Annotated in this window: 93 protein-coding genes (1 of these 93 running past the window's edge); 53 read left to right on the plus strand and 40 right to left on the minus strand. The window is 71.1% G+C overall.

Annotated elements, in window-relative coordinates; genetic code table 11:
* Positions 1-418 precede the first annotated feature (418 nt).
* The 4 genes from GTY96_RS20410 to GTY96_RS20425 all read left to right on the plus strand — a co-directional run bounded on the left by GTY96_RS20410 (position 419) and on the right by GTY96_RS20425 (position 5771).
* Positions 419-754: a hypothetical protein gene (locus GTY96_RS20410; protein WP_186001854.1), complete on the plus strand. Its 336-nt coding sequence runs from the start codon at positions 419-421 to the stop codon at positions 752-754.
* A 138-nt stretch (positions 755-892) separates the two neighbouring features.
* Positions 893-3589, plus strand: coding sequence for a PEP/pyruvate-binding domain-containing protein (locus GTY96_RS20415; RefSeq protein WP_161665553.1), 2697 nt, complete (start codon positions 893-895; stop codon positions 3587-3589).
* Between the two features lie 12 nt (positions 3590-3601).
* Entirely contained in the window at positions 3602-3739 is a 138-nt protein-coding gene (locus GTY96_RS20420) for a hypothetical protein (protein WP_161665554.1), read from the plus strand.
* Between the two features lie 400 nt (positions 3740-4139).
* Positions 4140-5771, plus strand: coding sequence for an invertase recombinase-like protein (locus tag GTY96_RS20425; protein ID WP_328700954.1), 1632 nt, complete (start codon positions 4140-4142; stop codon positions 5769-5771).
* Between the two features lie 105 nt (positions 5772-5876).
* On the opposite strand, the gene GTY96_RS20430 is transcribed toward GTY96_RS20425, so the two are convergent.
* A complete protein-coding gene (locus GTY96_RS20430) occupies positions 5877-7211 on the minus strand; it encodes an ArnT family glycosyltransferase (RefSeq protein WP_143900499.1) in 1335 nt (444 codons plus the stop codon).
* Positions 7212-7375: 164 nt separating this feature from the next.
* Between GTY96_RS20430 and GTY96_RS20435 the strand changes: the two genes are divergently transcribed.
* Positions 7376-9463, plus strand: a complete 2088-nt coding sequence (locus tag GTY96_RS20435) for a thioredoxin domain-containing protein (protein WP_143900497.1) — start codon at positions 7376-7378, stop codon at positions 9461-9463.
* A 24-nt stretch (positions 9464-9487) separates the two neighbouring features.
* Here the strand turns inward: GTY96_RS20435 and GTY96_RS20440 are convergent, their stop codons facing one another.
* From GTY96_RS20440 to GTY96_RS20450, 3 genes are all read right to left on the minus strand, one after another.
* A complete protein-coding gene (locus GTY96_RS20440) occupies positions 9488-11020 on the minus strand; it encodes a transglutaminase-like domain-containing protein (RefSeq protein WP_235685748.1) in 1533 nt (510 codons plus the stop codon).
* A 101-nt stretch (positions 11021-11121) separates the two neighbouring features.
* Positions 11122-11598: a GNAT family N-acetyltransferase gene (locus GTY96_RS20445; RefSeq protein WP_143900492.1), complete on the minus strand. Its 477-nt coding sequence runs from the start codon at positions 11596-11598 to the stop codon at positions 11122-11124.
* The gene (locus GTY96_RS20450) at positions 11489-12589 is read right to left on the minus strand and encodes a D-alanine--D-alanine ligase family protein (RefSeq protein WP_143900490.1); all 1101 of its coding nucleotides are present in this window, start codon (positions 12587-12589) and stop codon (positions 11489-11491) included. Before GTY96_RS20450 ends, GTY96_RS20445 begins: the two co-directional genes overlap by 110 nt.
* Positions 12590-12755: 166 nt before the next feature.
* Here GTY96_RS20450 and GTY96_RS20455 point away from each other — a divergent pair, with 166 nt between their 5' ends.
* Positions 12756-14048: an HD domain-containing protein gene (locus GTY96_RS20455; RefSeq protein WP_161665557.1), complete on the plus strand. Its 1293-nt coding sequence runs from the start codon at positions 12756-12758 to the stop codon at positions 14046-14048.
* Positions 14049-14062: 14 nt separating this feature from the next.
* Positions 14063-15583, plus strand: coding sequence for an MBL fold metallo-hydrolase (locus GTY96_RS20460; RefSeq protein WP_161665558.1), 1521 nt, complete (start codon positions 14063-14065; stop codon positions 15581-15583).
* 20 nt (positions 15584-15603) lie between these two features.
* On the opposite strand, the gene GTY96_RS20465 is transcribed toward GTY96_RS20460, so the two are convergent.
* The 5 genes from GTY96_RS20465 to GTY96_RS20485 form a co-directional block, all read right to left on the minus strand.
* Positions 15604-16344: a GlsB/YeaQ/YmgE family stress response membrane protein gene (locus GTY96_RS20465; RefSeq protein ID WP_143900484.1), complete on the minus strand. Its 741-nt coding sequence runs from the start codon at positions 16342-16344 to the stop codon at positions 15604-15606.
* A gap of 11 nt (positions 16345-16355) precedes the next feature.
* Complete coding sequence (locus GTY96_RS20470) at positions 16356-18236, minus strand: FTR1 family protein (protein ID WP_161665559.1); 1881 nt, start codon at positions 18234-18236, stop codon at positions 16356-16358.
* Positions 18237-18347: 111 nt separating this feature from the next.
* Positions 18348-18581 (minus strand): hypothetical protein, encoded by a 234-nt coding sequence (locus tag GTY96_RS20475; protein WP_143900480.1) that lies wholly within the window; start codon positions 18579-18581, stop codon positions 18348-18350.
* 62 nt (positions 18582-18643) lie between these two features.
* Positions 18644-19132, minus strand: a complete 489-nt coding sequence (locus GTY96_RS20480) for a dihydrofolate reductase (protein WP_161665560.1) — start codon at positions 19130-19132, stop codon at positions 18644-18646.
* Positions 19129-19923 (minus strand): thymidylate synthase, encoded by a 795-nt coding sequence (locus tag GTY96_RS20485; RefSeq protein ID WP_143900476.1) that lies wholly within the window; start codon positions 19921-19923, stop codon positions 19129-19131. The genes GTY96_RS20480 and GTY96_RS20485 overlap by 4 nt, the downstream gene beginning before the upstream one ends.
* A gap of 99 nt (positions 19924-20022) precedes the next feature.
* Between GTY96_RS20485 and GTY96_RS20490 the strand changes: the two genes are divergently transcribed.
* Genes GTY96_RS20490 through GTY96_RS20500 form a run of 3 tightly spaced genes read left to right on the plus strand, consistent with a single transcriptional unit; the run spans position 20023 to position 22534 of the window.
* Positions 20023-20583: a cob(I)yrinic acid a,c-diamide adenosyltransferase gene (locus GTY96_RS20490; protein WP_143900474.1), complete on the plus strand. Its 561-nt coding sequence runs from the start codon at positions 20023-20025 to the stop codon at positions 20581-20583.
* A 2-nt stretch (positions 20584-20585) separates the two neighbouring features.
* Positions 20586-21611, plus strand: a complete 1026-nt coding sequence (queG, locus tag GTY96_RS20495) for a tRNA epoxyqueuosine(34) reductase QueG (protein ID WP_161665561.1) — start codon at positions 20586-20588, stop codon at positions 21609-21611.
* Positions 21584-22534, plus strand: a complete 951-nt coding sequence (locus GTY96_RS20500) for a DMT family transporter (RefSeq protein ID WP_143900470.1) — start codon at positions 21584-21586, stop codon at positions 22532-22534. Before queG ends, GTY96_RS20500 begins: the two co-directional genes overlap by 28 nt.
* Before the next feature lie 319 nt (positions 22535-22853).
* Here the strand turns inward: GTY96_RS20500 and GTY96_RS20505 are convergent, their stop codons facing one another.
* Positions 22854-23699: a hypothetical protein gene (locus GTY96_RS20505; RefSeq protein WP_161665562.1), complete on the minus strand. Its 846-nt coding sequence runs from the start codon at positions 23697-23699 to the stop codon at positions 22854-22856.
* A gap of 95 nt (positions 23700-23794) precedes the next feature.
* On the opposite strand from GTY96_RS20505, the gene GTY96_RS20510 reads away from it, so the two are divergent.
* Both GTY96_RS20510 and GTY96_RS20515 read left to right on the plus strand, forming a co-directional pair.
* Positions 23795-24685 (plus strand): MTAP family purine nucleoside phosphorylase, encoded by an 891-nt coding sequence (locus GTY96_RS20510; RefSeq protein ID WP_161665563.1) that lies wholly within the window; start codon positions 23795-23797, stop codon positions 24683-24685.
* 108 nt (positions 24686-24793) lie between these two features.
* Positions 24794-25843 carry a YihY/virulence factor BrkB family protein gene (locus GTY96_RS20515; protein ID WP_143900464.1) on the plus strand — a complete coding sequence of 350 codons (1050 nt, stop codon included), beginning with the start codon at positions 24794-24796 and terminating at the stop codon, positions 25841-25843.
* Between the two features lie 25 nt (positions 25844-25868).
* Here the strand turns inward: GTY96_RS20515 and GTY96_RS20520 are convergent, their stop codons facing one another.
* Positions 25869-26690, minus strand: coding sequence for a M48 family metallopeptidase (locus GTY96_RS20520; RefSeq protein WP_143900462.1), 822 nt, complete (start codon positions 26688-26690; stop codon positions 25869-25871).
* Between the two features lie 173 nt (positions 26691-26863).
* On the opposite strand from GTY96_RS20520, the gene mutM reads away from it, so the two are divergent.
* From mutM to GTY96_RS20565, 9 genes are all read left to right on the plus strand, one after another.
* A complete protein-coding gene (gene mutM / locus GTY96_RS20525) occupies positions 26864-27754 on the plus strand; it encodes a bifunctional DNA-formamidopyrimidine glycosylase/DNA-(apurinic or apyrimidinic site) lyase (protein ID WP_143900460.1) in 891 nt (296 codons plus the stop codon).
* Between the two features lie 79 nt (positions 27755-27833).
* Positions 27834-29696, plus strand: coding sequence for a TIGR04551 family protein (locus GTY96_RS20530; protein ID WP_235685749.1), 1863 nt, complete (start codon positions 27834-27836; stop codon positions 29694-29696).
* A gap of 2 nt (positions 29697-29698) precedes the next feature.
* Positions 29699-29926 carry a hypothetical protein gene (locus GTY96_RS20535; RefSeq protein WP_143900456.1) on the plus strand — a complete coding sequence of 76 codons (228 nt, stop codon included), beginning with the start codon at positions 29699-29701 and terminating at the stop codon, positions 29924-29926.
* On the plus strand, positions 29923-31164 hold the full coding sequence (gene lysA, locus GTY96_RS20540) for a diaminopimelate decarboxylase (protein ID WP_161665564.1): 1242 nt from the start codon (positions 29923-29925) through the stop codon (positions 31162-31164). The genes GTY96_RS20535 and lysA overlap by 4 nt, the downstream gene beginning before the upstream one ends.
* A 16-nt stretch (positions 31165-31180) precedes the next feature.
* Positions 31181-32068 carry a 4-hydroxy-tetrahydrodipicolinate synthase gene (gene dapA / locus GTY96_RS20545; protein WP_143900452.1) on the plus strand — a complete coding sequence of 296 codons (888 nt, stop codon included), beginning with the start codon at positions 31181-31183 and terminating at the stop codon, positions 32066-32068.
* A 14-nt stretch (positions 32069-32082) separates the two neighbouring features.
* Positions 32083-32901, plus strand: a complete 819-nt coding sequence (dapB, locus tag GTY96_RS20550; RefSeq protein ID WP_161665565.1) for a 4-hydroxy-tetrahydrodipicolinate reductase — start codon at positions 32083-32085, stop codon at positions 32899-32901.
* Positions 32898-33665, plus strand: a complete 768-nt coding sequence (locus GTY96_RS20555; RefSeq protein WP_143900448.1) for a fumarylacetoacetate hydrolase family protein — start codon at positions 32898-32900, stop codon at positions 33663-33665. The genes dapB and GTY96_RS20555 overlap by 4 nt, the downstream gene beginning before the upstream one ends.
* Positions 33662-34201, plus strand: coding sequence for a 2-amino-4-hydroxy-6-hydroxymethyldihydropteridine diphosphokinase (gene folK / locus GTY96_RS20560; protein ID WP_161665566.1), 540 nt, complete (start codon positions 33662-33664; stop codon positions 34199-34201). The genes GTY96_RS20555 and folK overlap by 4 nt, the downstream gene beginning before the upstream one ends.
* Positions 34198-35577, plus strand: coding sequence for a tetratricopeptide repeat protein (locus GTY96_RS20565; RefSeq protein WP_161665567.1), 1380 nt, complete (start codon positions 34198-34200; stop codon positions 35575-35577). Before folK ends, GTY96_RS20565 begins: the two co-directional genes overlap by 4 nt.
* 7 nt (positions 35578-35584) lie before the next feature.
* Here GTY96_RS20565 and GTY96_RS20570 read toward each other — a convergent pair whose 3' ends face one another.
* Positions 35585-36655: a KpsF/GutQ family sugar-phosphate isomerase gene (locus tag GTY96_RS20570; RefSeq protein ID WP_161665568.1), complete on the minus strand. Its 1071-nt coding sequence runs from the start codon at positions 36653-36655 to the stop codon at positions 35585-35587.
* Positions 36656-36791: 136 nt separating this feature from the next.
* Between GTY96_RS20570 and fsa the strand changes: the two genes are divergently transcribed.
* The 4 genes from fsa to GTY96_RS20590 all read left to right on the plus strand — a co-directional run bounded on the left by fsa (position 36792) and on the right by GTY96_RS20590 (position 40702).
* Positions 36792-37448: a fructose-6-phosphate aldolase gene (gene fsa, locus GTY96_RS20575; RefSeq protein ID WP_143900440.1), complete on the plus strand. Its 657-nt coding sequence runs from the start codon at positions 36792-36794 to the stop codon at positions 37446-37448.
* 148 nt (positions 37449-37596) lie between these two features.
* The gene (locus GTY96_RS20580; protein WP_143900438.1) at positions 37597-38733 is read left to right on the plus strand and encodes an acyl-CoA dehydrogenase family protein; all 1137 of its coding nucleotides are present in this window, start codon (positions 37597-37599) and stop codon (positions 38731-38733) included.
* A gap of 161 nt (positions 38734-38894) precedes the next feature.
* A complete protein-coding gene (locus GTY96_RS20585; RefSeq protein WP_143900436.1) occupies positions 38895-39692 on the plus strand; it encodes an electron transfer flavoprotein subunit beta/FixA family protein in 798 nt (265 codons plus the stop codon).
* A gap of 44 nt (positions 39693-39736) precedes the next feature.
* A complete protein-coding gene (locus GTY96_RS20590; RefSeq protein WP_143900434.1) occupies positions 39737-40702 on the plus strand; it encodes an electron transfer flavoprotein subunit alpha/FixB family protein in 966 nt (321 codons plus the stop codon).
* Positions 40703-40790: 88 nt separating this feature from the next.
* Here GTY96_RS20590 and GTY96_RS20595 read toward each other — a convergent pair whose 3' ends face one another.
* Positions 40791-41372: a cytochrome c oxidase assembly factor Coa1 family protein gene (locus GTY96_RS20595; RefSeq protein ID WP_143900432.1), complete on the minus strand. Its 582-nt coding sequence runs from the start codon at positions 41370-41372 to the stop codon at positions 40791-40793.
* 112 nt (positions 41373-41484) lie between these two features.
* Here GTY96_RS20595 and GTY96_RS20600 point away from each other — a divergent pair, with 112 nt between their 5' ends.
* The 4 genes from GTY96_RS20600 (at position 41485) to GTY96_RS20615 (ending at position 45301) form a co-directional block, all read left to right on the plus strand.
* A complete protein-coding gene (locus GTY96_RS20600) occupies positions 41485-42462 on the plus strand; it encodes a GNAT family N-acetyltransferase (RefSeq protein ID WP_201756260.1) in 978 nt (325 codons plus the stop codon).
* A 216-nt stretch (positions 42463-42678) separates the two neighbouring features.
* A complete protein-coding gene (locus GTY96_RS20605; protein ID WP_328700956.1) occupies positions 42679-43602 on the plus strand; it encodes a DMT family transporter in 924 nt (307 codons plus the stop codon).
* Between the two features lie 76 nt (positions 43603-43678).
* Entirely contained in the window at positions 43679-44653 is a 975-nt protein-coding gene (locus GTY96_RS20610) for an MBL fold metallo-hydrolase (RefSeq protein ID WP_143900428.1), read from the plus strand.
* 36 nt (positions 44654-44689) lie between these two features.
* Positions 44690-45301, plus strand: coding sequence for an MOSC domain-containing protein (locus GTY96_RS20615; protein WP_143900426.1), 612 nt, complete (start codon positions 44690-44692; stop codon positions 45299-45301).
* A 15-nt stretch (positions 45302-45316) separates the two neighbouring features.
* On the opposite strand, the gene GTY96_RS20620 is transcribed toward GTY96_RS20615, so the two are convergent.
* Both GTY96_RS20620 and GTY96_RS20625 read right to left on the minus strand, forming a co-directional pair.
* Positions 45317-46795, minus strand: coding sequence for a DUF3943 domain-containing protein (locus tag GTY96_RS20620; protein WP_235685750.1), 1479 nt, complete (start codon positions 46793-46795; stop codon positions 45317-45319).
* A 244-nt stretch (positions 46796-47039) separates the two neighbouring features.
* A complete protein-coding gene (locus tag GTY96_RS20625; protein WP_186001851.1) occupies positions 47040-48521 on the minus strand; it encodes a pentapeptide repeat-containing protein in 1482 nt (493 codons plus the stop codon).
* 44 nt (positions 48522-48565) lie between these two features.
* On the opposite strand from GTY96_RS20625, the gene GTY96_RS20630 reads away from it, so the two are divergent.
* Both GTY96_RS20630 and GTY96_RS20635 read left to right on the plus strand, forming a co-directional pair.
* Positions 48566-49528, plus strand: coding sequence for an RluA family pseudouridine synthase (locus GTY96_RS20630; protein WP_143900420.1), 963 nt, complete (start codon positions 48566-48568; stop codon positions 49526-49528).
* Positions 49529-49558: 30 nt separating this feature from the next.
* Entirely contained in the window at positions 49559-52132 is a 2574-nt protein-coding gene (locus GTY96_RS20635) for a penicillin-binding protein 1A (RefSeq protein WP_143900418.1), read from the plus strand.
* A gap of 30 nt (positions 52133-52162) precedes the next feature.
* On the opposite strand, the gene pyrF is transcribed toward GTY96_RS20635, so the two are convergent.
* Together pyrF and GTY96_RS20645 are read right to left on the minus strand one after the other, a co-directional pair.
* On the minus strand, positions 52163-53020 hold the full coding sequence (gene pyrF / locus GTY96_RS20640; protein ID WP_143900417.1) for an orotidine-5'-phosphate decarboxylase: 858 nt from the start codon (positions 53018-53020) through the stop codon (positions 52163-52165).
* A gap of 13 nt (positions 53021-53033) precedes the next feature.
* A complete protein-coding gene (locus GTY96_RS20645; RefSeq protein WP_143900415.1) occupies positions 53034-53795 on the minus strand; it encodes an SDR family NAD(P)-dependent oxidoreductase in 762 nt (253 codons plus the stop codon).
* A gap of 193 nt (positions 53796-53988) precedes the next feature.
* Here GTY96_RS20645 and GTY96_RS20650 point away from each other — a divergent pair, with 193 nt between their 5' ends.
* Positions 53989-54345: a GatB/YqeY domain-containing protein gene (locus GTY96_RS20650; protein ID WP_143900413.1), complete on the plus strand. Its 357-nt coding sequence runs from the start codon at positions 53989-53991 to the stop codon at positions 54343-54345.
* A gap of 1 nt (position 54346) precedes the next feature.
* Here GTY96_RS20650 and GTY96_RS20655 read toward each other — a convergent pair whose 3' ends face one another.
* Positions 54347-56161, minus strand: coding sequence for an AsmA family protein (locus GTY96_RS20655; RefSeq protein WP_143900411.1), 1815 nt, complete (start codon positions 56159-56161; stop codon positions 54347-54349).
* 169 nt (positions 56162-56330) lie between these two features.
* Complete coding sequence (locus GTY96_RS20660) at positions 56331-57827, minus strand: arylsulfatase (RefSeq protein ID WP_143900409.1); 1497 nt, start codon at positions 57825-57827, stop codon at positions 56331-56333.
* Positions 57828-58068: 241 nt separating this feature from the next.
* On the opposite strand from GTY96_RS20660, the gene GTY96_RS20665 reads away from it, so the two are divergent.
* Positions 58069-59034, plus strand: a complete 966-nt coding sequence (locus GTY96_RS20665; protein ID WP_161665570.1) for a hypothetical protein — start codon at positions 58069-58071, stop codon at positions 59032-59034.
* 48 nt (positions 59035-59082) lie between these two features.
* Here the strand turns inward: GTY96_RS20665 and GTY96_RS20670 are convergent, their stop codons facing one another.
* On the minus strand, positions 59083-61452 hold the full coding sequence (locus GTY96_RS20670; protein ID WP_161665571.1) for an arylsulfatase: 2370 nt from the start codon (positions 61450-61452) through the stop codon (positions 59083-59085).
* A 349-nt stretch (positions 61453-61801) separates the two neighbouring features.
* Between GTY96_RS20670 and GTY96_RS20675 the strand changes: the two genes are divergently transcribed.
* From GTY96_RS20675 to GTY96_RS20705, 7 genes are all read left to right on the plus strand, one after another.
* Entirely contained in the window at positions 61802-62152 is a 351-nt protein-coding gene (locus GTY96_RS20675; protein ID WP_161665572.1) for a DUF2019 domain-containing protein, read from the plus strand.
* A 93-nt stretch (positions 62153-62245) separates the two neighbouring features.
* Positions 62246-63211, plus strand: coding sequence for a CorA family divalent cation transporter (locus GTY96_RS20680; RefSeq protein ID WP_161665573.1), 966 nt, complete (start codon positions 62246-62248; stop codon positions 63209-63211).
* A gap of 330 nt (positions 63212-63541) precedes the next feature.
* Complete coding sequence (locus GTY96_RS20685; protein WP_328700958.1) at positions 63542-64543, plus strand: HAD family hydrolase; 1002 nt, start codon at positions 63542-63544, stop codon at positions 64541-64543.
* Positions 64543-65445: a bile acid:sodium symporter gene (locus tag GTY96_RS20690; protein ID WP_143900399.1), complete on the plus strand. Its 903-nt coding sequence runs from the start codon at positions 64543-64545 to the stop codon at positions 65443-65445. The genes GTY96_RS20685 and GTY96_RS20690 overlap by 1 nt, the downstream gene beginning before the upstream one ends.
* Before the next feature lie 139 nt (positions 65446-65584).
* A complete protein-coding gene (locus GTY96_RS20695) occupies positions 65585-67348 on the plus strand; it encodes a SulP family inorganic anion transporter (protein ID WP_143900398.1) in 1764 nt (587 codons plus the stop codon).
* A 4-nt stretch (positions 67349-67352) separates the two neighbouring features.
* Entirely contained in the window at positions 67353-68792 is a 1440-nt protein-coding gene (locus GTY96_RS38295) for a hypothetical protein (RefSeq protein WP_161665575.1), read from the plus strand.
* On the plus strand, positions 68789-70072 hold the full coding sequence (locus tag GTY96_RS20705) for a threonine/serine exporter family protein (RefSeq protein WP_161665576.1): 1284 nt from the start codon (positions 68789-68791) through the stop codon (positions 70070-70072). The genes GTY96_RS38295 and GTY96_RS20705 overlap by 4 nt, the downstream gene beginning before the upstream one ends.
* Here GTY96_RS20705 and GTY96_RS20710 read toward each other — a convergent pair.
* The 6 genes from GTY96_RS20710 to GTY96_RS20735 form a co-directional block, all read right to left on the minus strand.
* Entirely contained in the window at positions 70069-71085 is a 1017-nt protein-coding gene (locus GTY96_RS20710) for a formylglycine-generating enzyme family protein (protein WP_161665577.1), read from the minus strand. The two genes, GTY96_RS20705 and GTY96_RS20710, sit on opposite strands and share 4 nt — an antisense overlap.
* 122 nt (positions 71086-71207) lie before the next feature.
* The gene (locus GTY96_RS20715) at positions 71208-72878 is read right to left on the minus strand and encodes an arylsulfatase (RefSeq protein ID WP_161665578.1); all 1671 of its coding nucleotides are present in this window, start codon (positions 72876-72878) and stop codon (positions 71208-71210) included.
* A gap of 32 nt (positions 72879-72910) precedes the next feature.
* Entirely contained in the window at positions 72911-74851 is a 1941-nt protein-coding gene (locus tag GTY96_RS20720; RefSeq protein WP_161665579.1) for a SulP family inorganic anion transporter, read from the minus strand.
* 75 nt (positions 74852-74926) lie between these two features.
* Positions 74927-75970: a hypothetical protein gene (locus GTY96_RS20725; protein WP_143900389.1), complete on the minus strand. Its 1044-nt coding sequence runs from the start codon at positions 75968-75970 to the stop codon at positions 74927-74929.
* An 84-nt stretch (positions 75971-76054) separates the two neighbouring features.
* Positions 76055-77890, minus strand: a complete 1836-nt coding sequence (locus tag GTY96_RS20730) for an aspartate:alanine exchanger family transporter (RefSeq protein ID WP_161665580.1) — start codon at positions 77888-77890, stop codon at positions 76055-76057.
* A gap of 23 nt (positions 77891-77913) precedes the next feature.
* Positions 77914-79305 carry a glutamate decarboxylase gene (locus GTY96_RS20735; RefSeq protein ID WP_143900385.1) on the minus strand — a complete coding sequence of 464 codons (1392 nt, stop codon included), beginning with the start codon at positions 79303-79305 and terminating at the stop codon, positions 77914-77916.
* Between the two features lie 186 nt (positions 79306-79491).
* On the opposite strand from GTY96_RS20735, the gene glsA reads away from it, so the two are divergent.
* Entirely contained in the window at positions 79492-80634 is a 1143-nt protein-coding gene (gene glsA, locus GTY96_RS20740) for a glutaminase A (RefSeq protein ID WP_161665581.1), read from the plus strand.
* A gap of 97 nt (positions 80635-80731) precedes the next feature.
* Complete coding sequence (locus tag GTY96_RS20745; RefSeq protein ID WP_143900382.1) at positions 80732-81928, plus strand: porin family protein; 1197 nt, start codon at positions 80732-80734, stop codon at positions 81926-81928.
* 14 nt (positions 81929-81942) lie between these two features.
* Here GTY96_RS20745 and GTY96_RS20750 read toward each other — a convergent pair whose 3' ends face one another.
* Positions 81943-84093, minus strand: coding sequence for an OTU domain-containing protein (locus GTY96_RS20750; RefSeq protein WP_143900380.1), 2151 nt, complete (start codon positions 84091-84093; stop codon positions 81943-81945).
* A 182-nt stretch (positions 84094-84275) separates the two neighbouring features.
* Here GTY96_RS20750 and GTY96_RS20755 point away from each other — a divergent pair, with 182 nt between their 5' ends.
* Positions 84276-85082: a hypothetical protein gene (locus GTY96_RS20755; protein WP_161665582.1), complete on the plus strand. Its 807-nt coding sequence runs from the start codon at positions 84276-84278 to the stop codon at positions 85080-85082.
* 274 nt (positions 85083-85356) lie between these two features.
* Here GTY96_RS20755 and GTY96_RS20765 read toward each other — a convergent pair whose 3' ends face one another.
* From GTY96_RS20765 to GTY96_RS20775, 3 genes are all read right to left on the minus strand, one after another.
* Positions 85357-86118, minus strand: a complete 762-nt coding sequence (locus GTY96_RS20765; protein ID WP_143900545.1) for a DUF5953 family protein — start codon at positions 86116-86118, stop codon at positions 85357-85359.
* Positions 86115-86753 carry a DUF6310 domain-containing protein gene (locus GTY96_RS20770; protein WP_328700959.1) on the minus strand — a complete coding sequence of 213 codons (639 nt, stop codon included), beginning with the start codon at positions 86751-86753 and terminating at the stop codon, positions 86115-86117. The genes GTY96_RS20765 and GTY96_RS20770 overlap by 4 nt, the downstream gene beginning before the upstream one ends.
* A gap of 573 nt (positions 86754-87326) precedes the next feature.
* Positions 87327-88355 carry a histone deacetylase family protein gene (locus tag GTY96_RS20775; RefSeq protein ID WP_186001848.1) on the minus strand — a complete coding sequence of 343 codons (1029 nt, stop codon included), beginning with the start codon at positions 88353-88355 and terminating at the stop codon, positions 87327-87329.
* 105 nt (positions 88356-88460) lie between these two features.
* Between GTY96_RS20775 and GTY96_RS20780 the strand changes: the two genes are divergently transcribed.
* The 6 genes from GTY96_RS20780 to GTY96_RS20805 all read left to right on the plus strand — a co-directional run bounded on the left by GTY96_RS20780 (position 88461) and on the right by GTY96_RS20805 (position 95829).
* On the plus strand, positions 88461-90524 hold the full coding sequence (locus tag GTY96_RS20780; RefSeq protein WP_143900371.1) for a methyl-accepting chemotaxis protein: 2064 nt from the start codon (positions 88461-88463) through the stop codon (positions 90522-90524).
* Positions 90525-90548: 24 nt separating this feature from the next.
* On the plus strand, positions 90549-91844 hold the full coding sequence (locus tag GTY96_RS20785; protein ID WP_161665583.1) for an MFS transporter: 1296 nt from the start codon (positions 90549-90551) through the stop codon (positions 91842-91844).
* A 153-nt stretch (positions 91845-91997) separates the two neighbouring features.
* Positions 91998-92489 (plus strand): Sec-independent protein translocase protein TatB, encoded by a 492-nt coding sequence (tatB, locus tag GTY96_RS20790; protein ID WP_143900367.1) that lies wholly within the window; start codon positions 91998-92000, stop codon positions 92487-92489.
* 38 nt (positions 92490-92527) lie between these two features.
* A complete protein-coding gene (gene tatC, locus GTY96_RS20795; RefSeq protein WP_143900365.1) occupies positions 92528-93733 on the plus strand; it encodes a twin-arginine translocase subunit TatC in 1206 nt (401 codons plus the stop codon).
* 12 nt (positions 93734-93745) lie between these two features.
* Positions 93746-94837: a potassium channel family protein gene (locus tag GTY96_RS20800; RefSeq protein WP_143900363.1), complete on the plus strand. Its 1092-nt coding sequence runs from the start codon at positions 93746-93748 to the stop codon at positions 94835-94837.
* Positions 94838-94908: 71 nt separating this feature from the next.
* A complete protein-coding gene (locus tag GTY96_RS20805; protein WP_143900362.1) occupies positions 94909-95829 on the plus strand; it encodes an MBL fold metallo-hydrolase in 921 nt (306 codons plus the stop codon).
* 149 nt (positions 95830-95978) lie between these two features.
* Here the strand turns inward: GTY96_RS20805 and GTY96_RS20810 are convergent, their stop codons facing one another.
* The 4 genes from GTY96_RS20810 to GTY96_RS20825 all read right to left on the minus strand — a co-directional run bounded on the left by GTY96_RS20810 (position 95979) and on the right by GTY96_RS20825 (position 102266).
* The gene (locus GTY96_RS20810; RefSeq protein ID WP_161665584.1) at positions 95979-97049 is read right to left on the minus strand and encodes a hypothetical protein; all 1071 of its coding nucleotides are present in this window, start codon (positions 97047-97049) and stop codon (positions 95979-95981) included.
* A 72-nt stretch (positions 97050-97121) separates the two neighbouring features.
* Positions 97122-99635: an amino acid kinase family protein gene (locus GTY96_RS20815; protein ID WP_161665585.1), complete on the minus strand. Its 2514-nt coding sequence runs from the start codon at positions 99633-99635 to the stop codon at positions 97122-97124.
* Positions 99632-100972 carry an alpha/beta fold hydrolase gene (locus GTY96_RS20820; RefSeq protein WP_161665586.1) on the minus strand — a complete coding sequence of 447 codons (1341 nt, stop codon included), beginning with the start codon at positions 100970-100972 and terminating at the stop codon, positions 99632-99634. Before GTY96_RS20820 ends, GTY96_RS20815 begins: the two co-directional genes overlap by 4 nt.
* Before the next feature lie 4 nt (positions 100973-100976).
* Positions 100977-102266 carry an O-acetylhomoserine aminocarboxypropyltransferase/cysteine synthase family protein gene (locus GTY96_RS20825; RefSeq protein ID WP_143900354.1) on the minus strand — a complete coding sequence of 430 codons (1290 nt, stop codon included), beginning with the start codon at positions 102264-102266 and terminating at the stop codon, positions 100977-100979.
* 546 nt (positions 102267-102812) lie between these two features.
* On the opposite strand from GTY96_RS20825, the gene GTY96_RS20830 reads away from it, so the two are divergent.
* The gene (locus tag GTY96_RS20830) at positions 102813-103607 is read left to right on the plus strand and encodes an alpha/beta hydrolase family protein (protein ID WP_161665587.1); all 795 of its coding nucleotides are present in this window, start codon (positions 102813-102815) and stop codon (positions 103605-103607) included.
* A 236-nt stretch (positions 103608-103843) separates the two neighbouring features.
* Here GTY96_RS20830 and GTY96_RS20835 read toward each other — a convergent pair whose 3' ends face one another.
* Complete coding sequence (locus GTY96_RS20835; RefSeq protein ID WP_143900350.1) at positions 103844-104470, minus strand: glutathione S-transferase family protein; 627 nt, start codon at positions 104468-104470, stop codon at positions 103844-103846.
* A gap of 132 nt (positions 104471-104602) precedes the next feature.
* On the opposite strand from GTY96_RS20835, the gene GTY96_RS20840 reads away from it, so the two are divergent.
* Positions 104603-105439, plus strand: coding sequence for a class I SAM-dependent methyltransferase (locus GTY96_RS20840; RefSeq protein ID WP_161665588.1), 837 nt, complete (start codon positions 104603-104605; stop codon positions 105437-105439).
* Between the two features lie 3 nt (positions 105440-105442).
* Here GTY96_RS20840 and GTY96_RS37725 read toward each other — a convergent pair whose 3' ends face one another.
* Positions 105443-106474: a hypothetical protein gene (locus GTY96_RS37725; RefSeq protein ID WP_235685751.1), complete on the minus strand. Its 1032-nt coding sequence runs from the start codon at positions 106472-106474 to the stop codon at positions 105443-105445.
* An 87-nt stretch (positions 106475-106561) separates the two neighbouring features.
* On the opposite strand from GTY96_RS37725, the gene GTY96_RS20850 reads away from it, so the two are divergent.
* Positions 106562-107749 carry a cytochrome P450 gene (locus GTY96_RS20850; RefSeq protein ID WP_161665589.1) on the plus strand — a complete coding sequence of 396 codons (1188 nt, stop codon included), beginning with the start codon at positions 106562-106564 and terminating at the stop codon, positions 107747-107749.
* Between the two features lie 27 nt (positions 107750-107776).
* Here GTY96_RS20850 and GTY96_RS20855 read toward each other — a convergent pair whose 3' ends face one another.
* The 4 genes from GTY96_RS20855 to GTY96_RS20870 form a co-directional block, all read right to left on the minus strand.
* The gene (locus GTY96_RS20855) at positions 107777-108625 is read right to left on the minus strand and encodes an aldose epimerase family protein (protein WP_143900345.1); all 849 of its coding nucleotides are present in this window, start codon (positions 108623-108625) and stop codon (positions 107777-107779) included.
* Positions 108626-108629: 4 nt separating this feature from the next.
* Entirely contained in the window at positions 108630-110285 is a 1656-nt protein-coding gene (gene pruA / locus GTY96_RS20860; RefSeq protein ID WP_161665590.1) for an L-glutamate gamma-semialdehyde dehydrogenase, read from the minus strand.
* A gap of 147 nt (positions 110286-110432) precedes the next feature.
* Entirely contained in the window at positions 110433-110831 is a 399-nt protein-coding gene (locus GTY96_RS20865) for a response regulator (protein WP_161665591.1), read from the minus strand.
* 150 nt (positions 110832-110981) lie between these two features.
* On the minus strand, positions 110982-111269 hold the full coding sequence (locus tag GTY96_RS20870) for a hypothetical protein (protein WP_143900339.1): 288 nt from the start codon (positions 111267-111269) through the stop codon (positions 110982-110984).
* Between the two features lie 510 nt (positions 111270-111779).
* Here GTY96_RS20870 and GTY96_RS20875 point away from each other — a divergent pair.
* On the plus strand, positions 111780-115343 hold the 5' portion of the coding sequence (locus GTY96_RS20875) for a serine/threonine-protein kinase (protein WP_143900337.1). Its footprint extends 87 nt past the window's final position; only the first 3564 of its 3651 coding nucleotides appear in the window; its start codon is at positions 111780-111782; the stop codon falls past the right edge of the window.

The raw sequence follows: 115343 nt of genomic DNA on the forward strand, positions 1-115343 counted from the left end.
ACGCCGCGGATGGCATCGCGACCTGGAGGGTGAAGCTGGCGCCGGGCGAGAGCCGCGACGTGGACCTCGCCTTCCACGTCGATGCCCCCTCCAGCTACGAGACCCGCTCGCTGTAGGACGGGCTCGCGGTCGCCGTCGACGAGGGGGGGGATGGGGCGCGAGGACTCCGGCGCGACGCTCACGACGGGGATCCTCTACCTGCGCGGTGGGGGGAGATGCTGGGAGGAGGGCGCAGTGAGCGCGTGACGCCCGAAGGGCCGTGACGTCTCACCCGCTTCAGGGTCGTGCTTCACGACGCCTGTCGCGGGAATCCTCTGGGTCCTGATCCCGCCGTGAGCGAGGTGGCTCTGCCCGGTTCTCGTATCGATACATGCGGGTTCCTAGACTGTCTTTCCCCCTCGGTTGGAGAAAGGCAGACATGGTTCTTGATTCCAGCCACCCGGAGCGTCGTTCGCGGGTGGAGTCGCCGGAAGCCATCTCGTTCCTGCTCGTCCCCGAGCCGCTTCTCCCGGAGGTCCAGCACCCCTGTCGCGTCCCGGTGGAGAACGTGGAGGAGGCGGAGTTCCTGGCCGCCGCGCTCCAGGAGCACCGCGGCCTCTATCTGGGCGCATGGGCCTCCGAGTATCACGAGCTGGCGGCGTGGGCGGATGCCACGCCCCTGGGCGTGCGCGTGGGCAGCGCCTGTCGCGAGGGCCCGCTGGGGAACCTGTCGGAGCTGCCAGGCCGCGTGCCCGTGCGATGGCGGAGCGTCTGAAGTTGATGACCTGCTCGCAGTGCCTGGATGTCTCACGGCTCGCGGCGGTGACTGGCCCGGAGGGCGTTTTGTCGCGCGCTCCGATGGATGCCTTGCGAAGCGCCCTCACTGCCTTTCGTTCCTGAAGGAACCCCCGCCATGTCTTCTCCTCTTCCCCTGGTCTCCATGGCCGAGGCCGGCGACCCTCGGCACGTCGGTCAGAAATTCGCGGGCCAGCAGCACCTGGCGCAGCACGGCTTCCCGGTCCCCGACTTCTTCTGCCTCACCACCACGATGTTCCAGGAGGTGTCGCGGCCCATCCTCCCCGCCATCGAACAGCTCATCTCCGCGGTGGACAGCACCTCGCATCAGGACATCCGCCGCGTCGCGGATGAGATTGAACACCTCTTCCTCGAAGTCCCCCTCGCCGCCGAGCATGAAGCCGCCATCCTGGAGACGTTCGACCGGACCTTCTGCGTGGATGGAACGGTGGCGGTGCGGGCCTCCGTCGTGGGGCGCGGGCTGGAGGAGAGCGAGGACTCGGAGACGGATCCGTTCGCGGGCGTGAGCTCGACGTTCCTCTATGTGCGGCGTGACTTGCTGTTGGAGCGGATTCGCCGCTGCTGGGCGTCCGCCTATACGCCGGAGGCGCTCATCTACCGGCTGGCCCAGGGGCGTGACGTCCGTGGCCTCACCGTGGCGGTGGGCGTCCAGCGGATGGTTCCAGGACGCCGCTCGTTCGTGGCCTTCACGTGCGACCCGAAGACGACCGAGCGCAGGATGCTGGTCGTCGCGGGGCACGGCATCGGGGAGGGGGTCGTCCAGGAGAAGGTCGGCGTGGACCACTACTTCATCCATCCCCTGACGGGACGCATCGACCGGGAGCTGGGCCACAAGGCGGAGATGTTGTGTGAGAACCCCGCGCCCGGAGGAGGACTCCTCCACCAGCCCGTTCCGGAGCCCCTGCGGGACGCACCGTGTCTCTCGGAGGAGGATCTGAGGCGGCTGGCCACGCTCGCACGGAACATCGAGCGCACCTTCGGCGCTCCCCAGGACATCGAAGGCACGTTCACCGCGGACGGGTGGCTGCACGTGTTGCAGTCGCGGCCCATCGCCTTCGACTTCCGGAAGATCCGCGTGTGGGGCTGCGCGAACGTCTCGGAGAGCTTCCCGGGCGTCACCACGCCGCTGACGTACTCACTGGCCAGCCACTTCTACGAGGTCAGCTTCTACGACCTGCTGCGCCGCATGCGGGGCGCGGACGCGCGGGCGCTGCATGACCAGACGCCCGCGTTCCAGAACATGCTGGGGTTCATCGACGGGCGCGTCTACCACTCGCTGTCGAACCTGATGCACGTCAATGGCATCAATCCGTTCATCGCGCTCACGTCCATGCGGGACCTGGAGGACGTGCTCCAGTTGGACGCCTCCCTGGTCCTGCGCCTGCCCGGCCACCGTGAGAGCTTCCCCAGCACGGCGAGCTACGCGCTCGCCTTGGGGCGCTCGGTGGTGGGGGCGCTGAGCGTCACCGCGACGTTCCAGCGCGACTTCAACGCGTTCGAGGCGTGGTGGAAGCAGACGCTCGCGGGGCTGCGGTCCCTGAACCCGGCCCGGGAGGATCCGCTGGTCCTCATCCATCACTTCCGGCGCGTCTGGACGGAGGTGGGCAACTGGTGGGGCCTGACGCTCATCAATCACTGGTACATCAACACGCTCTTCGGGCTGACGCGGAGGCTCCTGCGCCAGTGGACCGGCGAAGACCCCAGCGCGCTGCTGGTGGGCCTGCTGTGCGGGGCCCGGCCGGATGCGAGCACCCACGCGCTCCTCTCCGCGGTGGCGCTCGCGGAGTCCGTCCGCGCGGACGCGGCGCTGGCGAAGCGCTTCGAGGCCGAGGACGCGGAGGCCGTGTGGCGGAGCATCGAGGCAGGGGAGGTGTCCCCGGTGTTCGCCCGGGCGTTCCGCGAGCACCTGAGCGAGTACGGCGACCGGGGTGTTCAGGAGTTGAACGTGGAGCGCCCGAACCTGCGCGAGACGCCCTGGGAGCTGGTGCGCATCGTCCAGTCCTACGCGCGCACGTCCGTGACCCGCGAAGCGCTGCGGGCCTCCGACCTGGCACGGCGCAGGGAAGCCGAGGCGCAGCTCGCCGCGCTCCTCCAGGGCCAGTCCTTGCGGAAGCTCGCCATCCAGCAGCTCCTGGAGCGGCTGCGCACCGTGATCGGGCTGCGCGAGGACAGCCGGCTCTGGCGCGGTCAGCTCTTTGGCTTCAGCAAGCAGGTGTTCGCGGCGCTCGGTCAGCGGATGGCGGAGCGAGGAACGCTCGGGGCGCCGTTGGACGTGCATTACCTCACGATGAAAGAGGTGATGGACCACTTCGAGGGCCGGAGCGTGACCCGGAACCTGGGCGAGCTCACGCGGCTGCGGCGGCGGGAGCAGCAGGACAACCAGGAGCGCCAGCCACCGCGTGACTTCACCACCGTGGGCAGCGTGGCCGGCGGCATCCCGAGGGCCGTGGAGGCGGTGGTGGAGGACGCCTCGCTGTTCAAGGGCATCGGTTCGAGCGCGGGCATCGTGGAAGGCATCGCGCGCGTCGTGCGGGACCCGGGCGCGGTGGGCACGCTGAACAAGGAGGACATCCTCATCGCGAAGGAGACGGACCCCGGCTGGCTGTTCCTGATGCTGGCCTCTGGAGGCATCGTCGTGGAGCGCGGCAGCATGCTGTCGCACACGGCCATCGCGGGCCGGAAGTTCGGCATCCCCACGGTGGTGGGCGTGGCGCACGCGACGACGCGCATCCCCGACGGCGCGCGGATCCGCGTGGACGGCTCCACGGGCTCCGTGACCCTGGTGGCGGCATGAGCAGGCCCCTCCTTGCCCCGGATCCGGGCCACCTTGCGCTTCTCCGTGCAGCGTTATCCGCCGCTGTTCTACCTGGCTGTCATCACGCTCTGGTGCGTGAGCCTGGACGGTGTGTTCCAGGCGCTCGACGGCGGCTGGGCTGGGAGGTGATGCGGAAGATGGCGTGGCCGGGGATCATCCAGCCGGGGGAGAAGCTGTGCTCGGACGAGGTGGGGTCCGTGGCCAGCAGCCTCATCGCCTTCGCGATGGTTGTCGGCGAGGAGCTGCTTCGCGTTCCTCTTCATCCGGGTTGTATGGGTTTGAGCCCTCACCCGGAGCGGAGGCGTCCCTTCATTCCCAATTTTGCCTCGGAAACCACCTGGTCGGCTGTTCACGGCTTCGTTGCAGGGAAACCTCGAATGAGGCGCTGGCTCAGGGTGCCCTCCTCCTGGAGAAGTGTGGTACGAGTGGCCAATTTCTGGAAAATTGGAGGCTCGCTGTGGCGTTGTTTCGAACATGTCTGGCTTCGCTGCTGATCTTGGTGGTCGCCTGCGGTGATTCTGATCCCGAGGTGACTCCCGACGCCGGTCAGACCTCGCGGGACTCAGGCACCGAGACACGGGACTCCGGCACGGAGACCCCGGACTCCGGCACCGAGACGCCCGACTCCGGCACGGAGACCCCCGACTCCGGGACGGAGACGCCGGATTCAGGCACCGAGACCCCGGACTCCGGCACGGAGATGCCGGACTCTGGCTCCGAGACGCCCGATGCCGGGACCGATACGCCCGATGCCGGCACCGAGACGCCCGACTCCGGCACCGAGACGCCGGACTCCGGCACCGAGACGCCCGATGCCGGCACCGGGGTCGTGGGGAACGTCATCGACAACTGGGGCTTCGAAGAGTGGCCCGGTGAGCTGCCGGCGAAGTGGCTCGGGAGCAAGTCGAACTTCACGTCGGACGTGGTGCGGAAGGAGACGACCAACGCCTTCGAGGGCGTGAACGCGGTCCGGCTGGTCAATCCCTCCGCCACGCACAAGCGCTTCACCACCCTGGCGAAGTCGATGCCTGCTGGCCGCTACTCCTGCACCTACCAGGTGCGGGGCACGGGTGAGGTGCGGAACGCCTTCTTCAGCGACGACTATTCCTCGTACTCGTCCTACACCACGGTCAGCAGCTCCGCGTGGAAGCAGTTGGCGTACAACTTCAACCTCGCCGCCGACGTCTTCGACACCTTCGAGCTCATCTTCAGCGTCCGGAACACCAGCGGCGACCATCTGCTCCTCGACGACGTGCGCTGCGTGCGGGCCGAGGAGCCGTGCGACCGCGTCAGCTGTGAGACCTGGCAGCGCTGCGTGAATGCGACCGCGACCTGCGAGCCGCTGTCTGGCCGTTGCGGCGACGCCTCGGCTTGCAGCGAGTGGCAGTCCTGCGATGAGACCCACACCTGCGTGACCTCCTCGGACCGTTGCACCCGTCACGCGGATTGCGCGGGCACTCCTGCGACGCCTGTGTGTGTCACGGCCACGCATCGTTGCGTCGCGGGCGACCCCTGCGCGGGCGTCACCTGCAGCAACCCGGCGACGAGCTGCAACCCCACGACCGGCACGTGCGAGCTGGCCGCGGGGGCCTGCTTCACCACCCTCGACTGCCGGGGGGCGCTGCCCGCCTGCGACCCGGCGACCCGGCGCTGCGTCTCCGCCGACCATCCCGCGAACATCATCCGCAATGGTGGCTTCGAGAGCTGGAGCACCTACTCCATCCCCTATTACGGCAACAACTACATCCCCGACTATTGGTACGGCCTGGACAACGGCCTCACGGACCCGGGCACGGAGATCAAGCCCTCGCGCCTCCAGCCCTACACGACCGCGACACACGGCGGCTCCAGGGCCCTCCAGTTCGTCGTCCCCATCCAGGTGGCGGAGCGCTTCTCGCTCGAGAAGTTCAACGTCCCGACCGGAAACTACTCGTGCTCGTACCGGGTGCGCGGCCACGGCACCATTCGCCACCGCAGCTATTCGAGCGGCGGCTGGAGCGTGCAGACCGACTTCCTCACCGTCGACAGCGACGAGTGGCAGCCGGTGTTCTTCCGCTTCGTGGGCAACGTGCGCGACTGGCGTCTGCTCTTCTACCCGAGCCGCAGCGTCGCGGACCGCGATCACCTCCAGATCGACGACGTGGTCTGCACGAAGGACTAGCGGGCCGCCGCGACGGGGACCCTTCCGAGGGTGATGGCTGGAGCCGAGGCGTCTTCCTCGCCTCGCTCCGGCCTCGCCCGGGCCTTGAAGGGGTGAACCGTCAGGTCAAGGGCTGGCGGGCTTGAGCCCCACCAGCCGCCACACCGTGAACGTGTGCAGCACGCGGCCCTGGAACTCCCCCGTGAGCTCCACGGGCCCCTGCACGGCGCTCGCGCGCTGGATCAGCTCCTCCGGCGGCTCCACGCCATTCTCCGAACACCAGAGCACGTCCTGCCCGGGCTTCAATGCCAGCTCAGGCCAGACGTCATACTGGCTCTTGCGCCGGGCCGGGCCCGCCGTGTCCGTCTCCACGCCGGCCGCGTGCGCCACCTGCGAGGCGAGCTGGTACGAGGGCGCGTAGACGGGCGTGCGCCCAGGCGGCATCCCCGCGAAGAGCTGCTCCGGCGCGGCCAGCTTCTCCAGCGGACTCCAGCCGTGTGTCCGCGACAGCACCACGTCGCGCTCGAAGGTGAGCACCGGGAACAGCAGGTGCGACGTCACCGCGAGCGTCACCGCCATCCCGCTCCACGCCGCCGCCCGCTGCCACCCAGGCCGCATCCCCGCCACGCCAATGCACGCGGCCACGTACGCCGCCGCCGGCCAGTTGGCCTCGCCCCGCGTGCGCGCCGCCGCGTAGCCGAAGAACAGCAGCGGAACCACCGCCGCCATGCGCAGCAGGAACTGCTCCCGGGGCCCGCGCACCGCGTACACCAGCGCCAGCGGGAACAGCACCGGTCCGCCCAGCGCGAGCTGCCCCGCCAGGAACTCGCCGAACGCCCCCCAGCCGCCGCGCCCACCCAGGCCGTGGTTCAGCTGGAACTTGAACCCCACCCAGTCATGGTTCGCGTTCCACAGCACCACCGGCAGGAAGCACAGCAGCCCCAGGCCCGCCGTGAGCCATGCCCCCGCGGGCAACCGCCGGGCCCGCAGCGCCGCGACCATGAACGCGAGCCCCAGCAGCACGGACGGGTACTTCGACAGCAGCGCCAGGCCACAGGTCAGCCCCGCCAGCACCCACCGCTCGCGGTAGAGCGCCCACAGCCCCAGCGACCAGAACAGGAGCATGGGCGCGTCGGGCGTGGCCCAGACGCCGGAGAGGATGCCCACCGGCACCGCGCTCCACAGCGCCACCGCGCGCCATGCCGCATCGCGTGAGCCATACACGTCCCGGGCCAGCCCCCACACCGCCACGCCCGTCCCCAGCCCGCACAGCAGCGCCGACCCCCGGATGCCCAGCGCGGCGATGAGCCACGCCACCATCGGCGGATGGTCGAAATATCCCCAGGCGAGATGCCGCGCCCATTGCCAGTAATAGGCTTCGTCGAAATAGACGTCCGTGCCCACCGCCAGCGCGAGCCGCACCGCGACGCCCACCGCCACCAGGGCGATGCAAGCCTTCATTCCCGGGCCGGGGCTGGAGTGGGCGGACGCACGCACGCCCCCCGGACAAAGCGCACCGGAGGGCCGTTGGCCAGCGGCGAGTGAGGCCATTTCGGCTTGCTCCCGTGCTCGCAGGCTCACAATGTGATGTCCCGCGAAGCCCCTCTTCGCACCGGGAGCCCTCCATGGCCGTACATCCCCCCTCCGGGGCCACCAACCGTCTTGCCCGGGAGCCCTCCCCGTACCTGCGCCAGCACGCCGCGAACCCCGTGGACTGGTACCCCTGGGGCGAGGAGGCCCTGGCCCGCGCCCGAGCGGAGCACAAGCCCATCCTGCTCTCCGTGGGCTACTCCGCGTGCCACTGGTGCCACGTCATGGCCCACGAGTCCTTCGAGGACCCCGAAATCGCGCGCCTGATGAACGAGGGCTTCATCAACATCAAGGTGGACCGCGAGGAGCGCCCCGACCTGGATCAAATCTACCAGGGCGTCGTGCAGCTCATGGGGCAGGGCGGAGGCTGGCCCCTCACGGTGTTCCTCACCCCGGACCTGCGCCCCTTCTACGGCGGCACCTACTTCCCGCCCTCGGACCGCTACGGCCGGCCCGGCTTCCCGCGCCTGCTCGCCGCGCTGCGCGACGCGTGGGAGCACAAGGCGGAGGAGATCGAGGACCAGGCGCAGCGCTTCCAAGAGGGCCTGGGCGAGCTGTCCACGCACGGCCTGGATGCCGCTCCCGCCCACCTCTCCGCGGAGGACATCGTGGCCATGGGCCACGCGATGGCGAAGCGGATGGACCCCGTGAATGGCGGCTTCGGCGGCGCCCCCAAGTTCCCCAATCCGATGAACGTGGCGCTGCTGCTGCGCGCCTGGCGCCGCGGCGGCGGCGAGCCCCTGAAGGCGGCGGTGTTCCGCACGCTGGAGCGCATGGCGTTGGGGGGAATCTACGACCAGCTGGGCGGGGGCTTCCACCGCTACTCCGTGGACGAGCGCTGGCTGGTGCCCCACTTCGAGAAGATGCTCTACGACAACGCCCAGCTCCTGCACCTGTACGCGGAGGCGGAGCAGGTGGAGTCGCGCCCCCTCTGGCGCAAGGTGGTGGAGGAGACCGTCGAATACGTCCGCCGCGAGATGACCGACCCGGCGGGCGGCTTCTACGCCACGCAGGACGCGGACAGCGAGGGCGAGGAGGGGAAGTTCTTCGTCTGGCGCCCGGAGGAGATCCGCGCGGCGCTCTCCCCCTCCCAGGCGGAGACGGTGCTGCGCCACTTCGGCGTCAAGCCCGGGGGCAACTTCGAGCACGGCGCCACGGTGCTGGAGGTCGTCGTCCCGGTGGCGGAGCTCGCGAGCGCGCAGGGCCGCCCCGTGGAGGCGGTGGAAGAGGAGCTGGCGGAGGCCCGCCGCGTCCTCTACCTGTTGCGTGAGCAGCGCGTGAAGCCGGGCCGCGACGACAAGATATTGGCGGGCTGGAACGGGCTGATGATCCGCGGCCTCGCGCTGGCGTCTCGCGTGTTCAACCGCCCGGAGTGGGCGCGGCTGGCGGCGAACGCGGCGGACTTCGTGCTCGCGAACATGTGGGACGGCAAGCGGCTGTTGCGCTCGCACCAGGACGGCCAGGGCCGCATCGACGGCTTCCTGGAGGACTACGGCGACTTCGCCTCGGGGCTCACCGCGCTCTACCAGGCGACGTTCGACGCGAAGTACCTGGACGCGGCGGACGCGCTCGCGCACCGCGCGGTGGAGCTGTTCTGGGACGAGGAGAAGCACGCGTACCTGTCCGCGCCCCGGGGACAGAAGGACCTGGTGGTCGCTGCCTTCTCCCTCTTCGACAACGCCTTCCCGTCCGGCGCCTCCACGCTGACGGAGGCCCAGGTGGCGCTCGCGGCGCTCACCGGGGACGTGTGCCACCTGGAGCACCCGGAGCACTACGTCGCGAAGCTGCACGACTCCCTCGTGCGCAACCCGCTGGGCTACGGGCACCTGGGGCTGGCGGCGGACTCGCTGCTGGACGGCGCGTCGGGCGTCACCTTCGCGGGCACGCGGGAGGCCGTCGCGCCCCTGCTGGCCGCCGCCAACCGCACCTACGCGCCGGTGTTCTCCTTCGGCTGGAACGACCCGGGCACGCCTCCGCCCGCGCGCCTGCATGAGCTCTTCGAGGGACGCGACCCGGTGGAAGGGCAGGGCGCGGCGTACCTCTGCCGCGGCTTCGTCTGCGAGCGGCCCGTCACCGACGCGGCCACGCTCGCGGAGCGGCTGCTGGCGGCCCCGGGCCACTGAAAGCGGGCCCGGGACGCGCGGCGGCTACTTCACGTCGGTGACCTGGAGCGAGCCGATGAGGGGCGTGATCTCGGCGTTGCCTTCGTAGCCCACGGAGAAGTGCGTGGCGTCCGCGACGGGCTGGTTGAAGGTGGGGTCCAGCTGGGTCCACTCCCCCACGTAGGCCTCCACCCACTCGTGCCAGTACAGCGCGGGCACGCCGTCGGCGTTCACCATGTAGATGACGCCGTCCACGCGGCGGGCGGGGATGCCGGACGCGCGCAGCATCGCCACCGTCAGCAGCGAGTGCTCCGTGCAGTCGCCCTTCTTCTGGCGCAGCACGTCCGTGGCCCGGTCCGCGCTGACGCCGTAGTCCTTCTGCAGGTTGCTGTAGACCCACGCGGACAGCATCCGCGCCGCCGTGTACGCGTCCTTCTCCTCGCGGATGATGCTCTTGGCCTGCGCCCGGATGGCCGGCGCGTCCGACTCCACCGCGAGCGTGGACTTGAGGTTCTCCCCGCCGTCCGGGTCCGCCACCGGCCGGGGCTTGCGGCCGTTGGGCGCGGGCGGCGCCGCCGTGAGCGTCACCTCCACGCGGCCGTCCGGCAGCGGCGTGTACTTCTGCCGGTAGGTGTTCTGCTGGAACTTCGCCGGCAGGTTCTTCATCACCAGCTTCACCTGGCCCGGCACCTCGCGCGCCTTCGCGGGCAGCGGCTTGGGCAGCACCACGCGCGTGAGGCCGAACACCTCCACCAGGTCCAGCCGCTTCGCCACGGCCTCCGACTCGGCGCGCGCCTGCATCGTCTGGCCGAAGTCCACGCGCACCATCTTGCCGTCCGTCGTGAGCAGGGCCGTCACCGGCACCTTCTCCTTGTCCGACAGCGTGCTCACCCGCGACAGCTTCGCCTTCACGCCCGCCAGCACCTGCTCCTCCGGCGCCTCCACGGTGGTGACGGTGCGGTAGCCCTCCAGGTCCGTGCCGTCCAGCGTCACGCCCTCCACCGGCTTGCCCCGCAGCAGCGCCACGCGCGCCTGGTCCGCGTCCTCCACCGTCTCCTTGGGCGCGGGCAGGGGCTTGAGCACTTCATCCGGCTGGCCGGGGCGCTTGCGCACGACGCGCAGCCCGTCCGCCGTCACCGTGCCCACCAGGTCCTGGTCCCCGCCGTCCCCGCGCTGCGTGACGGTGAAGGACAGCAGCTTGCCGCCCGGCTTCGCTTCATAGATGCGCACCTCGCGGTGCACGCGCTCCGACACGCGCGTGCCCACCTGCGCCTTGAAGATGAGCTCGTTGATGCTCTGCGCCTTGTTGCCCGGCAGCGCCGTCAGGTCGCTGAAGAACCAGCCCACCTTCTTGTCCATCAGGTACAGGCCGAAGTACTCGCCGCCCTTGGGGCGCGGCACCTTCAGCACGTCGGAGACCTCCTGCGCCTGCGGCGCCTGGGCGGTCTTCGCCTGGGCCTTGGCCGCCGCGGCCTTCGCCTGGGACTTCAGCGCGGCGGGCGCCTGGGCCCAGGCGGGGGAGGGGGCTCCCAGCAAGAGGGGCAGCAGGCTCAACAGCCCCAGACGGGTGCGTCGCATCGGTCGGTTCGTGGGAAGCATCTGCCCCTCCTGACGGGGACCCGGGCGGCGTCTTCACGCCCAGGGTTGGGCGGCTCCCGCCAGGGGAACCGCGCGAAGGACTACAGGCGCTTGGTCAGGATGATGAGGTCGTCGCCCTGCTTGTAGAAGTCCCGCAGGCGCGCCTCTTCTCCGTACTTCATGGACGCGTAGAAGCCGCGCGTGGGGCCGTAGGCCTCCGTGGCGCTCGTCTCCACGCGGATGAGCCGGGCCTTGCGGCGGCGCAGGTCGCCCTCCATGGAGGACACCAGCTGCGCGCCCACGCCCTGCCCACGCACCTCCGGCGCGGAGGCGATCCAGTACAGGTCGTACGTGTGCTCCGTCATCGGCGTGGGGCCGTAGCAGACGTAGCCCACCAGCCCGCCGCCGTCCTGCCCGCGGTCCGCCACGAGGATGGAATAGTCCCGGTTGCCCGCGGTGAGCGCGGTGTCAACCAGCTCGATGGCGCAGTCCTGCTCCTCCTGCGAGAAGGTTTCGATTCGCCGGATCAGCGCGGCGAGCGGTTCCCGGTCCTTTCTTTCGAGTGTGCGGATTTCCATGGGCTCTTTCGAGAGCGACCTCCACGAGTCGCGAGGCCAGGGTCGCGTAGTCCATGCCGGCGGCCTGCGCCGCCTTCGCGAACCCCGCGCCCGGATGAAGGTCGCAGTTGGGGTTGATGTCGATGACGTACGGCACACCCTCGGGCGACACCCGAAGGTCCACGCGTCCATAGTCCTGGCAGTCCAGCGCTGCAAATGCTTCCAGCGCTGTCTGGATGCAACGGGCTTCCTGCACTGCGTCGAGCCGGCACGGTCCGGTGGGCGAGTCCCGGTACTCCGGGGAGGCCGCTTCCCACTTGGCCCGGTACGACACGATGTTCGGACGGTTGTCGAACGCGCGGCCGAAGTGGATCTCCGTGAGGGGCAGCGCCTGCCGGGGGCTGTTGCCCAGGAGCGGCACGTACACCTCCCGGCCCGGGATGAACTGCTCCACCAGCGCGGGCTGATGGAAGGTGCGCAGCACGGACTCGCACGCCCGCACGAGCGCCGAGCGCTCCGTCACCACGGAGTCGAAGTCCATGCCCACGCTGGCGTCCTCGCGCGCGGGCTTCACGATGAGGGGCCAGGGCAGGTCCACCGCGAGTGCGTCCTCGCGGCGGCGCACCACGAAGGAGGCGGGCGTGGAGACGCCGTTGGCGCGCAGCACTTCCTTCGCCTTGGGCTTGTGCAGCGCCAGCCCCAGCGACAGGGCGGACGAGCCGGTGTACGGCAGGCCCAGCGCGTCCAGCAGGCAGGGGACGGCCATCTCCCCGCGGCTGTCGGCGGCCAGCGACTCGCAGAGGTTCACCACCAGGTCGGGCTGGAGGAAGCGCAGCGCCTCCACGAAGTCCAGCCGGTCTCCCTCGATGGCGAGCGGCTCGGCGTTCACGCCGTCGCGGCTCAGCGCCTGGGCCAGGTTCTCGGCCACCCGGACCACGTCCTCGCGAGCTTCGCGCCCGGGGTCGTCCTCCAACAGCTCGTGGTCACGATTGTGCAGCAGGATGATGTGCATTCGGAGTGAGTGGAGGGTTAGCACGTCCCCAGGGACCTTCCCAGCCTGTGACGTGGTGGCTGGTTGGCCCCTCACAGGGCTACCGCCCGTCGGGGTATGCGCTACGGTGGGCGGCCCGTGGGAGCAGGTCCGGGCCCCCTTGGAACCGAGGCCCGGCAAGGACGACATGCGGATTCGCGACCCCATTCACGGCGTCATCCCGGTGAGCGACCCGGAGAAGGCCGTCATCGACAGCCGCTTCTATCAGCGGCTGCGCTACGTGCGTCAGTTGGGCTTCGGGGACCTGGCCTTCCCGGGCGCCACCCATACCCGCCATGCCCACAGCCTGGGCGCCATGTTCGTCGCCTCGCGCGTCTTTGGCGCCGTGGCCAGCCGGTCCGACCTGCCGGACGATGTGCGTGAACATTTCTGCACGGCCGTTCGCCTGGCCGTCCTCTGCCACGACCTGGGGCACATGCCGCTGTCGCACGCGTCCGAGCGCATCGCGCCCCGGCGTTCGCTGCTGCGGCTGCCCGGCTGGCTGGATTCCGTGGCGGAAGGGGAGCAGGCGACGCACGAGGACTTCACCGCGAAGCTGATACTCGACAGTTCGCTGACGGAGGTCATCCAGCGCGAGTTCGGCCCGCGCGGCATCAGCCCCATGGCGGTGGTGGCGCTCATCTCCGGCGCGAAGCCGCCGAAGGACCCGGGCTTCACGCACCAGGGCGTGGACTGGACGCCGCTCTTGCGCGCCATCGTGTCGGGGGAGCTGGACGCGGACCGGATGGACTACCTGCTGCGCGACTCGTTCTACACGGGCGTGAACTATGGCCGGTACGACATGGATTGGATCGTCTCCAACCTGAACCCGGCGGTGAAGGACGGCAGGGCGGTGCTGGCCCTGTCGCGCGCGGCGGCGTTCGCGTTCGAGGACTTCCTGCTCAGCCGCTACCACATGTTCGTGTCGGTGTACCTGCACCACACGTCGGTGAACTTCGACCACATGCTCCGGCGGTACTACGAGGAGACGCCCGGCGAGTTCGAGATCCCCTCCGACCCGGAGGCCTTCCTGCTCTGCGACGACGCGGCGCTCTGGCACACGCTGCGCCGCTCGAAGAACCGGTGGGCGGAGCGCATCAGCCGCCGGCAGGGCTTCAAGCTGCTGGCGCAGTTCACGGAGCGGGACACGGGCTACGACCTGGAGGTGCTCAACAGCGCGCTCACCAGCGGCGGCTTCGAGCACTACACGGTGCAGTCCAAGGGGACGCTCAGCAAGTACGTGGGCTCCGCCGGAGGCAACCCGGGGCTGTTCATCCTGGACGTGTCCACGGGCCGGCTGACGGAGGTGGCGCGCTATACGCCGCTCTACCAGCGCTACAGTGGCGCGGTGCGCCTGACGCGGCTCTACGTCCGGCCGGACCAGGCGGAGCGGGCGCGAGAGATGATGGGCCGGCTGCTCGGCCAGACGACGCAATCCTGAAGGACGGTGCAACCATGAGCGAGCCCCTTCCCGGCCTGGGCCTCTTCGGGCCCCACACCCCCGTGGAGCCCCGCTCCTCCGCGGTGGTCATCCTCTACCGCCGCGCGCACCAGGGCGTGGAGGTGTTCTGGGTGAAGCGCGAGCGGGCGCTGGCCTTCGCGGGCGGCTTCTACGCCTTCCCCGGCGGGAAGCTGGACGCGGACGACGCGGCCGTCCCCGTGCAGGGCGCCCAGGGCGACGAGGCCGCGCTGCGCTCGGCGGCGGCGCGCGAGCTGTTCGAGGAGGTGGGCGTGCTGGTGGCGGAGGGCGCGCGCGCCGTGTCCCCGGAGGTGCTGGAGGCGGGCCGGGCGGCGCTGCTCGCGGGCACGGCGAAGTGGAGCGAGTGGCTGGCCCACCACGCGCTGTCGCTGCGCGCGGAGGACCTGCGGCCCGCGGGGCGGTGGGTGACGCCGCCCTCCGTGCCGGTGCGCTTCGACACGCGCTTCTACCTGGTGGAGCTGCCGGAGGGCGCTGGGGCGAGCATCCTCCCCGGGGAGCTGTCGGAGGGGGCGTGGATCCGCCCGGAGGACGCGCTGTCGCGCTGGAGCGACGGCTCGGCGCTGTTGCATCCCCCCGCGCAGCACGCGTTGCAGGTGCTGGCGGAGTTCACGGATGAGGCGGACGCGCGCGCGCGGCTGAGCACGCCGCCGTTCTGCCCGGGCTACGTGGCCCAGCGCATCGAGTTCCAGCGCGGCGTGCGCGTGGTGGCGCTGGAGACGCCCACGCTGCCGCCCGCCACGCACACCAACGCGTACGTGCTGGGCACGGGCGACCTGCTCATCGTCGACCCGGGCTCCTCGGACGTGAAGCAGTACGCGAAGCTCCTGTCGCTGGTGGCGGGCCTGAAGGCGGAGGGGCTGCGGCCGGTGGCGGTGGTGCTCACGCACCATCACGGCGACCACGTGGGCGGGGCGTTCGCGGTGAAGGAGCGGCTGGGCATCCCGCTCTGGTGCCATGCGCGCACGGCGGACCGGCTGGACTTCCCGGTGGAGCGGCTGCTGGAGGACGGCGAGGTGCTGCTGCTGGACGGGCCGGTGCAGCAGCGCTGGCACGTGTTGCACACGCCGGGGCATGCGCGCGGGCACGTGTGCCTGGTGGACTCGCGCAGCAAGGCGGCCATCGTGGGCGACATGGTGGCGAGCGTGGGCTCCATCGTCATCGACCCGCCCGAGGGCAACATGGTGGACTACCTCACGCAGCTCAAGCGCCTGCGCGACTGGCCCGTCACCACGCTCTACCCCGCGCATGGCGCGCCGGTGCCGGACGGCCCCGGAAAGCTGAACGAATACCTGCGCCACCGCGCCCAGCGCGAGGCCCTGGTCCTGGAGGCGGTGCCCACGACGGGCGCCACGCTGGCGGAGGTGGTGGCGACGGCCTACGCGGACACGCCGCCGCTGCTGCACCCCGTGGCGGAGCGGAGCGCCCTGGCCTCACTGGAGAAGCTGGTGTCGGAGGGGCGCGTGCGCGAGGACTCCTTCACCTGGTTCCGCGTGTAGGGGGCGCCAGGGCGGGCGTCCTAGAAGCTGCCCATCAACGCCAGGCGCGGGCCCTGCGCGCTGTAGGTGGCCACGGGCAGCAGGCGCACGCTGGTCGTCGGCGCGGGTGCCTCCGCCTCCTGCTTCAGGGCGTTTCCGTGGGACAGCTCGAAGCCCGCGCTGGCCCCCACCACCGGGAGGATGAAGAGCGCGGCGTTGACGGGCGCGGGCACGTCGGAGGAGCCGCTGTTCACCAGCGTGAGGGTCAGCAGCATCGCGCCCCAGCCCACCATGCTCCCGGCCACCGTGGCGCCCAGCCGGCCGCTCCCGCCCATGAACCGCCCGCCGGCGTACGTGCCCACCGGGATGCCGATGAGGGCCCCCGCGGCGGCCCCCGCGGCGGCCATCACCAGGCACTCGTCACACCCCACCGTCCCGGAGCCCAGCAGGTACCCGAAGGACCCCAGCACCGTGGCGCCCACCACGCCTCCCGCCGCGCCGCCCAGCACCTCCATCCCCACGCGCGGCACCGGGTCCTTGGCGGGCGCGGCCTTCGCGCCGGGCAGGGCTCCGGCGGTGACGGAGGGGCGGGCGCCCGCGGAGGTCCCTTCACTTCCGGGCGGAGGGGGCACGTCCTCGTCCGGCGCGCCCACCAGGGGCGGCGGCGTGAGGCTGCCGGCCGGGGCCGTGGCCGGTCCTGGCTCCGCGGGGGCCTCCTGGGCGGAGGCGAGACCCGACACGAGCAGCAGGGCGAGGAGTGGGAACAGACGTGTGTGCTTCACCACGTCCCACGCTACCGCAAGGGCGGCGGCTGCGTCGCCCCACCCCCGGACGCCGGCGTCTCCACGCGCGGACGGCGGCGCAGGGCGCGGTAGAGCAGCGGCGCCGCGGCCAGCAACGCCTGCGGCACCAACGACAGCGCGTCCGGGTACAGGCCCAGCATGTCCACGTAGATGAAGCGCACGGGCATGAGCGGCAGCGCGCCCACCTCCTGCAGCGAGTGCAGGCCCTTGCCCAGCAGCATCACCGCCGTCACCACCAGCACCCCGGTGGAGATGTTGAACAGCGTCTTCATGGGCAGGCGGTAGCCCATGCGGTTGATGAAGAGCACCAGCACCGCCAGCGTCACGATGCCCGCCACCACGCCCCAGGCCACGCCCGCGGCCGAGTCCACCGCGAGCCCCTGGAGGAAGATGGCCGTCTCGAAGCTCTCGCGCAGCACCGACGTGAACGCGATGGCGAACAGGCCGAACATGCTGCCCCGGCCCAGCGCGCCCTGCATGCGCTGGCGCAGCTCCCCCATGAAGTGGCTCACGTTGGCGCGCGCGTTGAGCCACAGCGCGGCGTAGAGCAGCATGGCCACGGCGACGAGCGCGGTGAGGCCCTCCATCCACTCCCGCTGCGCGCCCGCCAGCAGCTTCCGGCCCACGATGTACGCCAGCGCGCCGACGACGATGGCGGACATCCAGCCCGCGTGCACCACGCGTACCTGGTCCATGGCCTTCATCTTCTTGAGCGCCGCCAGCAGCGCCGTGACGATGATGGTCGCCTCGAAGCCCTCGCGCAGCAGGATGAGCAGCGTCAGCCACATCACGGACAGCAGGTCGGTCGTGCTGCCGGTGGACTTGCGCGCCTGATCCAACAGCGACAACAGCTCGCGCCCCTCGTCCTGCAACTGGGGGCTCTTGTGCTCGGCGGCGAGCCGCGCCTGGAGGAAGGCCTTCTCCAGCTTCTGGGTCAGGTCCGGGTCGCGCCCGCGCAGCTTGGGCTCCACCGGCTCCAGGCCGTTGAGGTACGCATCCAGCAGCGCCGTCTTCGCGGCCGCGTAGTCGCCATCCGCGCCCAGGCGCAGCGCGTGGCCCACCGCCGCCCGCGCGCTCAGGAGCACCTTCTCCTCGTCCGCGTCCGGCATGTGCCGGCGCAGGCACGCGACCTTGTCCACGCCGTACGCCTTCGCGAGCTCCGCGTCCGTGGAGGTGGCCAGCCGCTCCAGCGACGCGTTGGGCGGCTCGCCCGGGCACGGCGGCTGGCGCAGCGTGAAGACGAAGAAGGCCAGCGACCAGCGGTCATCCTCGGAGAGCGTGGGGTAGGCCGGCATCGCGGTGCCCGGCACGCCGAAGCTGGTGGTGTTGAACGCCTTGTAGGGCGTCAGGCCGTCCGCCATCAGCTCCGGGTCCTGGAAGTTCGCCGGCCTGGGCTCCATGTTGGCCGCGATGGACACCTCCGCCTTGCCGTCCGCGCCATGGCAGGCGGCGCAGTTCGCCTGGAACAGCTTCGCGCCATGCTCCAGGTCCGGCGCGAGGCGCGGGCTGCGCGCCAGGCCTCCCGCCAGCACCAGGTTCTCCACCAGCTCCCCGCAGTCGCGGCTCACGCCTTCGGGATCCGCGGCCTGGTCCACGCGCGCCTGGATGGCCTCCACCCGCGGCACGAACGTGGCCGCCGACGGGCCCAGGTCCTTCGCCGCCTCCAGCGCCTCCGCCGCGAAGCTCTTCTGCTCCGTCAGCTCGAACTCGGAGCGCGACGCCACCGCCGCCGGGTAGTCCGCCTGGAGGTACTGGAGGATGCCCACCAACCGGTGCCAGGTGCGCCCTTCGTCGGATGTGGGCGTTTCAGCCCGGACGGAGGAGGACAGCGAGAGCAGCAGGCACAACGTGATGGAGGCGGCGCGATTCACGTCCGCCTTCTACCAACCACCCCTGGGGCGTTCAATTCTGAGAATCAAATTCAGAATGGGATGCCCCCTTCACCGGACGAAGGGGGCCTGAAAGCTCAACACTTCCGGCGGCTAGGCAGGGCCGCCGCTGCAGTACTGGGGGAAGGTCTTGCAGGGATAACAGGGGCCGCCCGGGCCGTAGTAGCAGACCTCGCCGGCGCCGCACACGCCGCTCTCCGGGCACTGCCGCAGCTGCTGCTCCTGGGCCTTGGGCTCCGCGCCCGTGCCATCCTCGACGGCGCCACCACAGGCCGTGAGACCCAGCACCGCGAACAGCCCCAGACCGCGAATCAGACGACGACGCATGCGCGCTCCTTGGTGAAAGGAGCAGGCAAGTTACGGGTTTCCATCATCACCCGGAATAAGGGCTAGCCCTGACGCTCGTAGGTGAGGAAGGTGAAGGGCAGGTCGCCCTCCGGGTGGGCTTCCTCCTCCACCAGCCTCCACGGGGACAGGTCCATGGGGGGGAAGAAGGCGTCGCCCGGGACGTCGCGCGCGATGCGGGTGAGGTAGAGCCGCTGCCACAGGTCCTGGGTCTGGGCGTAGAGGTCCGCGCCGCCGGCGATGAAGACCTCGCGGTCGTCCTTCGCCCGGGCCAGCGCCTCGTCCACGGAGTGGACCACCTGGACGCCGGGCGGGGCGGCCCAGTCGCGCTGGCGGGTGAGGACCACGGTGGCGCGGCCGGGCAGGGGCCGCCCGATGGAGTCGTAGGTCTTGCGGCCCATGAGCAGGGTGTGGCCCATCGTCAGGCGCTTGAAGCGCGCCAGGTCCTGCGGCAGGCGCCAGGGCAGGGCGTTGCCCTGGCCGATGGTGCCGTTCGCCGCCAGGGCCGCGATGGCGCAGACGCGGGGGCTCATACGGCCACGGGCGCCTTGATGGCGGGGTGCGGGTCGTAGCCCTCCAGCGTGAAGTCCTCGTAGCGGAAGGCGAACAGGTCCTTCACGTCCGGGTTCAGGCGCATGCGCGGCAGGGGGCGGGGGGCGCGCTGGAGCTGCTCGCGCGCCTGCTCCACGTGGTTCAGGTACAGGTGCGCGTCGCCCAGCGTGTGGATGAACTCGTGCGCGACGAGGCCGGTGGCCTGCGCCACCATCATCGTGAGCAGCGCGTACGACGCGATGTTGAAGGGCAGCCCCAGGAAGATGTCCGCGCTGCGCTGGTACAGCTGACAGGAGAGGCGCCCGTCGGCCACGTAGAACTGGAACATCACGTGGCAGGGCGGCAGCTTCATGTCCGGCAGGTCCGCCACGTTCCACGCGCTCACCAGGTGGCGGCGCGAGTCCGGGTTCTTCTTGAGCCCCTCCACCAGCTGCCGCATCTGGTCCACGTGGCCGCCGTCCGGCGTGTTCCAGGAGCGCCACTGGTGGCCGTAGACCGGGCCCAGGGAGCCGTCCTCGCGGGCCCACTCGTCCCAGATGCTGACGCCCACCTCCTGGAGCGAGCGCACGTTCGAGTCCCCCCGGAGCATCCACAGGAGCTCATGGAGGATGGACTTCACGTGGAGCTTCTTCGTCGTCACCAGCGGGAAGCCCTGGGCGAGGTCGAAGCGGAGCTGGTGGCCGAAGAGGCTCAACGTGCCGGTGCCGGTCCGGTCGCCCTTGCGCGTCCCATGTTCCAGGACGTGCTCCATCAGACTCAGGTATGGCTGCATGCCCTTTTGTGTAGTTTCGCGCCCCAGCCCGGGCAAGCTTCCGACAATCGATTGTTCCGTGCCGGGCGTCGCACCCGTCGCATCGCGAGAGAGGCTGACATGAAGATCTATACGAAGACCGGCGATGCGGGAGAGACGGGCCTCTTTGGCGGCGGTCGCGTGGCCAAGGACGACCTGCTGGTGGACGCGTACGGCGAGGTGGACGAGCTCAACGCCACGCTGGGGCTGGCCCGGACCTTCCCGCTGCCCGCGGACCTGGAGCACTTCCTCCAGCGCATCCAGGACCAGCTCTTCACGGTGGGTGCGGTGCTGGCCACGCCGCCGCACACCAAGGCCGCGGCCCACATCCCGGAGCTGCGGCCGGAGTGGGTGGAGGAGATGGAGCGTCACATCGACCGGTACGAGGAGGAGCTGCCGAAGATGACGCACTTCATCCTCCCGGGCGGCGCGCCCGCGGCGGCGGCCCTGCACCTGTCGCGCACGGTGTGCCGCCGCGCCGAGCGCCGGGTGGTGACGCTCCTGCGTGAAGACAAGGCGCCGCCCTCGGTGGCCATGTACCTGAACCGCCTGTCGGACCTGCTCTTCGTCGTCGCACGGTTGGTGAACTTCCGCGCCGGTCTGCCGGACGTGAAGTGGATCCCCGAGAAGCCCTCGAAGTAGCCGTGTTCTCCACCCAGCTCCCCACCGCCCGGCTCCGGGAACTCGCCCAGCAGGTGGGCTTCGACCTCATCGGCTTCGCGCGCGCGGAGCCCATCCCCCCGTCGTCGCTGCTGTCGTGGCTGGAGGCCGGCTACGACGCGGACATGGACTGGATGGGGTCGCGCGCGGAGGAGCGGCTCGACGTGTCGGTGCTCCTGCCGGGCGCGCGCACGGTGCTGTCGTTCGCGAACAACTACTGGCGGGACGACGCGCCGTCGCAGGGCTCGCCCATCGCCCGGTACGCGCGGGGCCGCGACTACCACTCCACGCTGCGCGACCGGATGAAGGCGTTCCGCAAGACGCTCAATGCCTGGTACCCGGGGCTGGGCTCCTACGGCGGCGTGGACAGCGGGCCCATGATGGAGAAGGTCTGGGCCGCGCGCGGGGGCCTGGGCTACGTGGGCAAGAACGGGTGCCTCATCACGCCGACGCACGGCTCCTGGGTGCTGCTGGCCACGCTCATCCTGGACGCGGAGGTGGACGCGTACGCGGAGGGCCCGGTGGCGGACCGCTGTGGCTCCTGCCGGCGCTGCCTCATGGCCTGTCCCACGGGCGCGCTGGTGGGCCACCGGCAGGTGGATGCGCGCGCGTGCCTGTCGTACCAGACCATCGAGAACCGCGAGCGCGAGGTGCCGGAGGCGTTCCGGTGGAAGTTCGACAACATCATCTTCGGCTGCGACATCTGCCAGCAGGTGTGCCCGCTCAACCGCAAGCCGGTGTTCGCGGAGGACGCGCGCTTCACGCCCCGCGCCGTGGCGTCGCTGGGCACGCTGGAGCTGGCGGCGCTGACCCCCGAGCAGTACCAGGAGCTGATTCCCGGCACGGCGCTGGCCCGCGCGCGGTACGACGGCTTGAGGCGCAACGCGGTGTATGCACTGGGGGTCGCACGGCAGGCGCACGCCCGGCCGTTGCTCGAAAAACTCAGCGACGACGGCAGCGAACTGGTACGCAGCGCCGCACGATGGGCGCTTCTCCAGATGGAGTCGTGACACCGGCCAGCGTGACGCCGCCGCTCGGGCGGGTGTACGCGGCGCTGGGGGCGCAGGTGCTGATCAGCTCGGGCACGTACCTGGCCGCCAAGCGGGCGATGACGGAGCTGTCGCCGTTCACGGTGGTGCTGTGGCGCTTCCTGGTGTGTGGCGCCGCGTTCGTGGCGCTGCTCGCGCTGATTCCGGGGCCCCGGGTGCCGCCGCGCGGCGCCTGGAAGCGCGTGGCGCTGCTGGGGTTGATGGGCGGGCCGGTGAACCAGACGCTGTTCTTCTCCGGCCTCTCGCGCTCCACGGCGTCGCACGCGGCGCTCTTCTACGCGCTCACGCCGCTGGGCGTGTACGTGGCCAGCCTGGTGCTGGGGCGGGAGCGGGCGTCGTCGAGGACGACGGCGGGCATCCTCACCGCGCTCATGGGCGTGGTGGTGCTGCTGTTGGGGCGGGGGCTCGCGAGCGCGCGCGGCACGCTCGAAGGCGACCTGCTCATCCTGGCGGCGGTGGTGGCGTGGGTCGTCTACACGACGGAGGGGCGGCCCCTGGCGACCGAGCACGGGCCGCTGCGGGCGACGGCGTGGACGATGACGGTGGCCACGCTGCTCCAGCTTCCGCTCATCCCGTTCGTGCTCGAGCCCGGGCAGGTGTGGGCGGCGAGCGCGGCGGCGAAGGGCTCCATCGTGTACCTGGGCCTGATGACGTCGGTGGTGGCGTACCTGCTCTGGTCCTACGCGCTGTCGAAGGTGCCCGCGTCGCGCGTGGCCATCTTCTCCAACCTCCAGCCGGCGGTGACGGCGCTGGTGGCGTGGCTCTTCCTGGACGAAGCGCTGCACTGGGAGCTCGCGCTGGGCGGCGCGTTGGTGCTGGTGGGCGTGCGGCTGACGCAGACCGCGCCGATGAAGCCCTCGCCGGTGGTGGTGCCCGCGCGCTGAGGCGTTGACCCGCGAAGGGACGGGGCCGCACGCTCGCGCCCATCCCGCGCTCCGGAGAGGACCTGCTGAAGGTCGAGGCCCGCCCGTGGCTGCTCACCGCGCCGACGGGGATGGGGGGCTCCATCGAGAGTGCAACGACGGACAGGAGCGCGGCGACGTCTGCGTGTCGCCCTTCTCGCTCTGGCGGCGCATCCTGGATGAGGAGCGTGAGCGCGCGGGCCGAGCGCGCACCCGCGCGGGCGTGTCCCGGCGCATGAGTGGACGGCGCCTCCAGGCGGCGCCATCCGGGCGCGAGCGTCACGCCTCGCGCGGCCTGTCGTCAGTCGCCGTTCGGGTCCCAGTCGGAGATGTCCTTCTTGGGCTCCGGCGGCGGGGTGGGGCGGGGCGGCGGGGCGGGGCGGGCCGGTTCCTTCTTCGCCACTGGCGGGGGCGGCGGAGGCAGGTCTTCATCCTCCGTGGCGCTGGGGCGGCTCGGCTGCGCGGGCTCGGCCACCACGGGCTTGGGTGCTGGCTTCGGCGCGGGCGGCTCCGCTCGCGGCGGGGGTGTGGCTCGCGGCGGCGGCTCGGCGAAGGCTTCGATGTCGGGGGACTCGGAGCGCTCGGGCTCGGGCGCCACGGCGGGTGATGGCGGGGGCGGCGTGCGCGCGGGGGCGGGCTCCGTCGCGCGGGCCGGGACCGCCGCCGTCTGACGGGGGTTGCCCTTCGCGGACTTGCGCTCCGTCTCCGCGTCCGACGCGCGGTAGCCCTTGCGCTCCAACTGCTCGGGGGGCGGGTCGTCGTAGGCGTCGCGCACGGGGCGCCCGCGCACCGGCTTGTTCTCTTCGTCGCCGAATGGGTCGTCCTCGCGGCGGCGGTCCTTCTCCTCGATTTCGCGCAGCTTGGCCGCTTCCGTCTTGCCGGGGCGGCGCTCGGCGGCGGCCTCTGGCGCGTCCGGGGCCCGGTTGTTCACCGCGTTGAACTGCCGGGCGCACTGGGTGCGCTTGTTCGAGCAGTCATCGAAACAGCGGGTCAGCTTGCGGATGACGCTGCCGTTGCCGCCGTACTCGATGGTGCAGTCCTCCTTGCACGCGGCGGCGTCCTCCTCGCAGCCCGGCGGGACGGGGCCGGCCAGGGCAGGGGTGCCGAAGAGGAAGGCGAGGGCGACGAGGCGCGGAAGAAGACGCATGGCAAATGTGAAAGCTACCAGTCTTCCGCGCTTCCTGGGCGAGCCCCCCGCGATATCGTCAGGCCCGCGCCCGGCGACCGGGCGAGGGGAGACGCATGCCGGCGGTCAAGGTGGGCATCATCGGGGGCCACGCCCTCTACCAGGCACTGGGACTCCAGGGCCGGGGCGAACACCTCTCCGTGGAGACGCCCTTCGGGCCCCACAGCACCCCGCTGGTCGCCACGGAGCTGGAGGGCGTCCCCGCCGTCTTCGTCTTCCGCCACGGCCAGGGCCACGTCCACAACGCCACCCGCGCCCCCTACCGGGCCAACCTCTTCGCCTTGAAGACGCTGGGCGTCACCCACGTCGTCGCCACCGGCACGGTGGGCAGCCTGCGCGAACCCCTCCAGCCGCTCCACCTGGCCCTGCCGGATCAGGTCATCGACCGGACCTACCGCCGCCCCTGCACGTTCTACGACGACGTCGCCGTGCACGTGGAGCTGGCCCAGCCCTTCTGCGCGACCCTGCTCCAGACCCTCAACGACGCCGCCCAGCGAAGCGACACCGTGGTGCACCCCACCGGCACCTACGTGTGCATCGAAGGCCCCTCGCTCAGCACCCAGGCGGAGAGCCAGCTGTACCGCACGTGGGGCGGGGACATGGTGGGCCTCACCGCCATGCCGGAGGCGCGGCTCGCGCGCGAAGCGGAGCTGCACTACGCCTTCGTCGCGCTGCCCACCGACCACGACTCGTGGCGCCCGCGGCCCGTGGGCCAGGAGCCCGAGGCGCTCCTGTCGCAGTTCACCCAGCGGCTGGACGCCGTCACCGCCCACGGCGCCGCGCTCCTGCGCCGCGCGCTGCCCCGCATCGCCGCCACCCCCGCCGCCTGCCGCTGTGACAGCGCGCTCGCGATGGCCATCTTCACCGACCGCACCCGCATCCCCGCGGAGGTGAGGAGCCGCCTGCGCCCCCTGCTGGGCCGCTACCTGCCCTCCGGGCTCGTCTAGCGCTGAACACCCGGCGCCTTCGGGGCCGAGCGCCCGCCCGGCCGCCTGCTGCCGAACGCCCGGTCCGTTCCCACATTGCCTCCCCAACAGACCCGGAGGGGGCGTCACATGGGGCTGCCACGGCTCAAGTACCTGACGTGGAGGGAGTTCGCGCGGCGCTTCTGGAAGGAGATTGAAGAGGACACCGTCACCGACGTGGCGGCGCAGCTGTCGTACTACTTCATCTTCTCCCTGTTCCCCTTCCTGTTCTTCCTCGTCACGCTGGTGGCGTACCTGCCGTTCGCGCCCGGCGCGGTGGACGCGATGCTCGACCGCCTCCGCCCGCTGATCCCCGGCGACGCGCTGGGGCTGGTGAGCCAGCACCTCACGTCGCTCGTCGCGGAGACGCGCCCCAAGCTGCTCACCCTGGGTCTGCTCGTGGCGCTGTGGTCCGCCTCGCGCGGCGTGGACGCCCTGCGCAAGGCGCTCAACCTGGCCTACGACGTGTCGGAGTCCCGGCCCTTCTGGAAGACGCAGGGGCTGGCGCTGCTGGTGACGCTGGCGGGCAGCCTGGTGATTCCCCTGTCCTTCGCCGTCCTGCTGCTGGGGGGACGCTTGGGGGCGTGGGTCGCGGACAAGCTGGCGCTCATCGACGAGTTCCACCTCGTCTGGTCCTGGCTGCGCTGGCCCTTCACCGCGGCGCTGGTGATGCTGATGCTGTCGCTCTGCTACTACCTGCTGCCGGACGTGAGGCAGCGCTTCAAGTACATCACCCCGGGCTCCGTGGCGGGCACGCTGGCGTGGATGGGCAGCACCTGGGGCTTCACCCAGTACGTGGACCACTTCGGCAAGTACGACGTCACCTACGGCTCCATCGGAGGCGTGGTGGTGCTGCTCCTGTGGCTCTACCTCTCCGGGCTCATCTTCATCCTCGGAGGGGAGCTCAACGCCATCCTCGAGCACGCCTCCGCGCAGGGGAAGGCCAAGGGCGCGCGAGACTTCGGCCAGCCCGCGCCCCTGGAGGCGCCCCTCAAGACGCCCGGCGCGGCCAAGAGCGCCAGCAGCGCCCGGAAGACGCGGCGGGCCCTCTTCTGGCGCGGGCGCCGCGTGGCGGAGGGCCAGGACCCGGAGCCCCCCGGCCCGCGCACGGACGGGAGCGAGCCCCCGCCCGCGCACTGAGGGCGGGGCCCGGAGCGTCGGCGGTCTACTTGGGCAGCTTCGCCTGGATGGCCGGCAGCCCGCCCGGGGCGTTCCGGTTCCCCTTGAGGCCTTCCTGCGCGATGAGCTTCTGCAGGTGCGCGATGCGGTCCTTGTTCGTGGGGTGCGTGGAGAGCCACTTGAGCGCGGCGGGCTGGGCGCCCTGCTGCTTCTCCAGCTTCTCGAAGAAGGTGATGAGCCCGCGCGGGTCGAAGCCCGCGGCGGCGGCGTACCTCGCGCCGTACTCGTCCGCCTCCGTCTCCTCGCTGCGCCCGTGCGCCAGCTGCAGTCCGCCGCCGGCCAGCTGCGCGGCGATCTGCGCCGCGGTGCCGGGGTTCTGGCCCAGCGCCACCTGGGTGATGGCCTGCAGGCCGTAGGCGTTGATCATCGCGCGCGCGGAGTGCCGGCCCACCACGTGGCCCGCCTCGTGCGCCATGACGCCCGCCAGCTCCGCCTCGGTGTCCGCCGCCAGCAGCAGGCCCGTGTAGACGTAGAGGAAGCCGCCCGGCGTGGCGAAGGCGTTGACCGTCTTCGGGTCGTTGATGACGTTGACCTTCCACTTCACCCCGGAGCGGTCCTTGTTCGCCTGCGCGAGGATGGGCGCGGAGATGCCCCGGACGTACTCCAGCACCTGCGGGTCCTCCACGTACTTGATGTTCTCCTTCGTCTCCAGCTCCTGCTTCACCTGGAGGCCGAGCTGGTTCTCCTGCTCGTCGGAGATGAAGACCTGCGCGAGCGCCTTCTCCGCGCCCACGCGCTGCTTCGCGCAGCCCGTGGTGAGGCTGGAGGCCAGGGTGAGGGTCAGCAGTGCGGTGACCATCCGTTGCATGGGCGAGTCGTCCCTTCTCTGAGGTGGAGGCGTGTCCGGCCCGTCGTAGCCGCGCCCCCCACGCCCGGGCAAGCACCTTCCCGGGGCGCCTTGCTCCGTTGGAAGGCGGACCTCCTGCTCGCCTGGACCCGGGACATGCGCGCGCGGCGGGCAGGTGCTATGTGCCCGGGCGGATGCCTGAGCTACCCGAAGTGGAGATCGCCCGGCGCAACCTGGAACGCTGGTTCAAGGGCCGCCGCATCGTGCGGGCGGAGGCGGACGCCACGCGCGTCTTCCGGGGCGCGGAGCTCGCCCGCTTCACCCGGCTCACCGGCCGGGTGGAGGCCCTGGAGCGCAAGGGAAAGTACCTGCTCATCACCCTGGAGGGGGGGCACGGCCTGATGGCCCACCTGGGCATGACGGGCAAGTTCGTCCGCCGCGCGCAGGGCGAGCCCGTCCCCCACAGCCGCGCCCGCTTCTTCCTGGATGACGGGCACGTGGTCCACTTCAGTGATCCGCGCCTCTTCGGCCGGATGGAGCCCGTGCCCGCCGAGGACTTGTGGGCGCTGCCCTCGGTGAAGGCCCTGGGCCGCGACCCCCTGACGGAGGGCCTCACCGGCCCCCAACTCCAGGAGGCGGTGGGGGACTCCAAGCAGGACCTGAAGGTGGCGCTGATGGACCAGGGCCGCGTCGCGGGCCTGGGCAACATCCACGCCGCGGAGGCACTCTTCCGCGCGGGGCTCCACCCGGCCCGCAAGCCCGGCACCCTCACGCCCGACGACTGGAAGCGCCTGGCCCAGGCCATCCACGCCGCCTTCGACTTCGCCTTCCAGGAGCAGGAGGGCGAGGACATCACCTACCTGGAGGAAGCGGGCTCCGTGAACCGCTTCCGCGTGTACGGGCGGGCGAAGGGGCCGTGCTCGAAGTGTGGAACCCCCGTGGAGTCCTTCACCCAGGGTGGGCGCACCACGCATTTCTGTCCGAAATGCCAGCCGCTCCCGCGTGTTGGCGCCCGGCCCTCGGGGGCGCCCAAGGGCAAGGCCCCCTCCGTTACCCGTGAGAAGCCTCGTTCCCGTAGACGTTGACACCCCTGGGGGGCATGGCTTGAATCGCCCGCCCTTTACACCCGGCCGCGTCATGTCGCGGCCCCGGAGACCGTTGACCATGCCTCATGTCCTGCTGGCGGCGCTGCTCGTCGCCTCGTCCACGGCCACCGCGCAGACGCCGGTGCCCGATGGTGGCACGCCCGCCGCGGCACCCCACGAGTCGGCCTCCGCCGAATCGCCTTCCCCCGCGCCCCCCGCCGTCTCCAACCCTGAAGGGGGCATCAGCCGCGAGGAGCTGGAGCAGCGCCTGGAGGCCACGCGGCAGGAGCTGCGCGAGGACATCCGCGCCCAGACGGCGACCCAGGCCGTGGCCAACAACGACTGGCAGGAGGAGTGGACGGAGGAGAAGCGCAAGCTGGAGCTGTTCACGCTCGACGGCTACCTGCGCGTGCGCCCCACGCTCTTCTACAAGTTCGACCTGGGCAAGCCCGCGCTCCCCGCCGGCACGCCGCTGGGCCGCCAGTTCTGGACGCGCTCGCCGCGCTCCGCCTCCGAGAAGACCCAGGCGGGCGCCAACATGCGCTTCCGCCTGGATCCGTCCTTCAACGTCTCCGAGGACGTGCGCATCAAGGCGCAGGTGGACGCGCTGGACAACATCCTCCTGGGCTCCAACCCGGACAGCGCCTACAGCGGGGACGGGCGCAACAACTTCACGCTCTTCTCGGAGAACCAGACCCCGTCGGACTCCGCCGTCAACGCCTTCAAGGACTCCGTGCACGTGCGGCGCGCGTACGGCGAGGTGACGACGCCCGTGGGCATCCTGCGCTTCGGCCGCATGGGCAGCCACTGGGGCCTGGGCATGCTGCGCAACGACGGCAACTGCCTGGACTGCGACTACGGCGACACGGTGGACCGCATCCAGTTCGTCACGGAGCCCTTCCCCGGCTGGTACATCACGCCGATGCTGGACTTCAACTCGGAGGGGCTCTCCACGGAGAAGGCCGCCTCCCTGGGCGAGCCCATCGACCTGACCCAGTCCGACGACAGCCACAGCCTGGTGCTGGCCATCGCGCGGCGCGACACCGAGCAGCAGCAGCAGGCCAAGCTGGACAACAACCAGGGCGTCCTCAACTACGGCCTGTACTTCACCTACCGCACGCAGCGCTACGCGACCCTGACGGAGACGGGCACCCCGTTCGACGCCGCCAACCCGCCCATCCCGGTCGTCACCACCGCGCCCACGTTCGTGCCGCGCGGCGCCACGCTGTACATCCCGGACCTGTGGTTCAAGTACGCGGAGAAGAAGTTCCGCATCGAGGCGGAGTTCGCCGCGCAGCTGGGCACCATCGGTGGGCGCGCGCTGACGGCCCAGGACCCCACCAGCCAGTCGCTGCGCATCGCGCAGTTCGGCGGCGTGCTCCAGTCGGAGTTCCACGTCATCGAGAACAAGCTGCACCTGGGCGTGGAGGTGGGCTTCGCCTCCGGTGACAAGGCGCCGGGCTTCGGCAACTACCCGGGCCGCCAGGGCTCCGGCACGGACGGCAACACCGCCCCGGGCGACCTGGAGGGCCGCCAGTACAGCTGCGACGCCGGCGGCTGCAGCGACAACGCCATCCGCAACTTCCGCTTCAACCGCGACTACCGCGTGGACCTCATCCTGTGGCGCTCCATCCTGAATGGCGTCACGGATGCGTTCTACGTGAAGCCGGGCCTCAAGTACTCCATCGCGGAGGGCTTCGACGTCTACGGGAGCGTCATCTACTCGCAGGCGTTCTACGCGCAGTCCACGCCGTCCTCCGTCAACAAGGCCCTGGGCCTGGAGGCGGACGTCGGCGCGCGCTACATCACGGAGGACGGCTTCGTGGCGGGCATCGACTACGGCATCCTCTTCCCGCTCGACGGCCTGAAGGACGTGGGGCAGATCGGTCAGCAGCTCAGCACCGCGCACGCCATCCGCGGCATGCTGGCCATCCGGTTCTAGCCATGCGCTCCACCCTCCTGCGGCTGGGGGCCGCCACCGGCCTGACGTTCCTGCTGGTGGCGTGCGGCATCAAGGGCAGCCCCCGCGCCCCCCGTCCCGCGCCCGCGGCCACGCCGGCGCCTCCGGCCACGCCGGAGACGGTGCCCCCGCAGGAGCCGCCGCACGGACCCGTGGAGCCCTCCGGCCCCACGGTGCCGCCGTCCACGACGGAACCCGAGCTGCCGCAGTGAGCGCCTTCGCCTACCGGAAGGGGCTGCTGCACGCGGAGGAGGTGCCCCTGTCCGCCATCGCGGACGCGGTGGGCACGCCCACGTATGTCTACGCCACCGCCGCCCTCGCGGAGCGCTTCCGCGAGGTGACGGAGGCGTTCCAGGGCCACCCGCACCTCGTCTGCTATTCGGTGAAGGCCAACTCCAACCTGGCCATCCTCCGCCTCTTCGCGGGGCTGGGCAGCGGCTTCGACATCGTGTCCGGCGGCGAGCTGGCGCGCGTGAAGCAGGCGGGCGGCGCCCCGGCGAAGACGGTGTTCGCGGGCGTGGGCAAGACGCCGGACGAGATGGCCCAGGCGCTGTCCCAGGGGCTGCTGCTCTTCAACGTGGAGAGCGCGGAGGAGCTGGACGCGCTGGACGCGGTGGGCCGCCGGTTGGGGAAGCCCGCGCCCTTCGCGCTGCGCGTGAACCCGGACGTGGACGCGCGCACGCACCGCTACATCGCCACCGGCCTGAAGACGTCCAAGTTCGGCGTGCCCTTCGAGGAGGCGGTCGCCCTCTACGCGAAGGCGAAGAAGTGGAAGGGGCTGAAGGCGCTGGGGCTGGACTGCCACATCGGCTCGCAGCTCACGCGCACCGCGCCCGTCAAGGCCGCGCTCACCAAGGTGGCGGACCTCTACGTCACGCTCAAGGCGAAGGGCCACGCGCTGGAGTACCTGGACGTGGGCGGCGGGCTGGGCATCACCTATTCGGACGAGACGCCGCCCAGCGCCGGGGAGTACGCGCGCACCGTGCTGGGCGCGGTGGCGCGCACCGGGGCCACGCTGCTCCTGGAGCCGGGGCGTTCGCTCGTGGGCAACGCGGGCGTGCTGCTCACCCGCGTGCTGTACCGCAAGCCCACCGAGGCGCGCACCTTCGTGGTGGTGGACGCGGGCATGAACGACCTGCTGCGCCCGGCGCTCTACGAAGCCCACCACGCGCTCCAGCCGGTGGTGAAGCGCCGCGGCCGGGACGTGGAGGTGGATGTCGTGGGGCCGGTGTGCGAGTCCACCGACGTGCTCGCGAGGGCTCGCCCCCTGGTGCTGCCCCGCCAGGGCGACCTGTACGCCTTCATGAGCGCCGGGGCTTACGGGATGAGCATGGCTTCCACCTACAACTCGCGGCCCCGGCCGGCGGAGGTGCTGGTGGATGGAGCGGCCTGGCGTGTCGTCCGGGAGCGCGAGCGCGTCGAGGACCTCTGGCGCGGCGAGCGGGCCTGAACGTATAAGCGCCGGCATGAAGACCTTCGAAGGCTCCATGACGGCGCTGGCCACCCCGTTCCGCGAAGGGGTGCTGGACGAGGGGGCCTTCCGGGCCCTGGTGCGCTACCAGCTCGAAGGCGGCACGGACGTGCTGCTGCCCATGGGGACCACCGGCGAGGCGGTCACCCTGGACGCCGACGAGCGCGCTCGGGCCATCGCGGTGGTGGTGGACGAGGTGAAGGGCCGCGTGCCGGTGGTGGCGGGCGCGGGCAGCAACAGCACGAAGGAGACCGTCGACTCCGTGCGCCGCGCGCGCGAGGTGGGCGCGGACGGCGCGCTCATCGTCACGCCCTACTACAACAAGCCCACGCAGGCGGGGCTGGTGGAGCACTTCCGCGCCATCGCGAAGGCGAACCCGGGCTTCCCGCTCATCGCCTACAACGTGCCGGGCCGCACGGGCGTGGACCTCCTGCCGGAGACGGCGCTGCGCCTGTGCGACATCCCGGAGGTCGTGGCGCTGAAGGAGGCCACGGGCAACCTCATCCGCGCGGTGGACCTGGTGGAGAAGTGCGGCGACCGGTTGACGCTCCTGTCCGGCGACGACTTCACGGTGCTGCCCTTCATCGCGTGCGGCGGCAAGGGCGTCATCTCCGTGTCCTCCAACGTCGCGCCCCGGATGATGGCGGACCTGGTGGCGGCGGCGCGCAGCCACGACATCGCGAAGGCGCGCGGCCTCCAGGTGCGGATGAACGCGCTGCACCGGCTGCTCTTCGTGGAGTCCAACCCCATCCCGGTGAAGTGGGCGCTGCACCTGATGGGGATGTTCGGCCCGGAGCTGCGGCTGCCGCTGGTGCCCCTGGGTGACGCGAACGCCGCGAAGCTGAAGGACGAACTGGCGGGCCTGGGACTGTTGAAGGCCTGAAGGGACCGCACGCCATGACCCGCACCGTCATCACCGGTATCTCCGGCCGCATGGGCGGCACGCTGCTGCGCCTGGCGCGGGCGGCGAGCGACCTGTCGGTGGTGGGCGCGACGGTGCGCCCGGGCAGCGCGCTGGCGGGGCAGGACGCGGGGCTCGTGGCCCGGCTGGGCGCGCCGCTGGACGTGCTGGCGGTGGACGACCTGGGCCGCGCGCTGGACGGCGCGAAGGCGGACGTCGTCGTGGACTTCACCGGCCCGGAGGCCACGCTCGAACACGCGCGGCTGTGCGCGGAGCGCGGCGTGGCGCTGGTGGTGGGCACCACGGGCTTCACGCAAGAAGGCCTGGCCCGGCTCCAGGCGCACGCGCGCACGGTGCCCATCGTCGCGGCGCCCAACATGTCCGTGGGCGTGAACCTGGTCATCCGCATGGCCGCGGAGCTGGCGCGCGTGCTGGGGCCCTCGTTCGACGTGGAGGTGCTGGAGGCGCACCACCGCATGAAGAAGGACGCGCCCAGCGGCACCGCGCTCAAGCTGGCGGAGGTGCTGATGGACGCGCTGGGCCGCACGCGCGACGACCTCACCTTCGCGCGCGAGGGGCAGACGGGCGCCCGGCCGCCGGGGGAGATTGGCGTGCAGGCGCTGCGCGGCGGGGACGTGGTGGGCGAGCACACCGTCTACTTCTTCGGCGAGGGCGAGCGCATCGAGCTCACCCATCGCGCGACGAATCGTGATCAATTCGCGCAAGGCGCGCTGAGGGCCGCGCGGTGGGTGGCGGGCCGCGCGCCGGGACTCTATGACATGGCCGACGTGCTCGGCCTCCAGGGGAAGACATGACCGCCCGTTACTGCCGCTTCCAGGTCGAGGGCCGCGCCAGCTACGGCCGCGTCGACGGCAACGAGGTGGTGGTGCTCACCGCCGCGCCGTGGGCCGGGGGCAAGGAGACGGGCCTGCGCCGGTCGCTCCAGGGGCTGACCCTGCTCACGCCCTCGGACGCGTCGAAGGTCGTCTGCATCGGCCAGAACTACCGCAAGCACGCGGAGGAGATGGGCAAGCCCATCCCCACCGAGCCGCTCCTCTTCACCAAGCCCTCCACCGCCCTCAACGGCCCCGGGGCGCCCATCCGCATCCCGAAGGCGAGCCAGGAGGTGCACCACGAGGCGGAGCTGGCGCTCGTCATCGGTGAGCGCCTGAAGAACGCCGACGAGGCCACCGCCGCGCGCGCCATCTGGGGCCTCACCGCCTTCAACGACGTCACCGCGCGCGACATCCAGCGCAAGGAGATCCAGCACACCCGCGCCAAGGGCTACGACACCTTCGCCTGCGCGGGCCCCTGGGCCGTCACCGGCCTGTCCCCGGCGGACCTGCGGGTGGTGTGCCGGGTGAACGGGCAGGTGCGTCAGGATGGCCGGACGTCCGACATGGTGTTCAGCCCCGCCCGCCTGGTGTCCTTCATCTCCCACATCATGACGCTGCTGCCGGGCGACCTGGTGAGCACGGGCACGCCTTCGGGCGTGGGCGTGCTGGTGGCGGGGGACACGGTGGAGGTGGAGCTGGAGGGAATCGGAACCCTGGTGAATCCGGTTGAGATGGAGCCTTGAGCGCGACCGTCTATGTAGGTCTGGGTTCCAACGAGGGCGACCGAGAGTCCCACCTCGTGGCCGCCCTCTCCGCGATGTCCTGCATCGACGCGGTGTCGGTGAGTGGCTGCTCGTCCCTGTATGACACCGCCCCGGTGGGCCCCGCGCAGCCGCGCTTCCTCAACGCCGTGGTGGCGCTGGAGTGCGACCTGACGCCGCAGCGCCTGCTGTGCATCCTCCAGCGCATCGAACAGGACCTGGGCCGCCACCGGCTCCAGCGCTGGGGCCCGCGCACCATCGACCTGGACATCCTCCTGTGGGACGAGGAGGACCACTCCGTCGTCGCGGACGCGAACCTCCAGGTGCCCCACCTGGAACTGCACAAGCGCCGCTTCGCGCTGGAGCCCCTGGCGGAGCTGGCCCCCCAGGCGCGGCACCCGGTGCTGGGCGTGACGGTGCAGGAGTTGCTCGCGAAGCTCGCCCCCCAGGACGTCCGCAAGCGCGAGGCCCTGTACTGGCCCGACATGGGCGCCCGTTTCCCCGTCCACGAACTATGAGCCTGTCCCTCGTCCTGGCCACGGCCGCGCTGCTCGCGGCCGAGCCCACCCCCCTGCCTCCCGGCCACCCCACGATTCCGCCCGGCACCCAGGCGTCGCCTACGACGGGCGCGGCCGCGAACGGCGCGCTGCCGGCGGGCCACCCCACGATTCCCGCGGGCACCCAGGCGTCGCCCACGATGGGCGCGGCCGCGAACGGCGCGCTGCCCCAGGGCCACCCGGCGGTGGACGGCAACCGGCTGCCGCCGTCCGCCGAGGAGCTGATGAAGCAGCTCGACTCGTCGGAGGGGCTGCGCGAGCGGGAGAAGACCTTCGAGATCGCCCTGTCGCTGGGCAAGCTCTACTACGCGAACGGCCGCAACGCGGAGGCGCTGGCGTACCTGGGCCAGGCGCAGGCCAAGTCGGACGGCGTGCGCGCGCTGTTCCTCGCTTCGAGGAAGAAGCTGGGCAAGACGCCCGTCGCCACCGCGGAGGCCGCGAACTGCGGCTTCACGCCGGGCCAGGCGCTGGACGCGATGGAGGCCGTGGCGCAGGCCCGCGCGAAGGCCGGCGACACCGCGGGCGCCGCCGCCTGCGCGCGCGCCGCCCTGGCCCCCGCGCTGGAGGTGGACGTGGTGCGCGGCAACGCGCTGTACCTCCAGGGCGACAGCGCCAACGCGCTCAAGGCGTACGCGCGCGTGCTGGAGGTGGACCCCCGCCAGGAGGAGGCCCTGTACGGGCACTCCTCGCTGCTCTTCGAGACGCAGGGGGAGAACCTCCAGGCCCTCAAGTCCGCGCGCGAGGGCTTCGACGCGCTGGTGACCGCGAACCCCGAATCCCAGCGCGCGCCCATGGCCCGCGAGCTGAGCCAGCGCATCGAGGAGACGCTGAAGGCGGGCGGCCGCAAGAAGTGGCTCGCGTCGCGCGCCGCGGATCGCCAGGTGCGCCTGTCCCAGTCCCCCGCGCAGGCCGCCGCGCTGCCGCCGGACGCGCCGCGCCCGCTGACGCCGGAGATGGTGGACGCGGTGAAGAACACGGAGCGCACGCCGGAGCTGGAGGCGGGGCTCGCGAAGCTGGTGGACGAGGGCGAGGAGCACCTGGCCCACGGCCGCTACCAGGAGGCCCTGGCCAACTACACCCGCGTGGTGCCCTTCCAGCCGGAGAACGGCCGCGCGAAGGCGGGCATGGCCTGGGCGCTGGTGGGCCTGGGCCGCCCCATGGGCGCGCGCGTGTGGAGCGTGGCGCTCCAGTCGGACGCGGGCGCGGTGGAGACGCTGGGCGACACGCTCCTCGCCAAGGGCGACGCGAAGGGCGCGAAGGCCCTCTGGGAGAAGATGACCCAGGACGCGCCGGACTACCCGAACAAGGCCTCGCTCCAGGCGAAGCTGTCGCGGTAGCGCGCCGCTAGAAGAACTTCGCGGCCAGCAGGTCCTGGACGTCGAGCAGGCCCACGGCTCGGCCCTCGACGTCCACCACGGGGAGCTGGTCCACCCGCAGCTCGCGCATCTGCGCGGCGGCGGTGAGCACCAGCGTCTCCGGGGTGATGCAGCGCGGGCGCTTGCCCATCACCTGCCGCACCGGCACCTCGAAGTCCGTGTGGCCCCGCTCCACCAGCCGGCGCAGGTCGCCGTCCGTGAAGATGCCCTCCAGCTTCCCGTCGCGGTCCACCACGCACGCGGCGCCCGGACGGCCCGGCGTGTTGGTCATCACCACCACCGCCTGGGACAGCCGCGCGGTGTCCAGCACCAGCGGGTTCGCGGGCCCCGTGCGCATCAGCTCGAAGACGCGCAGCACGGAGCGCCCCAGCTTCCCGCCCGGGTGCAGGAGCGCGTAGTCGTCCCGCCCGAAGGGCCGCGAGCGCAACAGGGTCATCGCCAGCGCGTCGCCCATCGCGTGCAGCGCGGCGGTGGACGCGGTGGGCACGAGCCCCATGGGGCACGCCTCCTCGATGCGGCCGATGTCCAGCACCACCTCCGCGCCCTTCGCGAGCGGGCTGTCCACGTCCCCGGTGAGCGCCACCACCGGCGTGCCCATGCGCTTGAACAGGGGCAGCAGGCGCAGCAGCTCCTCCGTGCTCCCGCTGTTGGACAGCGCGAGGATGACGTCGCCCGGGGCCACGCGGCCCAGGTCCCCGTGCACCGCCTCCGCGGGGTGGAGGAACACGGAGCGCACCCCGGTGGACGCCAGCGTGGAGGACAGCTTCTGGCCGATGTGGCCCGCCTTCCCCATGCCCGTCACCACCACCTGCCCCGCGCACTCCCGCACCAGCCTCAGCGCGTGCAGGAAGGCGTCCCCCAGCCGCTCCGTGGTGCCCAGGATGGCGCGCGCCTCCGCCTCCAGCACGCCCCGCGCGTACGCGAGCGAGGCCTCCGCGTCGGCGTCCCGGGCCTGGGGCCGGGCGGAGGCGGGGGACGCGCGGCCGGGGAGGGCGCGCAGGCGGGGCTTCTTGGCGGTGGAGCGGGGGGCGCGGGCCATGGATGGGCGCTACCTCTACTCCAGCCTCCGCGTGGGCGGCCATCCTTGACGCATGGGGGGGCCTGGGCTACGGCCTGCCCGCCCGGCCGCCCGTGGCCGGGGAAACCTTTTTCACCACCCGAACCAAGGGGACGAGATGAAGTTCTTCATCGACAGCGCGGACGTCGAGGAAATCCGCAAGGCCCATGCGATGGGCTGCGTGGACGGCGTCACCACCAACCCGTCGCTGCTGGCCAAGGTCGGCCGCGGGCTGGAGGAGACCATCCGCGAGATCTGCTCCATCGTGGACGGCCCCATCAGCGCCGAGTGCGTCTCGCTGGACGCCCCGGACCTCATCAAGGAGGGCCAGGGCCTGGCGAAGATCCACGACAACGTCGTGGTCAAGATTCCCATGGGCGTGGAGGGCATGAAGGCCGTCAAGGCGCTCACCGCCGAGGGCATCCGCACCAACGTCACGCTCTGCTTCTCCGCCAACCAGGCCCTGCTGTGCGCCAAGGCCGGCGCCACGTACGTGTCGCCCTTCGTGGGCCGGCTGGATGACATCTCCCAGGACGGCATGGAGCTCATCGCCCACATCCTGGAGATCTACCAGAACTACGACTTCACCACGCAGGTGCTGGTGGCCAGCGTGCGCAACCCCGTGCACGTCCTCCAGTCCGCGCGCCTGGGCGCGGACGTGGCCACGCTGCCCTACAGCGTCATCACCCAGTTGGCCAACCACCCGCTCACCGACAGCGGCATCAAGAAGTTCCTCGCGGACTGGGAGAAGGTCCCCAAGCAGGCGAAGCCGTAGCCCCATGGGTCCGTGACCCCTCCCCCCGGGCCGTTCCGGTGTTCCTGGAACGACGGGGGGAGTCACACGGGGGCTGGCGGTCCGGCGGCGGGAGCGGTATGGCAGGGAAGCGGATTGATATTTGAATCAACCCTCCCGGAGCCGTTCCATGGATTTCCAGCTCAGCGAGTCCCAGCGCGCGTTGCAGGATGCCGCGCGCAAGTACGCCCGTGACGTGGTGCGCCCCAAGGCCCCCCACTACGACGAGACGTCGGAGTTCCCCCGAGACCTCATCTCCGCGGCGTTCGAGCTGGGCCTGCTCAACATGGCCATCCCGTCCGAGTACGGCGGCGTGGGCCTGTCGCACCTGGAGCAGGTCATCGTCTGCGAGGAGCTGGCGTGGGGCTGCGCGGGCGTGGCGACGTCCATCATCGCCAACGACCTGGCCAACCTGCCCATCATCCTGCACGGCACGGATGAGCAGAAGAAGCGCCTGCTCGCCCCCTTTGGTGAGAAGTTCAAGCTGAGCTGCTTCTGTCTGACGGAGCCCAGCGCGGGCTCCGACGTGGCGGCCATGAGCACCACCGCGCGCCGCGAGGGGGACGAGTACGTCCTCAACGGCAGCAAGTGCTTCATCACCAACGGCGGCTACGCGGATCAGTTCACCGTGTTCGCCACGCTGGACAAGGGCAAGAAGCACAAGGGCATCACCTGCTTCGTCGTGGAGGGGCGGCCCCAGGGGCTGACCACCGGCAAGCACGAGAACAAGATGGGCCAGCGCGCGAGCAACACCACCACCGTCACCTTCGACGAGGTGCGTGTCCCGGTGGCCAACCGCATCGGCGAGGAGGGCGAGGGCTTCAAGGTCGCCATGGCCACGCTGGACAACAGCCGCCCGCTCACCGCCAGCATCTCCGTGGGCATCGCCCGCGCGGCGCTGGAGCACTCGCTGGAGTACTCCAGCCAGCGCCACACCATGGGCAAGCCCATCCGCGAGCACCAGGGCATCCAGTTCATGCTGGCGGACATGGCCATGAACACCCACGCCGCGCGCCTGCTCACCTACGAGAGCGCGCACGTGCTGGATGAAGGACAGCGCAACACCCTCCAGTCCAGCTACGCGAAGTGCTTCGCCGCGGACATGGCCATGAAGGTCGCCACCGACGCGGTGCAGGTCTACGGCGGCTACGGGTACATGAAGGAATACCCGGTGGAGAAGCTGATGCGCGACGCCAAGCTCATCCAGGTCTACGAGGGCACGAGCCAGGTGCAGCGTCTGGTCATCGCGAAGGAACTGTTCAGGTAGAAAAGCAAAACTGTGCCCGGCGGGGCTTTCCCGTTGCCGCCGCCGTGCGCGGATGTCTATTACTCCGGCCCTGATGCGCGACGCGTCAAGCACGCGTCGCGCCCGGTGCCGCTCGAAGCCCATCCACTTTTCAAGCACTCCCCACAGAGGAGAAGCCCGCCGTGAAGATTCTCGTCACCGCCAAGCGCGTGGAAGATCCCGAGTCGAAGATCAAGGTGAAGCCGGACGGCTCGGACATCGTGAAGGAGGGGTTGAAGTACAAGATCAACCCCTTCGATGAAATCGGCGTGGAGGAAGGCCTGCGCCTCGCGGCGAAGCACACCGGCGAGGTGGTGGTGGTCTCCATCGGCGGCAAGGAGGTGCAGGAGCAGCTGCGCCACGCGCTGGCCATGGGCGCCAACCGCGCCATCTGGGTGAACCACACGGGCCCGTTGGATCAGCTGGGCATCGCGGGCCTGCTCCAGAAGGTCGCGGAGAAGGAGAAGCCGGACATCGTCCTCTTGGGCAAGCAGTCCATCGACGACGACCAGAACCAGGTGGGGCAGTACCTGGCGGAGTTCCTGGGCTGGGGCCAGGCCACGTTCGCCTCCAAGGTGGAGTCGCTGGAGAGCGAGCAGGAGAAGGGCAAGGTCCCGGCGGTGGTGCTGTCCGCGGACAAGAAGAGCGTGCAGGTGGTGCGTGAAGTGGACAACGGGCTCGCCACCCTGGAGGTCCAGCTGCCCGCGGTCGTCACCACGGACCTGCGCCTGAACCAGCCGCGCTACGCCAGCCTCCCGGGCATCATGAAGGCGAAGAGCAAGCCCATCGAGGAGCTGACCCCGGCGGGCCTGGGCGTGGACGTGGCCCCGAAGATCCAGGTGCTGAAGCTGGCGTCGCCTCCGGCGCGCAAGGCGGGCATCAAGGTCCCGGACGTGGCCACCCTGGTGGAGAAGCTGCACAACGAGGCGAAGGTCGTCTGACCGCGCTCCCAACCATCTCTCACAAAGATTCCGGAGACAGACCCATGTCCATCGTCCTCATCGTCGCCGAGCAGCAGCCGGACGGAAACCTGCGCAAGGCCTCCCTCAACGCCATCGCCGCGGGCAAGCAGCTGGCGGACAAGGCCGGCGCGGAGCTGCACCTCGTCCTCCTGTCCAAGGACCCGTCGAAGCTCGCCGGGGAGCTGGCGGGCACCGGCGCCAAGGTCATCCACACCGCCGCCGCGCCGGAGTTCGAGCACTACCTGGCGGAGGTCCAGGCCCCCGTCGTCGCGGGGCTCGCGCAGGAGCTGAACGCCTCCTTCGTGGGCGCGGCCTCCACGGCGCAGGGCAAGGACCTGCTGCCGCGCGTCGCCGCCCGGCTGAAGGCCGCCATGGCCACCGACATCACCGCCATCAACGGCGCTGGCGCGGACATCACCTTCACGCGCCCCATGTGGGCCGGCAACGTGTTCGCCGAGGTGAAGCTGACCACGCCGGTGCAGGTCGTCAGCATCCGCGCCACGGAGTTCACCCCGGCCGCCGCCGGTGGCGCCGCCGCGGAGGTGAAGTCCTTCCAGCCGAAGCTGGAGGCCTCCAAGACGAAGTTCGTCAGCTTCAACGAGGTGAAGAGCGCGCGTCCGGAGCTGACCGAGGCCCGCGTGGTGGTGTCCGGCGGTCGCGGCACCAAGGGTGACTTCAAGGAGGTCGAGGCGCTGGCGGACCTGCTGGGCGCCGCGGTGGGCGCGTCCCGCGCGGTGTGCGACGCGGGTTGGGTGCCCAACGACTACCAGGTCGGCCAGACGGGCAAGGTCGTCGCGCCGCAGCTGTACATCGCCGCGGGCATCAGCGGCGCCATCCAGCACCTGGCGGGCATGAAGTCCTCGAAGACCATCGTCGCCATCAACAAGGATCCGGAGGCGCCCATCTTCCAGGTGGCCGACTACGGCCTCGTGGACGACCTCTTCAAGGTCCTGCCCGCGCTGCGCGAGGGCATCCAGAAGCTGAAGTAGGCCGCTGCCTCCGGGCAGGGTCGTGACACACGCGGGGCGCGTCGCCGGGAGTCCATCCCCGGGGCGCGCCCTTCGTCATGTCCGGCGCCTACAGGTCGATGTCGTTGTCGTGCCCGGGCTTCTTGCGCGCGGGCGGCGGCGCGGCTTCGGGGGCCTGGGGCTCGCCCTCGTCCGGCGCCTGGTCGTCGGGCTCCAGCTCGTGGGGTGTCTCCGGCACGGCGGGCGGCGCCTCGCCCGTGTCGAGCAGGTCGATGCGGCTGCCATCCTGGAGCTGGACGTAGAGGGTGCGGAAGGTCCAGTCCCCGCCGTCCTTGTCGGCCACGGCGTGCAGGGTGCCGTCCGCCTTGGGGCCATCCAGGGGGACGGTGAACTCCGCGTGGGTGTGCCCGTTGGAGGTGCTCACCCGGGTGTCGCTGGGGAAGCCCGACTTGAAGGTGCCGCCCAGCGCCTGCTGCACGTGCGGATCCTCCTGGGCCTGGGCGACGGCGTCCGTGTACGCGCCCATGTCCTTGAAGGACGTGTAGCCCCAGCCCACGGCGATGGCGGCGAAGCAGAAGCACGAGCCCAGGAGCGCGAGGCACCCCACGGGCACCGCCCACTTCCAGTTGCGGTTCCACCATCCCTGGCGGGGTGCGGGGGCGTACTCACCCTCGGGCATCGTCGGCGGCATGGGCCCTCCTGGCCTTGGCGTCGGGCCGTGTCATAGCCGGTTCCGGACGAAGCGGGAGCGGGGATGCACCGCGGGACTGTCGCGGGGGCGCCTTCATGACAGAGTGTCTGTCATGCCCTCTGGTGGCGTCTCGACGGCCGAGCTCGCGGACCTGCTTGCGGCGCTGCCCTTCGGCCACCGGCTGTGGGTGCGCGGCATGGGGCGGTGTCTCTATCCCCTCCTGCGCAGCGGGGACGCGGTGCGGCTGCTGCGCTGCGGGCCGGAGCGGCTGGCGCGCGGGGACGTGGCGTTGATGCGGCACGGGCCCCGGCTGGCCGCGCAGGTGGTGCTGTCCACGCACCCCTGGGTGACGGAGGCGCTCCTGGGGGGCAGCGACGTGGCGGGAGGAGAGCTGGTGGGGCGCATCATCGCGCTGAAGCGGGGGCGCTGGGTGGTGCGGCTGCCCCGGCCCACCCGGCCGGCCCTGTTCCTGACCCAGCGGGCCCTGTCCGGCGTGTGGACGAAGCCCGAGTCCCGCGCGGTGTTCCGCCACCTGCGAGACCTGTTCTCCGGCTGGACGAAGCCGCTGCGCCGCCACTTCGTGGGCCCCATGGAGATCCGCCTGGTGCGCCCGGATGACCTGGACGCGCTGCTCGCCTTCGCCACGGAGCGGCTGGTGGTGTCCGGCACCTTCCTGCGCCGCCAGCTGCGCGACCGGTGGGGCCTGCCCCCGGAGCGGCGGGTGGGGGCGGCGGCGGGGGCCTTCGACGCGCAGGGGCGCCTGTACGGCTTCGCCTGGGCGGACGACTACCATCAGGAGGGCCTGGCCCTGGACGGCTTCTGGGTGCGCTCGCTGGTGGTGGCCCCTCGGGTGCGCCGCATGGGGGTGGCCAGCGGCCTGGTGCGCTGCCTGTTGGAGGAGATGAAACGGCAGGGGGCGGACCGCCTCCACGCCGACATCGACGAGGACAACACGGCCTCCCTCCGGACCTTCTCGGGCCTCGACTTTCGTCCCGCGCCGGACACGCTGACCACCGCGACCAACCAGCAGTGGGACGCGGCGGGGGGGAGCAAGCGCCTGGTCGTGCTGGTGCGCGCGCTCCAGGGGTGAGGCCCCGCGGGGGTTGCGCTCCTCGGCCCGCTGAGCCAAAAGCCCCACGGCACCTGACGCGGGTGTTCCGCCACGGGCATCGCCATCCGCATGGGCGCCGCGACGCTCACCGCGCTGGACGGACGGGGCCCACCGGCGGAGGGCGTGGTGCCGCCGGGCGTCCATGCCCTCCCGGGCGTGGCGTTCTTCCCTTGAAATGAAATGAGAGGTCCAGCGGTGAAGCAGGGACGCGAGGGGGCGCGATGGCAGGCGGACGGGGCGCTGGTGCTCCTCTGCGTGTTCTGGGGCGCGACGTTCGTGGTGGTGAAGGACGCGCTCTCCTTCGCGGATCCCTTCACCTTCCTCACCCTGCGCTTCGCGGTGGGCGCGGCGGTGCTGGCCCCGCTCGCCGGCCGGCGGATGTTCGAGCCGGGCACGCTGAAGAAGGGCTCGCTGCTGGCGGTGCTGCTGTTCCTGTGTTTCGCGCTCCAGACGGTGGGGCTCACGGACACCACGCCGTCGCGCGCGGCGTTCCTCACCGGGCTCAACGTCCTCTTCGTGCCGCTGCTGTCGGTGGTGCTCCTGCGGCGCCTGCCGCGGTGGGGCACCACGGTGGGGGTGGTGCTGGCGGCGGTGGGCCTGTATGCGCTGACGCGGCCCACGGAGGCATTGGCGAGGCCAGGGGCCGTGGGCGGCCTGTCGCTGGGCGACTGGCTGTCCGTCGGGTGCGCGGTGACGTACGCGGGGCACATCCTGCTCACGGAGCGCTTCGCGTCGCGCGACGGCGTCCGGGGGCTGGTGGCGGTGCAGCTGGCCGGGGTGGCGCTGCTGTCCGCGCTGTGCCTGCCGTTCGTGGAGCGGAAGCTGGAGTGGACGCCGCCGCTCTGGGGCGCGGTGCTGGTGTGCGGCGTGTTCGCGAGCGCGCTCGCCATTGGCATCCAGACGTGGGGCCAGGCGCGCACCACGGCGGTGCGCGCGGCGCTCATCTTCGCGCTGGAGCCGGTGTTCGCCTCCGTCTACTCCGTGGCGGTGGGCCGCGAGGTGCTGGGCGCGCGCGAGTGGGGCGGGGGCGCGCTCATCCTCGTGGGCGTGCTGTTCTCCGAGCTGGGGCCCGTGGTGTGGGACGGGTGGCGGTCGCGGGTCCGCACGCCCGCCGCCTGAGCATCCGGCGCGGGGCCCGTGGCCGTCGCGGCCGGGGCGTGGAGGGCCGGGGCGCGCTATAGACAGCCCCCATCCCATGAGCGTGGAGCTGAGACGAAACGGGCTGCACCTGACGGGCACGCCCCTGGCGCTGGACGCGAAGCGCAAGTCGCCGCTGTCCTTCGTCAGCCATGGGCACTCGGACCACATCGCCCGGCACGAGAGCACCATCGCGACCGCGGCCACGCTGCGCTTCATGGCCCACCGGCTGGGGCCGGTGTCGGCGCCGCTGTCGGTGCCCTTCCTGCGGCCGTTCGAGCTGGGGCCGCTGCTGCTGGAGCTCCTGCCCGCGGGGCACATCCTGGGCAGCGCGCAGCTCCGCGTCACCCGCGCGGATGGCCGGCGCATCGTCTACACGGGGGACCTGAACACCGCCCCGTCGCTCACCGCGGAGGCCACGGAGGTCGCGACCTGCGACACGCTCGTCATCGAGTCCACCTTCGGTCATCCGCGCTACCGCTTCCCGCCGCGCCCGGAGGTGCTGGGGCAGGTGGAGACGTGGCTGCGCGCGCAGCTGAACCGGGGCGTGACGCCGGTGCTCCTGGGCTATCCCCTGGGCAAGAGCCAGGAGGCCATGAAGCAGCTCGCGGGCCGGGGCTTCCAGCTGGTCGCGCACCCGTCCATCTTCGAGGTCGCGGAGCTGTACGCGCAGCTGGGCGTCCCCATCGAGAACCTGCGCCGCTATGACGGCCGCGTGGAGCCGGGCGAGGTCCTCTTCTTCCCGCCGCACCTGGCGCGCGGCGGGGCCCTGGCGCCGCACTGGCCCCGGGCGACGGCGGTGCTCACCGGCTGGGCCCTGGACCCGGGCGGCGCGAGGCGCTACGGCGCGGACGTGGCCTTCCCGCTGTCGGACCACGCGGACTTCCCGTCGCTCCTGCGCTACGTGAAGGACACCGGGGCCCGGGAGGTCATCACCTGCCACGGCTTCGCGGAGGAGCTGGCGCAGGCGCTGCGGGACGCGGGCACGGACGCCCGCCCCCTGGGCAAGCCGCAGCAGATGGCCCTGTTTTGATTTCGCCGCTGGGACGTGTTGGAAGGAGCGCCTGTCATGACCGCCCCCGCTCCCTCGCTCACCGGCCATCTCGCCAACGTGCTGCTCTGCACGGACGCTGAACCGAAGCGCTTCGTCACCCGGGAGGTCCCCGAGGTGAAGGTGTCCTTCGAGGGCATCGTCGGAGACCGGCACGCGGGCCTCACGCGGCTGGCGGACGTGCGCGTGCCGTGGTTCCCCAAGGGCACCGTCATCCGCAACACCCGGCAGCTGTCGGTCGTGTCGCGCGAGGAGCTGGCGGAGGTCGCGCTCGCGCTGGGCGTGCCGCACGTGCTGGCGTCGTGGCTGGGCGCGAACCTGGAGCTGGTCGGCGTGCCCCAGCTGACGCACCTGCCGCCCGGGACGCGGCTGTTCTTCCCGGAGGACGCGACGCTGGTGATGGAGGGGGAGAACCAGCCCTGCGTGCACCCGGGCCGCGTCATCGAGGCGCACCACCCGGACCTGAAGGGGCTGGCGAGCCGCTTCGTGAAGGCCGCGTGGCGGAGGCGCGGCCTGGTGGGCTGGGTGGAGCGGCCGGGCCTCATCCGCGCCGGCGACGCGGTGCGGGTGATGCTGCCGCCGCCGGTGACGTACTCGCTGCCCGCCGCGCCGCGCGAGCAGGTGGGCTGAGCCCCGCCGCTGCCCTCAGTGCACGGACATGAAGAAGCGCAGCTGGTACGTGTCCTTCGTCACATCCGGGAAGGCGCTGAAGCGGCTGTGGCGCTGGAAGTAGTTGGCCTCCACGCCCAGGCCCAGCCAGCGGTGGATGGGCAGGTCCAGCTGGAACTGCGCGGTGCGCACCTGGTGCGAACCGCTGGAGCCGTCCACCACGATGAGGTGTGACAGCCCCAGCTCCAGCGACACGATGTCCCACGCGCCGCGCGCGTAGGCGACCTGGAACTGGAAGCCGCCGCCGGAGCAGTAGTCGTAGTTGCGGCCCTCGGTGCCGCTGTGCTCGGAGGAGATGCCGATGAGGATGAGGCCGTCCAGCAGCAGCGCCGAGCGCAGCGTGGAGTCCCCGGGGAGCTGGTGCAGGTACAGCGGGCCCACGGCGACGGACTGGCCTCCCAGCTCATACGCGAAGGTGTCCACGTACGACAGCTGCTGGAACAGGCCCAGGCGCAGCCCGTCGCGCTCGCCCTGCGCCAGCGACGTCGCCGTGAGCAGGCCCTGCAGCCGCGCGTAGCTCACCAGGTTGTGCTCCTGGGTGGTGAACTGCGCGCGCGCCTCGAAGGCGTCGAACGGGCGGCGGTAGGCCCCCCGGAACGCGTCCCCGTAGCGCAGGGAGAACTCGGCGAAGTACTGGTTCTTGCCCCCGGCCAGGGACCCGCCGTCGTCCAGCCGGAGGTAGCCCAGCGTGCCCCAGCTCGCGAAGTACGTGGGGGTCCAGTCCCGGGGCGTGGGGTGGTGGCGGGACACGTCGCCGCGCAGCAGCCGGTTGACGCCGCGCACGGGGCTGAGGGCCCCCGCGCCCAGCTCGTGGAAGAAGCGCTTGCGCCCGGTGGCCTCGGTGTCGAGCACCATGGAGGACAGCCGGTAGAAGGCCTCGCCCATGGCCGAGCCGCCCAGGGTGGTGTTGATGAGGTCGTTGATGGACGGCGGGAACACCTCGCCAAACAGCTCCCACTGGAGGCTGCCCAGGAGCGTGAACGGCACGGAGGCGGCGTAGGAGAAGCCGTTGTCCCGGGCGGCCGCGTAGTAGAAGCTGCCGTTGTACGGGTGCGCGAACTGGTTCTCGGAGAACCCGTCCCCGTCCCAGACGAAGCCCGTGCGCAGGTTGTTCTTCCACGTGTGCAGGTCCACCCGCGCCCAGACCTTGCCGCCAATCGTCCGGTCATAGGTCCACAGCGCCAGGTTGACGGCGGTGACCTCCGCCAGCGCGCGCCAGGGGTGGTGCCGGGGGTGGGTGTCCTCGTCGAGCTCCTCCTCGGGCTCCTCCTCCCGCTGGGGCGCGTCCGCGGGCAGCGGGGCGTCCTGCGCGAGCGGCGCGAGGGCGGCGGGCAGGGACCACGCCGGGGCCTGCGCGAGCGCGGCGCCCCACGGCAGGGTGAGCAGCAGCAGGACGCAGGGCGCCCACGGACACCGGCCTCCGCCCTGCTGCGGCCTGTGCGCGCCACGCTCCATGACTTCGCCCACGTCTCCGCTGGAGCCGTCAGCTCCCGCGCGACGCCCGCCGTGCCCCAGGGCGCAGAGATAGGCAGCTTCCTTCTGGGAGGCGCCCCTCCCCATGGGGAGGGGAGATGACGGGATTCCGGTGTCCCGGGCACGGCGGGATGGAGCCCCAAGCAGAAGGCCCGGCGGGAGGCGCCTTCGCGCTCCGACCGGGCCTTCGTCATGCATCACCTTCCGCGGCGCGGAAGGGCCGGCGTCACGCGTCCGGCGACTGGACGATGAGCTTCTCCTTGCCGCACACGTCACACCGCACGTGCACGAACAGGTCGTCGTCGCTGTCCTCGGGCACCTCGCCCTCGGGCACGCCCAGCTCCGCCTTGGCCAGCGCCGCCACCTTGGACGGGATGTCCTGCGCCTTGAGCGACTGCACGTAGGTCATCTCGCGCTCGTGGCACTCGCGCACCTCCGGGCCCGCGAGCCACGGCGGCTCCATGCCCTCCGGCAGCCGGCTGAGCAGCTCCAGGTTGGACACCGACTCCGCCAGGTACGCCAGGCGACGCAGGCGCGCCTCCTCCGGCAGGGCCGCGAACACCTGGAAGCCCTCCAGCAGCGTCTGCCGGTCGTCGCCCGTGGCCGCCTGCGCCAGCTCCATGGACGCCTCGGCCGAGTCCAGCGCCTCTTCCCAGTTGTTCTCCGGGTTGAAGCCCGCCTCCAGCAGCGACGTGTACAGCTGCGCGGCGGCCAGCCGGCGGCGGACCTCGTGCAGGTGCTCCACCACCTCGTGCGTCAGGCGCAGCTCCAGCAGCGCCCCCGTGGTGCGCGGGTCGATGGAGCCCGTGAGGTCGTCCACCTCCACCTCGGCGCGCAGCTCGCCCTTGAGCTGCTTGGCCGCGGCGAAGCGGAACAGGGGCAGCACGCCCACCTCGCGCAGGTACACCGCCGCGACGTTGGCCTCCTTGCCGCCCATGCGCAGCGCCTTCTGCGCGCGCTCCACCGCGCCGGGGTCCGCCGCGGGCTTCTTGTTCTCCAGCCGCGTCTTCACCGCCTCGCGGTAGAGCGTCTCCAGCGAGCTGCCCGGCGGCAGCCGCTGCGGCAGGAGCGGGCGCAGGCCCGGCACGTCCAGCACCCAGAGCGGGGGAGCGCCCACGTGCTTGAGCGCCCGGAAGAAGAGCGAGCCCGGCGGATCCTGCGGCCGGAACGGGGGCAGGTCGTCCGGGTGCGCGGAGCCCGCGCCGTCCATCGCGCCGCCACCGCCGCCGTGCGACTGGCCGAGCATCTTCTCGCGCTGCTCGCGCGTGAAGGCCGTGATTCCCTGGACCGGCGGGGGCGGGGGCGGGGGGGCTTCCTCCCCATCCAGGCCCGTCACCCGGTCCATGTCCACGTCGTCCAGCTCCAGGTCCTCCAGACCCTTGGCGCCGGTGAAGTCACATCTCAGGAGCTTCAGCTTCTCGAAGGTACAGCCTTCCAGGTTGGCGCCGCGGAAGTCGCAGTCCTGCAGGCGGCCTCCGTGGAAATAGGCGTTGGAGAGGTCCGTGTCCCGGAAGTTCATCTTCGACAGGTCACAGCGCTCCCACTCGGAGCCCACCAGTCCGAGCCCGGACAGGTCGGCGTTGGCGGAGAACAGCTGCGTGAACGTGGCTCCCGTGTGGTCGTTGGCCACCTGTCCGGACTTGCGCAGGCGGTTCCACTCGGCGGAGCCGCTCTGGAGCAGCTTCTCGATAGTTGGGGCTTTCGGCATGGACCGCGAATTATTCGTGTGGTCTGGTCCAGGCGCCAGCACAAATGATCGAGTACCGAATCGAAGCCGACACCGTCGGGATGCGGCTGGACAAGCACCTGCGCAAGCGGATGCCCAACGTCCCCGTCAGCCACCTCTTCAAGATGATCCGCACCAAGAAGGTGCGGGTCAACGGCAAGCGCGCGCAGCCGGAGCAGTTGCTCGCCGAAGGAGACGTGCTCACCATCCGCGGCACCGAAGAGCAGCTCACCCTGGCGGAGCGTCCGAAATCGGACCGTCCGCCCCCCCCGCCGCCGCCCGTGGACCCCTCACGGCTGGTCATCCTCAAGGAAGACGACTGGCTCATGGCCGTGGACAAGCCCAGTGGCATGGCCGTCCATACCGGCAGCGGCATCACCGGGGGCACCCTGGTGGACTACGTGCGGGCCTACCTGGGCCCCAAGGCCACCCGGAACGACTTCACCGCCTCCCCGGCCCACCGCCTGGACCGGGAGACCTCCGGCGTCATCCTGGTGGCCAAGCGCCGCCCGGCGATGGTCCATTTCACGGAAATCTTCACGAATGGCCACCCGAAGAAGCGCTACCTGACCCTGGTGAAGGGGAAGATGCCCAAGGACTCAGGGGTCATCGACCTGCCGCTCGCCGAGCACCAGCAGACGGCCGAGTCCAAGGCCCGTCGGGGAGTGAACATGCAGGAGGCCGTCACCCGCTGGAAGGTCGTGCGCCAGTCGAGCGAGGCAGCCCTCCTCTCCTGCACCATCGAGACCGGGCGCACGCATCAGATAAGAAGGCACCTGGTCGCCGTGGGCCACCCGGTGGCGGGTGACAAGAAGTACGGAGACTTCGCCTTCAACCGCGACGTGCGGGCGCGCTGGGGGCTCAAACGTCTGTTCCTGCACGCCGAGCGCATCGAATTTCCGCACCCCGAAGATGGAAGGAAGGTCGTCGTGGAGACCCCGCTTCCTCCCGAACTCACGGACGTGCTGAAGCGGGCGGCGCTCCTCTAAGCCTTGAGCCCAGGACTCGACAGAACACGCATGTCCGACCCGAAGACTGACCGCAGCGGCAAGAAGCTGGTGCTCGACGGCGTTCCGCCCAAGCGCAACATCCTCGTGCGCTTGATGAAGCTCGTCGCCGTGCTGGGCCTGATGGGCGCCACCGCGGGGGCGCTCGCCATCGTGGCCGCCTACTACATCTTCTCCGCGGGGCTGCCCGCCATCCCGAAGGTGGACGAGTACTGGCCGCCCATCGTCACGGAGGTCTACACCGACGACGCCGTGCTCGCGGGCGAGTTCTACAACGAGCGGCGCAAGGTGGTGCCCTACGAGCGCATCCCCAAGCGGCTGGTGCAGGCGTTCATCGCCAGCGAGGACTCCAGCTTCTTCGACCACTTCGGCGTGGACGTGCTGGGCACCGCGCGCGCGGTGTCCAAGACGGTCCTGACCAAGCTGGGGCTCCGGGGCGGCGGCGTGCAGGGCGGCTCCACGCTCACGCAGCAGACCGCGAAGGCGGTCCTCATCTCCGCGGAGGGCTACAAGGAGGCCACCGCGAAGACGCCCAAGCGCAAGATTCGCGAGGCCATCCTCGCCTTCCGCCTGGAGCAGGCGCTGACCAAGGAGGAGATCCTCTACCTCTACTTGAACAACGTCTTCCTCGGGCACCACAGCTACGGCGTGCAGAGCGCGGCGGAGAACTACTACCGCAAGGACGTGCGCGACCTGACGCTGGGGGAGATGACGCTCATCGCGGGCCTGCCCCAGGCGCCCAGCCGCTACTCGCCCTTCCTGCGCCCGGAGGCCGCGAAGAAGCGCCGCTCCTACGTGCTGGGGCGCATGCTGATTGAAGGGATGATCTCCAAGGCGGAGCACGACCAGGCCGACGCGGAGCCGGTGAAGGTGTACCCCGTGGAGGACGTCTTCCACGAGTTCGCCCCGTACTTCGTGGAGCAGGTGCGCAAGGACGTGGTGGACCGCTACGGCAACCCCGTGCTGCTGAAGGAGGGCCTCAAGGTCTTCACCACCATGGACAGCGAGCGGCAGCGCGCGGCGCAGGACTCCGTGCTGAACGGCCTGATGTCCGTGGACAAGCGCCAGGGCTGGCGCGGCCCGGTGCTGCAGCTGGCCACCGACGGCGAGCGCAAGGCGTTCATCGACAAGGCGAAGAAGGCGATGGGCAAGGAGCAGCTCGTCGAGAACCGCCTCTACGTGGGCGTCGTCAGCCGCATCGACGACGACGGCAAGGGCGCGGACGTGCAGGTGGGGCCGCACCAGGGCCGGCTGCCGCTGCTGGGCATGCGCTGGGCGCGCAAGGTGAACCCGGAGGGCTACTACCCGGCGAGCATGATCACCTCCGTCAAGAAGGCCCTGGCGGTGGGCGACGTGGTGGTGCTCCGTCACGTCGCGAAGAAGGAGCTGACGGACGACAAGGAGCAGTGGGACCGGAAGCTGGCGGAGGAGATCCCCGACGAGGGCCTGAAGCTCTTCCGGCTGGAGCAGACCCCGGAGGCGCAGAGCGCGCTGGTCTCCATTGATCCGCACCGCCAGTACCTCACGGCGATGGTGGGCGGCTACGACTTCGACGACAACGAGTTCAACCGCGCCTTCCAGGCGTGCCGCCAGCCGGGCAGCTCCTTCAAGCCGTTCGTGTACTCGGCGGCGCTGGAGCAGCTGGACTGGACGGAGGCCACCGTCATCGTGGACTCGCCCATCGTGGAGCACGACCCGGACAACAAGGTGTCGTGGAAGCCGGCCAACTACAGCGAGGAGTTCGTGGGCGACGTGCTGCTGCGCACCGCGCTGGTGAACTCCATGAACATCCCCGCGGTGAAGACGTTCGGCGCGGTGGGCGTCCACAACATGGCGGACTGGGCGAAGAAGCTGGGCATGACGACGCCCATGAACATGGACTTCTCCGCGGCGCTGGGCTCGTCCTGCGTGTACCCGTTCGACCTGGCGAGCGTCTACGCGACCTTCAACCGCTACGGCCGCAAGAAGCCCACGTACTTCATCCGCAAGGTGGAGGACCGCTTCGGCCGCACGCTGGAGGACCACACCGCGTTCGACGACGCGTGGGCCCCGCTGCAGGACCGCGTGGCCGCGGGCTACGCGCGCCTCTTCGAGCCGGGCGAGCAGGTGATGAGCCCGGAGACGGGCTACATCCTCACGCACCTCTTGCGCGGCGTGGTGCTCCAGGGCACCGGTGGCCCGGCGCAGAAGCTGGGCAAGCCGGCGGCGGGCAAGACGGGCACGACGAACGACTCCTTCGACGCGTGGTTCGCCGGCTACACCAAGGACCTGGTGACGGTGGCGTGGGTGGGCTACGACCTGAACCCGCACCCGCTGGGCCGCTATGAGACCGGTGGCCGCGCGGCGCTGCCCATCTGGCTCAACTACATGAAGCGCGCGCTGGAGGGCCGGCCGCAGCCGGAGTTCTACCCCTGGCAGTCCATGCAGCTGGCGCGGCTCTACATCGACAAGAAGACGGGCAAGGTGTCCAACCCCGGCGCCAAGGGCGCGGAGCTGATGTTCTTCAAGAAGGGCACCGAGCCGAAGGAGGCCGTGCCCGACAAGAACCAGGTCGGGGTGGATCAATTCATGATGGGCGCGCAGTAGGCCGCGCGCTCCATCCGGTGGCAGCGCCCCTCAGGCGCCTTCGCGAAAACCACGCGAGGGCGCCTGATGTGCTTCCAGGGCCCGCTTCAGCGCGGCCACGTCCGGTCCCGCCTCCAGCACCGAGCGCGCGGCGGTGGGCAGCACCTGCCGCTCGCGGCCGGAGAAGAGCTTCGGCAGGTCGCTGAAGCCCGCGCCCTGCGAACCGATTCCCGGCGTGAGCAGCAGCGCGCCGCCCAGCCGCTCCACCACGTCGCGGTCCGCCGGGGGGAGCGTGGCGCCCATCACCGCGCCCGCGGGGAGCACGCCGGGCCCCGCCTTCTCGTTCAGCTCGCGCAGGCCGTCCGCCACCGCCTGGGCCACGGTGCGGCCGTCGCCGCCCACGGCGTTCTGCACGGGCACGCCCTCCGGGTTGGACGAGCGCACGACGACGAAGGCGCAGGCGCCGTGGGCCCGCGCGCGCTCCACCGTCTTCGCGAGCGCGCCCAGGCCCAGGTACGCGGTGAAGGTGGCGGCGTCCACGTCGTAGGCGCTGCCCTCGCCGAAGAGGGACTCCGCGTAGGCGTCCATGGTGGAGCCGATGTCGCCGCGCTTCACGTCCAGCAGGGTGAGGGTGCCGGCGGCGCGGAAGCGCCGGAGCACGCGCTGGAGGACGACGAGCCCCTCGGGGCCGTGGCGCTCGAAGAACGCGCTCTGCGGCTTCACCACCGCGAGCGTGTCACCGGCCGCGTCGGCCAGGCGCTCGCAGAAGTCGGACAGGCCCTGCGCGGTGTCCGGCAGCCCCCAGCGGGCGAGCACGTCGCGCGAGGGGTCCAGCCCCAGGCAGAAGGGCGAGCGCGCGTCGGCGAGCTTCGCGAAGCGCTCGGCGAAGGACGTCAGTGGGGTCGTCATGGGCGGGCTCCTCTCACTTCAAGCGGCGCGCGGTGGCGTCGAACAGGGGGTTGGGCATGGCCTTCAAGAGGCGCATGGAGGTGGCGAGCTGCCAGGGGAAGCTGACCTCCGTCTCACCCGCGAAGATGGCGCGGCCCATGCGCGCGACGGCGTCGTCGGTCTCCATGAGGAAGGGCATGGGGAAGTGGTTCTTCGCGGTGAGCTCGCTCTTCACGAAGCCCGGGTAGACGCACGTCACGGCGACGCCCGTGCCCTTCAGGTCCACGCGCAGGCTCTCCAGGAAGGTGGCGAGGAAGGCCTTGGACGCGGAGTAGGCGGCGTGGCCGGCCAGCCCCCGGTGGCCCGCGAGGCTGGAGATGCCCACCACGTGGCCCCGGCGGCGCTCCACCATCTGGGGCAGCACCGCGCACAGCGTGGCGGCGGCGCCGGTGACGTTGGTGTCGATGATGGCGCGCGCCTTGTCCCAGTCCATGCGCTTGCCATGCGTGGGGCCGCCGACGCCCGCGTTGGCCACCACCAGGTCCAGGCCGCCACACTCCGCGTCGATGGCGCGGATGCGCTCCTGGGCCGCCTCCGCGTGGGTGATGTCCATGACGATGGGCTCCACCGTGGCGCCCGCGGCCTGGGCCTCCGCGGAGAGGGCCTGCAGCTGAGACAGCCGCCGGCCCGTCGCGAAGACGCGCAGGCCGTGCTTCGAGAGCCACAGCGCCAGTCCACGTCCCAGCCCGCTCGAGGCGCCTGTCACCAGCGCCGTCCGGTAGGTCATCTCCGCCATGCCGTCCTCCAGGGGGTGTCGCAGCGCCCGCCTTGTCGCACGGTTGCGCGCCCAAGGGCACGCAAAACCCCGCCCCCTCACCGCGGGACGAGGTGCGCGCGTAGCAGCGTTGACAGCCTGGAGGGTCGGACGGTCGACTCTCGTCCCCGGGTCGACGACCGCATCCGGAGGGAGGACTGGCATGGCAGGGGACATGAGAACCGTCGCTGAATGGAAGTCGACGCTTCGCGCTGCCCTGAAAGAGGCGCTGCGCACCCGGAGCGCGCTGGCTTCGGCCGTCCTGCGTGAGACGCTCGCGGCCCTCGACAACGCGGAGGCTCCCGACGTGAGCGTCGCGCCCCCCTCCGTCCGTGGCGCCGTCGCCGGAACCGCCGGTGGGTTGGGGAGTGGGGAAGTGCCCCGCCTGGAGCTGACGCCGGACGCCGTGCGGGCCGTCATCGCGCGGGAGATTCAAGAGCGGCGGGAGGCGGTGGCGCTCTACGTCAGCCTCGGAAGACACGACGAAGCCAACGCCTTGCAGGTGCAGCTGGACGTGCTCCTGGCGCTTTGACCTAGCGGAACGGCGGCACCGGCTGGCCCTCGAACCACGCCTTCGCGTTCAGCAGGTGCAGGTCGTGGTGGCCGGGCCTCAACTCGATGCCGCCCGTCACCACGCCCAGCGTCGTCAGCAGCGCGCCCGTGATGTTGCCCTGAACCAGGTCCAGGTGGCCGTCCAGGGAGAAGCCCTCGCCCTTCGCCTTCAGCTCACGCAGCTGGAGGCCGCGCTCGTCGATCTGCACCTGCCCCGTCACCTCCACCTTCGGGATGTTGAGCAGGGAGGTGACGAAGGCGGGCAGCCGCTTCGACGAGGTGATGAGCGCGACCAGGGGCTGCGTGTCGGTGAGCTGGCTCGAGAAGCGCGCCCTCAGCACCGTGGGGGACAGGGTGAGGCTCGCGCGGGGCAGGCTGAAGGTGCCGCTCCAGGCGCGGATGGGCACCGGGCCATTGGAGGACACCTGGCTCAGCTTGAGCGTCGTCCCCGCCAGCCCCAGCTCCGTCATGTCCAGCGAGAGGTGCCGGGCATCGACCTCCACCTCCGCGCGCAGCAGGACCTTGTTCTCGCCCATGCGTCCGGTGACGAGGTCCGTGTCCATGCGCAGGGACAGGGAGTCGCGCGTCCGCTCGCCCTTGGGCGGCTCCTCGCTGCGCACCGTCACGTGGCCGGAGTCCACCTCCAGCGTCCGCCCCAGCCAGGGGTTGAGCACGCGCAGGTCCAGGGGCTTGCTCTTCGCCACTCGCAGCGCGGGCTCCAGGTCCATGCCCGGTCGCCCTTCGCGCCGCCGCGCCAGCACGGTGAGGGCCACCTCCGGTATCTCCACGCTGTGGCCCTGGGGGCCCGACACTCGCACCGGCGTGAAGGCCATCCGCAGCGTCCCTGACGGCTGCTCCCGCGGCTGCGCGTCCATGGCGGCGTGGACGGTCCACGGGGCTTGGATCCGCATGGGCCCCGCGCGCACGTCCAGCTCCGCGCCGGAGGCCGTCAACCGGCTGCCCGGCTCCAGGGTGTTGCGCCGCATGCGCACGTCCAACTCCACCCGTCCGGCGCCGCCGTGGAGGGACACCGGAGCGCTGGCGCCCAGCTGCTCGTTGATCCAATCCAGCGGCAGCACGTCCACCTTCGCCTGGAGTTCGCCGCTCAGCGCCTGGGACAGGTCGTGGCCTTCGCCTTCCTGGAAGGGCGCGTCGAGCAGGGCCCGCGAGGCCAGCGACTCCAGCCTCGCGACGCGCTGGCCGTCCACTTCGATGAAGCCCTCGCCCACGCGCACCGACGGGAGGTCCACCCTCAGGCGTTCGCGGGACTGGAGGTCCAGCGTGCCCGTGACGTCCAGGCCTCCCACGAAGCGCACCCGGCTGAAGTCCAGCTCGCGCACGTCGTGCAGCGTGACGTCCTCCAGGAGGATGACCCAGGGCTTGCTGACGGGGCCCGGCGGGCCCTCGGGCAGCGAGGACGGCTCCAGGTGGAAGCTCGCGCCGTGCCCGTCGATGCCGTGCACCTCCACGCGCTTTCGCAGGAGGCCCGTCAGCGACATCCCGGCCTCCAGCGCGTCCACCTCCACCTTCCACCAGACGTTCGAGTCCTGCTGGGTGAGGGTGAAGTCCCGGAGGTGGAGCCGGCCCACGGGCCACAGCCACCACGCGCTCCGCCACGTCAGCTGCGTGCGGTCCGTCGAGCGGCGCATGATGGCCTGGGTGACGCCCGCGTTGAGCGCCACGTTGATGGCCACCTCCAGCACCGCCACGGCCAGCAGGGCCCACAGCGCCGCGCGGCGCCACCGCTTGGTGCGAGGCGCTGCGTCCTGGGGGGCCGGGGGCGGGGAGTCGGTCATGTCGCGAGGTTCCGGGAGGGAGCCTCCGGATGCCTCAACGGCCCGGAGCGCACAAGCAGACTCTCCCGGGCGGCGATGGATTGGAAACACCCGGCTGGCGGCCTGGGACGGCCCGCGGGGCTCCACCGCGGGGCGCTCGGCCCGGGCGGTGGAGCGCCGTTCCTGTCCTTCAGTGGATGGGCGCGGCCCCGTTCTCCAGCTTCGCCATCACCTGATCAATGGAGAAGCTGGCCGGATGCTGGCGCGAGGGAAACGCCTGGAAGGTGGCGAGGAAGCGCCCCACCAGGGCCTGGGCGGGCACCAGCACGAAGGAGCGGTCCAGGAGCCAGGCGAAGTAGCCGACGGAGGACTCGGCGCGCTCCAGCGGATCCGCGCGCAGGTCGAAGATGAGCGGGACGCGCCGGCTGGTGAAGGGCTGCGACCACACCTCGATGCCCGTGGCGTCCTGTTCCTCGAAGACGAGCTTGAAGCGCTTGTAGCGCATGGCGACCAGCTCGCCGTCGTCGCCGAAGTAGAAGAACTCGTCCCGCCGGGTCTCGCCCTTGCCCGACAGCAGCGCCGTCTGGTCGTAGCCGTCCAGGTGGACCTTGAAGTGCTTGTCGCCCGCGTCATGCCCCTCCAGCAGCTTCTGCACCACGTCGGGCTCGCCCGCGGCGGCCAGCAGCGTGGGCAGCCAGTCCTCGGAGGAGAACAGCTCGTTGAACTGCGTGCCGGGCTTCACCGTGCCAGCCCAACGCACGAGGCAGGGGGCCCGGAACGCGCCCTCCCAGTTGGTGTCCTTCTCGCCGCGGAAGGGCGTCGTGCCGCCGTCGGGCCACATGCTCGTCATGGAGCCGTTGTCGGTGGTGTAGATGATGAGGGTGTCATCGGTGATGCCAAGCGCGTCCAGCTTGGAGAGCAGCTGCCCCACGTGCCCGTCGTGCTCCACCATGCCGTCCGGGAACAGCCCCAGGCCGGTGCGGCCCTGCGACTCCGGCCGAAGGTGGGTGTGGATGTGCATGCGGGTGGTGTTGAACCAGACGAAGAAGGGCTTGGCGTCGGAGTGGGCCCGGTCGATGAAGTCCAGCGTGGCGCCCAGGAACTCCTCATCCACGGTCTCCATGCGCTTCTTCGTCAGCGGGCCGGTGTCCTCCACCGTCTGGCCGCCCTTGCCGTCCGCCTTGCTCTTGAGCACGCCGCGCGGCCCGAAGCGCTTCCGGAACTCGGGGTCCTTGGGGTAGTCCACGTTCTCCGGCTCCTCCTCCGCGTTGAGGTGGTAGAGGTTGCCGAAGAACTCGTCGAAGCCGTGGACGGTGGGCAGGAACTCGTCGCGGTCGCCCAGGTGGTTCTTTCCGAACTGGCCGGTGACGTAGCCCAGGGGCTTGAGCAGGTCCGCGATGGTCGGGTCCTCGGGCTGGAGCCCCACCTTCGCCCCGGGCATGCCCACCTTGGTGAGGCCGGTGCGGAAGGGACATTGACCGGTGATGAAGGCCGCGCGGCCCGCCGTGCAGCTCTGCTGGGCGTAGTAGTCGGTGAAGAGCGCCCCCTCCTTCGCCAGCCGGTCGATGTTGGGCGTGCGGTAGCCCATGACGCCCAGGTTGTAGGCGCTGAGGTTCCAGTAGCCGATGTCGTCTCCGAAGATGACCAGGATGTTGGGTTGCTTCTTCTTCGCTGCCTTCGTCGCCATGGGGACACGCTCCAATCGTTGTCCCTAGGGGTGGGGACGCGACGGACCGTGGACAATCAGGAGCCGGCGTTGAGGGTGGCGGGTGCCCGGTTGGCGTTGCCGCCCCAGGGGGTGGGGCGCGCGGGGCGGGAGAGGCCGGCCCGCCTGGGTGTCCTTGCCGCGGCCCTCGTGCCTCCGCAGCGTGTGAAGGGAACTCTCTTCATTCGCGGGTGCAAGGCCCGCGAGAAGGTGGGGTGTTTCCATGGGCATCGCGCGGCGCACGGGGCCCTTGGAGGCACTTCGCAACCTGGCCCTGTCATTGGAGCGGCTTGCCGCGAGCGAGGCCGCCAGCGGCGCGGTGCGAGGCGCCGCCGACGGGCTGCGCGACGAGCTGCCGGAGTTCGACGGGCAGCTGCGCTCGCTCATCCAGGACGTGCTCACCGTGCTGGGCCGGCTCGCGCATGACGCCGCCGAGCGCGAGCAGGTGGAGCCCGCGGCCGCGGCCCATGCGCTCGCGGGCGCGGCCATGGAAGGGGCCCTGGAGGCGCTCCAGCGGGAGTGGCGGGACGGGGGGCTGCCCCTGCACGCCTTCATGGTGCGCCTGGGCCAGCTCTTCGATGAAGCGGTGAAGTTCGCCCACTCCCGGACGGAGGAGATCCACGCACCCGGTGAGCGCGCCCAGGTGATGGCCCGGGGCGTGGTGAAGGCCGCCACCGCGCAGCTCCACGAGTCGCTGCCCCTCCTCACGAAGGACGTGCGTGCGCTGGCGCCGCTGGGCGAGGAGGTGGCCGCGAGGGTGGGGCGGGGACTGGTGGCGGGCATCGAATCGAAGCTGCGCGAGGACTCGGGGCTGCTGGTGGGGTGGGTGGAGCGCGCGGGCCAGGACCTCGTGCGCGGGCTGGCGGCGGGCCTGCGCGAGGAGCTGGCGGCGAGCCCGGGGGGCTCGGGGGGCTCGGGTGATGCGCTGACGTCCTCCCTGGAACGGCTCGCGGAGCGGACCGCCGCCGCGACGGTCCGGGGCGCGGGGGGCGCGCTCGCGGATGAAGGCCGACGCTGGCGTGAGGTCCCGCGGAACCGGAAGCGGCTGCGGCGGGCGAGCCGCGAAGTCACCGTGGGGGCGCTGGAGGCCCTGGGCGCGCGGCTGCGCCGCCCCCTGCTGACGGTGGCGGGCGCGGGCAGCGCGCTCGTGGCGCTGACGGTGCTGTCCCTGCGCTGGCGCGATGCCTGAGGCCGTGGCGCGAAGGCGTGGCATGCGCCTTCGCGCCGGGCGCTGACGTCAATCCAGCCGCACGTGCTGCTCCAGGCGCTCCGCCGGGGTGAGCTCGCGGTTGGCGTTCTCCAGGTCGAAGTCGAAGGTGACGTATTCGATGCGGCCGGTGAACCGGAAGGGCATCCGGTCGCGGTACTTGGGGCTCACGGGGGCGCGGTGGTCCATGCCCACGTCCATGCACTCCGTGCTGAAGCGGGCGCGGGTCTGCCGCTCCAGATGCAGCCCCCCCACGTCGCGGCCGTTGATGAAGAGCCGCACGCTGGCGGGGCCCCCCAGGGTGGTGGACTCGTTGGTGAACGCCAGGGACAGCTCCACCTGGCCGGTGGGCACCTTCTGCGACGACACCACCTCCGAGCGGACCATGTCGAAGAAGTTGTAGTGGTACACCAGCCGCTGCTGGTCCATGTAGAGCGTCCAGCCGCCCACGTCGCCGCCCAGGCAGATGATGACGCCCTCGGCGCCGTCCTCCGGGATGTCCACCCCCGCGGTCAGGGTGTAGCTGACGTTGTGGGTCTTCGGGGCGCTGCCCTCCGGCAGGTACGTCATGCCCTCGTAGAACGTCACCCGCTTGCGGCCGTGGAACCAGCTGGGGCGCAGGCTCACGTCCGCGCGTTCGACGAAGCGGTCATCCAGCGGGAGCACGTCGTACTTCGCGGCCTCCACCATGAAGAGGTCCTGGAGCTCGCGCAGCTTCTTCGGGTGCTGGGCGGACAGGTCCTGCGCCTGGCTGAAGTCCCGGCGCAGGTCGTACAGCTCCCAGCGGTCCGCGTCGAAGTCCGCGCCGCCGATGTTCACCCACGGCAGCCGCCCGTGACGGCACGACGCCATCCACCCCTCGTGGTACAGGGCGCGGTTGGCGAACATCTCGAAGTATTGCGTGGTGCGGTGGCTGGGCGCGTCCGCGTGCTTCGCGTCGAAGGTGTAGGCCAGGCTCACGCCTTCGATGGGCTTCTGCGGCACGCCGTGCATCTGCGTGGGCTCCGCGATGCCAATCACCTCCAGCAGCGTGGGGAGGATGTCGATGACGTGGTGGAACTGGAAGCGGATGCCGCCCGGGTCCTCCACCTCGCGGGGCCAGGAGACGATCATCGGGTTGCGCGTGCCGCCGAAGTGCGAGGCGATCTGCTTGGTCCACTGGAACGGCGTGTCGCCGGCCCACGCCCACCCGACGGGGTAGTGCGGCGAGGTGCCCGGCAGGCCGATGTCGTCGATGCGCGGCAGCAGGTCCTCGATGTCGGGCGTGTCGCCGCCCAGCACGGCCATCTCATTGAGGGTGCCGGTGAGGGAGCCCTCCGCGCTCGAGCCGTTGTCTCCGATGATGTAGAGGACGAGCGTGTTCTCCTCCTCGCCCAGGTCCTGGAGGGCTTGCAGGACGCGGCCCACCTCGTTGTCGGCGTGGGAGAGGAAGTCGGCGTAGTTCTCCATCAGGCGCAGGTAGAAGCGCCGCTCTTCCGGCGTGGCGTCCTCCCAGGCGGGGATCTCCTTGGGGCGTTCGGTGAGCCGGGTGCCGGGGGGGATGACGCCCAGCTCCAGCTGCCGCTGCCACACCTGGCGGCGGTATTCGTCCCAGCCCATGTCGAACTTCCCCTGATGTCGGCCGCGCCAGTCGAGCGGGGGCTGGTGCGGCGCGTGCGCGGCGCCCGGGGAGAAGTAGGCGAAGAAGGGGCGGGCGGGGGCGATGGACTTCTGCTGGCGCATCCACTGGATGCAGTCGTCCGCCAGGTCGCGCGTGAGCTGGTAGCCGTCCTCCGGCGTGCGGCCGGCCTCCACGGGTTCGGTGCCCCGGTAGAGGGCTGGGTAGAACTGATCCGTCTCTCCGCCGATGAAGCCATAGAAGGTGTCGAAGCCGCGCTGGGTGGGCCAGTTGTCGAACGGCCCGGCGGGGCTGGTCTGGTTGTCGGGGACGTTGTGGTTCTTGCCCCACCAGCCGGTGGCGTAGCCGTTCTCGCGAAGGATCTCCGCGATGGTGCAGCAGCTCTTCGGGATGATGCCGGTGTAGCCGGGGAAGCCGGTGGCCACCTCTCCGATGTTGCCGGACGACACGCTGTGGTGGTTGCGCCCGGTGAGCAGCGCGGCGCGGGTGGGCGAGCACAGCGCGGTGGTGTGGAACTGGCAGTACTTGAGTCCGCCCCGCGCCAGCCGCTCCGCGACGGGCATGTCCACGAGTCCGCCGAACGCGCTGGACCAGCCGTAGCCCACGTCATCCAGCAGCACGAGCAGGATGTTGGGCGCCTTGTCCGGGGCGGGTTGCAGGGGTGGGTAGTCCGCCCGGGAGTCCTTGTAGGTGAGCCCGATGCGGGCCTTGGGGAAGCGGTATTCGGGGCGGGGATAGACGGTGTGGTCCACCCGCAGGGGGAAGCGTGGTTTCCGGGCCATGGGGACGGGGTCCTTTCACGTCGAGGTTTGTCCCTAGGGGTGGGAACGCGGCAGGCAATGGACAATCAGGAGGAGGCAGCGGGGCCTGCCCGTGGCGGCCTGTCATCGCCGACCGCGCGGGAGGGGCTGGCGGGACGGGGAGGGCGTGGTGTGTTCGGCGCTGCTTGTCTTTGCCGCGGTGGAGGCTGACTTCGGATTGTTCAAACGGGCGTGCGCTCTTCTCCTCGATTCGCCGTGATCTCACTGGCTCGTCAGTGACGGTGCGACAGTGGTTGAGTACCCGCCCCTTCTCCGCACAGTATGAGTTCGGGTTGCAGGCAATCGAGAACGTGAGCAAGGGGCTGTGGTGATGCGGCTGGAGGCGCTCGTCGAACAGTTCGCGCACCACGTGGTGGCCCAGAACGAAGCCATCTTCCGGGGAGACGCGCGAACCGGAAACATGCACGCCCGGAAGTATGGCGCGGCGGTGGACAAGCTCTTGAGTCATGGCGATTCCGGGCGCGAAGCACTCGCCGTCCTGCTCAAGCATGAGCGGATGGATGTTCGCGTGATGGCCGCGGCGCATCTGCTGCGATACCGCACCGACGAGGCCAAGGCCGTGCTGGAAGAGGCCGCCAAGGGGCAGGGCCTTGTTCCCTTTGGCGCGCGGCAGACGCTCGAACGCTGGGCCGAGGGAACCTGGTCGCTCGACCCGGGGTGAGCAGTCGCCGGGCGGCAGGCTGATGGGCCGCCTGGGACCTTGGTCCTCCTGGGGTTCCTCGCCACCTTCCACGCAGGACGTGGGGAGGCGGACATGGATGAGCTTGGGGAGACCTTCGCGTTCCTGCTCGATGACCAGGGGCGCGCGCGTCCTCTTCCGCTGGACGCGCTCCCGGAGTGGAAGCCCTCGGATGGACACCTCTGGTTGAACCTGCCCCCGGACCTCCCCGACCTGCCTCGCGCCCTGGAGCAACTGCTCCACCTGTCCCCCGAGGCGCGGGACTCCCTCCTCGCTGAAGTGAGTCGCGTCCGCATCGACGTCATCGGCGGCGATCAGCTCGTCCTGCTGATGCTCCACCCGGACGTCGTGCACGTGGACGCTCCGCAACGGACGCTGCGCATCTTGGGGACGGTGGATCGCAGCGTCACCGTCGCCGCCGCCGACCAGCCCGCCATCGCCGACCTGCGGCGGAGGCTGGCCTCGGGCCGGGGCCCCCAAGCCTCGGAGCTCTTCATCACCTTCGCCGGCACCGCCCTCGCGGAGTCCGCCCTGCGTCTCGCCGACCTGGATGACAGGCTGTCCGAACTGGAAGCCCGCTTCGAGGAGCGCCGCGACGAGGACGCCAACGCGGAGCGGCTTCGCAGGCTGCGCCGCATCCTCGTGGAACAACGCCGCTTCGTCTCCCTCTGCCGCGACGCCGTCGTGCGCGTCGGCTTGCTCGACGTGGACTGGTTGCACGCCCAGCGGGACCAATTGAAGGATCACGCCGCGCGGGCCGGCTCCATCGTCAAGGAGCTGGATGCGTTGGTTGAACGCGCGCGCATCCTCCGTGAGGACGAGAAGGCCCGTCAGGACGCCAAGAGCCAGCGCATCCTCTACCTGCTCACCATCATCTCCGGCGTCTTCCTGCCGCTGTCGTTCATCACCGGCCTGCTGGGCGTCAACCTGGGCGGCATGCCCGGCACGCAGTGGAACGGCGCGTTCCTCCTGCTCGTGCTGGTGCTCATCGTCATCGCCGTCGTGGAGTGGCGGGCGCTGCTTCGCCGGGAGGTCGTCTGAAGGCAGGCGGCGTCCCTCGCCTGCGGACAGAGGACTGCGACTCCCGGGGCCGTGGGCGCGGCCTCTACTTCCTCACCAGCTTCATCCTGGGCGCGGCACAGGCGGGGGAGAACACGATGGCGGGAACCCGGACACGCTGGTTGCTGCCTGGGTTCATGGGGGGCTTGTGCCGCGCCGCTTTCCCCCCGTCGCCGGAGGCTCCCGTCCTTCGTTGACGGGCGGGCACAGCGGGCCCTCCTCCCTCTGCCTCCACGCTTCATTGTGGAGTGACGGTGCCGGTCCCACACTCCTCGGGGTGGCGTCCGGGGGATGGCGCGACAGGAGGCGACCGTGGCACGACCCATCCGCGAAGCCCTTCACCCTCGGACCTGCCTGCTCTGGGCGGTCGTCCTCCTGGTGGCCGTCCCGGTCCAGGCGCTCGCCGCGGATCCGCTGCCCTCCTGGACCGAGGGCCCGGTGAAGCAGTCCATCATCGACTTCGTCACCCGCTCCACCACCGAGGGCGACCCGGGCTTCATCCCCCCGGAGGAGCGCATCGCCACCTTCGACAACGACGGCACGCTCTGGCAGGAGAAGCCCGTCGTCCAGGGCGTCTTCCTGCGCGAACAGGTCAAGGCCCTCGTGAAGAAGGACGCGTCGCTCGCGCGAAAGCAGCCCTTCAAGGCCGTGCTGGAAGGCGACCTCGCCCTGCTCTCATCCATGGATGAGCCTCAGCTGATGGCCCTGTTCGCCGCCGTCCACAAGGACACGACGCAGGAGGCGTTCGCGGATGAGGCGCGTGCCTTCTTCAAGACCGCCCGCCACCCGAAGTTCGGCGTGCCGTACACCCAGCTGGCCTACGTCCCCATGCGGGAGTTGCTCCAGTACCTGCGCGCCAACGGCTTCCAGACGTGGATCAGCTCGGGCGGCGGCACCGACTTCATGCGCGTCATCTCCGAGGAGACCTACGGCATCCCGCCCCAACAGGTCATCGGCAGCGACCTGAAGGAGAAGTTCGACGAGAACCACGGCCACCCCGTGCTGCGCCGCGAGGCGAAGGTGGACCACATCAATGACAAGGCGGGCAAGCCGGTGGGCATCGAACAGCGCATCGGGCGGCGGCCGGTCTTCGCCGCGGGCAACGTCCGCTCCGGCGGCGACATCCAGATGCTCCAGTACACGAAGGAGCAGCCCCGCGCGGGCTTCGCCCTGCTCATCAACCACGACGACGCGGAGCGCGAGTTCGCCTACTCGGAGAAGAACGAGGCGTCGCTGAAGGCCGCGCGCGAGGGCGGCTGGACGGTGGTCAGCATGCGCCAGGACTGGAAGCGCATCTTCCCGGAGGGCCCCTGATGCATGCCTTGCAAGCCCTCCTGGGGCTGATGCTCCCGACCGTCATCGTCGCGCTCGGGTTGTCGCAGGGCCTGTCGTGGCACCTGGGGGACCTGAGCCAGGGCGCGCGGCAGCCGGCGTTCGTCCGGGGGCTGGTGGTGTGTCTGGTGGCGGTGCCGGCGCTGGCCCTCCTCGTGACGAAGGTGCTGCCGCTCCAGCCCGTCGCGGCCGGGGTCATCGCGCTGATGGCGTTCTGCCCGGGGCTGCCCATGGCCCTCAACGCCGTGTCCCAGCAGAAGGGAAACCTGCCGCTGGCCCTGGCGCTGTCCGTCACCCTGTCGCTCATCGCCATCGCGCTGCTGCCGCTGTCGCTGGCGTTGCTGGAGCACCTGTTCCCCCTGGTCATCCAGACGCCGCCATACCGGACGCTCCTGGCCCGGGTCATCCTCCCGTTCTTCGTGCCGTTCGCCCTGGGCATCGGCCTCCAGAAGGGCGCCCCGCGCTGGGCGCGGCGGCTGCTCAAGCCGGTGAAGGTCTATTTCAACATCGCGCTGGGCGTGGCCGCCGTGACGATGCTCGTCGCCGGCCTGCCGCTGCTGAAGCACCTGAGCCTCTGGAACCTGGTCGCGATGTTGGTCGTGACGCTGGGCTCCGCGGCCCTGGGCCACGTGGCGGGCCGGCCCCGGCCCGAGGACCGCACGGCGCTGGCCCTCTCCGCGGTGCTCGGCAACCCGGCCTTCGCCTTCTGCCTGGGCGGCAGCACCTACCCCATGAAGAACCTGCTCGCGGTCATGGGCCTGTACCTCGTGCTCCGCACCCTGGCGCTGGTGCCCTACCAGCTCTGGAACAAGCGCCACCAGGCGGCCGGGCGCGGCGGCGGGCCGTCGCTGCCGGCGGGCCGGCGGGCGCACGCGGGCGCGTGAGCGTGCCTGTCCTGGAGAGGATGGCCGCAACGCACCCAGGGCGGTGATGCCGCGAGGCGCGGGCGCCTCCACCCTTCCTTGCGCCAGGTGTCCGCACGCACGCGGCACGGCAGGTGACGGTGAGAGAGGTGGACGGGCCATGCAGCGCACTTCGGCCACGCTCGGGCGGCTCTTGCGGCGTGCGCTGCCCGGCGTCGAGCAGGCGCTCACGTATCGGCGCGAGTGGCTGCGCACGGACGCGCTGGCGGCGCTCACCGTGGGCGCCATGCTCATCCCCCAGGGGTTGGCCTATGCGCAGATCGTCGGCGCGCGGCCGGTGGCGGGGCTGTACGCGGGCGTCTTCGCGATGCTGGCCTACGCGCTGTTCGGCCCGTCGCGGCACCTGCTGCTCGGGCCGGAGGCGGGCTCGTCCATCCTCACCGCGACGGCGATGGCCCCGCTGCTGGCCAGCGGCGGGCCGGAGCGGCTGGCGTCGCTCGCGGCCCTGCTGGCGTTGATGGTGGGCGTGGTGAGCCTCATCGGCGGGCTGTGCCGCGCCGGGGCGCTCGCGGACTTCCTGTCGCGGCCCATCCTCATCGGCTACGTCAACGGCGCGGCGCTCATCATCATTGGCAGCCAGCTGGCCCGGATGCTCGGGCTGGAGCGCAAGTCGAACGCCTTCACCGGGCAGTTGTCGGAGGTGGCGGCGAACGTGGGCCACACGCACGTGCCCACGCTGCTGCTGGGGCTGGCCGTCGTCACGGCGCTGGTGGAGATGCGCCACTGGCTGCCGCGCTGGCCCGCGCCGCTGGTGATGGTGGTCGTCACCACGCTGCTGGCGTGGTGGTTCCAACTGGACAACGGGGGCGTGAAGGTGGTGGGCCGCATCTCCGCGGCGGCGCCCGCGTTCGGCCTGCCCGCCGTCGGCTTCTCCGACGTGCGCGAGCTCCTGCCGGCGGCCTTCAGCCTCGCGCTCGTGAACTACGCCAGCTCCGTGCTCACGGGCCGCATCTACGCGGACCGCTTCGGCTACCGGCTGGACGCGAACCAGGAGTTCTTCGGACAGGCGGCGGCCAACCTCCTCACCGGCCTCACGCAGGGCTTCCCGGTGACGGGCAGCGACTCCCGCACGGCGGTCAACGCATCCATGAAGGGGCGCACGCAGGCGGTGGGCGTGGGCGCGGCGGGGGTGGTGCTGCTGTTCAGCCTGTTCCTCACGCCGCTCCTGGAGAAGCTGCCCCTGGTCACGCTGGGGGCCATCGTCATCGTCGCGGCGGTGTACCTGCTGCAGGTGCAGCCCGTCGTCCGGCTGTGGCGGATCCGGCCGGTGGAGGCGCTGCTCGCGGTGGTGACGACGCTGGGCGTGCTGCTGCTGGGCATCCTGCAGGGAATCCTCATCGCGGTGGCGCTGTCGCTGGTGGACCTCATCCGCCGCGCGGCGCACCCCCACGACGCCATCCTGGGCGAGCGCGAGGGCGTGCCCGGCTGGCACGACGTGGAGGGCCACGCGGACGCGGAGACGGTGCCCGGCCTCGTCGTCTACCGCTTCGACGCGCCCCTCTTCTTCGCCAACGCCCGCTTCCTGCGCGAACAGGTGCGCAAGCTGGTGGCGGAGTCCCGCGCCCCGGTGGAGTGGTTCGTGCTGGATGCCTCCTCCGTGTTCGACCTGGACATCACCGCCGCGGAGAGCCTGGAGAAGGTGCGGCGCGAGCTGGAGGACGAGGGCATCGTGCTCGCCGTGGCCCAGGCGCGGGGCCCCATGCGCGTGGTGCTCCGGCGCTCGGGGCTGCTCGCGCGGCTGGGGCACGACCGGCTCTACCCCACGGTGGGCTCCGCCGTGCGTGCCTACCTGGAGGCGCGAGGCGGAGCGCCCGAGGGCACGCGGACCTCCCAGCCGCCCCTTCCACCCGAACAGGTGCACTGACGCCATGGCTCCACTCCCCTCACCAGCGCTGCTCCGCGTCGCGGTGCTGGGCTTGCTGCTGTCCGCCCCGGCGCTGGCGCAGGACGCGCACTACACCACCCGGCAGTTCGGCAACCGGGCGTGGCTGCTGGGAGGCGCCTTCGTGGGCAACCCGGGTGACATCAGCGCCGTCTATTACAACCCCGGCGCGCTCGGCATCCTGGGGACGCCGGAGCTGGAGCTCACCGGCAGCGTGTATGAGTTCGCCCGCCTCAAGGTGGAGGATGGCCTGGGGCGGGGCCGGGCCCTGTCCGACTCCAACGTGAGCGTGCTCCCGTCGCTCATCGCGGGCTCGCTCCGCTTCGACTTCCTGGGGAAGTCCAAGCTGGCCTATTCGCTGCTCACGCGCCAGGGCGTCTCCTTCAGCCTCGAGTCGCGCGACACGCGCACGGGCGTGGACCTGGCGGGCGTGGGGGGCATGGACGCGCTGTCCACGGACGTGCGGCTGGACCAGTCCGTGAGCGAGTACTGGGCGGGGCTGTCCTGGGCCGTGCCCATCGGCGGTCACCTGGGCCTGGGCCTGAGTCCCTTCCTCGCGTTCCGGCAGCAGGAGCTGCGCTTCCAGACGCTGGCGGAGGGCTCCGGTGCCGCGGGCCAGCAGCTGCTGGCGACGCTGGGCAGGGACGTGCAACTGCAACACCTCCGCGTGCTCCTGAAGGTGGGGGCCAGCTACCAGGATGGGCCGTGGGCCGTGGGGCTGGCGGTGACGACGCCGAGCCTGGGGCTCTGGGGGCAGGGCTCGGCGGGATACCAGCGCGCCATCCTGACGCAGGGGTTCGACGTGGCGACCCCCGCGCCCGTGTTCGACTTCCAGGAGGGCCTCGCGGCGCGCTTCCGCAGCCCGTGGAGCGCGGCGCTCGGGGCGAGCCGGAGGTTCCGCTCCACCACGGTGTACCTGTCCCTGGAGGGCTACGCGCGCGTCACGCCGCTCACGCTGGTGGACAGCGCGCCCATCGTCCCTCGCGGCTCGACGGAGTCCATCGACGGGGACTTCGACCTGGCGCTCAAGCCGGTGCTGAACGCGGCGCTGGGCGTGGAGCAGCGGCTGGGCGAGCAGGTGCGGGTGTACCTGAGCGGGCACACGGACTTCAGCGCGCTGGCGCGGACCCCGGCGACGAACGCGCTGCTCGGGGCCTGGGACCTGTACCACGTGGCCTCGGGCGTGCACTGGGGACACGGCCGGACGCGCTTCACGCTGGGCGGCGACGTGGCGTGGGGCGGCAAGCAGTCCCAGCGGCTGGCGGACGCGCTCCGGGAGTCGGGAATCGCGTCCTCGGTGGACAGCCTGGACGTGCGCTCCTTCCAGGTGACCCTGCTGATTGGCGCCACCTTCTCGTTCGCATCCAGTGAGGGCGAGGGCGCCGGGCCCGCCACGGGGAATGACACTGGCGCGGAGGCCCCATGACCCTGGAGCGCGAAGCGGACGGAGCGATGGAGGCACAGACGGCCTTCCTCCTGGACCTCGCCAGGGCCTTGCACCTGGCCTATCAGCCAGCGCTCCTGGTGGAGGCGCGCGTGCGGCGCGTGGCGGAGGCCTGGGGGCTCCAGGCGGAGGTCTTCACCCTCCAGAGTCTGGCGATGACGCAGGTGATGGCCGGGCGGCGGCCCCGCGTGGCCTTCGCGCGCCTGCCCTTCAATCCCCACTGGAACCTGGGCCGGGCCGCGGCGCTGCTGCGGCTGTCGGACGCGGTCGCGGAGGGGCGCGTGCTCCTGCCCGAGGCCCGCGCGGAGCTGGACCGCATCGAGTCCAGCCCGCCCGCCTACCCCGAATGGCTCGTGTTCCTGGCGTATGGCGTGTACGGCGCGGCCGTGGCCGCCCGGGTGGGTGGGGCGTGGCTGGAGATGGGGGTGGCCTTCTTCGTGGGCGTCGTCGCGGGGCTCATCCACTTCGGTACGCTGCGCTCGCAGCGGATGGACCTGCAGAAGAGCTTCCTCGCGGCCTTCCTGGGGACGCTGGTGGCGTTCGGCTTCACGTTCATCCTGCCCCGCTTCGACGCGGTGCGAGCGCTGTTCGGCGGCGCCACGCTGCTGGTGCCCGCGATGGTGGTGACGCTGGGCTCGCTGGAGCTGGCCACTGAATCGGTGGAGGCGGGGCTGCCCCGGCTCGCCTATGGCCTGCTGCGCTTCCTGATGCTGGGCGTGGGCATCGCCGCGGCGGGGACGCTCTGGAGCTTCGCCTGGCCCTTGCCTCCACCCGCCGCGGCGCAGGCGCTGCCGCCCCTGCTCACGTTCCTCCTGGTCGCGATCGGCGGCGTGGCGCTGTCGGTGTGCATGTCCGGACGGCCGCGCGACGTGGGGTGGATCGTCGGCGCGGTGCTGCTCGCGTACGGGACGCAGGCGATGGCCAAGGCGCTGCTGGGGGACCGGGGCAGTCCGCTGCTGGCCGCGTTCGTGCTGGGCGTGGTGGGGCTGCTCTACGGGCGCCGGAAGGACCGGATGCCGATGACGCTGATCATGCCCGGGCTGTTGCAGCTCGCGCCGGGCTTCGTGGGCACGCAGGCCATCGTCGCGCTCCTGGGCGTGACGAGCGCGGGCGCGAGCGACGCCCGGCTCTTCAACGTGCTGCTGGTGGCGCTCCAGCTGGTGCTGGGGCTCGTGTTCGCCACGGTGGTGGTGCCGCCGCGCCTCTCCGTGGACCGCGAACCGCGGCGGCCTTCCGGCGCCGGAGCCGCGCGCGGCGGTTAGGGCGCGGGCGGACGCACGATGCAGCGGAAGCCGATGTGGCTGGCCCCGCTGTCCACGGCCTGCGGCGAGCGCGCGGCGGGCCGGTAGCGGCGGCAGTAGTTGGGCGCGCACAGGTGGCTGCCGCCCTTGAGCACGCGGCGCGGAATGGTGACGGCCGGCGTGGAGGGGTCCTGGCTGCCCTGGGCCGTCGCGGGGCCGCGCGGGTTGACGGGGATGCAGCACGCCTTGCCGGGGTGGCCCTGGTGGCGCTCGTGGTACCAGTCGGTGGTCCACTCCCAGACGTTGCCGGCCATCTCATGCAGGCCATAGCCATTGGGAGGGAAGCTGCCCACGGGGCAGGTGCCTTCGTGGCCGTCCTCGCGCAGGTTCTGCCACGGGAAGTAGCCCTGCCATGTGTTGGCCAGGTGTTCCCCGTGGGGCGTGAAGTCATTGCCCCAGCAGAACTCGTTGCGGTCCAGGCCTCCGCGCGCGGCGCGCTCCCACTCCGCTTCGGTGGGCAGGGCCCTGCCGGCCCAGGTGGCGTACGCCTCCGCGTCCTCATAGGCGATGTGGACGACGGGGTGGTCGCGGCGGTGCTTCACGGAGCTGCGGAGGCCCTCGGGGTGCTTCCAGCTGGCTCCGGGGACGTAGCTCCACCAGTTCGCCACGTTGCCCAGGTCCACGGGCTGCTTCGCCTTCTGGAAGACGAGCGAGCCGGGCACCAGCGACTCCGGCGTCGCGCCCGGGTAGTCCGCCGCGACGAGCGGACGCTGCGCGACGGTGACGTAGCCGGTCTGCTCCACGAAGCGGGCGAACTGCTCGTTGGTCACGGTGTAGCGGTCCATCCAGAAGCCGGAGACGGTCACCTGATGGGCCGGAGCCTCCTCCGGATAGTGATGGTCGGAGCCCATCCAGTAGGTGCCGCCGGGGATCCACACCATGTCCGGAGAGGGGGCGCGGCCCGGGCGCGCGGTGGTGTCGGTGGGCTCGACGTCGGGCGTGACGGCGGAGTCGCGGGGTTCGTTCCTGTGCATGGCCTGGGGCCTCCGTGCCGAACATCCGGCCCGGCGCGGGGAATGACACTCGCACCGGAGAACAGGAGCGGTGTCGGGCAGTGGAGGAATGGCGCCCCTCCACCGCCCGGCGCCGCCTGGGGCTACGCGTGAGACTGCTGGACGCGGTGGATGAGCTGCTCCACTTCATTGGCCAGCGACATCACCTGGGCGCCGATGCTCGGCTCGTCCTTGTGCTTGCGCGCCTCCTCGATCTTCCGCTGCACGCGCTCCTTCATCGGCCCGATGCTCAGGCTGCCCGGCGCCTGGCTCGGCAGGAACTCGAGGAGGCTCTCCGCGAACTGCCGCATCAGCATCTGCGCGGGCACGAAGGTGAACATGCGCTCGCCATACCACTGCGTGTAGAGCCCCGAGTGCGGCCCGTACTCGAAGGGGTCCGAGCGCAGGTTGATGAGGTAGGGCCACGCGGGGTTGAAGCGCTTGCCGCTGAACCACATGTCCGGCCCTTCGCCGTCCTGGTAGCTGAAGATGACCTTCCAGTCCTTGTAGCGCACCGCCGCGACGTTGCCGCTGTCGAGCACGTAGATGAACTGGTCGCGGTTGCCCGGCGCCGTGCCCGCCAGGAGCGCGTTCTGGTCGTACCCATCCAGGTGGACCTTGAACGTCTTGTCGCCGACCTTGTAGCCGCGCTTGCACTTCTCCACGAGGTCCGTGGGGCCGCCCGCCGCGGCCACCAGCGTGGGCATCCAGTCCTCGTGCGCGAAGATGTCATTGATGACGCGCCCCGGCTCCACCACGCCCGGCCAGCGCACCACGCACGGCACGCGCACGCCGCCCTCCCACGTCGAGCCCTTCTCACCGCGGAACGGGCAGTTGCCGCCGTCCGGCCAGCCCATCTTCTCCGCGCCGTTGTCGGTGGAGAACACCACCAGCGTGTCGTCCGCGATGCCCAGCTCATCGAGCTTGTCCAGCAGCACCCCGACGATGTCGTCCAGCTCCCGCATCGCGTCCGCGTAGAGGCCGTAGCCGGTGGCGTTCTGGTACTTCTTCTGGAGGTAGGTCCAGACGTGGGTGCGCGTGGTGTTGTGCCAGAGGAAGAACGGCTTGCCCTCCTTCACCGCGCGCTCCATGAAGTCCAGCGTCCCCTGGAGGAACTCGCCGTCCACCGTCTCCATTCGCTTCCGGGTGAGCGCGCCGGTGTCCTCGATGCGCTGCTTGCCCACCACGCCCCAGCGAGGGTCCTCGGTGGCGTCGTTGCGCTCGGTGGCCCAGGCGTGCAGCACGCCGCGCGGGCCGAAGCGCTCCTTGAAGGCCGGGTCCTTCGGGTAGTCGGGGCACTCCGGCTCGTTCTCCGCGTTGAGGTGGTAGAGGTTGCCGAAGAACTCGTCGAAGCCGTGCACCGTGGGCAGGTAGGGGTTGGAGTCGCCCAGGTGGTTCTTGCCGAACTGGCCGCAGGTGTAGCCCAGCGGCTTGAGCATCTCCGCGATGGTGGGGTCGGAGTCCTGGAGGCCGTACTTGGCCCCGGGCATGCCGATGGTGGTGAGCCCCGTGCGCAGCGGGTTCATGCCGGTGATGAACGCCGCGCGGCCCGCGGTGCAGCTCTGCTGGCCGTAGCAGTCCGTCATCAGCGCGCCTTGCTTCGCGATGCGGTCGATGTTGGGCGTGCGGTAGCCCATCATCCCCTGGTTGTAGGCGCTGATGTTCCAGTAGCCGATGTCGTCGCCCCAGATGACCAGGATGTTGGGTTTGCGCTTCTCGTGCTTGCCGTGGCCATTGCCATTGCCCGTGGACTTCGTCTTGCCAGTGGTCGCCATGTGCCGCTCTCCTTTGCGTTGGGGGGACTGCTTCAGTGCGTGGGGCCGCGGGGGCCCCCGTCGTCGTCGGATGGCGGGTGCGGCAGGTGGTCGAGCAGCCTCCGCATCCGCGACTCCGCTTCGTCCAACTGGACGAGCAGGTCCTTCTGTCGGTGGCGCTCCTCGCCGTGCAGCGTCGCGCCAGCCTCGTCCACGCGCGCGCGCACCAGGTCCAGGCCGTCGTGGATGAGGCGCCATTCCTGCCAGACCTGGGATTCGTGGCGCGCCATCCACGCCTCCACGCCCGTGCTCACCTGCGGGTAGACATTCTGGGCGCCCACCTTCTCCAGGACGCCCGTGCGCTCCAGCATCCGGTGCGTGGGCGCGTGCACGCGCGCCAGGGCCAGGGTGATGCCCCGGTGGGACAGGTCCTCGTGCAGGCCGGCCAGCATGTCCGCGCCCGGCACGTCCAGGTCGTCCGTCAGCTCCAGGTCCAGCAGCACCTCGCGCACCGGCGAGGCCGCGTCGCGCACGCGGACGAGCACCTCGTCCCGGAGGGACGTCGCGTTGGCGAAGAAGAGGCCTTCCTCCGGCCGGAAGACGTGGAGGCCGGGCAGGGTGATGGCGGAGGACTCGCGGTGGGTCGCCGCCAGGTCCAGCGTCCCCGGCACGCGGCCCAGCTCGCTCAGGCGCGGGCGGCTGGCGCGGTAGACGGTGAGGAACAGCGACACGCCCACCGCGATGAGCAGGCCGGGGAGCACGTCGAAGGCCAGCACGCCCAGCAACGCCACCGCCGCGCCCAGGAAGTCCGCGCGGCGCAGGTGGGCCAGCCGCGCCAGCTCCTTCACGTCCATCATCCCCAGGATGGCCACCACCACGATGGCGCCCAGCGTGGCCTCGGGCAGCGCGCGGAACAGGCCGGTGAGGAAGAGGGCCACGAGCAGCGTCAGGCCCGCCGTCACCAGCGATGACACCTGCGTGGTGGAGCCCGCCTGATCATTGGCGGCGGACTTGGACAGGCTGCACCCCATGCCGAAGCCCCGGAAGAGGCCGCCGCCCACGTTCGCGGCGCCCAGGCCCACCAGCTCCCGGTTGGGGTCCACCTCGTAGCCGTGCTTCGCCGCGAACATGCGCGCCGGGCCAATGGCCTCCGCGAACGCCACCAGCGCGATGCCGCACGCCCCCGGCAGCAGCTTCAAGAGGTCCTGCCAGCCCACGCCCGGAGGCAGCCGGGGGGACACGAGCCCGGAGGGGATGGGCCCCACGATGGCCACCCCCTTCGCGTCCAGGTGCAGCAGCGCGGACACGGCGATGCCCAGCACCAGCACCGCGAGCGCGGCGGGGATGCGCCGGGACACCCTCCCCAACAGGAGCAGCGCCGCGATGCTCGACGCGCCCACGACGAGCGTCAGCGGGTGGGTCTGTCCCAGGTGGGAGAGGATGAAGCCCAGCCGTTCGAAGAAGCCGCCCTTGGCGCCTTCGATGCCAAGGAGCTTGGGCACCTGCTTGATGGCGATGATGAGCGCCAGCCCGAACACGAAGCCGCTGAGCACGGAGGCGGAGAAGAACTGCGCGACGCGGCCCAGCTTCAGCACGCCCGCCAGCGCCGCGACGGCGCCCGCCAGCAGCGCCAGCGCGGCGGTGAGGGCCACGAAGCGCGGGGACCCCTGCTGCGCCAGCGCGCCCACCGTGGCGGCGGAGAGCACCGACACGCTGGCGGACACCGCGACGATGAGCTGGCGCGAGCTGCCGAACAGCGCGTAGAGCGCCAGCGCCGCGGGCGTGGAGTACAGCGCCGCCTGAGGCGGGAGTCCGGCGAGCTGCGCGTAGGCCATGCCCTCCGGGATGTGCAGCGCCGTCACCGTGAGCGCGCCCACCAGGTCCTTCTTCAGCCGCGCCCGGTCGTAGCCGTGCAGCGAGGCCACGAAGGGGCTGACGCGGGCAAGCCACGAGGCGTGGCCCCGCGCGGCGGGCGGGTGTGGAGCTTCTCCCATGGGGACGATGTGGCCACCCGGATGGGCAGGATCATCGTCCCGGGAGTGGGGACGGACGGGCCGCCGGGGGCCGGGTCAGAAGATGTAGCGGAGGATGAGCTGGCCGTAGGAGAGCTTGGGGTCGCCCGACACCATTGTCTCGTCCTCCGTATCCAACCCCTGCAGGGGGGCCAGCTTGAGCGTGGTCGCCGCGCCCACGCCGAACTGCAGGTGCTGGCGACCGGAGTAGTAGACGCCCAGCGCGAGCGTGCTCGAGTGGAGGGTGCGGTGGGGCAGGTCCACGAACGTCTGCCTCCCGGTGCGGAAGAGGTACTCGCCCATCACCGCGATGGGGATGCCCAGCGCGGGGCGCAGGTCCGCCGTCAGCGCCGCGGACAGGTCCACCCGCACGGCGTACGTGTCCTGCACCACGCGGCCGCCCGCCACGGCGTCGAAGGGCTCGCGCTTCTGCCACGCGTACTCCGCGGAGGCGGAGGCCTGGACGGAGAAGCTGGCTCCCAGCGCCTGCGCCAGGTACACGCCGCCATTGACGGTCGTCTCGGAGGAGGGCACCTGCAGGTACTGGGCGATGTCGCCGTTGAACACGTCGTCCAGCGTCAGGAGCGGGTTGTTGATGATGGCCCGCGTGAAGGGCAGCAGCGTCAGGCTCCTCCCCTTGTCGTAGCCCCCATTGGCGCGGAGGGAGACCTGGGAGCCGCTCGCCTCGTTGCGGAGCAGCCGCAGCACCAGCCCCGCCTGGCCCACCAGGTCCACCGAACCCCCGCGGGCGATGAGCGCCGGAGGCGTGGACCCCAGGATGCCGACGCCTTGCGCGAAGCCCGCCAGGGCCAGCCAGTCCGTGAGCCGCAGGCCCACGTCCAGCGTCTCCTGGAACCCCAGGAGCAGGGCGTCCAGCCGGCGGGTGTCTCCCACGGGCACGTCCGGCACGTGGTAGCGCGCGATGCCGGTGCGCATGCCGATGTGCGTGGTGACCAGCGCGCTCTGCTGCAGGATGGGCAGCTCGAAGAGGTGGCCGCTCAGCATCCGGTCACGGAGCGGCCGGCACTCCTCCGCGGATTGGGCATCGGCCGTCAGGACGGGCGCGAGCAAGAGGGCCAGGGCCAGGAGCGGAGTTCGCATGCCGGCGAACGTGGGAGGGCCCCCGTGATGACGGTATTGCCCGCCCCGCCCTTGCGTCCGTCGGCGGCAGAACGCCCGCGCCTGTCAGCCCATCAGCGCGAAGAGGTAGCAGATGAGCGTGAGCAGCAGGTTCGACACCGCGAACGTCACCGGATAGCCGATGGCCGGGATGATGCTGTGGGTGGCCTCCTGCGACGCCCGCATGCCGGCGCTGTTGCACCGCGCGCCCGCGACGGCGCCCATCAGCACGGCGGTGTTCATCTTCATCACGTACTGGCCCACCGCCCACGCGACGATGGGCGGCACCAGCGCCGCGACGAGGCCCACGACGAGGATGGGCGTCAGCGTCCCCCCCGCGACGGCGCTCGCCACGCCCGCGCCCGCGTTGATGCCCAGGATGGCGATGAAGACGTTGAGGCCCAGGTCCTCCAGCAGCTCGCGCGCCGCCTCCGGGAACGGGCCGCCCAGCGCCGGGTTGTGGGTGCGCAGGATGCTCAAGCCGATGCTCACGATGAGCAGGCCCACCGCGGAGCCCAGGCTGAACTTCACCCCGCCCACGGGCACGGTGATGGCGCCCAGCAACGCGCCCAACGACAACCCCAGCGCCAGGGTGATGATGTCCGTCACCAGGCTGGGCCGCACCACGCGCCCCACGCGCTTCTGGATGGCGTCCAGGCGCCGGCGGCTGCCCGTCACGCGCAGCACGTCACCCCGGCGGATGACCACGTCACGGCCAATGGGCAGCTCGTCGCCGCCGCGAAAGAGCGCGTTGAGGTACAGGCCGTGGCCCTCCTCGCGGGCCAGCTCCCCCAGCGAGTGCCCCACGAGGTCCGCCTTGTGGGCGACGATCTCCATCGTCTCGACGTGCACGTCCCCCAGCCGCGAATCCACCTCCGGCCCGATGCGCTCGGGCCCGGCGAGGAGCAGCCCCACCGGGCCGGCCACGGCGACCTCGTCCCCCCGGTGCAGCACCAGGCCGTCCTCGGGCAGGTAGACGCGGCCCGCGTGCAGCACCCGCTCGATGCCGGCGCGCGGGGCCAGCGGACTCAGCTGCTGGAGCGAGCGCCCCTCCACCTCCGGGCTCTCCACGCGGAACACGCGCACGTGCAGCGGCGCGTTGCCCCGGAGGAAGGACTCGGCGGTGCCCGGCAGCGGGTCCTGCTGCTCTCCGGCCAGCTCCTTCTCCATCGCCTTCGCGTCCGCCACCGCGTCCCGGCCGAACATCCCGGGCAGCACCTTGGCCATCACGGTGAAGAGCACCATGCTGACGGAGTAGAGCAGCGCGTAGGACGTCGTCAGGTTCGCTCGCGCCTGCTCCAGCGTCGCGCCACCGGTGAGCTTCACCGCGCCGCTGGCCAGGGCGGACTGCGCCGCGCCGAAGCCCGGCGTCGCGGTGTTCGCGCCGGAGAGGATGCCGGCCACGAGCCCCGGCTGGAGGTGGAAGACGAACCGGGACAGGTACACCAGCAGCGACGACAGCAGCGGCACCAGCAGCGCCAGCACCAGCAGGTGGCGCCCCTCGCGCTGGATGCCGCCAATGAACTGCGGCCCCACCTTCATCCCGATGGCGAAGATGAAGAGGTTGAAGAACACCGTGCTGGTGAACTCCGGGATGGCATAGGTGATGTGGAAGGCCTGATAGGCCCAGAGGCTCACCACCATCCCCAGCAGCAGCGTGGCCGCGGTGGCGCCCAGGCCCACGCCCTTCACCTGCACCTTGCCCAGCGCGTAGCCCCCCGCGATGACCAGGAACAGCAGGATGAAGGGCTGCTTGCCCAGCGCCGCGAGCAGCACCCCGAACGGGCCATGCGGCCGGGGGGGCGCGGCCGGGGCCGGAGCCCCCTGGGCGAAGGCGACGACCGCCAGCCCCACGGCCACCGCCCCCACCAGCAGCGCGGTGTGGCGTGTGATGACTCGCATCGGGACGCTCCCTGTCGCGGACTTCAGTGGTGGTAGCCGGAGGCCTCTTCCTTCGTCATGGGCGTGCTCACCGGGTGGCGGCGGAAGTGCTCGATGCAGGCGACCAGGTCGTGCACCAGCAGCGTGGCCAGGTCCCGGCTCACGCCGTGGCGCACCAGCACGCGCTGCACCACCAGGTCCTGGAGGTTGGCGGGCATGGGATAGGCGGGCACCTGCCAGCCGCGCTCGCGCATCCGGTCCGCCAGGTCATAGAGCGTGAAGCCCGGCTTGACGCCATCCTTCAGCTTCCAGCACACGCCGGGCACGCCGCCCCGGCCGTCGTAGAGGATGTCGAAGAGGCCAATCTGTTCGATGGCCAGCGACATGAAGTTCGCCGTGTCCGAACAGGACTGCTGGACGCGCCGGTAGCCTTCCTTCCCCAGCCTCAGGAAGTTGTAGTACTGGATGACGATCTGCCCGCCCGGCCGGGAGAAGTTCAGCGCGAACGTCGGCATGTCCCCGCCCAGGTAGTCCACGCGGAACACCAGCTCCTCCGGCAGGTCGCTCCGGTCGCGCCACACCACCCAGCCGCAGCCCAGCGGCGTCAGGCCGAACTTGTGGCCGGAGGCGTTGATGGACTTCACCCGCTCCAGGCGGAAGTCCCACACCACGTCCTTGTGGATGAAGGGCGCGATGAAGCCTCCGCTCGCCGCGTCCACGTGGATGGGGATGTCCAGCCCCGTGCGGCGCTGGAGGTCGTCCAGCGCGTCGGCGATGGCCTTCACCGGCTCGTAGACGAGGTTGAAGGTGATGCCCAGCGTGGGCACGACGCCGATGGTGTTCTCGTCGCAGGCCTTGAGCACCTCCTCCGGCGTCAGCGTCATCCGGCCGGGGGCGAGCGGCACCTGCCGCAGCTCCACGTCGAAGTAGCGCGCGAACTTGTGCCAGCAGATCTGCACCGGGCCGCAGATGAGGTTGGGCTTGTCCGTGGGCTTGCCTTCGGCCTCGCGGCGCTTGCGCCAGCGCCACTTGAGGGCCAGGCCGCCCAGCATGGCCGCCTCGCTGGAGCCGGTGGTGGAGGTGCCCAGGGTGTCGCTCGCGTCGGGCGCGTGCCAGAGGTCGGCGAGCATGTTCACGCAGCGCGTTTCAATCTCCGCGGTCTGCGGGTACTCGTCCTTGTCGATCATGTTCTTGTCCAGGCACTCGTCCATCAGCCGGTGCACCTGGGGCTCGGACCACGTCTGGCAGAAGGTGGCCAGGTTCTGCCGCGAGTTGCCGTCCAGCAGCAGCTCGTCATGCACCACCGCGTAGGCGTGCTCCGCGCTGTGCTCGTCATCCGGGATGCGGAACTTGGGCATCGGGACGGACAGGTCGGGTGACGCGTAGACGTCGTCGTTGATGCGTGCGCGGACTTCGTCCTTCCCATGCAGTGGCATGCGCGCTCCTTGGCGGCGGGTGGGGCGTACGAAAGGTGAGATGGCGCGTGCCGGGGACGGGGGCCTCGTCCCACGGTGGGGGACGGCCAGTGGCGCGTCCGCCCGTTCCACCCGGAGGGCGTGCGTTGCCCGACAGGGCCCTGCGTCTCCAGGGTGAACCGCACGCAAGGCAAGGGAGGACGGTCCATGTCGAAGGCCACGGGGTGCGGGATGCGGCGGGCGGTGATTGCGCTCGCTTGTGCGGTGGGGCTGCTGGGGGCGCCGGGTGCGGGGTTCGCCCAGAACGGGGCGCCCGCGCAGGCGCGGAAGACCCCGCGGGCGGCAACGGACGCGGACGTGTCCTCCGCGGAGGCGAAGGACGCGCTGCGACGGGCCCATGCCCGCTACCAGGGCGTGAAGAGCGGCAAGAACGCGGACTACATCCCGTCGCTGGCGAAGGTGGACCCCAACCTCTTCGGCATCGTGCTGGTGACGGTGGACGGGCGCGTCTTCTCCGTGGGGGACGCCGAGCACCCCTTCGCCATCGAGTCCGTGTCCAAGCCCTTCACCCTGGCGCGCGTCCTCCAGGACGTGGGGGCGGACACGGTGGAGAAGAAGATTGGCACCAACGCCACGGGCGAACCCTTCAACTCCATCATCGCGATTGAGCAGAACCACGAGGCGAAGCGCCCGCCCGCGGGCAACCCGCTGGTGAACGCGGGCGCCATCACCGCGGTGAGCATGGTGCCGGCCCAGGACGCGGACGCGCGCTGGACGCGCATCGAGGACACGCTCAACGCCTTCGCGGGGCGCGAGCTGGACGTGAACGAGCCCGTCTACCACTCCGAGTCCGCCACCAACACGCGCAACCGCGCCATCTCCTGGCTGCTCAAGTCCTACGACGCGCTGCCCGGCGACCCCATGGAGGCGCTGGACGTCTACACGCGCCAGTGCTCGGTGAACGTCACCGCGAAGGACCTGGCCATCATGGGGGCCACGCTGGCCAACGGCGGGACGAACCCCGTCACCGGCAAGCGCGTGGTGGACTCCGACAACGCGCAGAAGGTGCTGTCGCTGATGCTCACCACCGGCCTCTATGAGAACTCCGGGGACTGGTCCTTCACCGCGGGCCTCCCCGCGAAGAGCGGCGTGGGCGGCGGCATCGTGGCGGTGGTGCCCGGCCGCTTCGCGGTGGCGACGTTCTCCCCGCCGCTGGACAAGGCGGGCAACAGCGTGCGCGGCCAGAAGGCGGTGGAGTCCATCATCACGGAGCTGGGCGGGGACCTCTTCTCCGCGTCTGGCCCGAAGCAGGCGGCCCCCTCCGGCGCGGGAGTGTCCGGCTCGCGATAGCGCGAGAGACCGCGGGCGGTGATGCCGCCCGGCCCCTTGCCTCCCACCATGGCTCGGGTCCCCGCGCGAAGAGGGGGACCCGGGCGGGTGGGAGCGCATGGGCAAGCGGCAGCGGTGGGGCTGGCTGGGGCTTCTGGGGGTGCTCGCCGCGATGGGCGCGGGCGCCGCGGAGGAGGCCGAGGGCGACGACAAGCCTCCGAAGGTGGAGACGCCCCCGAAGGACAAGGGCTTCGCCGTCGAGTCGGAGGACGGCCGCTACAAGCTGGGGGCGGGGTTGCAGAGCGCCTACAAGCTGGAGCCCGTCTGGGAGAACGGCCACGCGCAGTCCCGCACGGCGTTCCCGTTCCTGCGCCCGCGCCTCTACGGCAACGTGTTCCGGCCGTGGGTCCAGTTCTGGACGTCGCTGGAGCTGGCGTCGGCGGGGGCGCCCTACCTGCTGGACTCCTACGTGGACCTGCAGCCGTGGAAGGTCCTGGGCGTGCGCGCGGGACAGCAATACACGCCCATCAGCCGGCATGAGTCGCTGGGGCCGCAGCAGATCCTCTTCCCGGAGTTCGCGCCGGTCGCGAACTACTTCTGGACCGGCCGCGACAAGGGCCTGACGTTCATGGGGACCGCGAAGGCGCTGGAGTACTACGCGGGCATCTATGGCGGCTCGCCGCTGCGCTCCATCACGTCGGACCCGGGACGCTGGGTGTCCAACGCGCGGCTCACGGTGAACCCCATGGGCCCCATGGGCTACGGCGAGCTGCCGTACATCATGTCGGATGAGAAGGGCGCGCCGTTCCGCGTGTCCTTCACGGTGCAGGGCGCGGGCGGCAAGGTGGACCGCGTCGAGGAGAACTTCAACGTGGAGACGGGCGGCTTCGAGATCACCGACGAGGGCCTGCGCAAGTTCGTCACCGGCGGCGTGGACTTCATGCTCCAGGCCCAGCGCTTCACCTTCTACGCGGAGGGGTGGATCGAGCGCGTCCACCCGGAGCGGCCCTCCGGCCCGAACTTCACCAGCGTGGGCGCGTGGGCGCAGGCGGACTACGTCTTCTACAAGAAGGTGCTGGACGCGGGCGTGCGGCTGTCCTGGCTGGACGTGAGCCACGAGCTGCCCGACGACTCGCTGTATGTCCTGGAGGCGCAGCTCGCGTGGTTCGTGGACGCGCCCTTCCTGGCCTTCAAGCTGCGCTACCAGTTCGCGCACCAGCGCTCGCCGGACCCGGAGCTGCTGGGCGCGGTGAAGCTGGCCCACGACCCGGGCACCTCCAACCTGGTGACGCTCCAGCTCAACCTGGCGTTCTGAAGGGCGCGGGCGGCCTACTTCTTGGAGGGCGGTTCGCCGTGCGCCTGGATGACGCGGCGCAGGCCCATCCTCAGCTTGGCGTTGTCGGGGTTGCCGTAGAACGTCGCCTGGAGCGCGAAGCCCCTGCGGGTGTCCGAGTGGGGGTTGGCCAGCTCGGTGAAGAAGTTCGCGAGGATGCGGTCCGACAGGACGGGCAACGGACCGGACCGGGCCCGGCTCTGTGAGAGCAGCAGCTCCCAGTAGGCGGCGGACTCCGACAGGCTGGAGGCGGCGTTGTTGCAGTGCCTGGACCAGGCGGCGGCGTCCTGCCCCGGGAGGGGGTAGAAGTTCTTGCCGATGTCCTCCTGGCTCATCAGCCGCAGGTAGGGCTTCCCCAGGTTGAGGGCGAGGTTCATCGTCCCCGCGCCTTCGAAGACGCTGGGGAGATCCGCGAGGACCATGAGGCGCCCGAAGGCGAGCGACGGGATCCGTCCGAACGGCAGGATGAGGATGGGCGGGATGCGGCTCGGGTGGAAACCTCCCCGGACCAGGAACTCCGGCAGGTTCCCCGCGAGGCCCACGTCGCGGAACGCCTCGAACAGCCGGGTGCCCCCCAGGTACACATGGCGGGAGGGGAACAGCTCATCGAGCCGGCTGACGGTCGAGAAGGCCGAGCGTCCCGTCTGCACCGCGACGGCCTGGGGCTGGGGGTCTGGCGCCAGCCGGAGCCGCAGGGCCAGGTAGTCCTCCGCTGGGAGCGGCGCGAGGACGGGGATCACGACGGGCTTCAGCGGCGCGCCAGAGACGCGCAGGGTGCTGAGCCCCGCCACCAGGTTGAACAGGATGTCCGAGGCCTCCGCGACGGGGCGCCCCGCGGAGAAATAGACAGGCATCAGGGAGATGCGGTCCGCCTTGCGCAGCTCCTCGATGAACGCCATGCAGTCCCGGACGCCGGGGGGAAACTGCTTCGGGGGAAGGTCCGCCCAGCGCGGCGTGAGGTACGGGCGGGTGTCGACGTGGAGGCCCCGGTCCACGAAGGAGGGGCCGTACTCGGAGCCCCCCTCCAGCAGGACGTCGGTGTCCTTGCCGGCGCCATAGAGGATGTTCGGCGCCACGGAGCGGTCGGTCACGCCGCTCCATTGCAGGGGCTGCAGGGTGAGGAACCACTGGACCTTCAGGCTCTCGGTGGGGTTCTGGGGATCATCCCACCCGCCCGTGACGCCCAGGGGCACCTCGGCCATGGGCAGGTTCTCGAACGCGTCGAGCGAATGGAAGAGGAGCGTGGCCTTGCCCAGGCGGTGCATGGCGGCCGGCTGCTCCGGCAGCCCGGGAATGAGCCGGACGAGCTTCACCCACGTGAGCTCATCCCGGCCGGCGTTCTCCTCTTCGTCGCCCGGCGCGTAGATGACGCGCAGGAGGGTGGCGCCCAGGTCGATGAGCTCCTGGATGACCTGCACGGTCGTGGACTGGTGCCCGGAGCCGCTGCTGTCCGGGATGAAGACGCGGATCTCCTTCTGGCTGGTGACGAAGCTCCGGAGGGCGTCCTTGTCCAGGTGCCGGGCCTTGGGGCTGGAGCCGCCCTTCTTGAACCCCCAGGGGGTCTTCGCCGGAGTGGCCGACGGCAGGCCCTCGGGGCGGAAGTCCGGGGCCTCCTGCCGCAAGGCATTGAAGTGCCGCAGGTCGTAGTTCGACAGCTCCAGCAGGAGCGGGGGCGTGGTGACGCCGGGCGCCAGCACCGTCGCGACGCAGGGCGTGGGGCTGAAGATGCTGTTGCCCGTGTCGGAGTGCACGACGACGCGGAGGTTGAACACCTCGCAGAGCACCTGGATGCAGGTGTCATCGCCCCAGACCGCCTGGTGCTTCCCGCCGCCGGCCCCCTCCGCGATGGCATCGGCGTAGCCCCGAATGGAGCTGGCGCCCCGGTAGTAGACCCCGGACATCAGCTTGACCTGGATGTCATTGAGCATGCCGGCGCGGTAGTCGTTCAGCGCCGGGGTCCGGTCCCGGTAGAGCCCCTCGAGGAAGTCGCGGACCCGCTGGCGCAGCACCAGGGGATCCAGGTCGCGGCCCGCCCGGTGGAGCAGGAAGGACAGGCTGTGGAAGAGGCAGTCGCCGTCGCCCGGGGTGATGTATTCGACGTAGTTCTGCTGCTCCAGCCGCCGGAAGCCGATGATGATGTAAGGCATGCGCCCTCGCTCGGCGCCCGACGTTAGCGGGTCATGTCCGAGCCCGCATCCGTGGTGGCCCTCCGCGCCGCACGCGCCTCCGGTGATTCGAGGAGCGCTGGGAGGCGAGGTGGCTGGAGTTTCTGGGGTTGGGCGCTATCCTGCTTCCGTCCTCTTCGCGGGAACCCCCCGGAGCGCATCCCATGACCCGTGGCATCTTCAAGGCAGGTTCAGGTCCTTCGCTTCCGCCGAAGCGCAAGCACGACGAGCTCGTCTCGCCCATCCGCACGCCGGTGCAGGAGGGGCCCGCGAAGAAGAAGCAGCGCACGGAGGGTCCTCCCGCGGGGCCGCAGCCCACGGTGCAGCGCCCGCCCACGGATCCGTCGATGCACGCGGCGTACGACCAGCTGGCGCACGAGGAGATGCTGAAGAATCCCAAGTACAAGCAGCTGGCGGAGGACGCGGCGGCGGCCCAGGACAAGCCGGTCAACGTCATCACGAAGGATCAGGTCCAGGGCGGCATGTTCTATTCGGGCAAGGGTCAGGTCGGGCTGCGTCCGGACCTCACGGGCCCCAAGCGCGCCAGCGTCATGGCCTTCGAGCTGACCAACGTCGCCCAGCAGAAGAAGTTCAGCAAGGTGACGAGCGACGCCTTCCAGACGGAGGTCAACGCGGCGTTGGGGAAGCACATCGTGGGCGGTGACCTGAACGCCCGGCGGGAGAACTTCGCCAAGAGCATGGAGCGCATCGAATACAACGGCATCCAGCGCCACCACGACGTGATGAAGGACGGCATCCAGAGCCAGGGCTGGCCCAAGGAGATGGACCGGTTCGGCAAGCGTCTGGAGGGGGCGGACCCCAGCTTCGAAAGCTACTGGGCGCGCCAGAACGTCAAGGACGCCAAGACGGGCAAGAGCCACTCGGACGTGTACCGCGCCCAGTTCGACAACATCGCCGCCAAGGCGTCGGAGCTGGTGGAGAAGAGCAGGCAACAGCAGGGCGTGAAGTAGCGGTCCCTCCAGCGACAGCGCCGCGAAGGGGCCCGGACTGGGGCCCTTAGCGCACGCTGGCCCAGTACGGCAGCAGCGCCTGACGGCTCTCGGCCAGCGCCCGGCGCGCGTCCGCGTTGACGTCGCCGGAGGGAAAGCGGTCGTCGCGCCCCGCGAGCACTTCGATGCAGGCGCGCGCCCCCCATGGGCCGCGTTGGCGACGCGTACGAAGTGTGTAGTCGGCGAGCAGGGACGCGCGGGAGCGCAAGACAGGGAGATGCGTCCTAGCCCTTGATCAAGGTCTAGGCGCCGCGCGTCCGCCGATTTCAGGAAAGCGCTCGTAGGCGCGCTTGAGCGCATCCAAGTGAGCAGGGTTGTCCAGGTCGAGTGGCGTGTCGGTGAGCTGTACGACCCATCCACCCGTCGCCGTGCGCCTGGACCGCGTAAGCAGCTCGGCGTCACGGGTCGGGTCCGGGAACCGGAGAGCCTGCGCGGTAGCCGCAGACCAGAAGTTCAACCATCCGAGGCGATGCGGAATCTCCGGCGAGCGGATCTTCTCTGGAAGACTGAGTGCTGGCAGCCCCCGGGGCGGAGTCCCTGGCTTGTGGACGGGATCGCGTGTTTGTCGTGCGAGCTCGACACCCGCGCTAGACGGCGTCGCATGCCCCCAGAACGCGCGGGCCCCTTCTGCCACGCCTCCAAGCACATCCACTGCCACCGCGATGACAGCCTCGTTCAGTGGCAGCTCTGCATGGACATCAAGCAACGACTGCCCGCCGGGCGCCTGGCGCGCGGGTGTTCGCAACCCATAAATCATCACAGGGAAGCTCTCGTCACCGTTGCACAAGAGAGGGAAGCCTCCATCCCTGGCTCCTTCGGAGAGCCACGAGTCGCGCTGCGGTAAAGCGATGGGGCGCCCCTCGTCGGAAACCGTCCAGTCGAGGCGCAAGCCGGGGAAGGCCTGCTCCATCCCATGGACGACAGCGAGAGTGCGACCATCCGCGGCAAGCAGCGCTGGCGCGTAGACAATAATGCCAAGGGTGCTCTGTGTGGTCATCGCCTGCACCCCGTGACGACGATCTCCAGCTCGGGCGCCTCACGCTCAAGTGCTTCTCTGTGCGCTTCGGTGCTCACCCCAACGGCGAAGCGATATCCACATGACAGCGCGATGTCTCGCTCTTCCCGCATCTTGGCTGCTTGCCCTTTGATGACCTGCCCGCGGAGAAAGGCATTGTACGTGTCGAACTGGTCGGTCTTGATCTCCCACAGCACGCGCACGCCGACTTGCAGCGCATCGAAGCGCACGCCGCCAACGAGCACGTCCTTGCCGGGGTAGCGGTTCGGCGGAAACCAGTCGGCGCACTCATTGTGTGGGTCGTCCCCACCTGCGTGAGGCATTGGAACAGGCTCACAGCTGGCTCGGCCTGTCCGGTCCACAGGCACAGGCGGCACGGGGGGCTGCCAGTCTTGCCCCGCGGGCTCGGGCTCGAGCTTGGGCTTGCGTTGGGCTTCAGTGTCCCGGGAGGACAGCTTCGTTCCTCGAGAGGGCCCTGCTTCCTCGGGGTAGGCGTGGCGGAGTTCGTATGCATCCAGTGCTTCTCTGATGGCGACGGCGACCACCACCGTGCCCAGCACGATCACGGCCCCCACGGCAATCTCGGGAGCCGCCAGCACGCAGAATCCGATTCCCACGGCAGCGGCGTCAGCGGAGGCGACCGCGCACCTTCCCGTAGCGTCGTGGAACTCGAGCCGGTCATGGTCGAGGGTCCGGTAGCACCTCTCCACCAGAAGAGGCCAAGGCTGGGATGCTTCGCGGACAACGCACCGCCCCTCGTCAGCCCAGGGCAGGTGCGCCGCCCGCTCCAGGTTGGCGAGTCTTTGGCTCCGCGTGCCGAGTGTGCCGGGAGACGGTGCCGGCGTGGCGCACGCGGAAAGGAAGAGGAGGAGTGCGATGCAAGCGCGGAAGCGCACGGCGATGTCCTCGCGGAAGGGAGGGCTTCATCCCTACGCGCCTGGAGTCTATCAGCGCGCGCGGGCGTTCAGACGAACCGGGTTTCCTGGATGGGGGCACGCAACCATCGAAATGACGGTGCGCTGCACCCCCTGAGCCCTGACAGCCAGAGAGCGGCGGTCAACGTCCTGGGCCGTCCACTCGCTTCGGCGTACGACATCCGTGCAACACGCGTCGAGGACGCCGCCAACCACTCGTGAGGACAGGAGTAGAACAGTCCGGAAGGCGGGACTCGAACCCAAAGCCGGGCCCGTTCAGCGCACGCTGGCCCAGTACGGCAACAGCGCCTGACGGCTCGCGGCCAGCGCGCGGCGCGCGTCCGCGTTGACGTCGCCAGAGGGGAAGCGGTCGTCGCGCCCCGCCAGCACTTCAATGCAAGCGTGCGCGGAGTTCGACAGGCCCTCCAGCGAGTAGCCTCCCTCCAGCACCAGCACCAGCTTGCCGTCGGACACCTCCTCCGCCAGCTCGCGCATGGCGGTGCACATCGCCGCGAAGCCGCGCTCGGTGACGTCCATGCCGCCAATCGGGTCGTCGCGGTGCGGGTCGAACCCCGCGGACACCAGCACCAGGTCGGGCCGGTACGCCTGCGCCACGGGCAGCAGCAGGTCCTCGAAGACCATGCCGTAGTCGGCGTCGGTGTTGCCGCCGGGCAGGCCGCAGTTGACGGTGAAGCCCTGGCCCTCGCCCCGGCCCACCTCCGGCGCCGCGCCGCTGCCCGGGTAGTAGGGGAACTGGTGCACGGACTGGTAGAGCACGTCGCGGCGCCCCCAGAAGGCCGCCTGGGTGCCGTTTCCGTGGTGGACGTCCCAGTCCAACACCAGCACGCGCTCGGCCCCGCGCCGCCGTCCGGCCTCCGCCGCGATGGCGACATTGTTGAAGAGGCAGAAGCCCATCGCCCGGTCCGGCTCCGCGTGGTGCCCGGGTGGCCGCACCAGCGCGAAGGCGTTCTTCGCCTGTCCCGCCATCACCGCCTCCACGGCCTGCACCGCCGCGCCCGCCGCCAGCCGCGCCGCGTCGATGCTGTCGGGGGACACGGCGGTGTCCTCGTCGATGCGCTCGACGCGGCCGCTCAGCTTCTGCAGGGCCTCCAGGTGCGCGGGCGTGTGCACCGACAGCAGCTCCGCGTCCGTGGCGGAGCGGGGCTGGGCCATCACCGTGCCCGCCACGGGGTTTCGTGACAGGACCTGGAGGATGCGCCGCAAGCGGGCGGGTGACTCCGGGTGGCCCTCGCCCGCGTCGTGCTGGAGGAAGAGCGGGTCGGTGAGGAGCAGCGTCGCGGTCATCCCCCAAACCTTACGCATCCTGGGGCCGGGAACCCAGCACCCGGGTTGGAAGGCACGGACCGTTCCTTGCCCTGGATGGGCCACCCTCCCTACAGTGGGCCGGCCTTGGCTCGTCGCCTCAAGAAACCCGGTCTCCGGGGCATCCTCCTGGGTTCGTTCGGCCTCGCGCTGGCCGTCATCCTGGGGACGCTCTATTTCGTCGTCCCCGCCCAGGTGGGCAACCACCTGCGGGAGCGCATGCTGCTCCATGCCCGGGGCAAGGCCCTGGAGGTGAAGAACCTGGTCGAGCGGCAGGCGGCCACCCATCCGGTCCCCACCTTGGAAGGGCTCTACCGGCTGGATGACGACTTCAACGTCGTGGCCGTGGTGGACGCCCAGGGCGTGCCCCGCGCCACCTTCCCCGCGTCGCCCCGCGGCTGGTTCGTGCAGGGCCTGGAGGACCGCCTCCGCCTGCGGCCCCTGCCGTCGCTGGATGGCATGGAGTTCCCCAACGGCGACCGCGCGGTGTCCGAACCCGTGACGCTCGCGGGCGGCGCGCCGGGCGAGGTCGTCGTGGTGGTGGATTCGTCCCGGCTGGACGGCGTGCTCCAGTCCCTGCGCCACACGGTGATGCTGGCCTTCGTCGTGGGGCTGGTGCTGTTCCTGCTGGTGGCGTTCCTCATCTCCCGCGCGTTCATCCTCCAGCCGCTGGACGCGATGATGTCCATGGCGCGCAAGCTGGCGGAGGCGGACCTCACCGGCCGCGCGGAGGTGCGCAACAGCAAGGACGAGCTGGGGCAGCTGGCGGAGGCGCTCAACCGCATGGCCCTGTCCTGGCGCGACACGCTGGGCCGCGTGCGCGGCGTGTCCGACGTGGTGGCGGGCGTCATCGAGCAGATCCACCGCACGGGCACCACCGTGTCCTCCGGCGCCGGCACCGTGCAGTCGCGCGTGGAGGAGACGTCCTCCTCCATGGTGGAGATGATGGCCAGCCTGCGCGGCATCGCGGAGAACGTGGAGGTCCTCTACCAGAGCGCGGAGGAGAGCAGCTCCTCCATCATGGAGATGGCCGCCACCAACGACGAGGTGGCGGAGAACGTCCAGGCCATGGCCGCCAGCGTGGAGGAGACCACCAGCGCCATCGAGGAGATGACCTACTCCATCAAGGAGGTGGCCAAGAACATCGAGGACCTGTCCGCCTCCACGGAGGACACCTCGTCCGCCATCAGCCAGATGGACGCCGCCATCGGCCAGGTCGACGCCAACGCCAACGAGACGGCCCGCCTGTCCGAGCAGGTCTTCGAGGACGCGCAGACCGGCGTGGAGGCCCTGCGCAAGACGCTCTCCGGCATCGACCGCATCAAGGACACCAGCCGCACCGCCGCGGGCGTCATCGACAGCCTGGGCCGGCGCATCAGCGAGATTGGCAACATCCTCAACGTCATTGACGACGTGGCGGAGCAGACGAACCTGCTGGCCCTCAACGCCGCCATCATCGCGGCCCAGGCGGGCGAGCACGGCAAGGGCTTCGCGGTGGTGGCCGAGGAGATCAAGGACCTGGCCGAGCGCACCGGCGCGTCCACCAAGGAGATCGCCGAGCTCATCCGCGGCGTGCAGGAGGAGAGCCGCAACGCCGTGGTGGTGATGAACCAGGGCGTCAAGAGCGTGGAGGAGGGCGTGCAACTGGGCCGCGAGGCGGAGGGCGCCCTGCGGAAGATCAACGACAGCACCCAGAAGTCCACGCAGATGGTGAAGGCCATCGCGCGGGCCACGGTGGAGCAGGCGCGCGGCAGCAAGCAGGTGACCGCGGCCATCCACCGCATCTCCGCCACGGTGCAGATGATCTCCCAGGCCTCCAACGAGCAGGCCCGGGGCGGCGAGCAGATCATGAAGAGCGCGGAGCGGATGAAGACGCTCACCCAGCACGTGCAGCGCTCCAGCCAGGAGCAGGCGCACGGCAGCAAGCAGATCACCCGCTCCATCGAGAGCATCAACGAGATGGTCACCCACCTGAACCGCGCCCAGAAGGAGCAGACCAAGGGCAGCGAGCAGGTGCTCAAGGCTGTGGAGACCATCAAGGGCGTCTCCGAGCACCAGACGCGCTCGGTGCGCCAGCTGGAAGAGGCCATCGACAACCTCACGCGCCAGGCGGAGATCCTCCGCGGCGAGGTGCGCCGCTTCCGCGTCTGACGCGCCGCCGTTCCCCAAGGGCCCATGTCCGAATCCGCCGCCGCCCCCCGTTCCGTGTCCGAGCGCGCCGTGGTGCTGCTCATCGGCGCGGTGCAGTTCGTCAACATCCTCGACTTCGTGATGGTGATGCCGCTGGGCCCGGACTTCGCGAAGGGGCTGGGCATCGAGTCCTCGCACATCGGCACCATTGGCGGCAGCTACACCGCCGCCGCGAGCGTGGCGGGGCTGGTGGGCGGCTACGTGCTGGACCGCTTCGACCGGCGCAAGGCGCTGGCGGTGTGCATGCTGGGGCTGGTGGCGGCCACCGCGGCGGGCGGGCTCGCGCTGGGGCTGTCCACGCTGCTCCTGGCGCGGGTGTGCGCGGGGCTCTTCGGCGGGCCGGCGACGGCGCTGTCGCTGTCCATCATCGCGGACCTCATCCCGGTGGAGCGCCGGGGCCGGGCGCTGGGCGCGGTGATGGCGTCCTTCTCCGTGGCCTCCGTCCTGGGCGTGCCGATGGCGCTGAAGGTGGCGGAGGTGGGCGGCTGGCGGCTGCCCTTCTTCGTGGTGGCGGCGCTGGGGCTGGTGGTGGTGGTGGCCGCGCTCCTGCTGCTGCCGCCGGTGCGCGGGCACCTGAAGCCGGGGGGGAGCGCGTCCCGGGCGCCAGGGGTGGGCGCGCTGCTGGGCCGCGCCGACGTGCGGCTGTCCTACTTGATGACGGCGCTGGTGATGATGAGCGGCTTCATCGTCATCCCCAACATCTCCGCGTACCTCCAGCAGAACCTGGGCTACCCGCGCGACCGGCTGTGGATCATCTACTTCGCGGGCGGCATCGTGAGCTTCGTCTCGCTGCGGCTGACGGGGCCGCTGGTGGACCGCTTCGGCTCCTTCCGGGTGGGCACGGTGGGCGTGGTGCTGGCCGCCGTCACCACCTACGTGGGCTTCGTGGCGTATCCCGCGTGGATGCCCATCCCGCTGCTCTTCATGGTCTTCATGCTGGCCATGGGGGTGCGCAACGTGGCGTACAACACCCTGACCTCGCGCGTGCCGGACAACCCGGTGCGCGCCCGCTTCATGTCGTTGCAGTCCGCGACCCAGCACATGGCCTCCGCGCTGGGCGCCTTCCTGTCCTCCCGCCTGCTGGTGGACCTGCCGGATGGGACGCTGGGCGGAATGGACACCATCGCGTGGGTGTCCATCGGGCTGGCGGCGGGGGTGCCTGTCATGCTGCGGGTGGTGGAGGGCCGGGTGCGCTCGCGCGAACAGGCCCGGGCCCTGGCGGTTCCCGCCCCCCAGGGGCTGGCCGCGCCCCTGTCGCCCCAGGCGAATCCGCAGGCCTGATGGGGCAATGTGCCCCAGGGGACACCGGCAGCCCGGCCGCCCGCCTCCCTGTCACGAGGCCAGACGAACGTTGGATGTCCGCTGACGGTTGCGCGGGCCTCGTGTGGGCGCGATAACCCGGAAACGTTCCCTCCAAGGGGAAGACGACGACCCATGTTCAACATCGGCGCAGGCGAAATGGTGTTCATTCTGGTGGCCGCGCTGATCGTGCTCGGCCCTCAGCGGCTGCCTGAGCTGGCGCGGGCCATCGGCAAGTTCATGCGCGAGTTCCGCAGGCAGACGGACGACGTGCGCAACGTGGTGGAGCGCGAGTTCTACGCCATGGACGAGGAGTTCAACCGCGAGCCCCCGCCGCGCCCGGGCACGCGCGTGCCGTCCCCGCCTCCGGAGCTGGCCGCGTCCTCCATCCCCGGCGCTGCCCCGGCCAACGTGCTCGCGGAGCCCGCGCCCGCGCTCACCGCGACGCTGGATCCCGCGCAGGTGCCCGCCCCCGACGCGGTGGCGGTCGCCGGGGAGACGCCCGCCGCCGCTGACGCTGTCGCGACGCCCGAGGCCGGTGGAGAGCCGCCCCTGGGGGTGGACGGTCTTCCGCAACTCGCCCCCATCCCGGGCACGGTGGCGCGCAACGCGCCGAAACGGAGCTGAGCCTGAACCGCCAAGGGGTTGACCTGACGGATTTGCGCATGAGCCTGACGGAGCACCTGACGGAGCTCCGGTCCCGGCTCGTGAAGTGTTCGCTCGCGGTGCTCGCGCTGGGCGCCGTGTCGCTCATCTTCGCCAAGCCCATCTTCGGCGTGTTGATGCGGCCGGTGCTGGACGCGCTGCCCCCGGAGGGGCGGTCGCTCGTCTACACATCCGGCATCGAAGAAATCAACGTGCTGATGAAGGTGGGCGTGTACTGCGGCATCTTCCTCACCACGCCCGTCATCCTCTGGCAGATCTGGGGCTTCGTGGCGCCGGGGCTGTACCCGGAGGAGCGCAAGTACGCGTCGCCCTTCGTCCTGCTGGGCTCCGTGGCGTTCATCGTGGGCTCGCTGTTCTGCTACTTCCTGGTGCTGCCCTCCATGTTCAAGTTCCTCCTCAGCGAGGAGGAGACCCTCGCCCTGGAGCAGCGCATGGACACCGGGCGCCTGGGTGCGGAGGACGCGCTGCGCTTCCTGCGCATTGGCGAGGTGGAGCGCGCGGGGCACCTGGCGAAGGAGACCAGCGCCGCGCTGACGGCCTCCGGTGAAGGCCAGGTGAAGGACCCGGAGGTGGCGTCCGCCCGGAGCGTGGAGTTGACCGCGCGCCTGAAGGGGCTGGGCGACCTGCTGGACGCGGCGGCGGACGGCCTGGGGACTCCCGCGCGCGGCGTGCTGCGCCAGGCGGTGGAGAAGCGGGTGGAGGCCGTGACGGCCTTCGGCAAGCAGGACTACGCCACGGCGGAGGCGGCGATGGACCAGTCCGCGAGCCTGCTGGCGGGCGTGGCGCCCACGCGCGCGGAGGAGATGGCGGGGCTGTGGCGGCTGGAGAAGGAGCTGGCCAAGGGGCACGCGGAGGCGGAGGCCGCGCGCTGGACGCGGCCCATGCTGACGATGAACGAGCAGCTGTCGCTGGTGCTGGTGCTCATCCTCGCCTTCGGCGTCATCTTTGAACTGCCGCTGGTGATGGCGCTCCTGGGCATCGTGGGGGTGGTGCAGTCGCGGTGGCTCTTCCGCTACCAGCGCCACGCCTTCGTGGTGTGCCTCATCGTGGCGGCGATCATCACGCCCACGGGCGACGTGGTGAACCTGTCGCTCATGGCCGGCCCCATGCTCCTCTGCTACGAGCTGGGCGTGTTGGCGGTGTGGCTCATCGAGAAGCGCCGGGCGAAGGCGGAAGCCTCCACGGACATCACCCCGGCGGCGTAGACTCCCGCGCGCATGAAGAGTCCCACGGCGCGGCTGATGGTGGACCTGCGGTACCTGCGCGCGCTGTCGCGGAGGTTCCGCAGCACGTTGCTGCTGGCGGTGGTCATCTTCGGGCTGGGGCCGATGCTGTACCACTGGCGCTACGTGGGGCCGGGCGGCGACGGCATCTCCTACGGAGAGGCGCTGCACCACGTCTACTTCCTGCTCTTCGGCCAGCCGTCGCTGCCGTACGTGAGCGACTGGCTGGTGGAGTCGCTGAACATCCTCATCCCGCCCATCAGCATCGCGCTGGTGGTGGATGGCGTGGTGCGCTTCGCCTACCTCTTCTTCGCCCGGCACAAGAACGACAAGGAGTGGGTCTCCGTGGTGTCTGAAACGATGAAGGGCCACGTCGTGGTGTGCGGGGCGGGGCGGGTGGGCTACCGCGTGGTGACGCAGCTGCGGGAGATGGGCAAGGACGTGGTGGTGGTGGAGAAGCGCGAGGACGCGACGTTCGTGTCGGCGCTGCGCGACGAGAACGTGCCCCTGCTCATCGACGACACGCGCAGCCCGCTGTGCCTGCCGCGCACGCACGTGAAGCGGGCGTCCGCCATCGTCTGCGCCACGGACGACGACCTGGCGAACCTGAACATCGCGCTGGACGCGCGGCGCCTCAACCCGGGCATCCGCGTGGTCATCCGCCTGTTCGACGACGACCTGGGCGCGAAGGTGCGCGACACGTTCAAGGCGGAGGCCCTGTCCAGCTCCTCGCTGGCCGCGCCCGCGATGGCGCTGGCGGCGTTGGACCCGCGCCTCATCCATTCGTTCCGCATTGGCAAGCACCTGATGGTGGTGTCGCTGTTCGTGGTGCGCGACGGGCTTTCGGGGATGAACGTGTCCCAGGTGCGAGACCGCTTCGGGGGGCTGGCGCTGTCGCTCATCCGGGGCGAGCAGGAGACGCTGCACCCCAACGGGGACGTGGTGCTCCAGGCGGGGGATCAGGTCACCCTCCAGGCCTCCTATCCGGAGTACTGCACCCTGCGCGAGTTCACCGGCGAGTCGGAGGCACCGGCGTACGCGGACCACGACAACTTCCTCATGCCGGGGTTCCGTCCCACGGCGTGAACGCGGGGGGAGGGCTTGCGAGCCCAGCAGGCGCCGGTTAGGCAGTGCGCGTCTTTTTCCGGAGGCTCGCGATGCGCCGTCCTGCTTTCGCCCTGGGTCTGCTGGCCGTGCTGGCCGTGGGCTGTGTGTCATCCCCGTCACGCCTGAAGGGGGCGCAGGTGACGCTGGCCTCGCACGCGGACGCGCGCGTGGGGACCTATGTGTCGTCGCCGTGGGGGTTCAGTACGGCGTCGTACTGGATTGAAGGGCCCACGGGGCTCATCCTGGTGGACACGCAGTTCCTGCCGTCCGCGGCGGAGGAGTTCGTCACCTGGGCGGAGGCGGTGACGGGCAAGAAGGCGGAGCTGGCCATCGTGCTGCACGCCAACCCGGACAAGTTCAACGGCACGGACGTGCTGCGCGCGCGTGGCATCCGCGTGGTGACGAGCGAGCAGGTGCGCGCGGCCATTCCGGCCATCCACGAGAAGCGCACGCGGGCCTTCGCCGCGCGGTACGCGCCGGACTACCCGGCGGTGTTGCCGTTGCCGGACAGCTTCGGGAGCCAGACGGCGGAGTTGAGCGCGGGCGGCGTGACGGTGAAGGCGCATGTGGTGGGCGCGGGGTGCAGCGAGGCGCACGTGGTGGTGGAGTTCGACGGGCACGTGTTTCCCGGCGACCTGGTGGCGAACGACGCGCACAGCTGGCTGGAGATGGGCCGGACGGATGCGTGGCTCCAGCGGCTGGAGGAGCTGACGGCGCTGCGCCCGAAGTGGGTGCATCCAGGGCGGGGACCCTCCGGGGACGCGGGGCTGCTCACGCGTGAGCGGCAGTACCTGGAGCGCGTCATCGCGGAGGTCGCGGCGGAGCATCCGCGGGGGGCGTTCACCGACGCGGCGGCGGAGAACATCCGCTCGCGCATCGAGGCGGCCTTCCCGGGCTTGCGCTTCCCGGTGTTCCTGAACATCGGCCTGCCCGCGGAGTGGGAGCGGCAGGCGCGGGTGGTGGCCCCCTGAGTGTTCACCTCCGCTTGCGCTCGACAGCGTGGGGGGACGTGAACAGCGGGCTCGTCAGAAGATGCCGCATCGCTCCTCCAAGGGTGGAGGCGCGAGCCCCAGGAAACAGGTGCGTCGATGCCGACAGGTCGGACAGCGGATGGTGGATATCAGGCGGGAGTGCGGCGCTCGTTCGCGGTGGGTTCGGAGGTGGCGTGGGTCGCGTGGGGTGAGGGGGCGGGGCTGGCGCGGTGGGTGGGGACCTGTCCTCGACCGCTGAAGGAAGGGGACGCGGTGACGCTGGAGGACGGAACGCACGTGACGGTGGTCCGGCAGGTGCCGCCCCGGCAGCTGCGGTTGCGGCTGGCGCGCGAGGACTGGCCTCGGGCGCGGACCGTGCAGCTTCGCTTGCTGCCGTCGGTGCATGGCGTGACCGTGGCGCTGCATGCGGAGGGCTTGCAGGACGTGGGGACCCGCGATGAGACGCTGGCGCGATGGACGCATGCGCTGGAGAGCTGGGATGCGTTTTCCGGCAGGCGTGTGGAGGTGAGCCCGGCCGGTGATGCGCCGACGCGCGAGCCTCCTGGCCGGGCGGGTGCACAAAAGCCTCCCGCACTGGAGAAGGGCCTTGCGGAAAGGGGAGCCCGCGCGCTGGCGACACCCCCGCCCACCCGTGGCGTGAAGAAGGCCACGGCGACGAGGAAGTCACCGTCCTCACAGGTGGCTCGTGGCGCGAAGAAGGTGGCAACGACGAAGCAGGGCGGTGGGGCGAAGAAGTCCGCTCCCGCGCGGGGTTCGGGCGGCGCGAGGAAGGTGGCGTCGACGAAGCCACTCGGTGCCGCGAAGAAGTCCGCTCCCGCGCGGGGTTCGGGCGGCGCGAGGAAGGTGGCGTCGACGAAGAAGTCCGCTCCCGTGCGGGGATCGGGCGGCGCGAAGAGGGCGGCGTCGACGAAGCCGCGCGGTGCCGCGAAGAAGTCCGCTCCCGCGCGGGGTTCGGGCGGAGCGAAGAGGGCGGCGCCGACGAAGCCGCGCGGTGCCACGAAGAAGGCCGCTCCCGCGCGGAGATCGGGTGGCGCGAAGAGGGTGGCGTCGACGAAGAAGTCCGCTTCCGTGCGGGGATCGGGCGGCGTGAAGAGGGCGGCGTCGACGAAGCCGCGCGGCGCCGCGAAGAGGTCCGCTTCCGTGCGGGGTGTGGGTGCCGCGAAGAAATCCGCTCCCGCGCGTAGCGCGAGGAATGGCACTCGCGCGAAGTAGGACAGCGAGGCCCGGAGTCAGAGGGACTCCGGGCCGAAGGTGGGGGACGCCCCTCGCCGTCACCGTCCGCGCAGGCCCTGGGCAATCTTCAGGATGTCCGCGAGCACACCCGCCGCCGTGACGGGTCCTCCGGCGCCCGCGCCCTGCACCAGCAGCGGGTAGTCCGCGTAGCGCTCCGTGGAGAAGGCCACGAACGCCTCCGACCCGCGCAGCCGCGTCGCCGGGTGCTCCTTCGACACGGCCACGGGCCCCACACGCAGCACCGGCCCCTCCTTCACCGCCGGGTCGATGCGCGCCAGGTAGCGTAGCACCTTGCCCTCCGCGCGCAGGCCCTCGATGCGCGCGGTGAACGTCCGGTCCAGCTTCTCCAGCCCGGTGAGGAAGCGCTCCACGTCCGCCTCCTCCAGGTATTCGTGCGGCACGAAGGGCTCCACCTCCACGTCCTCCATCGACAGGTCCAGCCCCTGCTCGCGCGCGAGGATGAGCGCCTTCCTCGCCGCGTCCGTGCCCGCCAGGTCCTCGCGGGGATGGGGCTCCGTGAAGCCCTTCTCCCGCGCGGTCCGCACCGCCTTCGACAGCGGAACTCCGTCCATCAACTGCTGGCTCAAATAGCCGAGCGTCCCGGAGAACGAACCCTCCACCCCGTGCACCCGATCCCCCGTGCGCACCAGGTCCTTCAACGTCTGGATGACCGGCAGGCCCGCGCCCACCGTCGTCTCGTAGTGGTACGCGCGGTGGTTGAGGTGCGCGGTGCTCCGCAGCCGCTCCCACACCTCGCGCGGCTGCGTCAGCGGCTTCTTGTTCGCCGCCACCACGTGGATGCCGCTGCGGAACGCCTCCAGGTACAGCGTCTCCATGCCCTCCGCCGCGGTGCAGTCCACCAACACCGGCACCGGCAGCCGGCGCAGCGGCTCCAGCAGGGCCTCCACCACGGACGGGGACGCGCCCTCCGGCACGGACTCGATGCGCTCGCGCCACTGATTCAGCGGAATCCCCTCTGGCGAGAAGAGCACCCGCCGGCTGTCCGCGAGCCCCACCAGGTTGATCTGGATGCCATGGTCCTGCGCGAGCGTCTGCTGCAACGTGCGCAGCTGCTCCAGCAGCTGACTGCCCACCACCCCGTGGCCCAGCACCAGCACGCTCACCTCTTCGTGGGCGAAGTGGAAGGCCGCATGCACCGTGCGCACCGTCAGCGCTGTCTCCGCCCCGTCCACGATGAACGAGATGGACCGCGCGCTCGCCGTCTGCGCGATGGCGCGCACATTGATCCCCAGCGCCCCCAGCGGCTGGAACAACCGCCCGGCCACGTTGGCCCCCTGGCCCATCGCCTCCGCCACCAGGGCCACCTGCGTCACCGGCGCGCGCAGCTGGGGCGGCTGCAACGCGCCTCGCTCCAGCTCCGGCGCCAGCTCCCGCCGAAGCACCTCCTCCGCGCGGGCCGCGTGCACCCGGCGCAACACCACCGCCACCGAGCGCCCCGGCGGCGACTGCGCCGCCATCCACGCGTCGATGCCCGCCGCCTCCAGCGCCTGCAGTGCTCGCGGTCCCACCGGCCGGGCCGCCTCCTCGGTGCCACCCTCCAGGCCCAGCAGCGCCAGGTCCTCCAGCGACACCACGCACGTCGGCACGCCGCCATCGCCCACGCCGTGCAGGTCGATGAGCGTCCCGGGTTCGTCGGGCTGTTGCAGGTGCCGCACGCGAAGCGGGATGTCCGCGTCGCGCAGCGTGGACAGCGCGCGCGGGTGCAGCGTGGGCAGGCCCAGGTACACCAGCTCCAGCGCCTCCGTGTAGCTCAGGTGGGGCACCGGCCGCGCATCCGCCACATGGAGCGGATCCGCCGTCATCACGCCGGGCACGTCCGTCCACAGCGTGAGCGGCGTGCCCAGCAGCACGGACAGCACCGCCGCCGTCTCGTCCGCGCCGTCCGCTCCCAGCGTCGTGGAGCGCCCATCGAGCGACACGCCCCGTCCCCCCGCGTGCAGCGTCAGCCTTCCCTCCCAAGCAGGCCGCAGCGTCGCGACGCGGGCGCGGGTGTGCTCGCGGTTCACGCGGGCGTGCCCGGGCTCACCCTCCGTCACCGTCCAGTCCGCGGCGTCCACCTCCAGCGACGGCACGCCGCGCGATCCCAGCAGCCGCGCGAGCAGCGCCGACGTCAGCCGCTCGCCCGCGCCGCGCACCACGTCCTCCAGCGCGGGCCTCCGCTCGCGCACCAGGCTGGCGCCATCCAGCGCGCGCCGCGCGGGCTCCAGCAGCGCCGCCAGCGTCCGCGTGCCGTCCGCCTCCACGGACGTGGAGCCCGGGGGCGCGCCCAGCCGCCGCTCGGCGTCCTCCAACATCAACAGGCCCCGCGCGAGCAGCCCATCCAGCTCCTGCCGCGCCAGCGTGGAGTTGCCCTTCAACGCGATGGACAGCGCGGCCTCCAACCCCACGGAGAGCCACGGTGGCGAGGACACGATGGCGGCGCGCGTGGTGCCCGCGTCGCGGCGGGACAGGTGCGTGGCCACGGACGCGAGGCCTTGGGCGGTGTCGAGGAGGAGGGGCGCGTAGCGGGTGATGCTGACAGGTGCGGTCATGACGTCTTCCGGGCGCGGACGCCGGCAGGAGAGGAGATGCGGGCGTCGCGGCCCACGCCCGGAGGCAGGGCGAGGGCGCGCAGCAGCAGGGGCGCGAGCGCGTCCCATTCGATGAGGAAGCCGTCGTGGCCATGCACGCTGCACAGGGCCGCGTATTCGGCGTGGAGCCCCTGCGCGCGCAGGCGCCGGGACAGGGCCTTCATGTGTTCAGGAGGGAAGAGCGCGTCCCGGTCGATGCCGATGCTCAGCGTGCTCGCCCGGATGCGGTCCACGCCGGGGCCGCCCCGGGGCGTCGGGACGCGCGTGAGGTCGTGGTGGTCCATGGCGCCCAGCAGCGTCAGATAGGCGCGGGCATCGAAGCGCGCCTCCAGCTTCGCGCCCTGGTGCTCCAGGTAGCTCTCCACCGGGTACAGCGCGCGCGAGGACCACGCCTGGGGCCGGGGTTGCAGTGCGTCCAGGCCCGCCTCCGCGCGGTAGGTGAGCGTCGCCAGCTGGCGGGCCAGCTCCAGTCCGCGCCGGGGGGACTCGGGATACTCGGGGTCGAGCAGGATGGCCTGCCGGGCCACGTGGTTCCAGCCCACCACCCACGCGGACGCGGCCTCCGCCGTCGCGATGGGCACCATGCGCTGGAAGCGCTCCGGCGCCAGCGCCGCCAGGCACAGCACCACCATGCCGCCCAGCGACCCGCCGGTGACGAGCGCCACCTCCTCCACGCCCAGCGCATCCAGCGCGGCGAGGATGGAGCGGGCCTGGTCCCACGGCGTCACCGTGGCGGGCAGGCTCCGCTCATCCAGGCGCAGGTCGCCCTTGGCCAGCACCGGCGCCGGGCCGAAGCGCGTGTCATCGGTGCGCAGCGGGAAGCCTTCGTCCGCGGGGCCCGCGGTGCCGTAGCAGGAGCCCAGGTTGTTGAAGCACAGCAGCCGCACGCGCGAAGGGTCCAACGGCCGGCCCGGCCCGATGACGGGCGCCCACCAGCCGCCTTCCCCTCCGGCGTTCATGTCCCCGGTGAGCGCGTGCACGAGCAGCACCGTGGGCGCCGCCGCGTCCGGTGCGCGGCGGGGACCGGCGCGGCGCGCGTGGGTGGCCGCGTCGCGCAGCTCGGAGGCGGTCCGGCGCACCACGCGCAGCCGGCCTTCGCGCGTGGCCTCCTCGGAGTGCACGAGGGCGCGGGACTGCAACCACGCGAGGTCCTCCGGGGGCCCCCACCACCAGCCGCGCACCAGGTGGGGCGCCACGCGGGCGCCGGCCTCCAGCGGCAGGTCCGGCAGTGACAGGTCGAAGACGCGCGGGGTCTCCGCGCGCGGGGGAATGTCCACGGTGGGCCTCACGGGTCGCATGGCATCAGGCCGCGTTCAGGGCCTGGTCCAGGTCGGCCAGGATGTCGTCCAGGTGCTCCAGGCCCACGGACAGGCGCACCAGGTCGTCGGTGACGCCCGTGCTGGCGCGCTCCTCCGGGGTGAGCTGTTCGTGCGTGGTGGACGCGGGGTGGATGATGAGCGAGCGCGTGTCGCCGATGTTCGCGAGCAGGCTCCACAGCTTCACGCCGTCAATCACCTTGCGCCCCGCGGACAGGCCGCCCTTCACGCCGAAGGTGACGAGCCCGCCGAAGCCGCCCTTCAAATACTTCTTCGCGTTGATGAAGGCGGGGTCGCTCTCCAGGCCCGGGTAGCGCACCCACTCCACCTTCTTGTGGTGCTGGAGCCACTTCGCCACCGCGAGCGCGTTCTGCGAGTGCCGCTCCAGCCGCAGCCGCAGCGTCTCCAGGCCCAGGATGAACGCGTGCGCGTTGAAGGGGCTGAGCGCCGGGCCCAGGTCGCGCAGGCCCTCCAGCCGGGCCTTGAGGATGAAGGCCGCGGGGCCGAAGGCCTCCCGCAGGCGCAGGCCGTGGTAGCCGGGGTTGGGCTCCGTCAGCTCGGGGAACTTGCCGTTCTCCCAGGGGAAGGTCCCGCCGTCCACGATGACGCCGCCAATGGAGGTGCCGTGGCCGCCGATGTACTTCGTCGCGCTGTGCAGCACGATGTTCGCGCCGTGCCGCAGCGGATTGAAGAGGGCGGGGGACAGCGCGGTGTTGTCCACGAAGAGGGGCACGCCCGCGTCGCGCGCCACGGCGCCAATGGCGTCGAAGTCCGGCACGTCCAGGCGCGGGTTGCCCAGCGACTCCAGGTAGAGCGCCTTGGTCTTCGGGCCGATGGCGGCGCGGAACGCCTCCGGGTTGCCCGCGTCCACGAAGCGCGTGGTGATGCCCAGGCGGGGGAGCGTCACCTTGAAGAGGTTGTAGGTGCCGCCGTAGAGGCTGGCGCCGGAGACGATCTCGTCCCCGGACTTGAGGATGTTGAGGATGCCCAGCGTCTGCGCGGCCTGTCCGGACGCGACGGCGAGCGCGCCCACGCCGCCCTCGAGCGCGGCGATGCGCTTCTCGAAGACGTCCGTCGTGGGGTTCATGATGCGGGTGTAGATGTTGCCGAACTCCTTGAGGCCGAAGAGCGCGGCGGCGTGGTCCGCGTCGCGGAAGCGGTAGCTGGTCGTCTGGTAGATGGGCACCGCGCGGGACCCGGTGGTGGGGTCGGGCGAATAGCCGGCGTGCAGCGCGAGCGTGTCGAAGTGCAGCGGACGGTCGTTGGGCGTGCTCATGGCAAGGGACTCCTGTTCGCGTCGCTCCTGCGGAGCGCGCGTGAAGTGAGGGCGGACGGGGGGTGGGACGTCAGGGCACTGCGGGCGGCGGGGAGGACTTCAGGTCACGGTGGGCGCTGCGACGCTCCTCGGCAGGGGTGCGAGAGCGGAGGCCCGGAACGACGAAGCCCACCGACCCTCGCGGGTGGGTGGGCTCCAGTTGGCTCGCCAGGGGCAGGCTGTGCGTCAGCCGGCCGCGGCGGGCTTGGGCCCACCCGGAACAGGCATCGAACACATGCACATGGCGGAGGTGACGAACATTCTGCGAGAAGAAGTAGCGGCGATGGAGTGAGCTGTCAAGCCACCCCCCGGAACACCCCGCGCGTGTCGCGGACCTGTGACATCGCGTCTGTCCGCCTTCTCAAGATGAAGCCCTCCCTCCGCGCGGCCCTCCTCCTCCTGCCGGCCTCACTCCTCCTCGGCGCGTGCTCCAAGCCCGCTCCGTCGACGCCCGTGAATCTTCGAAAGACCTTTCAGACGCAGTTGAAGGTGGATCCCCCGGGGCGCATGCCCGCGCCCACACCGCCGAAGGCGCTCCTCGAGCTCGTGCGCTATCCGGCGCCGCTGGGCGCGAACGCGGCGTACATCACGCCGGTGCGCGGAGGCGGCCGGCGGCCGGCGGTGGTGTGGATCCACGGTGGAATGGATTGGGGGCTCGACGCCTTCGCGTGGGCGCCCGCGCCCCGCCAGAATGATCAGAGCGCGCGAGCGTTTCGTGAAGCAGGGCTGGTGTTGATGCTGCCCTCGCTGCGCGGGTCGGACGACAACCCAGGCGCGCGCGAGTACTTCCTGGGTGAGGTGGATGACGTGGTCGCCGCGATCGACTTCGTGGCCCAGCGTCCGGACGTGGACCCCGCGCGCGTCTACGTGGCGGGTCACAGCACGGGGGGCACGGTGGCGTTGATGGCGGCGGTGCTGTCGCCCCGGCTGAAGGGCGCCTACGTGTTCGGTCCCGTGGGGGATGTCTCCGAATACGCCCCGTATTTCCCGCTGCTGGCGCGGGCCCGGGGAACGGAGCTGTGGCTGCGCAACCCGGTGAGCTACGTGGAGCACCTGCGCGTGCCCACGCAGGTCATCGAGGGCGCGGACCATGGCAACATGGATGCGTTCGAACCGCTGCGCGTGGCGGCGAAGAGCGCGCCGCTGTCCTTCCTCCCCGTGCCTGGGGCCACGCACTTCAGCGTGCTCGCGCCCGTGACGGAGCTGCTGGCGCGCAAGCTGGCGGAGGCGCCCGCGGAGGCGCCCGCGGTCCACCTCACGGACGCGGAGGTCCGTGAAGCCGTGAGCGCGCGGGCGGAGTGAGAGCAGCCTGGGGCGCGCGCGTTCGCGCCCCAGGTGTCTCGCGTCAGCCGGGCGTGGCGTTCCGCCTTCGGCTCACGCGAGGACTCGCGAGCTTGGGCCGCACGTGGGCGCGGGGCGTGACGTACCGGCTGTCGCGCCCGCGAGCTTGGGCTGCTCGTGGGCGCGGGGCGTGACGCACCGGCTGTCGCGCCCGCGAGCTTGGGCTGCACGTGAGCGCGGGGCGTGACGTTCCGCCTTCAGCTCACGTGAGCGTTCGCGGGGTAGGGCGGCACCGGCTCGTGCAAGCCCGGCTGCGCCTTCACGCGCTCCAGCCACGCGACGACCGCTGGATACGCCGCGAGGTCCACGCCCGCGTCCGGCGTGAGATGCGTGTACGCGTACAGGCAGAGGTCCGCGACGGTGTAGCGCTCATCCACCAGGAACGCGCGCGTGCCCAGGTGTCTCTCCAGCGCGGACAGCGCGCGCACTCCTGCCTCCTGCCGCAGCCGGAACGCCTCCGGGTTCCGCCGGTCGCGGCCCGTGAGCCGCCAGTAGCGCGCGGTGCCCAGGTTGGGCTCCACCGCGTTCTGCTCGAAGAACATCCACTGGTGCACCTGCGCCCGCGCGAAGCGGTCCTCGGGAAGCAGGTGAGTGCCCTCCGCCAGGAACAGCAGGATGGCGTTCGACTCCGCGATGAACCGCCCCGGCTCTGGTTCCAACACGGGGATGCGGCCGTCCGGGTTCTTGTTCGCTTCGAAGTCCGGCGTGTGGCTCTCGCCCGCGAAGATGTCCACCGGTACCAGTTCGTACGCCAGCCCCAGCTGCCCCAGCAGGGTGCGGATCTTGTAGCCGTTCGCGGAGGGAAGAAAGTCGTAGAGGCGCATCGGGGAGTTCCTGAGAGGAAGAAGTCGCGAGCCACCGTAGTTTGCCCGGCAACCCCGCCGCGCTCCGCTTCTTGCGCCTGAATCGCGTGGACTCATTGATTATCGACAGCTCATTCCAGGAGAGGGCCTGACATGACCGAGCGCTACGTCCCGAACCTCACGGGCATCCCCGAGACGATGCTCTGGACGCTGCACAACCGCGCGGGGGAGGCGAAGCGGCCGGACGGTATCCTCCAGGACGCGGAAGGGGTGCGCATCTACGACGCCATCCAGTACGACTTCGTGCGCTCGTTCGGCCGGGCGGAGGCGTCACATGCGGTGCGCGCGGTGGAGACGGATCGCATCCTGCGCCGCTGGCTGGCCGCGCACCCGGAGGGCTTCGTCGTGTCGCTGGGAGAAGGGCTGGAGACGCAGGCCCGGCGGTTGGACAACGGACGGCTGCGCTGGCTGAGCGTGGACCTGCCGGAGGCGGTGGCCATCCGCGAGCGCTTCCTCCCTCCCTCGGAGCGGTTCCGCCACTTCCCCGCGAGCGCGCTGGACCGCTCGTGGATGGACGCGGTGGACGCGTCCCCTGGCGTGTTCATCGTCGCGCAGGGGCTGTTCATGTACTTCGAGGAAGAGGAGGTCCGGCGGCTGCTCGTGGACATCGCGGAGCGCTTCCCGGGCGCGGAGCTGCTCTTCGACACCATCCCCCGGTGGTTCTCCCGCAAGACGCTCACGGGGCTGAATCGGACGCCGACCTATCGGGTGCCGCCCATGCCGTGGGGCATCAACGCGAATGAGGTCGAGGCGACGTTGAAGCGCTGGCACCCGCGCGTGGAACACGTGACCCGTGTTCCCTTCATGTTCCCGCGCGGGTTCGAACGCGTCGTCTACAACGCCATCAACTTCGTGCCCTGGCTGAGGCACAAGACACCGGGGATCATCCACGTGCGGCTGTCGGCCGCCCCGGTGCCTTCCCGAGCCTGAAGGCTACTGCGCGGTGGCTGCGTTCCAGACCTCGGAGACGCGGCCCACCTGGTCGAACGCGCAGTGCGCGGCGCCCGGGATGACCTTGTCGTCCACCGGGAACTGGAGCCCACCGAAGTACGCCTCGGCCGCCTGGATGTCCTGGAGCAGGAAGTCCTGGTCGCCGTAGGTGAAGTAGAACTTCGTGCCGCCGCGCAGCGACGCGTTCGCCGCGTCCCAGTCCATGCTGCCCGTCCACGGCTTCTCACCGCCGCAGCTCAGCGCGTAGACGCCCGGGTAGCGGTCGCCGTAGCGCGGCAGGAAGCTGGCGGTCAGCTCGATGGAGCCGCCCGACGAACCGCCGAACAGGATGGGGCCGTCCTGGATGTCCCAGCCCCGGCGCAGCGCTTCGATGAGCCCCACCAGCTCCGCAGCGTTCTTCCCCTCCAGGTCGCGCGCCTCCACCGGCGCCTCCGTGGTGCAGTCCGTGCGCTCCGGCACCGTCCACCACGCGCACTTGTTGGGCGCGAGCGCCGTCACGTAGAGCGTGTTGTGCCCGTAGGTCCAACCACCGTGCGTGAACAGCGAGCGGGGGTTGCTGCCGGTGTACGTTGCGGCCCCATCCCCGTGCAGGTAGATGGCCAGCCGCATCGGTCCGGGCGCGATGCCCGCCTTCGGCTCGATGAGCTTCACCTCCGTCGCGCCCACCTGGGCCACGCAGTACGTCAGCGTTCCCGCGTCCGTGCTCACCGTGGCCGTCCGGCTGCAAGGAAGCTTGCCGGAGCCATGCGAGCTGCCCGTGCCCGCGTCGGTGCCGGCGTCGACACCCGCGTCGGTGCCAGCGTCCACGCCCGCGTCGGTGCCGGCGTCGACACCCGCGTCGATGCCAGCGTCCACGCCCGCGTCGGTGCCAGCGTCCACGTCCGGGCCAGCGTCCACGCCCGCGTCACTGCCTGCGTCGGCGCGGATGCCCGAGTCAGGCGTGGATTCATCAGGGTCGTCGGAGCAGGCGGAGAGACCCAGGGCGAGGACGGCGGCGAGGACGAAACGGGACATGTGACTCGATGGATTGAGGAGGCGAAGCCTCTGTTGAGCAGCCAGTATAACGGGTATAGTTTTCCAGTCTGGAAAGGAAATTATTCCATGGGCGGACGCGTGAACCTGATGGCGCCGGAGGTCCGGGCCAACCCCTATCCCGTCTACGCGGAGCTGCGGCGCACCGCGCCGGTGTGCCAGGTGGAGCCCGGGGGGCTGTGGGCGCTCACGCGCTTCGAGGACGTGGCCGCGGCGTTCAAGAACCCGCAGGTGTTCTCCTCGGCGGGGGTGCGCACCACCACGGCGCCGCCGTGGCTGGGCCACAACCCGTTCTCCGAGTCGATGATCGTCCTGGATCCGCCGCACCACATGCGGCTGCGCACGCTGGTGAGCCGCGCGTGGACGCCCGCGGCGGTGAACCGGCTGGAGCCGCGCATCCGGAGCTTCGCGCAGGCCCTGGTGGAGCGCCTGTCCCCGGAGCGCGAGGTGGACTTCGTGGACGCCTTCGCCATGCCGCTGCCCGCGAGCGTGATTGGCGAACTGTTCGCGTTGGATCCTCAGTTGACCGCCCGCTACAAGCGCTGGTCGGTGGACCTGTCCAGCGTGTCCGGCACGACGGAGAAGGACACCCACCGGCACGACTCCATTCGCGCCACGGTGCGTGAGATGGAGGACTACCTCTCGGAGGTCGTCTCCGAGCGCCGACGCCAGCCTCAGGACGACATGGTGTCGGACCTGGTGAAGACGCGCGTTGACGGCGAGGCGCTGTCCGACGCGGAGGTGATGAGCTTCCTGTTCCTCTTGGTGGTGGCGGGGTTGGAGACCACCGTGCAGCTCGTCAGCCACTGCGTGCGCCTGTTGATGGAGCAGCCGCACCTGATGGCCCGGCTGCGCGAGCACCCGGAGCAAGTGCCGCGCTTCGTGGAGGAGGTGCTTCGCTACGAGCCCTCCGTGCACGGGCTGGTGCGCGTCACCACGAAGGCGACGGAGGTGGCGGGCGTGGTGATTCCGGAGGGCGCGCGCGTGGCGCTGATGATTGGCTCCGCGTGCCGCGACGGCGAGCGCTTCAAGGACCCGGACACCTTCGACATGGACCGCGAAGGCGTGAACAACATGCCCTTCGGCCACGGCATCCACTTCTGCCTGGGGGCGCCGCTGGCCCGGCTGGAGGCGCGCGTGGGGCTGGAGGTGCTCCTGTCGCGCTTCACGCGCTTCACGCCCACGGGCCCGGTGAAGTGGAACACCTCCCTCACCGTGCGCGGCCCGCTGACGATGCCCCTCATCCCACACGCCTGAGCGCGCGCGGGACGAAGGGCTGGACGCTCACGCTTCGATGTCGAACGCGAGCGACACGCGCTCGCCGGGGGCCACGTGCAGCAGGCCCTCGCCGGTGGCCAGCGCCCCGGCGGCGGCGGTCCACGGCTCCACGCAGACGAAGTCCTTGCCCCGCAGCGTCCACACGACGAGCAGGCGGAACTCCTGGCTCCACGTCAGCTTCACGGGCGGCAGGCCCGGCCCGCGCTCCAGCACCGTGCCCGGCGCCGAGTGGTCGCGCAGGTGCATGTCCACCTCCGGCTGGGTGAGGTCCAGGCCGGTGAAGGGCACCTCGTGCTTCGCGCGGTTGTCCCATGCGTGCGTGGCGTCCGTCTCCACGCGCGCCTGGGCCTTGTTGCCTTGGGGCACGCGGAAGTACGGGTGGTAGCCCAGGTGCAGCGGCAGGGGCCGCGTGTCCCGGTTCTCCAGGTCGAAGTCCAGCGTGAGCCGGCGGCCCGTGAGCGAGAACGCCAGCTGCGCGTCGAAGGCCCACGGGTACTGGCGCAGCGTCTCCTCCGAGGAGGACAGCCCCAGCACCAGCAGCGAGCCCTCCGACTGGCGCACCTGCCACGGCAGCTTCCGCGCGAAGCCGTGCTGCGGCAGCGTGTACGCCTTGCGATCCGCCGGGTACGTGTCCCCGGGCAGGGGGCCGGCGATGGGGAAGAGCACGGGGATGCCCCCGCGCACGTTCTTCGTGAGGTCGCCGACGGTGCTCTCATCCAGGTAGAGCACGTCCTCGCCGTCCACCACCATGCGGGTGACGAGCGCGCCGCGCGTGGGGATGATCTCCACGCGGCAGCCGCCGTCCTCCAGCGCGTGGGTCTCCAGCCCCGCGATGCCCGGGAACGGTCCGCTCATGGGACTAGCGGGCCCCGTCCTTCGGGTCGCTGTCCATGAAGGGGTAGGGCACCGCCACCGGCGGCGCGAAGTTCTCCTTGATGGTGCGGGGGCTGGACCAGCGGAACAGGTTGACGATGGAGCCGGACTTGTCGTTGGTGCCGGACGCCCGGCTGCCGCCGAAGGGCTGCTGGCCCACCACCGCGCCCGTGGGCTTGTCGTTGATGTAGAAGTTGCCCGCCGCGCTGCGCAGGCCGCTCATCATCTGCTCGATGGCCTTGCGGTCGCGCGCGAAGATGGCGCCCGTGAGCGCGTAGCTGGCGGACTGGTCGCACTCCTTCATCGTCTCCTCGAGCTTCGCGTCCGGGTAGACGTACACGCCCACGAGCGGCGCGAAGATCTCCTCCGTCATGATGCGGTGGCGCGGGTTCGTGCACTGCACCAGCGTGGGCTGCACGAACCAGCCCTCGCCGCAGTCGGTGCCTCCGCCCGCGAGGATGGTGGCGTCACCCCCGGACTTCGCCAGCTCGATGTACGAGGACACCTTCTTGAACGAGCGCTCGTCGATGACGGCGCCCATGAAGTTCCGGAAGTCCGCCACGTCGCCCATCTTGATGTCGCCGATGAGCGCCTGGAGGCGGGGCTTCAGCTTCGGCCACAGGGACTCCGGCACGTACACGCGGCTGGCCGCGGAGCACTTCTGGCCCTGGTACTCGTAGCCGCCACGCACGATGGCCACCGCGAGCGCCTCCAGGTCGTCCGCCGCGGACGGGTGCGCGAAGATGAAGTCCTTGCCGCCCGTCTCACCCACCAGCCGCGGGTACTGCTTGTAGCGGCCGATGTTCTCTCCCACCGTCTTCCACAGGTGATTGAACGTGGGCGTGGAGCCGGTGAAGTGGATGCCGCCCAGGTGGGGGCTCGCCAGCACCGGGTTGCCCACCGTGGGTCCGTCGCCGGGCAGCATGTTGATGACGCCGTCGGGCAGGCCCGCCTCGCGCAGCAGCTCCAGGCCGTACCACGCGCTCAAGGCCTGCGTGGAGGACGGCTTCCACAGCACCACGTTGCCCATCAGCGCGGGCGACACGCAGAGGTTGATGGCGATGGAGGTGAAGTTGAACGGCGCGACGGCGAACACGAACCCGTCCAGCGGCCGGTAGTCCGTCATGTTCCATACCTGCGGGGAGTTCTCCGGCTGGATGGACAGGACCTGCTGCGCGAAGTGGACGTTGTAGCGCAGGAAGTCGATGAGCTCGCACGCCGCGTCGATCTCCGCCTGGTGCGCCGTCTTCGACTGGCCCAGCATGGAGGACGCGTTGAGCAGCGGGCGGTAGCGCGTGGTGAGCAGCTCCGCGGCGCGCAGGAAGATGGCCGCTCGCGCGTGGAAGGGCATCCGCGCCCACTCCTCCTTCGCGCCCAGGGCGCTCTGGATGGCCTGCTCCACGTGGCCCGCCTCGGCCTCGTGCAGGGTGGCCAGCACGTGCTGGTGCCGGTGCGGCATGCGCACGGTGTCCGTCTTGCCGGACTTCACGTGCTTGCCGCCGATGACGACCGGAATCTCGATGTGCTCCCCGCTCATGCGCTTGAGCGTGGACTGGAGCTCCGCGCGCTCCGGGGTGCCGGGGGCGTAGGAGAGGACGGGCTCGTTCTTGGGAGCCGGGACGCGGGGGAAGGCGTTGAGCACGCGGGGACCTCAGGGAGGAAAAGGAAGGTTGGGCAAGGTATAGCCCTCCCACGTTCCCAGGTCAGCGTCAGAAGCCAGGGGCGTCCGCGCCGCGACACAGCACCGGTGCGTGTCCTCCACCGGCCGTATGTCCAGCGTGCGTCCGGCTCAGCCCTCGCCCGCGGCCTTGGCCGTGGCGCCCCGCGCGCGCTGCAGCACGGCATGAAGCTGCGCGATGAGGTACGGCGGCTTCACGGGATTGACCAGGTACGCGTCCGGCTGCGGCTGTCCGGGCTCCAGGTCCGAGCGCGGCGCGTAGCCGCTGACGAACACCACGGGCAGATGCGCCAGCGCCGGCTCCGAGCGCACGCGGCGGCACAGCTCATACCCGTCGATGCCCTCCATGTTCACGTCCGACAGCAGCACGTCCGGCGGCTGCGCGAGCGCGTGCGCCAGCCCCGCTTCCCCGTCCGCCGCCACCGTGCAATCGAACTCGCCGGACAGCAGCAGGCGCAGCGTCTCGCGCATGGTCCAGGAGTTCTCCACGATGAGGACCTTGGGCTTCACGGCGCATCGACTCCCGGGGAGGGGACCGCGGACTGCGAGGGGGACCTGCGCCGCACAGCATCCCCCCGCCGTGCGCACCGGGCAAGAGGTCCCCCTTCACCCGCGAGAATTCGCGAAAGCCTCCACCTCACGGGTTCGCCCGTCAGCCCCCTACGACTCCGGCGGCGGATTCCGGAGCCCCCGCCGGGAAACCTCGGAGTCCGGCTCCTCGTCGCCCCGCGCCTCGCGCTCGGGGACCTCGGCCGCCTCCCATTCCTCGCCGCGCTCGACGTCCGCCTCCCACGGCGTCTCCTCTAGGGGGCCGGGGTTGACGTCCGGGTCACGGGCCGCGGCCGCGGAGCGTTCGCGGGCCTGCTCCGCGGCGGCGCGGTCCTGCGCGTCCTCCAACTGCCCCCGGTCGCGAGGTTGGAAGTTCCTGCTGCCCTTGTCCGAGGCCATGGTGCCACCCCCAAGGCGAAGGTGGACCGTGGCGGAGCGGGCGGGCAACGGCGGTCCCTGGGGAGGCCGGGCCGTCCGGTCGTCCAGGTGCGAGGAGGGAGGGCGCGCGGGATCGCCATGCGGGCGCGGATCCACCCGGGCGGCGCTCGCGTCCCGCCGCGGCCGCGTGGGCGCCAGCGCGCGCTCAACGCGCTTGTGACGTCTGCTGCGGTGCGGCAGGGCGCAGGCCGTGCATCCGTCCCAGGGTGGCGTCCTCCCCGGAACAGAAGCGGCTGCTCGGCAAGCGCCCGGGCACGCCCATGTGTTTTCTTCCAGCGAGACGGTGAACCGGGGACTAATGGCAGAGCGTGCACCTGCTCGGATGTCCCGGAGGCGGTGTCACTGAAACGTGCTATTCCTCCGACGTCTGGATTCTGGCCGGAAACGGCCAGCCCTTTGCGCGTGAGCGACGACGAGAAGACAACGGTCCTGGACGAGCGCACCCGGCCTCCGAGCACGTGGGGGGACCGGATGCGTACGCCCATCACGCTGCCGGGTTCGGGCGTGGGGGAGCGGCGCTCGCTGGTCCCGGGCGTCATCGTCACCGGGCGCTACCGGGTGGAGTCGCTGCTGGGCGAAGGCGGCATGGGCCGCATCTGGCTGGCGGACGACCTGCAGGAGCGCCGCCGCGTGGCGCTCAAGGAGATGCACGTCCCGGCGGAGCTGTCCGCGGCGAAGGTGGAGGAGCTGGTGCTGCTGTTCCGGCACGAGTTCTTCGCCATGAAGAAGCTCCAGCACCCGTCCACGCTCAAGGTGTTCGACTGGGGCATGACGGAGGCGGGCAACCGCTTCATCACCATGGAGGTGGTGGGCGGGCAGGACCTGAGCACGCTGGTGCGCGAGGCGCCGCTGGACACGCGCACGCTGTACCGGGTGCTGATCCAGATGGCGCAGGTGCTGGCGTTCATCCATTCGCGCCTGTACGTCCACTGCGACATCAAGGCCAGCAACGTGCGCATCACCGAGTCCGGCGCGGTGAAGCTGATGGACTTCGGCGTGATGCACCAGCTGGGCACCCCCAGCCCCGGCAAGCTGAAGGGCACGCTGGAGTACCTGGCGCCGGAGTGGCAGCGGGGCGCGAGCATCGACGGCCGCGCGGACCTGTACTCGCTGGGCGTGATGGCCTGGTACCTGGCCACCCGCAAGCTGCCCTTCAAGCGCGCCAGCCCCGCGGTGCTGCTCGCGGACCACCTCACGCGCCCGCCGCCGCGCCCCTCCACGCTCTGCCCGGTGGACCCGCAGCTGGAGGAGATCATCCTCCTGCTGATGGCGAAGGATCCGCGCGAGCGCTTCCAGGACGCGGGCGAGCTGCTGGAGGCGCTCTGCCACGCCAGCGGCGAGCCCGTCCCCGAGGAGCCGCTGTCCGCGCGCGCCAGCTACCTGCACGTGCCGGAGGTGGTGGGGCGGGAGGCGGAGCTGGAAGGGCTGATGAACGGCCTGGCGGAGGCGGACTGGGGCCAGTCGCGCGCGGTGCTGGTGGGCGGGCCCGCGGGCGTGGGCAAGACGCGGCTGCTCCAGGAGTTCGAGCTGCAGGCGAAGCTGGCGGAGCTGCCCTTCGGCCGGGGGCAGTGCCGCGCGGAGGGCCTGGCGCCGCTCGCCCCCGTGGCGCAGGCGCTGCGCTGCCTGGTGCCGCACACGCCCGGCGAGGTGATGGACCGGGTGGGGCCCCGGCTCGCGCGCCTGCTGTCGTCGGACGGGTACGAGGGCGACCTGCACGAACAGCTGCTGCGCGACGGTTCGGAGGAGAAGGCCGGCTTCTTCGAGGCCCTGTCGGAGTGGACGCGCACGCTCGGCGAGCGGCAGTCCTTCGTGCTGTGCTTCGAGGACCTGCAGTGGGCGGACAGCGCGACGCTGGAGGCGCTCAACGTCCTCATCCGCGCGCTGCACGGCACGCGCGGCATGGTGGTGGGCACGTTCCGCTCCCACGAGCTGTCCCGGCTGAGCCTGGCGTTCCAGACGGTGGATGAGAAGCTCACGTCCCGCGTGGACCTGGAGCCGCTGTCCGCCGAGCACGTGGCCACGCTGGTGGAGCTGGTGCTGCCGGGGCTGGGCATGCCGGAGGGCTTCGTGCAGCGGCTGCACGCGACCACGGGCGGCAACGCCTTCTTCGCCACCGAGTGCCTGCGCATGCTGGTGGAGGCGGGCGCGCTCAAGCGCGTGGGCGGGCGCTGGCAGGCGGAGGAGGGGCTGGGGACGCGCGCGCTGCCGTACAGCATCCAGGAGACGGTGCTGGTGCGGCTCGCCAGCGCGCCGCCGGAGCAGGTGTCGCTGCTGCGCAAGCTGGCGCCCGCGGGCCGGATGCTGGACCTGCCGCTGGTGCGCGCGCTGTCGGGGCTGCCGGAGGCGGAGCTGTTCGCCGTCCTGGACGGCATCGTGGAGCGGCAGTTCCTCCAGGACGTGGAGGGCCGCTTCGTCTTCACGCACGACACCGTGCACCAGGCCGTCTACGACAGCACGCCGGAGGCGGAGCGCCGGGGCCACCACGGCCAGGTGGCGCGGGCGCTCCAGGCGCTGCCCTCCGGACGCGCGGGGGTGGTGCGCGCGGTGGGCTGGCACTTCGCGCGCTCGGACGCGCCCGCGGAGGCCATCCAGCCGCTGCTGGAGGCGGGACAGGCGGCCATCGAGGCGCAGGCGCTGCTGGAGGCCACGCTGCTGCTGAAGGAGGCCGCGGGGCTGCTGGAGTCGGCGCCGGACTATCCGGGGCGCTCGGAGCAGCTGCTGCGCACGTGGGTGTCGCTGGTGGAGGTGGGCTACTCCAGCGACCCGCCGACGTCGGTGGCGTACGCGGAGCGGCTGTTCGCGCACTGGGCGGCCACGGTGGACGTGGCGGCGGGCCGCCAGGAGGCGCTGTCTCGGCTGGAGTCGGCGCGCACGGCCACGCCCGCGGAGCGCCAGGAGCTCTTGTGCCCGCTGTTCCGCGAGGTGTCGGCGAACGCGCGCATGACGCCGGTGGATGTCTTCTGGAAGCGCTCGGAGCTGCAGATCCTCCAGGGCATGGCGCTGGCCATCCTGGGGCGCACGGACGAACTGGAGGCGCTCTTCGCGCGCGTGGCCGCCGAGCACCCGGAGGACTCGCCCTACCGGTCCGGGCTGTCCATCGCGCGCGCGACGCTGAGCGCGTACACCGGCCACTGGGCGGGCGGGATGGCCGAGCAGCGCCATCAGGTGCGGCGGCTGCGGGACTTCCGCGACGCGGTGGGGCGGCCGCCCCGGCGGCTGGCCTGGGCGCTGGGCATGGGCGGCTACCTGCTCAACGCGAACCTGGCCCTGCGCGGCGAGCCGCTGGACGAGGACGTGCTGAAGGACGGGCTCCAGCTGGCGGAGGCCCACGGCTTCACCGACGTGCGCGCCTACCACCTCTTCGCGCAGGTGGCGCGCGCGGTCTTCACCGGCGACGGCGCCGCGTTCGCGTCCGCGCTCTCGCAGAAGACGGAGCTCATCCGGCGGCTGGGCAGCCCCCGGCTGATGGAGCGCAACGTGGCGCTCTTCACGCCGCCGTACTACCTGGAGCGCGGCGAGCACGAGCTGGTCGCGGCGGTGGTGTCGCGCGGCGAGGCGCTCTCCCGGCTGTTGCCCGGGGACCGCTGGCTGCGCGCGCACGTGCTGGTGTACCAGGCGTGCCGCGACGTGCTCTTCGAGGACGCGGGCGCCGCGCGCGAGTCGCTGCCCCGGGCGCTGGACGCCGCGCGCCAGGGCGGCCTGCGCATGGAGACGCTGCTGCGCGTGTACCAGTCGCGCTTCGAGCGGGACCAGGGCCGGCTGCCGGCCGCGCTCGCCGCCGCCGAGGCCGCGCTCGCGCGCGCCTTGGACCCGCTGCTCGCGAACCCGTGGGATGAGATCCTCGCCCGCCGCGCGCTGGCGCCGCTGGTGTCCCAGGAGGAGGGGGACGGGCACCTGCGCCGCGCGCGCCTCCTGGCGGAGTCCACCGGCAACGTGCTCCAGATGGGGCTGGTGTACCTGCAGACCGCGGAGCGGCTCACGACCCCGGAAGAGGTGGTGCGGGAGCTGGAGATCGCCGAGCGCGCCTTCGCCACC

The organism is Corallococcus silvisoli, from assembly GCF_009909145.1.
GTDB classification, from domain to species: Bacteria; Myxococcota; Myxococcia; order Myxococcales; family Myxococcaceae; genus Corallococcus; species Corallococcus silvisoli.

Coding starts and splice junctions, on each gene's coding strand:
- GTY96_RS20410 (WP_186001854.1), top strand. CDS start 419: ATGGTTCTTGATTCCAGCCACCCGGAGCGTCGTTCGCGGGTGGAGTCG.
- GTY96_RS20415 (WP_161665553.1), top strand. CDS start 893: ATGTCTTCTCCTCTTCCCCTGGTCTCCATGGCCGAGGCCGGCGACCCT.
- GTY96_RS20430 (WP_143900499.1), bottom strand. CDS start 7,211: ATGAAGGCTTGCATCGCCCTGGTGGCGGTGGGCGTCGCGGTGCGGCTC.
- GTY96_RS20435 (WP_143900497.1), top strand. CDS start 7,376: ATGGCCGTACATCCCCCCTCCGGGGCCACCAACCGTCTTGCCCGGGAG.
- GTY96_RS20440 (WP_235685748.1), bottom strand. CDS start 11,020: ATGCGACGCACCCGTCTGGGGCTGTTGAGCCTGCTGCCCCTCTTGCTG.
- GTY96_RS20445 (WP_143900492.1), bottom strand. CDS start 11,598: ATGGAAATCCGCACACTCGAAAGAAAGGACCGGGAACCGCTCGCCGCG.
- GTY96_RS20450 (WP_143900490.1), bottom strand. CDS start 12,589: ATGCACATCATCCTGCTGCACAATCGTGACCACGAGCTGTTGGAGGAC.
- GTY96_RS20455 (WP_161665557.1), top strand. CDS start 12,756: ATGCGGATTCGCGACCCCATTCACGGCGTCATCCCGGTGAGCGACCCG.
- GTY96_RS20460 (WP_161665558.1), top strand. CDS start 14,063: ATGAGCGAGCCCCTTCCCGGCCTGGGCCTCTTCGGGCCCCACACCCCC.
- GTY96_RS20475 (WP_143900480.1), bottom strand. CDS start 18,581: ATGCGTCGTCGTCTGATTCGCGGTCTGGGGCTGTTCGCGGTGCTGGGT.
- GTY96_RS20480 (WP_161665560.1), bottom strand. CDS start 19,132: ATGAGCCCCCGCGTCTGCGCCATCGCGGCCCTGGCGGCGAACGGCACC.
- GTY96_RS20485 (WP_143900476.1), bottom strand. CDS start 19,923: ATGCAGCCATACCTGAGTCTGATGGAGCACGTCCTGGAACATGGGACG.
- GTY96_RS20490 (WP_143900474.1), top strand. CDS start 20,023: ATGAAGATCTATACGAAGACCGGCGATGCGGGAGAGACGGGCCTCTTT.
- GTY96_RS20500 (WP_143900470.1), top strand. CDS start 21,584: ATGGGCGCTTCTCCAGATGGAGTCGTGACACCGGCCAGCGTGACGCCG.
- GTY96_RS20505 (WP_161665562.1), bottom strand. CDS start 23,699: ATGCGTCTTCTTCCGCGCCTCGTCGCCCTCGCCTTCCTCTTCGGCACC.
- GTY96_RS20510 (WP_161665563.1), top strand. CDS start 23,795: ATGCCGGCGGTCAAGGTGGGCATCATCGGGGGCCACGCCCTCTACCAG.
- GTY96_RS20515 (WP_143900464.1), top strand. CDS start 24,794: ATGGGGCTGCCACGGCTCAAGTACCTGACGTGGAGGGAGTTCGCGCGG.
- GTY96_RS20520 (WP_143900462.1), bottom strand. CDS start 26,690: ATGCAACGGATGGTCACCGCACTGCTGACCCTCACCCTGGCCTCCAGC.
- mutM (WP_143900460.1), top strand. CDS start 26,864: ATGCCTGAGCTACCCGAAGTGGAGATCGCCCGGCGCAACCTGGAACGC.
- GTY96_RS20530 (WP_235685749.1), top strand. CDS start 27,834: ATGCCTCATGTCCTGCTGGCGGCGCTGCTCGTCGCCTCGTCCACGGCC.
- GTY96_RS20535 (WP_143900456.1), top strand. CDS start 29,699: ATGCGCTCCACCCTCCTGCGGCTGGGGGCCGCCACCGGCCTGACGTTC.
- dapA (WP_143900452.1), top strand. CDS start 31,181: ATGAAGACCTTCGAAGGCTCCATGACGGCGCTGGCCACCCCGTTCCGC.
- dapB (WP_161665565.1), top strand. CDS start 32,083: ATGACCCGCACCGTCATCACCGGTATCTCCGGCCGCATGGGCGGCACG.
- GTY96_RS20555 (WP_143900448.1), top strand. CDS start 32,898: ATGACCGCCCGTTACTGCCGCTTCCAGGTCGAGGGCCGCGCCAGCTAC.
- GTY96_RS20565 (WP_161665567.1), top strand. CDS start 34,198: ATGAGCCTGTCCCTCGTCCTGGCCACGGCCGCGCTGCTCGCGGCCGAG.
- GTY96_RS20570 (WP_161665568.1), bottom strand. CDS start 36,655: ATGGCCCGCGCCCCCCGCTCCACCGCCAAGAAGCCCCGCCTGCGCGCC.
- fsa (WP_143900440.1), top strand. CDS start 36,792: ATGAAGTTCTTCATCGACAGCGCGGACGTCGAGGAAATCCGCAAGGCC.
- GTY96_RS20580 (WP_143900438.1), top strand. CDS start 37,597: ATGGATTTCCAGCTCAGCGAGTCCCAGCGCGCGTTGCAGGATGCCGCG.
- GTY96_RS20590 (WP_143900434.1), top strand. CDS start 39,737: ATGTCCATCGTCCTCATCGTCGCCGAGCAGCAGCCGGACGGAAACCTG.
- GTY96_RS20595 (WP_143900432.1), bottom strand. CDS start 41,372: ATGCCGCCGACGATGCCCGAGGGTGAGTACGCCCCCGCACCCCGCCAG.
- GTY96_RS20600 (WP_201756260.1), top strand. CDS start 41,485: ATGCCCTCTGGTGGCGTCTCGACGGCCGAGCTCGCGGACCTGCTTGCG.
- GTY96_RS20610 (WP_143900428.1), top strand. CDS start 43,679: ATGAGCGTGGAGCTGAGACGAAACGGGCTGCACCTGACGGGCACGCCC.
- GTY96_RS20615 (WP_143900426.1), top strand. CDS start 44,690: ATGACCGCCCCCGCTCCCTCGCTCACCGGCCATCTCGCCAACGTGCTG.
- GTY96_RS20620 (WP_235685750.1), bottom strand. CDS start 46,795: ATGGAGCGTGGCGCGCACAGGCCGCAGCAGGGCGGAGGCCGGTGTCCG.
- GTY96_RS20625 (WP_186001851.1), bottom strand. CDS start 48,521: ATGCCGAAAGCCCCAACTATCGAGAAGCTGCTCCAGAGCGGCTCCGCC.
- GTY96_RS20630 (WP_143900420.1), top strand. CDS start 48,566: ATGATCGAGTACCGAATCGAAGCCGACACCGTCGGGATGCGGCTGGAC.
- GTY96_RS20635 (WP_143900418.1), top strand. CDS start 49,559: ATGTCCGACCCGAAGACTGACCGCAGCGGCAAGAAGCTGGTGCTCGAC.
- pyrF (WP_143900417.1), bottom strand. CDS start 53,020: ATGACGACCCCACTGACGTCCTTCGCCGAGCGCTTCGCGAAGCTCGCC.
- GTY96_RS20645 (WP_143900415.1), bottom strand. CDS start 53,795: ATGGCGGAGATGACCTACCGGACGGCGCTGGTGACAGGCGCCTCGAGC.
- GTY96_RS20650 (WP_143900413.1), top strand. CDS start 53,989: ATGAGAACCGTCGCTGAATGGAAGTCGACGCTTCGCGCTGCCCTGAAA.
- GTY96_RS20655 (WP_143900411.1), bottom strand. CDS start 56,161: ATGACCGACTCCCCGCCCCCGGCCCCCCAGGACGCAGCGCCTCGCACC.
- GTY96_RS20660 (WP_143900409.1), bottom strand. CDS start 57,827: ATGGCGACGAAGGCAGCGAAGAAGAAGCAACCCAACATCCTGGTCATC.
- GTY96_RS20665 (WP_161665570.1), top strand. CDS start 58,069: ATGGGCATCGCGCGGCGCACGGGGCCCTTGGAGGCACTTCGCAACCTG.
- GTY96_RS20670 (WP_161665571.1), bottom strand. CDS start 61,452: ATGGCCCGGAAACCACGCTTCCCCCTGCGGGTGGACCACACCGTCTAT.
- GTY96_RS20675 (WP_161665572.1), top strand. CDS start 61,802: ATGCGGCTGGAGGCGCTCGTCGAACAGTTCGCGCACCACGTGGTGGCC.
- GTY96_RS20680 (WP_161665573.1), top strand. CDS start 62,246: ATGGATGAGCTTGGGGAGACCTTCGCGTTCCTGCTCGATGACCAGGGG.
- GTY96_RS20690 (WP_143900399.1), top strand. CDS start 64,543: ATGCATGCCTTGCAAGCCCTCCTGGGGCTGATGCTCCCGACCGTCATC.
- GTY96_RS20695 (WP_143900398.1), top strand. CDS start 65,585: ATGCAGCGCACTTCGGCCACGCTCGGGCGGCTCTTGCGGCGTGCGCTG.
- GTY96_RS38295 (WP_161665575.1), top strand. CDS start 67,353: ATGGCTCCACTCCCCTCACCAGCGCTGCTCCGCGTCGCGGTGCTGGGC.
- GTY96_RS20705 (WP_161665576.1), top strand. CDS start 68,789: ATGACCCTGGAGCGCGAAGCGGACGGAGCGATGGAGGCACAGACGGCC.
- GTY96_RS20710 (WP_161665577.1), bottom strand. CDS start 71,085: ATGCACAGGAACGAACCCCGCGACTCCGCCGTCACGCCCGACGTCGAG.
- GTY96_RS20715 (WP_161665578.1), bottom strand. CDS start 72,878: ATGGCGACCACTGGCAAGACGAAGTCCACGGGCAATGGCAATGGCCAC.
- GTY96_RS20720 (WP_161665579.1), bottom strand. CDS start 74,851: ATGGGAGAAGCTCCACACCCGCCCGCCGCGCGGGGCCACGCCTCGTGG.
- GTY96_RS20725 (WP_143900389.1), bottom strand. CDS start 75,970: ATGCGAACTCCGCTCCTGGCCCTGGCCCTCTTGCTCGCGCCCGTCCTG.
- GTY96_RS20730 (WP_161665580.1), bottom strand. CDS start 77,890: ATGCGAGTCATCACACGCCACACCGCGCTGCTGGTGGGGGCGGTGGCC.
- GTY96_RS20735 (WP_143900385.1), bottom strand. CDS start 79,305: ATGCCACTGCATGGGAAGGACGAAGTCCGCGCACGCATCAACGACGAC.
- glsA (WP_161665581.1), top strand. CDS start 79,492: ATGTCGAAGGCCACGGGGTGCGGGATGCGGCGGGCGGTGATTGCGCTC.
- GTY96_RS20745 (WP_143900382.1), top strand. CDS start 80,732: ATGGGCAAGCGGCAGCGGTGGGGCTGGCTGGGGCTTCTGGGGGTGCTC.
- GTY96_RS20750 (WP_143900380.1), bottom strand. CDS start 84,093: ATGCCTTACATCATCATCGGCTTCCGGCGGCTGGAGCAGCAGAACTAC.
- GTY96_RS20755 (WP_161665582.1), top strand. CDS start 84,276: ATGACCCGTGGCATCTTCAAGGCAGGTTCAGGTCCTTCGCTTCCGCCG.
- GTY96_RS20765 (WP_143900545.1), bottom strand. CDS start 86,118: ATGACCACACAGAGCACCCTTGGCATTATTGTCTACGCGCCAGCGCTG.
- GTY96_RS20775 (WP_186001848.1), bottom strand. CDS start 88,355: ATGACCGCGACGCTGCTCCTCACCGACCCGCTCTTCCTCCAGCACGAC.
- GTY96_RS20785 (WP_161665583.1), top strand. CDS start 90,549: ATGTCCGAATCCGCCGCCGCCCCCCGTTCCGTGTCCGAGCGCGCCGTG.
- tatB (WP_143900367.1), top strand. CDS start 91,998: ATGTTCAACATCGGCGCAGGCGAAATGGTGTTCATTCTGGTGGCCGCG.
- tatC (WP_143900365.1), top strand. CDS start 92,528: ATGAGCCTGACGGAGCACCTGACGGAGCTCCGGTCCCGGCTCGTGAAG.
- GTY96_RS20800 (WP_143900363.1), top strand. CDS start 93,746: ATGAAGAGTCCCACGGCGCGGCTGATGGTGGACCTGCGGTACCTGCGC.
- GTY96_RS20805 (WP_143900362.1), top strand. CDS start 94,909: ATGCGCCGTCCTGCTTTCGCCCTGGGTCTGCTGGCCGTGCTGGCCGTG.
- GTY96_RS20815 (WP_161665585.1), bottom strand. CDS start 99,635: ATGACCGCACCTGTCAGCATCACCCGCTACGCGCCCCTCCTCCTCGAC.
- GTY96_RS20820 (WP_161665586.1), bottom strand. CDS start 100,972: ATGCGACCCGTGAGGCCCACCGTGGACATTCCCCCGCGCGCGGAGACC.
- GTY96_RS20825 (WP_143900354.1), bottom strand. CDS start 102,266: ATGAGCACGCCCAACGACCGTCCGCTGCACTTCGACACGCTCGCGCTG.
- GTY96_RS20830 (WP_161665587.1), top strand. CDS start 102,813: ATGCCCGCGCCCACACCGCCGAAGGCGCTCCTCGAGCTCGTGCGCTAT.
- GTY96_RS20835 (WP_143900350.1), bottom strand. CDS start 104,470: ATGCGCCTCTACGACTTTCTTCCCTCCGCGAACGGCTACAAGATCCGC.
- GTY96_RS20840 (WP_161665588.1), top strand. CDS start 104,603: ATGACCGAGCGCTACGTCCCGAACCTCACGGGCATCCCCGAGACGATG.
- GTY96_RS37725 (WP_235685751.1), bottom strand. CDS start 106,474: ATGTCCCGTTTCGTCCTCGCCGCCGTCCTCGCCCTGGGTCTCTCCGCC.
- GTY96_RS20850 (WP_161665589.1), top strand. CDS start 106,562: ATGGGCGGACGCGTGAACCTGATGGCGCCGGAGGTCCGGGCCAACCCC.
- GTY96_RS20855 (WP_143900345.1), bottom strand. CDS start 108,625: ATGAGCGGACCGTTCCCGGGCATCGCGGGGCTGGAGACCCACGCGCTG.
- GTY96_RS20870 (WP_143900339.1), bottom strand. CDS start 111,269: ATGGCCTCGGACAAGGGCAGCAGGAACTTCCAACCTCGCGACCGGGGG.